The sequence below is a fragment of the Phenylobacterium sp. LjRoot97 genome, assembly GCF_964254345.1.
Taxonomy (GTDB): Bacteria; Pseudomonadota; Alphaproteobacteria; order Caulobacterales; family Caulobacteraceae; genus Phenylobacterium.
This window is the reverse complement of record NZ_CAXUTH020000001.1, coordinates 2,717,885-2,828,620: the sequence shown is the minus strand read 5'-3', so window position 1 is coordinate 2,828,620 and position 110,736 is coordinate 2,717,885. Positions and strand designations below refer to the sequence as shown.

Genomic DNA, 110,736 nt, shown 5'->3' with positions numbered 1-110,736 from the left:
CACCTGATGGCCGCCCTCGTCATGCTGGGCGTCGATAATGCGATCGTGGAGCTCGACGGTCCGGAAATGCCGATCATGGACGGCTCGTCGCTGCCGTTCGTCCAGATCCTCGACCGTGCTGGCCGCCGCCAGCAGGACGCGCTGCGCACCTACATCGAAATTCTTGAGCCGATCGAGTTCATCGATGGCGACAAGCGCGCCACCCTGACCCCTTCGGATCAGTTCGAAGTCGCCTTCGAGATTCGCTTCCCGTCCGCCGCCATCGGCCGCCAGGCCGTGGATCTGGTCATGGACGAGCAGGCGTTCCGCGACGAACTGGCCGACTGCCGGACCTTCGGCTTCCTGCACGAGGTCGAGTATCTGCGCTCGATCGGCCTGGCCCGCGGCGGTTCGATGGAGAACGCCGTGGTCATCGAGGGCGACCGCATCCTCAATCCGGAAGGCCTGCGCCGTCCGGACGAGTTCGTGCGTCACAAGGCGCTGGACGCCATCGGCGACCTCTATGTGCTGGGCGCGCCGATCCTCGGCCGCTTCGAAGGCGTGCTGGCCGGCCACAGCCTGAACAACCAGCTTGTTCGCGCGCTGCTCGCCGCGCCGCAATCGTGGCGTTACCGCACCCTGGCGCCGGAACTCGCACAGGCGGTCTGAGGCGCTGCGTCGCGCCCGGTTTTAAGGCTCCGCCGCATTTGCGCCCTGCATTCCATGCTGTAGAAGCGGGGACTCGCGGCGCGGGGGCGCGCGTCGTTCCTTTTGAGGTGAAGGTGTCCTTGCTTCGCAATTCCCGGACTCGCACGGCTCTCATTGTCGGTTGCGCCGCTATCGCCCTGGCCTCTTGCGCCGGCAAGAAGGAGAAGCCCCGCCTGGCGTATGAGGAGCGGCCTGTGGAGCTGCTCTACGCCACTGGCGCGGACCGTCTGGACCGCGGCCTGTGGAATCAGGCGGTCCAGTACTTCGGCGAAGTCGAACGTCAGCACCCCTATTCGGAGTGGTCGCGCCGCGCGATCCTGATGACCGCCTACGCCCACTATCAGGGCAACGACTACGCTGAGGCCATCGGCGACGCCGACCGCTTCATCTCGCTCTATCCGGGCAACCCGGCCGCCGCCTACGCCCACTATCTGAAGGCCATCTGCTACTTCGAGCAGATCGTCGACGTGGGCCGTGACCAGGCCGCCACCGGCCAGGCCCTGGCCAACCTGAACGAAGTCGTTCAGCGCTATCCGCGCACCGAGTACGCCGCCGACGCGCGCCTGAAGATCGACATGGTCAACGACCAGCTGGCCGGCAAGGAAATGACCATCGGCCGCTGGTATCTGCGCCAGGGCGACACCCTGGCGGCGATCGGCCGCTTCAAGACGGTCATCGAACGCTATCAGACCACCAGCCACACGCCCGAGGCGCTCTATCGCCTGGTCGAAGCCTATCTGACCCTGGGCCTGGGCGAAGAGGCCAAGCGCAACGGCGCGGTGCTCGGCTACAACTATCCGGGCGACGTCTGGTATCGCGACGCCTACAAGCTGCTGACCGACAAGGGCCTGCGCCCGGCGGTCGAGCCGTCGCAGTCGAAGAAGCCGAGCCTAGTCTCGCGCCTGCCGTTCGTGAAGGACAAGGACGCGACCATCAAGCCGCCGGCCGCCGACGCCGCGCCGGCCGAGGTCCCGGCCGCCGAGCCGCCGCCCGCCCTGGAAACGCCGCCGACCGCGGCCAACGAGGCGACCGCGCCGGCTCAGCCCACCCAGCGTCGCGGGTTGCTGTCGCGCATCCCCGGCCTCGGCGGCGGAAATTAGAACCTAAGGCGAACTTAAGCGTCTTCCGAAGCGGCTGATTCCAGGCGATCTTGCAGCCATGCTGATCGGACTTTGGATCCGCGACGTCGTGCTCATCGAGGCCCTGGACCTGTCCATCGGCCCGGGGCTGACGGCGCTGACTGGCGAAACGGGCGCGGGCAAGTCGATCATCCTCGACAGCCTGGGCCTGGCTGTCGGCGCGCGCGCCGAGGCCGGCCTCGTGCGCCAGGGCGCGGCCCAGGCGGCGGTGTCGGCCGTGTTCGCGCCGACGCCCGAACACCCGGTCTGGGACGTGCTGGAAGACAAGGGGATTTCCTACGACCGCAGCGAGGATCTGGTGCTGCGCCGGACGCTCAGCGCCGACGGCCGTAGCCGCGCCTTCGTCAACGACCAGGCGACCAGCGCCACGGTGCTGCGCGAACTGGGCGAGATTCTGCTTGAGGTGCATGGCCAGCACGAGACGGTCGGACTGCTCGACGCGCGCAAGCACCGCCCGCTGTTGGACGCCTATGGATCCCTCGGGACGCTGGCGGCTGGCGTTTCCCGCGCCTGGGCCGACTGGCGGACTGCGCGCGGCCGGGCCGAAGAGCTGCGTGAGAGCGTCGCCCGGTCGGCTGAAGAGTCCGAGGAACTGACGATGCGCCTGGCCGAGCTCGACCGCCTTGACCCGCGTGAGGGCGAGGAGCCGGCGCTGGCCGAGGAGCGCGCCATCCTGGGGGCCTCCGAGAAGGCGCTCAGCGACATCGCCGAGGCGCGCGCCGCCTTCGAAGGACTGGGACCGCGACTGGCCCAGGCCATCCGCGCGGTCGAGCACGCGCGCAGCCGCGCCGTCGCGGCCGGGGCGGCCGAGGACTCCTCCGCAGTCGCCCGCCTGACCGCCGCCAGCACCGCCATCGACCGTGTCTTCAGCGAGGCGCAGGAGGCCGAGGCCGCGGTCGACGGGGCCGCCGACGCCTTCGACTTCCGCCCCGACCAGCTGGAAAAGACCGAGGAGCGCCTGTTCGAGCTGCGCGGGATGGCCCGCAAGCTGCAGGTCAGCGTCGAGGAATTGCCGCTGCTGCGGGTGCGCTTCGCCGAGCGGCTGCAGGCCATGGAGTCGTCGGAGGACGATCTGAAGGCGGCGGAGGCCGCGGTGGCCGCGGCCCGCGCGACCTATCTGACGCAAGCCGGCAAGCTGAGTGAGGCGCGCCGCGCCGCGGGCGAGCGGCTGGCGGTCGCGGTCATGGGCGAGCTTGGCCCGCTCAAGCTCGACAAGGCCCGTTTCCGGGTGGCGGTCGACGCGCTGGGCGAAGACCGCGCTGGCCCGACCGGCGTCGATCGCGTGGCCTTCGAGGTCGCGACCAATCCTGGGGCGCCGTTCGGCGACCTTGGCGCCATCGCCTCGGGCGGTGAACTGGCGCGCTTCGCCCTGGCGCTGAAGGCCTCGCTGGCCGGCCGGGCCGAGGGCCCGCAGCCGCTGATGATCTTCGACGAGGTCGATCAGGGCGTGGGCGGCGCGGTCGCCGACGCCGTCGGCCTGCGGCTCAAGCGGCTGGCCGCCGACGCCCAGGTTCTGGTGGTCACCCACAGTCCGCAGGTGGCCGCGCGCGGCGACGCTCACTGGCGAATTTCCAAGAGCGGCGACGCCGAGCGCATCCGGACCGCCGTTGAGGCCCTGTCCCTCGTTGATCGCGAGGAAGAGATCGCGCGCATGCTGGCCGGGGCGCAGATCACCGACGCCGCCCGCGCCGCGGCCAGGGCCCTGATGCATGCCTGAAGCCGCCAAAGCGCCCGCCGACCTGACCGAGGCCGAAGCCGTCGAGGAACTGACCGCGCTCGCCGACGAGATCGCGCGCCACGACATCGCCTACCACCAGCAGGACGCGCCGACGATCTCGGACGCCGACTACGATGAGCTCAAGCGTCGCAACAATGCGCTGGAGGCGGCGTTCCCGCACCTCGTCCGCGAGAACTCGCCCTCGACGCGGGTCGGGGCGGCGCGGGCCGAGCAGTTCTCGCCCGTCGAGCACGGCGTGCCGATGCTCAGCCTCGACAATGCGTTTTCCAACGAGGACGCGCTGGAGTTCGACGCCCGCATCCGCCGCTTCCTGCGACTGTCGGGCTCGGAAGAGGTCGGCTATACGGCCGAGCCCAAGATCGATGGCCTGTCAGCCTCGCTGCGCTACGAGAAGGGCGTCTTCGTCCAGGGCGCGACGCGCGGCGACGGGCGGGTCGGCGAGGACGTCACCGAGAACCTGCGGACCATCGCCGACATCCCAAAGCGGCTGGCGGGCGAGGGCTGGCCCGACGTCATCGAGATCCGCGGCGAGGTCTATCTCGGCCACGAGGAGTTCGCCGCGCTCAACGCCGCCAACGAGGCCGCGGGTCTGAAGACCTACGCCAATCCGCGCAACTCGGCGGCCGGCTCTCTGCGCCAGATCGACCCGAAGATCACCGCCACGCGGCCGCTGAAGTTCTTCGCCTATGCCTGGGGCCTGCTCAGCGAGCCGTTCGCCCAGACCCAGTGGGAGGCGCTGGCCAAGCTCAAGGCCTGGGGCTTCCAGACCACGCCGGAAAGCTGCCGCGTGATCAGCGGGCAGGGGCTGCTCGACGCCTATGCCGAGATGGAGGCGGTGCGGCCCAAGCTCGGCTACGACATCGACGGCGTCGTCTACAAGGTCGACCGGCTGGATTGGCAGCAGCGCCTGGGCTTCATCACCCGCACGCCGCGCTGGGCGATCGCCCGCAAGTTCCCGGCCCAGCAGGCGCGCACGATCCTGGAAGCCATCGACATCCAGGTCGGCCGGACCGGTGCGATCACGCCGGTGGCGCGGCTGCATCCGGTGACGGTCGGCGGCGTCGTCGTCGTCAACGCCACCCTGCACAACGCCGACGAGATCGCCCGCAAGGACGTGCGGATCGGCGACACCGTGATCCTGCAGCGGGCCGGCGACGTGATCCCGCAGATCCTCGGCTACGTGCCCGAGGAACGGCCGGCCGACGCCGTTCCCTACGAATTTCCCACGGTTTGCCCGTGCGACCTCAAGACGCCGATCGTCAAGGAGACCACGGCGGCCGGCGCCGAGACGGTCGTGCGTCGGTGCTCGGGCGAGTTCGCCTGTCCGTTCCAGCGGATCGAGCACCTGCGCCACTTCGTGTCACGCCGCGCCTACGACATCGAGGGCCTGGGCGAGAAGCAACTGACCGCCTTCTTCGAGCGCGGCTGGGTCAGGGAGCCGGCCGACATCTACCGGTTGGCCCGCGACGAGGAGAAGTTGGCCGAACTGCGGGTCACCGACGGCTACGGCGAGACCTCGATCAACAACCTCGTCGCCGCCATCAACGCCAAGCGGCGAATTCCGCTGGACCGCTTCATCTTCGGGCTCGGCATCCGCCATGTCGGCGAGACCACCTCGCTGGCCCTGGCCCGGCACTTCGAGACCTACGACCACTTCGTCCAGATCGCCCAGGCGGCGGCCGGGCAGGTCGGGGGCGAGAACTACGCCGCGCTTGTGGAGCTCGACGGCCTGGGGCCGACGGCGGTGCGTGCGCTGCTGGACTTCGGCGGCGCCCAGCAGGCCCTGCTGCTGCCGGACGAGACCTCGCTCGACAAGCGCCTGCAACTGGCCGTGCCGAAACTGAACTCCCGCGCCCGCGCCGCCCTGATCGAGCGGTTCGGCGACTGGGATGCGATCGTGCGGGTGGCCAGAGACGCCGCCCGCGAGGAGCCTGGCGAAGAGTTCCGGGAACTCTCGGGCGTCGATGCCGTCGGCCCGGTCGCCGCGCGGATGATCGCCCAGTTCTTCGCCGAGCCGCACAACCGCGCCAAGGTCGAGGCCCTGCGCGGTCAGCTCGACGAAGTGATCGCCGCCGAACGGCCGAAGACCGACACCGCCGTCGCCGGCAAGACCATCGTCTTCACCGGGGCGCTGGAGAAGATGACCCGGGACGAGGCCAAGGCCCAGGCCGAGGGGCTGGGGGCCAAGGTTTCCGGCTCGGTGTCGAAGAAGACCGATCTGGTCGTGGCCGGACCCGGGGCGGGCTCGAAACTGAAGACCGCCACCGATCTGGGCATCCAGGTCATGACCGAGGACGAATGGCTGGCCCTGGTCGCCGGCTAGGCGTTCGCCGGACTTGCCGCAGGGGCCATCCGTCCCCAACCTTGGACAAGGCACAAGGAGGATCGCCGTGGCGTCGCACTGGCTCGTGAAGTCCGAACCGGACACCTATTCCTACGCCGACCTCGAGCGGGACGGGCGGACGACCTGGGACGGGGTGCGCAACTTCGCGGCCGCCTCGCACCTGAAGTCGATGAAGGTCGGCGACCAGGTGTTCTTCTACCACTCCCAGGAGGGCAAGGACGTGGTGGCGATCGCCCAGGTCGCCAAGGAAGCCTTTCCCGACGCCAGCGATCCGACCGGCAAGTTCGTCGCCGTCGAGCTGACGCCCGTGCGCAAGCTGAAGACGTCTGTCACCCTGGCGGACATGAAGGCCAACCCCGCCCTGGCGGACATGCCGATGCTGCGTCAGGGACGCCTCTCGGTCTCGCCGGTCAGCGACGCCGAGTGGGCGACGATCCTGAAGATGGCGGGGGAGTAGCCCCCGCTCTCGATCCTCAGAGCGGCGCGCAGGCCGCTTCAAGCCAGGCGCGGACGTCGGGCTGCTCGATCCGCGGACCAACCACCTTCAGCACGCGCGCGTGATACGCGTCCATCTGGGCGCGCTCGTCCGCCGACAGCATTTCGACGACGATCAGGCGGCGATCCATCGGGGCCAGGGTCAGGGTCTCGAAGCCCAGCATCTCGCGCTCGCCGCCGGGGATCGGGGCCGGCTCGGTCACGAACTGCAGGTTCTCGATCCGGATGCCGTAGGCGCCTTCCTTGTAGTAGCCGGGCTCGTTGGAGAGGATCATGCCGGGCCGCAGGGCCACGAAGTTCGGCAGCTTCGAAATCCGCTGCGGCCCTTCGTGCACGCCGAGATACGAGCCGACGCCATGGCCGGTGCCGTGGTCGTAGTCGAGGCCGACGTTCCACAGCGGCGCGCGGGCCAGGGCGTCCAGGGCCGAGCCGGTGGTGCCGGCCGGGAAGCGGATCGCGGCCAGGGCCAGATGCCCTTTCAGCACCAGGGTGAAGCGCTCGCGCATCTCCTGGCTCGGCTCGCCGACGGCGACGGTGCGGGTGATGTCGGTGGTGCCGTCGAGGTACTGGGCCCCGGAATCGACCAGCAGCAGCGAGCCCTTCTCAGCTTGCTTGTTGAGCCGCGTGGTCGGCCGATAGTGGACGATGGCGCCGTTCGACGCCGCGCCGGCGATGGTGTCGAAGGAAAGGTCCTTCAGCGCGCCGGTGTCCTGGCGGAAGCCTTCCAGGCGGGTGACGACCTCGACCTCGTCGATGGTGCGCATTTGCCCTTCGGTGGCGACCCAGTGCAGAAAGCGGGTCACCGCGGCGCCGTCACGGGCGTGGGCCTCGCGCGTGCCGGCGATCTCGACCGGGTTCTTGCAGGCGCGGGGCAGGGCGCAGGGATCTTCGCCGCGCACGACCTCGGCGCCGGCCTTGGCCAGGGTGTCGAAGTACCAGGCCGAGGACTGGCCAGGATCGACCAGCACCCGCTTGCCCTTGAGTTCGGCGAGGGCGGCCGGCAGGTCGTCGGGCGTTTCCAGGCGCACTTCGTTGCCCAGCCAGGCGCGCAGCTCGGGCGAGACCTTCACGGGGTCGAGGAAGAGGCGCGCCGTGCCGTCCTGGTTGAGGATGGCTTGGCCCAGCGGCAGGGGCGAGCGGATGACGTCGCCGCCGCGGACGTTGAACAGCCAGGCGATCGACGAGGGCGCGGTCAGCACCGTGGCGTCGGCGTTCTTGCCGGCCAGCGCGCGGCCGATGCGGTTGCGCTTGGCCGAGGATTCCTCGCCCGCGTATTCCAGCGCGTGAGGCACGACCGGGGCGGTGGGCTGGGCCGGGCGCGCGGCGCCCCAGGCTTCGTCCAGCGGGTTGGCGGCGACCGGCTTCAGCGCGGCGCCGGCCTTGGCGGCGGCGGCCTTCAGGCGCTCCAGCGCGTCCGGCGAGTGCAGGCGCGGATCGTAGCCGATCAGCTGGCCCTGGGCGGTGGCGGTCTCCAGATAGGCCGGGACGCCGCCCTCCACGAGATCGCGGATCTCGAAGACGCCGGCGTCGACCTGGTCGCGAACCTGCAGGGTGTAGCGGCCGTCGACGAAGATCGCGGCCTTGTCGGCCAGGATCACCGCGGCGCCGGCCGAGCCGGTGAACCCGGTCGCCCAGCCGAGCCGGTCGTTGGCCTCGGGCAGGTACTCGTTCTGGTGCTCGTCCTCGTGGGGCACCAGGAAGCCGTCCAACCCTTGCGCCTTCATGGCCGCGCGGATCAGCGGGACGTGCTTGGGGCCGAAGGACGGATCGGTGGTTTCATCGAAGGTCTGACGCATGGGGCGAACTTAGTCTTCACGCGGCATCGACGCCAGTCCGCGGGCGAGGCGGCTCGACGTCGCCGCGCTATTTATACCCGGATATTATTGACTCGGGCGCGGGCTTGCGCCACTTGTGGCGAATGGACAAGACCAGCCGCCGCGAAGCCGTACGCCAGTACAAGGAACGCAAGGTCCCGATCGGGATCTTTGCGCTGCGCAGCCTGACGACTGGGGAAGCCTTTGTCGGCGCCTCGCGCAACCTGGACGGCCAGCGCAATTCCTCGCTGTTCTCGCTGCGCTTGGGCAGCCATCGCAACAAGGCGATGCAGGGCGCCTACAACGCCGCCGGCGGCGAAGCGGGGTTCGAGTTCGTCATCCTCGAGCAATTGGAAGACGACGACCTCGGCCCGATCGGCCGCGACACCTGGCTGAAGGAACGCGAACGCCACTGGCGCGCCGAGCTCTCCGCCCAATCGGCGATCTAGACGCCGCGCGGGCCTTGGCGCATAACGCCGCTATGCATCGCGCCTGCGCCCTCTCGAATTCGAACGGTCCCTTCGGGGCCGTGCGTCTTCGCGTGGGCTAGACCTCCCAGCGAACGAACGCCGACCCCGCCGCAGACGGCCGGGGTCGATGGCGATGCAAGCGATCTCCTGCCGAGCGGCTCAAACCCTCGAAAGGACAACGCACCATGGACCCGACACCGCCCTACGCCATCCGCACCGAGCGACTGCTGCTGCGGGAGTTCACCTTCGACGACGTGAACGACGTCCAGGCCTACGCCAGCGACGAGGCGACGGTCCGCTACATGGACTGGGGCCCCAACACGCTCGAGCAGACCCGGGTGTTCCTGGGCGAGGAGATCGAGCGTGCGAACGCCGCGCCGCGCACCGACATCGGCCTGGCGGTGCAGCACCTGGAGAGCGGGACCGTGATCGGCTCGATCCGGCTCGGCCTCTGGCCGCATCGTAACGCCGACTTCGGCTACAGCTATGGCAGCGCCTGGTGGCGCCAGGGCTATGGCTACGAAGCCGCCCACGCCCTGGCCGGCTACGCCTTCGAGACGCTGGACGTGCACCGCCTGTGGGCGACGTGCGATGTCCGCAACGTCGGTTCCTACGCCATTATGGAAAAGCTGGGCATGCGCCATGAAGGGACCTTGCGCCAGAACCAGCCGGCCCGCGACGGCGGTTGGCGCGACACCCACGTTTACGGCGTCCTGGCCGCGGAGTGGGCGTCGCGCCGTCCGGTTAGTTGACCGGCGCGTTGGCGCTGGCGTCGGCGGCGGCGCCGTCGACGCTGGCGGCCGCCGACTGTGCGGCCTGGGCCGTCTTCTCGGCGGACTGGGCGGCGCGTTCGGCCGCCGCGCTGCCGGCGGCGTTCACGCTGGCGGTCGCGTCGGCGGTGGCCCGCCGGGCGTCGGCCGTCGCGCTTTGCGCCTGCGACAGGGCGTTGTCGACCATCGCCTCGGCGCGGCCCGTATCGCGGGCGGCCTGCAGGTTGGACTGGTTCGTCTGGGTGAACAGGTAGAAGCCGCCAGCCAGCAGAGCCACCGCCAACAGAGCAGCGACCCACCAGCCGCCGCCGGAGCTGCGCGGCTGCTGGATGTGGACTTCTTCGTGCCGGATCGTCGTCCGGGGTTCGTACTCGTCGGTCATCGGTCGTTCCTCCTAGGACAGAACCCCTAAGGGGCAGGTCCTCGATCGTCGGGGAACGTCAGGCGCCGGCGCCGGTTCCGGCGCGGAGGATCAGGCGCGGCGCAGGACCAGCGTCGCCCAGGCGTCGCGGTGGATGCGGCGATGCAGGCGGAAACCCTTGGACAGATAGGCCGCCAGCACCCGTCGCTCCTGGGTGCGCAACAGGCCCGAGAGGATCGCAAAGCCGCCCGGCTTCAGCGCCGTCTTGATGTCCTGCGACAGCGCCACCAGCGGCGGGGCCAGGATGTTGGCGAACACCAGGTCGTAGGGCGCGGCCTTGGCCACCAACTGGTGGCCGAGGCCCGAAGCATGGACGAAGCGGGCGGTCGATTTGTTGAGCTTGGCGTTCTCGTTGGAGATCCGCACGGACGGTCCGTCGATGTCGGTGCCGACCGCCAGCTTGCTGCCGGTCAGCGCCGCGGCGATGGCCAGCACGCCGGTGCCGGCGCCGACGTCCAGCACCTTGTCGAACCGGCGCGACTTGATCAGGTCGTTGTAGGCGATGAGGCAGCCGACGGTGGTGCCGTGGTGGCCGGTGCCGAAGGCCGCGCCGGCCTCGATGCGCAGGTTCACCGCGTTGGTCGGGGCGCGGCCCTTGTCGTGGGCGCCGAACACGAAGAAGCGGCCGGCGCGCACGGGCGGCAGGCCCGACAGCGCCATGGCCAGCCAGTCGGCGTCGGCCAGCTTCTCGACGACGGTTTTCATTTCCGGATAGGCGGCCAGCGCTTCGACCAGCCCGTCGGCTTCCTCGGTGGTAGTCGGGAAGGCGTCGATCCGCCAGACGTTGCGGTCCTCGTCCTCTTCCAGGATCGAGTAGGTGGCGCCTTCCAGCAGCGGATTGGCGTCGATCGCTTCGGCGGCGGCTTCGGCCACGGCGCGCGGGCCGCGGGAGATGATCTGAACGGCGTCTTGGCTCATGCGCGCCGTTTAGAGGCTAGGCGCGCGAAAGGCGAGGGGGCATGGGCGGGTTTCAGTTCAGCGCGCGGCCGTGCCATCATGTCGCATCCAGTGACGAGGTTTCGCCTATGAGCAAGTACAGCCCCCTCTCGGACTTTCTCGCCCAACGCGCCGAGGACGACTGGCGCGCGAGCTTCGCAGAGGTCGAGATGGTGTTGGGCGCATCCCTGCCGAAGGCGGCCAAGCAGCCGGCCTGGTGGATCGGAACCGACAAGCCGCACCAGAAGGCCTGGCTCGATCACGGCTGGCGCGTGTCGGCGGTCGGCGAAGGCATGGTCTCGCTCAAGCGCACCGTCGCCCACGAGGTGCAGCCGCCGGCCCTGAAGGCCGCGGCCGAGAACGCGTCGACCCAGGCCCATGTGCGCCAGACGGCCGGCATCGCCGCGATCGTCGGTGGCGCGATCGCGGTCGTGGCCGGCCTGGGCGTGCTGTCGGCGAAGCTGCTGAAGGCTCGCGCCCGCAGCTAGGCGCCGACGCGGGCCTTCTGAGTCGCCTGCTCGATCAGGTCGGCCATCTGCTTCCACAAGGTCTTGGGCAGGTTGTGGCCCATGCCGGGGATGACGTGCAGTTCGGCGCCGGGGATGGTCGCGGCGGTGTCCTCGCCGCCCTGCACCGGCACCAGCGGGTCGTCGGCGCCGTGGATGACGACCGTCGGGGCGGTGATGGCCGCCAGCGCCTTGCGCCGGTCGCCGCTGGCGACGATGGCGGCCATCTGGCGCGAGGTGCCGACCGGATAGAAGGCGCGCTGATAGTCCGACAGCAGCTGGGCGCGCTGCTCGACGTCGTCGACCGGATAGCCGGGGCTGCCGATCACCTTGGCGCTGGCCATGCCGTAGTCGAGGAAGGCCTCGATGTCGGCCTTGGGATCGGGGGCGACGCCGGTCAGGCGCTTGGACGCTTCGGCGGTGGCGGGCGGCACGGCCGGATTGCCGGTGGTCGACATGATCGAGGTCAGGGTCAGCACCCGCTCCGGATGCTCGGCGGCGACCATCTGGGCGATCATCCCGCCCATCGAGGCGCCGACGACGTGGGCCTTTTTGATGCCCAGCGCGTCCATCAGGCCGACGGCGTCATTGGCCATGTCCGAGACCAGATACGGCGCATTTGGCTTCTCGCCCTTCATCAGCGAGGCGTAGAGCGCCGGCATGTCGGCCGGGCCCTTCTCGTCGAACCTGTGCGACAGCCCGCAGTCGCGGTTGTCATAGGCGACGACACGATGGCCGTTCGCGGTCAGCAGTTCGATGAAGCCGAGCGGCCAACGGGTCATCTGCGCGCCCAGACCCATGATCAGCAGGATGACGTCGCCGTCGGCCGGACCGTGGTCCTCGTAGTAGAGCGGAATCCCGTTGGCGGTGATCGTCGGCATGGTCGTCGCTCCCTGGCGTTGTTGGGAGCAACCTGAAGCAGGGCAGGGGCGGCTGCAAGCCGCCCGCGCCTCAGGCCTTGGTGACGAAGCTGTCGATGACCTTCTTGTCGCCGGCCTTGTCGAAGCCGACGGTCAGCTTATTGCCGTCCACCGACTTCACCTGGCCGTAGCCGAACTTCTGGTGGAACACGCGCTCGCCGCGCTTGAAGTCGCTGGCCGCCGAGGATTCGGAGACCACCAACCGACCTTCGCCTTCGATCACCGCGCCGCGGCCCGGATGGCTGCCGCGGAAATTCCGCTCCTGGGCCCGCTTCCAGCCGGGGCTGGAATAGCCCGCGCCGAAGGTCGGGCTCTCGTCCCAGCGGCTGCCGTGTTGCTGCTGCATGCCGGGGCCGCCGCCGTAATATCCGGTCTCGGAACTGGCCTCGACGTTCTCGATCGGCAGTTCGTCGACGAAGCGGCTGGGCAGTTGGCTGGTCCAGCGGCCGTAGACCTGGCGGTTGGCGGCGAACGAGATCCGCGCCTCCTCGCGGGCGCGGGTGATGCCGACATAGGCCAGCCGGCGCTCCTCCTCGAGGCCCTTCTCGCCCTTCTCGTCCATGCTGCGCTGGGAGGGGAACACGCCTTCCTCCCAGCCGGGCAGGAAGACCAGCGGGAACTCCAGGCCCTTGGCCGAGTGCAGGGTCATGATCTGCACCGCGTCGGCCTGCGGCCCGCGGTCCATGTCCATGACCAGCGACACGTGCTCGAGATAGCTCTCGAGGGTGTCGAACGATCCCATCGACTGCACCAGTTCCTTGAGGTTCTCGAGCCGGGTCTGCGCGGTCGGGGTCTTGTCCAGGCGCAGAGCGTCCGTATAGCCGCTCTCTTCGAGGATCTGCTCGGTCAGCCGGCCGTGGTGGATGGCCTGGGCCTGGCCGCGCCAGCGGTCGAGGTCGCGCAGGAAGTTCGACAGCGCCGTGCGCGTGCGCGCCGCCAGTTCGTCGGTCTGCACCGCCTCGCGCGCGGCCTGCATCACCGGCACGCCGTTCACCCGGGCGATCTGGAGCAGCTTCTGGACGGTGGTGTCGCCGATCCCGCGCTTGGGCACGTTGACGATCCGCTCGAAGGCCAGGTCGTCGTCCGGCGACTGGACCAGCCGCAGATAGGCGTGGGCGTCGCGGATCTCGGCCCGCTCGAAGAACCGCGGGCCGCCGACCACCGTGTAGGGGATCTGCAGCATCACGAAGCGCTCTTCGAACGCCCGCATTTGGAACGAGGCGCGCACCAGGATGGCGATGTCGCGGTACTTGCGCGGGTCCTTCTCAGTCCCGCCCTTGTGGGCCCGCTCGATCTCCTCGGCGATCAGCCGGCTCTCGGCCTCGCCGTCCCAAACCCCGCGCACGACGACCTTTTCGCCATCGTTGCTCTCGGTCCAGAGCGTCTTGCCCAGCCGCCCCTTGTTGGTCTTGATGAGCCCAGAGGCGGCCGCCAGGATGTGGCTGGTCGAGCGGTAGTTGCGCTCCAGCCGGATCACCGTCGCACCGGGGAAATCGCGTTCGAAGCGCAGGATGTTGTCCACCTCCGCGCCGCGCCAGCCATAGATCGACTGGTCGTCGTCGCCGACGCAGCAGACGTTCTGGCGCTTCTGCGCCAGCAGCCGCAGCCACAGGTACTGGGCGACGTTGGTGTCCTGGTACTCGTCGACCAACACGTACTTGAAGCGCTCGTGGAAGTCGGCCAGCACGTCCGGATTGGACATGAAGATGGTCAGGTTGTGCAGCAGCAGGTCGCCGAAGTCGCAGGCGTTCAGCACCCGCATCCGTTCCTGGTAGAGCCGATAGAGCGCCGGGCCCTTGCCGTTCGCGAATTCTCCGCCTTCCGACGGCGGCAGGCGGTCGGGCGTCCAGCCGCGGTTCTTCCAGTGGTCGATCATCCCGGCCAGCGCCTTGGGCGTCCAGCGCTTGGCGTCGATGTTCTCGGCCTCCAGCACCTGCTTGATCAGGCGTTCCTGGTCGTCGGTGTCGAGGATGGTGAAGTTCGACTTCAGGCCGACCAGTTCGGCGTGGCGGCGCAGGATCTGGGCGGCGACCGAGTGGAAGGTGCCGAGCCAGCGCAGGCCCTCCGCCGACGGCCCGATGATGTGGGTGATGCGCTCGCGCATCTCCTTGGCGGCCTTGTTGGTGAATGTGACGACCAGCAGTTCCCAGGGCTTGGCGCGTCCCGTCGCCAGGATGTGCGCCAGCCGCGTGGTCAGCACGCGCGTCTTGCCGGTGCCGGCGCCGGCCAGCACCAGGACCGGGCCTTCGGTCGCTTCGACGGCGGCGCGCTGCTCGGGATTGAGGCCGGTCAGGTAGTCGGGGCCCTTGACGCGCGCGAGGTCGCTGACCCGTTGCATGGGCATGGCGTCGTCGAACGGGTTGTCGAATGATTCAGGGGAGGACATCGGAACATATGTAGCACACGGCACGCGCGGCTTAAGCCCGGAACCGCGACGTCCAGCGTTCGTTTTCCACCTCGACCATGACGGCCAGGGAGGTGTTCATGGCGGATCGAACGAGTTCAAGCACGTTGATCTGGTTGGCGATCCTCATCGGGGCGCTGGTCCTGGGCATCGCCGCCATCGGCTATGCGGTGATGAGCCGTCAGGCGGAGGCTGACTTGCCGAAGTCGATCGATGTGGACATCAACGTCCCGCGGCCGCCATCCTTGCCCGACGCGCCGAAGCTGCCGGACGCGCCCATCCCGACTCCCAAGTAGCCCGGACCCGCCGTGACCGACGACGATCTTCCTCCGCAGCCCCCGCGTAAGCCCATTCCGCTGTTCCTGTGGGCGCTGATCGGGTTCCTGGTGGTGCTCGGGTTCATGTTCGCGATGCGGGCGCTCAACCCGCCCGGGGCTGGCATGGGAGGGACGTCGCCGGACATCGTGCTGCCGGACGCTCCCCAGCCGGCGCCGCTGCCGGATGCGCGCCCCGTCAGCTAGCGCGGGCGTAGGCGAGGGCGGCCACCCGGCAGGCCGAGGCCAGCGGCCGTTCGCCCCGGCCTTCGTCGATCTGGGCGATCAGCACCGCCAGGGTTACGCCCCGGCTTGCGGCCATCTCGTCCATCACCGCCCAGAACTCCGGCTCCAGCGCCATCGAGGTGGCGTGCCCGGACAGCAGGATCGAACGTTTCTTCAAGGAAGCCATGGGTAGAGTTGTGGCTCAGGCGCCACGTTGCAGCCAAGCATTCCTTTGTTATCTTGCAAAAAGATGACGCATGCGTCATTTTCGATTCAAACGTTGTTCGCATTGAAGGCTGCTTCCCCCATGGCCATGACCGCCGACGCTCTCGACGCCCCCGTGCTTCGCCAGGCCGCGCCTGCGAATGCGTCTCTGCCCAAGCCGCGGCTGCAGTGGGGCGCGGCCCTGAAGGCGCTGCAGCGCCTGCTGAACGACAAGGAAGACACCGGACAGGTGTTCGAGATCATGCGCGCGCTGAACGGCACCTCGACCGCCGACTGCTATCAGCGCCTGCTGACCACCACTCAGGGCGGCCGCATCGCTTACGAGCGGGAAGAGTTCGCGGATCGTCTGATGGACGACGCGTGGCTGGACTCGCTGCCGGACGGCAGCGTCGGCGCGGCCTATCGCGAGTTCATCCGTTCCGAGCAGCTGTCGGCCGAAGGACTGGCCGAAGTCAGCCGCATCAAGGGTAACGAAGTCGACATCGTGCACCCCTACGCCTGGATGGGCCGCCGTACGCGCGACGTGCACGACATCTGGCACATCCTGTCGGGCTATCACCGCGATGGCCTGGGCGAGTCCTGCCTGGTGGCGTTCTCATACGCCCAGACCAAGGGCCTGGGCTGGGCGCTGATCGGGCTCGGCGCGGCCTCCCGCTCGCGCGGCTCCGACTATCCGTACGTCAAGGCGATCTGGCAGGGTTACAAGCGCGGCAAGGCCGCCGCCTGGCTGCTCGGCGAGGACTACGAGCGCCTGATGGCCGAGCCGCTTGAGGCGGCGCGCAAGCGCCTCGGCATCACGCCGGCGACGATCTACGATTCCATCCCGGCGGCCGCCCGCGACGCGGCGGTTCCGGCCCGGATGTAACCAGTCCTACGCGCCGATCCGGGGGGACGGCGCGCAGGCGGCGCTGTGCACAGCGCCGGGCGGGTGGGGGAGTGTCGAGCCTTCCCCACCCACGCCCTTGCCTTACTCAGGCTTTTCGAGCTTGGCGCCGTCCAGCGTCTGTTCGGCCTTCTTCGTCTCGGCCTTCGAAACATCCTTGTCGTTCTTGGTGCGGCCGAACCTGACGCGGTTCTCCTGCGCCTGGTCGCGCGCGCGTTCGCGCTCGCGCGCCTTGCGGGCCTTGTTCAGGTTTACGACGTTGCTCATACGCCCTCCTGGCCGCTGGCGATCGAATGCGCCCGGGGCCTGCCATGGGCCGCGTGCTCCTCCAGATACGCCCTCCGCGGCCCGATGTCAGGCGGCGCCGCTCCCTTGTGCGGCAAGCGGTCTCCTGGCTCAAAATAACGGCGTTCTTTCCTGGGCGCCTATTCGGAGCTAAGGCGTTGATGTCGGCTAGGATCGGATGACGCCGTGGCGGCCAGCTTTCGCGAGAGACTGATGGAGCGGGTGAGGGGATGGCCGGTCCTCACCTGGCCAGCCATCGTCGCGGCGGTCGGTCTCGTCGCCACCTTGTCCGGCTCCTACATGATGGAACAGGGGCGGCAGGCGCGGGAAAGCCTGCGCTTCGACGCCATCGTCGACCAGGCTAACGAGGCGGTCGCCAATCGCCTGGACACCTACATGGCCGTGCTGCGGGCCGGTGCTGGGCTGTTCGCCGCCAGCGAAGACGTCAGCGCCAGCGAGTTCCGCGCCTTCGCCCAGCGCGTGGAGCTGACGCGCCGCTATCCCGGCATCCAGGGCATCGGCTACACCAAGCGCGCGGCCGCCGGCGGCGGGCCGGACCTGATCACCTACATGCGCGCCGAGGGCGTGCCCGACGCCCCGCTGCGGCCGCCGGGCGATGGTGAGTTCTACGCCATCGTCTATCTGGAGCCGCTCGACTTCGTGAACCGGCGGGCGCTCGGCTTCAACATGTACGCCTTCCCGGTGCGGCGCGAGGCCATGGACCGGGCGCGCGATACGGGGCTTCCAGCGCTGTCAGGCAAGGTCGAGGCGATCGAGGAGGTCGAGACCAAACGTCAGGCGGGCTTCCTGATCTACGAGCCCGTCTATCGCGGAGGGGACGTCCCCGACACCGTCGAAGTGCGCCGGGAGCGGCTGGAAGGGTTCGTCTACGCTCCGTTCCAGGCCGGCGACCTGCTGGCCAGCGTGCTGCCGGCGGCCAAAGGCGCGGGGCTCGATTACGCGGTCTATGACGGCTCGCCCTCGGTCAGCACCTTGCTCAGTCAGTCGCCGGAAGCGGCGGCGCAACGCGGCGGCCTGGTGGCGACGCGCACGCTCGACATCGCCGGGCGTACATGGACCATCATCTATCGCGCCCGGAGCGACTACGACCATGGCGCCGACCGATGGGTCTCGCTGGCGTTCATCATCGGCGGCCTGTTGGCGACAACCCTGGTCTGCCTGGCGACTTGGCGGCAGGTGAGGGCGCGTCTGGCCGCAGAGCGCGAGATCGTGGCGCGCATCGCCGCCGAGGCGCGCCAGAAGCTGTTGCTGGACGAGTTGAACCATCGGGTGAAAAACACCCTGGCGACAGTCCAGTCGATCGCCGCTCAGAGCCTTCGCCACGGCGCCGACGTCAACAGCGTGCGCAAGAGCTTCGAGGCGCGTCTGATCGCCCTGTCCCAGGCCCACAACCTGCTGACGCGGGACAACTGGACCGGCGTCAGCCTGGCCGAGTTGATCGAGAGCGAACTCAGTCCTTACGGCGGCGATCACGGCGAGCGAGTGATCGTAACCGGCGAAGCGGTCTGGCTGCCGCCCAACACCGCCGTCGCCCTCGGCATGGCGTTCCACGAACTGGCCACCAACGCGGTGAAGTACGGCGCACTCTCCAACGACGATGGTCACGTGCAGGTGACCTGGACCCTGACGCCGGGCTCCGGTCCGCGCCAGATCCGCATCATCTGGCGGGAAATCGGCGGGCCGCCGGTCGAGGCTCCAGATCGCCGCGGTTTCGGGACGCGGGTCATCGTCGGCGGTCTGGCGCATCAACTCGACGGGGTGGTCGATCTCGATTTTGCGCGGGACGGGGCGGTCTGCACCATCGTCTTCCACCTGCCGGCGGCCGGCGCCGAAGAAGACATCCTTGATCTCGGGTCAGCTGCGTAGAAATTGCGCAATGAGCTACCGATAGTTGAGATATTTTAGGGTGTTAGAGCAAATCTGTTCAAAATTGGCGGCCAGCTGAAACCCGTTAAGGTTACGCCCGTTCTCCCGGCGCACGACACCCAGGAGATGCGCATGGCGACCTTCATTCGCTCCAGGATGGAAATCATCGGCTCAGACGGCGGCCATCTGGGGCACGTCAACCATGTCGTCGGCGACGACATCGAACTGGCCGAGGTGAAGCCGGACGGCGCGAGCCGCCGGCGCCTGATCCCGGTCAGTTGGGTCCACGACATCGACGGCGATCAGATCCGGCTGAACCTCAATGGCGGGGCGGCGAGGGCCGCCTGGCGAGAGGCGCGGTAGCGGCCCTTTATCTCCGGCCAAGCTGAAACCGCCCGGCGGCGGGTTCGTTCTCCTGCGACCCCCGAAACACCGAGTAGCAGGAGAAACGCCATGCATCCCGGCATTCGCGAACATATGGAAGTCATCGGCTCGGACGGCGGCCACGTCGGCCGCGTCGACCACGTCATCGGCGACGACATCGAGCTCGCCAAGCTCGACCTCGGCGGAGGGCTCAAGCACCACCTCATCCCGCTCTCCTGGGTGGACGACGTGGTGGACGAGAAGGTCCGATTGAACCTGACCAAGGAAGCCGCCAAGGCGGCTTGGCGCGAGAAGCACTAGGCCTTCAAGCAAAAACGGCCCGGAGCAATCCGGGCCGTTTTCACTTTCAGCTGTAAGCCGAGGACTTAGGCCACGTTGGCGCAGAAGCGCTGGATGCGGCTGCAGGCGTCTTCGAGCACCGCGTTCGAGGTCGCGTAGCTGATGCGGAAGAACGGCGAGAGGCCGAAGGCCGCGCCGAACACCACCGAGACGCCTTCCTGTTCCAGCAGTTCGACCGCGAAATCCTGGTCGTTTTCGATGACCTTGCCGGAGGGGCTCTTCTTGCCCAGCAGCTTTTCCACCGACGGATAGACGTAGAACGCGCCTTCCGGGGTCGGGCAGGCGATGCCGTTGGCCTGGTTCAGCATCGAGACCACCAGGTCGCGGCGGGCTTCGAACAGCTTGGCGTTCGGCTTGATGAACTCCTGGGTGCCGTTCAGCGCCTCGACCGCCGCCCATTGCGAGATGGAGGCCGGGTTCGAGGTCGTCTGGCTCATCACCTTGGCCATGGACTTGATCAGCGCTTCCGGGCCGGCCGCGTAGCCGATCCGCCAGCCGGTCATGGCGTAGGCCTTGCTGACCCCGTTCATGGTCAGGGTGCGGTCGTAGAGCGCCGGCTCGACCTGGGCGATGGTCCAGAACTGGAAGTCGCCGAACACCAGGTGCTCGTACATGTCGTCGGTCAGGATCCACACGTGCGGATGGCGCAGCAGCACGTCGGCGATGCCGCGCAGTTCTTCCTTGGTGTAGGCCGCGCCGGACGGGTTCGACGGGGAGTTCAGGAACACCCACTTGGTCTTCGGCGTGATCGCCGCTTCCAGGTCGGCGGGCTGCAGCTTGAAGCCGGTCGCATCCGAGGTGGCCACGGCCTTGGGCGTGCCGCCGGCCAGCAGCACGATGTCCCAGTAGCTGACCCAGTACGGCGTCGGAATGATCACTTCGTCGCCGGGGTTCAGCGTCGAGATCATGGCGTTCCAGATCACCGGCTTGCCGCCGGGCGAGACGTTCACCTGGCTGGTCTTGTAGGTCAGGCCGTTCTCGCGCTGGAACTTCGCGACGATGGCTTCCTTCAGTTCCGGAATGCCGTCGACGTTGGTGTACTTGGTCTTGCCCTCGCGGATCGCCTTGATGGCGGCTTCCTTGATGTTGTCGGGCGTGTCGAAGTCCGGCTCGCCCGCCGCCAGCGAAATCACGTCGCGGCCCTGCGCTTTCAGTTCCCGGGCTTTCGCATCGGCCGCCAGGGTGGCGGACGGCTTGACGCGGGCGAGCGCGGAGGATTCGAGCGACATGGCGGGCAGACTCCCGGAGCAGGTTGAATGGAACGCGCGCGGTTTAACCGAAGGCCGCGCAAAGGCAAAGCGGGCAAGCGAACCGCGGCGCCGATTCCGCCCCCGCGGGCGCAAGTCGCTGCTAAGCTTCACCGGGCGTGAGTGGGGGTGAGATGGACCAAGCGGTGAGCCTTCGCCTTGGGGGACCGGCCGACGCCGGGGCAATCGGCGCGTTGACCCGCGAGGCCTATGCGAAATGGGTCCCGCTGATCGGCCGCGAACCGCTGCCGATGCAGGTCGACTACGCCCAGGCGCTGCAGGCGCATCGTTTCGACCTGCTGTACGCCGGTGAGGCGTTGGCGGCGCTGATCCAGACGGTGGCCGATGGCGATCAGTTGCTGGTCGTCAACGTCGCCGTGCGGCCGGCCTTCCAGAGCCGCGGTTTCGGCGTTCGGTTGATGGCGCTGGCCGAGCAGATCGCCGCTGACGCCGGGCTGGCGGGCGTGCGGCTCTACACCAACCAGCGCTTCGCGGCGAACATCGCGCTCTACGCCTCGCTCGGCTACCGGATCGACCGCGAGGAGGCCCTTAACGGGGGCGTGGCCGTGCACATGTCCAAGCGGATCGAGCATCGCCAGGCGATCGCCGCCGCCATCGCCTGCGTCGAGGCCTTTACCGAGCGCTTCAACGCCCGCGACGCAGCGGGCATGGACGATCTGCTGCACTTTCCGCACGTCATTCTCGACGGCGAGCAGCTGATCGTCTGGAAGACCCGAGGCCAACTGCCGGCCGACTTCTTCGAGGGGCTGGCCGCCCGCGGCTGGCGGCGCAGCACCTACCAGGACAAGCGCGCGGTGCTTTCCAGTCCGAGCAAGGTCCACCTGCTGATCGAATACTCGCGCGACGGGGAGGGCGGCGACGTGCTCAGCCGCCACGCCAACCTCTGGATCGTCACCTGCGAGAACGGCCGCTGGGGGATCCGGCAGCGCTCCTACTAGACCCTGCGGCCGCCGCATAGCCGCGGCCGCAGGGCTGTAATCAGCTGGCCCGCGCGGTTCTCGCCGCCTCGACCATGTTGACCAGGGCGGCGCGGGTCTCCGGCCACCTGCGCGTCTTCAGCCCGCAGTCCGGATTGACCCACAGCTGGCCCGACGACAGCCGCGTACGGGCGGCGGTCAGCAGGTCGCCCATCTCGGCGACGGCCGGCACGCGCGGCGAGTGGATGTCATAGACCCCGGGGCCGATCTCGGCCGGATAGGCGTAGCCGGCGAAGGCGTCGAGCAGCTCCATCTGGGAGCGGGCGGTCTCGATCGAGATGACGTCCGCGTCCATCGCTCCGATCGCGGCGATGATGTCGTTGAACTCGGAGTAGCACATGTGGGTGTGGATCTGGGTGTGGTCGGCGACGCCGCCGGCGGTCAGCCGGAAGCACTCGACCGCCCAGGCGAGGTAGCCGTCCCAGTCGGCGCGCCGCAGCGGCAGGCCCTCGCGCAGGGCGGCCTCGTCGATCTGGATGATCTTGGCCCCGGCCGCTTCGAGGTCGAGCACCTCGTCGCGGATCGCTAAGGCGATCTGCCGACAAGCCAGTTCGCGCGGGACGTCGTTGCGCACGAACGACCAATTCAGGATCGTCACCGGCCCGGTCAGCATCCCCTTCATCGGTCGCTGGGTCAGGCTCTGGGCGTAGCGCCACCACTCGACCGTCATCGGCGCCGGCCGCGAGACGTCGCCATACAGGATCGGCGGGCGCACGCAGCGCGATCCATAGGACTGCACCCAGCCTTGTTTGGTGAAGGCGAAGCCGCTGAGCTGCTCGCCGAAGTACTGGACCATGTCGTTGCGCTCGAACTCGCCGTGGACCAGGACGTCGAGACCGATCTCCTCCTGCCAGCGCACGGTGCGGGCGGTCTCTTCGCGCAGGAAGGCGGCGTAGTCGGCGTCGCTGAGGTCGCCTTTGTCATGGGCGGCGCGGGCCTTGCGGACCTCGTCGGTCTGCGGAAACGAGCCGATCGTGGTGGTCGGAAACGCCGGCAGGTCGAGCCGCGGGATCTGCAGCGCCTGGCGGCGGCTGAAGCCCGAGGTCCGCTGGGCCATGGCCGGGGTGGCTGCGGCCAGCCGCTCGGCGACCGCAGCATCGTGGATCTTCGGTGAAACGGCCCGGGCCTTCGCCGCCGCGGTCGAGGCGGCCAGCGCCTCGGCGACGCTGCCGCGTCCCGTGTTCAGGGCTTGGGCGAGGACGACGAGCTCCTCGATCTTCTGGACCGCGAAGGCTAGCCAGGAGCGCACGTCCTCATCGAGCGTCTTCTCCTGGGCCAGGTCGATCGGCGTGTGGAGCAGGGAGCAGGACGGCGCCAGCACCACCTCGCGGTCGGTGGCCAGCAGCGGCTCCAGCCGGTCCAGCAGCCGCTCAAGATCTGCGCGCCAGACGTTGCGCCCGTCGATGACGCCGAGCGACAGCACCATTCCGCTCGGCGCGTTGGCCAGCACCCGGTCGAACTGCTCGGGCGCACGCACCAGGTCGACGTGCAGGCCGGCGACCGGCAGGGCGAGCGCGGTCTCCAGGTTGTCGTCCAGTCCGCCGAAATAGGTGGTCAGCATCAGCTTCACCCCCGGCGCCGTGCGGGCCAGCAGGCGGTAGGCCCGGTGCAGGGCCTTGCGGTCGGCGTCGGCGAGGTCGGTGACCAGGCACGGCTCGTCGATCTGCACCCACCGGGCGCCGGCCTGCTCCAGCCGGTTCAGCACCGTCGCGTAGACCGGCAGCAGGTCGTCCAGCAGGCTGAGCGGGTCGAAGCCCTCGACCTTGCTCTTGGCCAGTTTCAGGAAGGTCACGGGCCCCAGCAGCACCGGCCGGGTGACGACGCCCAGCGCCTTGGCCTCGACGAACTCGTCGATCGCCTTGGTGGAGGCGAGCTGGAAAGTCTGGCCCGGCGACACTTCCGGCGTCAGGTAGTGGTAGTTGGTGTCGAACCACTTGGTCATCTCGGCGGCCGGGACGTCGACCGCGTGGCGATGGCCGTGGCCGCACTCGGCGTGCTCGGCCTCGCCCTGGGCGCCCCGCGCCATCGCGAAATAGGTGTCCACGTCCAGCGGTCCGCCGGTCCAGCCGTAGATCGTGGGGATCGCGCCGACCATGGCGCTGGTGTCGAGCACATGGTCGTAGAGCGAGAAGTCGTTGCTGGGCACGTGGTCGACGCCCAACTGCGCCTGGCGCCGCCAGGTCCTGGCGCGCAGGTCGGCGGCCAAGGCCAGCAATTCGGCGCGGTCGGACTTGCCCGACCAATAGCGTTCGAGGGCGGTCTTCAGCTCGCGGCGGGGACCGATACGGGGAAATCCAAGGGTGGCGACGGTGACGGACATAGCCTCTGCCATTCTGTTGTGGCGAGGCATGGCTCGGTCGCGAGCGCGCACACGCCGGCGAGGGAGCGTCGACGCGACAGGCTTGCGGCCTGACCGGACACCCCGCCGGAGGACGTTATCTGTCGAGGCAGGTCTCCTGGCTCACGGGTCGACGCTCTGGTCCGGCCTTCCCAGCGCAGAATGACGCCAGTGACACACAGATGGACCTCGGCTCGCCGCTCACAGTTGCGGGGGCAGCCCCGGCATGGACGCCGCATCGGAGGATGCGTCGTCGTCACCGGATTCCCTCTTAGCTCTTGGAGCGCGAGCGCCCCAGAGAACCACGACGCCGCCATTCAGCGCCGATCGTGCCGGTTCGTCAAGGGTGATATAAAGATATCCTTATATCGTTATGCCCCAACCAAGGGCGCTTGCTTGCCGACGGGTGTTGCGACAACACTTGCAATTGCAGGGCGTGGGAAATCGCATTGCGAGGCGCGGCGGGGGCGGGCCTGGCTGGAGAACGGCTGTGTTCAATTCTGTGCTGTCCATTTTGCCGGGCCTGTTGGCGGCCGCGGCCCTGGTGCTCGTCCCGGCGGCGGCCAACGCCTGCACCCGCGTGGTCTATCTCGGCGCCAACAACGACGTGATCACCGCCCGGTCGATGGACTGGAAGGTCGACGTCCAGACGAACCTCTATGTCTTCCCGCGCGGCATGAGCCACGACGGTCAGGCCGGGCCCAACTCCATCAAGTGGACCTCGAAGTACGGCAGCGTGATCGCCACCGGCTATGACATCTCGACCACCGACGGCATGAACGCGGGCCTCGTCGCAAATGTCCTGTGGCTGGTGGAGTCGGAGTATCCGGCTTTCGGCAAGGGCTCCAAGCCGGGCCTGACCATCGCGGCCTGGGCGCAGTACGTGCTCGATAACTTCGCCACGGTCAGCGAGGCGGTCGCCGCCCTGGAGAAGGAGCCCTTCACCATCGTCACCGACGCCGTACCCGGCGAGCAGCGCCTGGCGACCCTGCACCTGTCGATGTCGGACGCCAGCGGCGACAGCGCCATCGTCGAGTACATCGGCGGCAAGCAGGTCATCCACCACGACCGGAAGTATCAGGTGATGACCAACTCCCCGACCTTCGACGAGCAGTTGGCCCTCAACGCCTACTGGAAGGAAATCGGCGGCACGGTGATGCTGCCCGGGACCAATCGGTCCGCCGACCGGTTCGCTCGCGCGTCGTTCTATACGAACGCCATTCCCAAGAGCGAGGACCCCGTCGAGGCCCTGGCCAGCATGTTCGGGGTGATCCGAAACGCCTCGGTGCCGTTCGGCATCACCACGCCCGACCAGCCGAACATCTCCTCGACCCGCTGGCGCACGGTCGCCGACCACAAGCGCAAGCTGTACTTCTTCGAATCCGCCCTCACGCCCAACACCTTCTGGGTCGACCTGACCAAGCTCGACTTCACGCGAGAGACCGGCAAGGTGAAGCGGCTCGATCTCGGCAAGGACCAGCGCAACGTCTATGCGGGCGAGGTCTCGGCCCAGTTCAAGGAGGCCCCGCCGTTCAAGTTCCTTGGCCTGCAGTAGGGACTAAAGGCCCAGGCTCAATCCCACCACCGGACCCTGCTGGGTGACGTCCCAGCGGAAGGTCTGGCCGGTGAAGTCGTCGGTCTCGTACGACTGGTAGAGCACCCGGTAGCCGGCCCGCAGCACCGCGGGTCGGCTCAGCAGCTGCGTGCGGTAGCCGACGAAGGCCTGGGCGTTGACGCTGCGCTTGTCGTCGATGTCGAAGCCGCCGACGTCCGCCTGGCCGGATAGGTTCCAGCGGTCGGTGAGATCGAGGCTGGAGCGGACGCCGATGAACGGCTCGGTCCAGTCGGCCTTCTTCGAGGTCGCAAAGCCCAGCACCTCGACGTCGGCCTTCAGTTTGGTCCAGCGCACCCCGACCATCGGCTCGACCACGAAGCGCCGCGGCTCGCCGGTCACCGTGTCGCCGCCCTGGGGAGAGTCGTAGATCCGGTAGAAGATCCCGGCCATGGCGTTGACCTTGGTGATCCCGAGGCCCAGCTGCTGGGCCAGCAGTTCCTGCTCCTGGCTGCTCTTCACGTACTGGCCGTCGAGATAGAGCCCCCAGCGGCCGCGCATGATCTCGACCTCGGCCAGGGCGGCCAGGTCCAGGTTCTCCATAGCCTCTGAAAACGGCACGTCGACATGGGTGCGCAGTCCGGCCAGCGCCGCTTTGCCGTCGAGCGAGCCGGCCCAGACATAGGGGCTGACCGTGACGCTCCATTCGTCCTCGGCTCGGGCCGAAGTCGCAGCCGCGGCGGCCAGCAAGGAAAGAGCGCCCGCGCCCACGGCCGTCAGTCGTCGCGTCATCATAGCTGTCCCGCCCTCAGCGCCCGCAGTCGGGACGCCTGCGACGAACGTTCCGGCCGCGCTTGTCGTTCCCGGGGGCTACACCTTCTGGTCGAAGCGCCAAGGCTCTCCGGCGCGCGCTTCGACGCGCCGCGCGAGCATGGTGGTCGGGTCCGATCCGCGCGGATCGGCCACGGCGATGAACTCCGCGGTCACGGTTTCACGCGTGAGCCGCACGGCGATGAAGCCGATGGCCCGGTGGTCGCACCAGGCGATGTCGCGGTTGTTGGCGGCCAGGCGCTCGCCCAGCGGCGCGTCGTTCATGGCCAGCACCGCGCCCAGCGACGGGCCGGTGATCGTCGTCGCGGCGACCTCCAGCGCGACCTGACCCTGGGCGTCGTGCAGTTCGTTGGCGAAGGCCATGTGGCTGTCGCCTGACAGCACGACCGTCTTGGCGCCGGCGCGGCGAAGGATGTCGTAGATCCGCTGGCGCTCGGCGCCGTAGCCGCTCCAGGCGTCGAGGTTCAGCAGCGGAATCTGCAACCGGGTCATCTCGAAGAAGCCCTTGAGCTGGCCGCTGGCCGGCGCGAAGTCCGACATGTCCGGATAGTCGTAGTCGCCCATGATCGTGGCGCTGCCCAGCAGCACCCACGGGCGGCCGGCGGCGACCGAGCCCTCGACCTCGCGCGCCAGCCAGTCGAGTTGCTGGGCGCCGAGCATGGCGCGCTCGGGCGCGGCGATCTTGCGGCGGAAGCCGTCGATGTCGGGGATCTTGGTTCCGTCCGGGCCGGTGGTGAAGTCCAGGTCGCGCTGGATGTTCAGCTGCTGCCCGCGCGCCTTGAGCCGCGTCTCAGGGACAATCAACGTCGCGAGGTCGCCGAACGCCGCCGCCCGCTGGACGCCATAGGGATCGGCCGCCTCCGGATCGCGGATCGGCATCCACTCGTAGTAGGCGCGCACCGCCGCCGTCTTGCGGATCTCCCAGTCGCCCTGGCGCTCAGCCGCGTGGCCTTGCGCCCCGCCGGTCCAGTCGTCGTTGGCGATCTCGTGGTCGTCCCAGGTGCAGATCCACGGCGCGCGGGCGTGGGCGGCCTGCAGGTCGGCGTCGGTCCGCGCCTGGGCGAAGCGGCGGCGATAGTCGCTCAGCGTCAGGGCGTCGTGCGGCGGGTCGGCGGGGCGCAGCGTGGCCATGCCCGGATAGTTCGATGCGCCGTACTCGTAGATGTAGTCGCCGACGAACAGCACCGCGTCGAGCTCCGGCCGCTCGGCGATGGCGCGGTAACCGTGGAACCGGCCCATCGTGTACATGGCGCAGCACGCGACCACGAGGTTGAGCTCGTCGAGCCGCCCGCGGGCCAGCGTCCGCGTGCGCCCAACCGGCGAGGCGGCGCCGGCGGCTTCGAATTGGTACCAGTAGTCGGTTCCGGGGCTCAGGCCGGCCGGTTCGGCCTTGACCGTGAAGTCGCGCTCGGCCCTGGCCGTGAACTCGCCCTGGGCGACGACGTCGCGCATCTGCGGATCGCGGGCCAGCCGCCAGCGGCCGCCCGCTTCGCCGACGCCGGTCAGGCGCGTCCACAGCAGCACGCTCGTGGCGCCCGGCTCGCCGCTCGCGACGCCGTGCTGGAAGGGCGAGGGCGCGGCCAAGGCTGGCCCAGCGCTGGCCGCGCCCAGCGCCAGTCCGGTTCCGATCAAGGTTCGGCGGTCGAGGGCCATGCATGCTCTCCGAATGCAAAGATGCCCGCCGGGCGCGTCCTGCCCGGCGGGCCAGTGCTGGGGCCCGAGTGGGGCGCGGGCCCCGGGGGGATCAGTAGCGCCAGCTCATCCGCACGCCGTAGGTGCGCGGCGGATGCGGGGTGGCGGTGGCCGCCGAGATGAAGGCGTTGCGGGTCTCTTCGAAGTAGCTGTCGAGGGCGTTGTTCACCCACAGCCCGACCGAGTAGTTGCCGTTGATCGGGCGCGCGGTCAGGTTGGCGTTGACCAGCCAGTAGTCGCCGATCACCGAGTTCGACGTCGTGCTGAACAGCGAGCTGCGATAGTTGTAGTTGGTCTCGGCCTCGAACTGCCAGGGGCCGACGTCCATCACATAGCTGATCGCGCCCTTGTAGTCGGCGCGCGGGAAGGGCAGGCGCTCGCCCGAACGGTCGCTGTAGACGATGGTGTTGTACTGGCCGGTGACCGGATCGCGCGCGGCCTCGGTCGCGGCCGAGTTCACGAAGTAGAACTCGTCGTACTCGCCGTACTTGTAGCCCAGCGACTGGTTGATGGTCAGGCGATCGGTCGGCCGCCAGGTCAGCTCCAGCTCGCCGCCCCAGATGTGCGACTTCGGGATGTTGATCATCCGCCCGACCCGGCCGGTCTGGGTGTAGAGGATCCCCTGCAGCTGCTGGTCGCGGTAGTCGTAGTAGAAGGCCGAGAGGTTGACCCGCAGCTTGCGGTCGAAGAACTCCGACTTCACCCCGGCCTCATAGGCGTAGAGCGTCTCGGGCGTGAACGGCTCGAGCTGCTGGGGCAGGCCGCTGTTGTAGGTGGTGAAGCCGCCGGACTTCACGCCGCGGGCGGCGCTGGCGAACAGCAGGATGTCGTCGCTGGCCTTGTATTCCAGGCCGACCTTGCCGGACCACTCGCCCATCGACTGCTCGGCGTTGGTCGAGGCCAGGCGGCTCGGGACCGGAGCCAGGACCTGGGTCAGGAAGTCCTTCAGCTCGCGGGTCTCGTCCTCGTAGCGCAGGCCCGCCGACACCGTCAGCCGTTCGGTCAGGTCATAGTCGATGTTGCCGAACACGCCGGTGGTCTGGACCTCCTGCGTGTAGCTGGTGCTCATCCAGTTGCGCAGGGTCGAGGCTTCCGAGAAGTCCGAGTAGAAGCCGCCGTCCACGGTCTCGGTCGAGTGGTAGAGGCCGGCCAGCCAGCGGAAGGCGCCCTCGGCCGGCGAGACCAGCCGCACTTCCTGCGACAGGGTCTCGATGTCGTTGAAGAAGAACGTCCCGGCCTCGTTCGAGGCGGTGGCGTCCCAGTCGTTGAACTCGCGCCGCTCCAGGGTCTCGTAGGCGGCGACGGCGGTCAGCGCCGCCCAGCCGAAGTCGTGGCGCAGGCGGACATTGGCGCCCCAGCCCTCGTTGTCGCGGAACGGCTTGGCGTTCGGCGACACCCCGATCAGGTTGGCGAAGTAGGGGCTGATGCCCCAGCCGGTGATGCGGTGCTCGGTGTCGATCGGGTAGAGCCGGCCGATCGGCGCATAGTTGTGCGACTGGAAGGGGCGGGTGACAAGGCGCAGGCCCAGGCCGTCCGACTGGTCGCGGTTGTAGCGCAGCGAGCCGTCGATCTGGGTGGCGTCGGTCGGCTGCCAGTCCAGGCGCAGGCGCACCGCCCAGCGGTCCTTGTCGCCCAGCTCTTCCAGCGTGTCGCGGTGGTACTGCCAGGCGCCGCCCTGGTCGATCGTGGCGGCCAGGCGCGCCGACAGAGTGTCGGTCAGCGGGCCGGAGACGAAGCCGTCGGCGTGGACCGCGTTGTAGCGGCCGTACGAGGCGTTGATCCCGGCGTCGAAGGTCTTGGTCGGGGCGTTGGTGATGACGCTGACCGCGCCGCCGGTGGTGTTGCGGCCGTAAAGAATGCCCTGCGGTCCGCGCAGAACCTCGATGCGGGCGACGTCGAACAGCGCGCCCTGGGTCATCGAACCGTAGGGATAGGCGACCTCGTCGATATAGACGCCGACGGTCGAGGTGTTGTTGGCCGCATAGTCGGTCATGCCGACGCCGCGGATCCGGAACTGCGGCTGGCCGCCCCCCAGCTGGCTGGTGACCTCAAGGTTCGGCACGCTGTTCTCGAGGTCGTTGACGGTCTCGATGTTGCGGCGTTCCAGCTCGTCGCCGCTGATCACGGTCAGCGCCGTGGCCACCTTCTGCTCGGACTCCGCCCGCCGCCGGGCGGTGACAATCAGCTCGTCGACCTGGGCCGCGTCATCGGCATAGGCCGGCATGGCGGCGGCGCTGGCGCCGGTCAGCAGAACAGCGGCGATCGCCGCTTTGGACTTGATTTTCATGGATATCCCCGCCCCGAACTGGGTCACGCGAAAAAGCAGTCGTTCGATGCGGGTGGGCTATAGTGTCGGCTTGCGATGCTTTAATGACGCGCATCGTTATGCGAGCAAGAAAAACGATTGTTCGGTCTCTCAGGCTCGGGGCGCGATGGCCAGCGCCGCAGCTTCCAGCTGCATCCGCGGGGCTTCGGCCGGGAGCGGCTCGATGGCGTTCAGCAGCGCCCGGCCCTTGATCCAGATGGCGAAATGCGCGGCGCTCATCCGTGTCAGCGCGAACTGCGGCGGCCAGATCGCTTCGCGGCGCGCATAGGTCCCGCCGCCCTCCGGACCGCGCAGCAGCGCAGCCAGGTCTTGGAAGGCCGGATCGCGCCGCGCCAGCAGGCAGATCTGGGCGATCAGCCGGGCGTACTTCACATAGAAGCCGGCGCCCGCGGGGGCGCCGGGCGGGGCGAGCTTCAAGGTCGCGGCCATGAGTTCGGACCACGCCGCCAGGTCCGCCGGCCGGCTGCGGTCGAGCGGGCGGCGCCAGTCAAGATAGGTTGGGATCTCGCGGAATACGCTGTGCCAGATGGCCTGGGACAGGAACGTCCGCATGTCGCCGAAGTGGTAGAGGATCGTCGAGGTCGACGCCTTGGCGAGCTGGGTGACCGAGCGGTTGGTCACCGCTCCGACGCCGCCCTCCATGATCAGGTCGGCGGCGATGTCGAGCAGCCGCAGTTTCATCGATCCGGCTTCCAGGCCGGGTGGTTCTGGCGGCGTCAGGCCGGCCTCGATCCAGTCGAGCACCGGTGTCGGCGGCGACGGCGCGTCGAGCGCTCGCGCCATCAGCCCGTCCAGCGCCTCGCCCAGCAGCAGGTCGTAGTCGGCCCGGCCTATCAGGGCGCTGGCGTAGAGCCCTTCCATGGCAAGATAGGGCGCCAGCACCGGAGTCAGCCTTGCGAACGCCGGCGCGCGCGCCAGAAGTTCGGCCCAGGCCCGCTCGCGCAGGTGCGCCCAGGCTCGCAGCTGCGGGCCGGCGGCGAGGCAGGCCTCGTGGTCGGTCAGGTACTCTTCCCACACGCGCACGAAGCGCGCCTCGGGCGCGGCGCGCCGGACAATGTAGCCCGTCGCCAGGACGCGCAGGGTCGAGCGCTCGAGCGGCGCGCCCCGAGTTTGCGCCAGGAACCGCGCATGGAACTCGTCGTCGGCCTGCAGTCCGGCTTCGGCCACCGCGGCCAGCAGGCCGGCCTTGGTCTGGAACAGGTTGACGATGACGGTCGTGCTCTTGCCGATGGCCTGGGCGAGGTCGCGGATCGACAGCGCCGCCAATCCCTGGTCGGCGATGATCGCCATGGCCGCGGCGATGGCCTGGACGCGCAGCGCGTCCCGTCCGTCGCCGCCCTCGGGCCGAATGTCCGCCGCGTCCGCCATCGAGCCCCTTGATGGCCTGCCCGGGCTCCGCCGTCGAGAGGCGACGAAATGCGCCGTTCGGCGTTGTCGTCAGGGCGCGGCCGACGCCGGCCGCCTCCGAGGAGACGCCCCATGAAGATCGTCACCAGCCTCAGCTTCCAAGGCCAATGCCGGGCCGCCTTCGACTTCTACGCCAAGGTCCTGGGCGGCAAGGTCACCGCCGCCTTTCCGTACGGCGAGGGTCCGCCCGACATGCCGGTCGATCCCAAGTACAAGGACTGGCTGATGCACTGCTGGCTGGAGGCCGGCGACCAGGCGCTGATGGGCGCGGACATGGCACCCGAGTTCGCGCCGAATATCGACAAGCCCAAGAACGGCTTCGACGTCACCTTCCACAGCGAGGACGCGGCCGAGGCCCGCCGCGTGTTCGATGCTCTCTCGCAAGGCGGCAAGGTCACGATGCCGTTCGCCGAGACCTTCTGGTCGCCGGGCTACGGGGCGCTGACCGACCAGTTCGGCATTCCGTGGATGGTCAACGCGATCCCCGGCCCGGACTGGAAGCCGGCCGCCGGCGGCTGATCTAGGCCTCGCCCAGCAGATGCAGCGCCACCTCGCGGCGGTGTGGCTGACGGCGATGTTCGAACAGATAGACGCCCTGCCAGGTCCCCAGCGCCGGGGTCCCGCCGATGATCGGAATCGAGAGCTGCACTCCGGTCAGCGAGGCGCGGATGTGGGCCGGCATGTCGTCGGGCCCTTCGTCGTCGTGCGCGTATCGGCCCGGCGCTTCGGGCGCGATCGCCTCGAAATAGGCCTCCAGGTCGCTGCGCACCTCGCGCGCCGCGTTCTCTTGGATCAGCAGCGAGGCTGAGGTGTGCCGGCAGAAGACCGTCAGCAGCCCGGTCGTCACGCCCTGCCGTTCGGTCCAGCGCCGGACTTCGGCGCTGATCTCGTGCAGCCCACGCCCGCGGGTCTGGACGCTGAGGATGTCGACCGCCTGAAGCATGGCGCCAGCCTAGCGACCGGGCGCTGCGGGCGCGAGGTCTGCTTGACCACGCGGCGCGAACAGGCGACGGGAGAGCGATGCGCCGCATCATCCGCTTCCTCACCGAAATGGACGCCAAGGCCTGGCGCACGCTGGCCGTGTCCTTCGTGCTGTTCGGCGGCGTCGGCGTGGTCTTCCTGTTCGGCGCGCAGGTGCTGGGCTTCGACGGCGAGGCGACGGTCGAGCGCTGGCTGGGCCTGGCCTCCGACGGGCCCTGGGCCTTGCCGGTGGCCGTCGCCGCCTTCGCGATTCTCGCCTTCGTCGGAGTGCCGCAGTTCGTGCTCATCGCCGCCGCGGTGGTCGCCTTCGGGGCCTGGACCGGTTTCGCCTACAGCTGGATCGGGACCATGGTCTCGGCCCTGGTCGGGTTTTATCTCGGCCGGACGGCCGGCGCGCGCAGCCTGCAGCTGCTGTCGAGCCAGGGCGTGCAGCGGTTCATGGACCTGGTCGGCCGCAACGGCTTCCTGGCCAGCCTGATCGTGCGGCTGGTGCCCTCGGCGCCGTTCATCGTCGTGAACATGGCCGCGGGCGTCACCCCGATGCGGATGCGCGACTTCGCTTTCGGCACGGCGATCGGCATCGTGCCGAAGATCGTGCTCACCGCCTTCGCCGGCAATTCCATCGTCCAGGTGCTGAAAGGCGAGGGCGGCGCCCACCTGCTGTGGCTCGCCCTGATCATCGCCGTCTGGATCGCCATCGGCTGGTTCGCCCGCAACTGGTTGAAGTCGCGCGAGGACGCGATCAGCGGGCCGATGAAGGACGACTGATGCTCAGGCTCTTCTATTCGACCGGCTCCTGCGCCCTGGCCTCGCACATCGCGCTGGAGGAGGCCGGCGCCGAGTACGAGGCGATCCGCATGGATCTGCGGGCCGGCGACCAGCACAAGCCCGAGTTCCTGGATCTCAATCCCAAGGGCCGGGTGCCCGCGCTCGTCACGAATCTGGGCGTCCTGACCGAAAACGTGTCGATACTGGCCTTCATCGCCCAGTCGTTTCCCGACGCGCGCCTGGCGCCGAGCGACCCATTCGGCTTCGGTCAGGTCCAGGCGTTCAACGCCTATCTCGCCTCGACCGTGCACGTGGCCCACGCCCACGGCCCGCGCGCCTCGCGCTGGGCCGACGATCCGGCCGCCCAGGCCGCGATGCGCGAGAAGGTCGCCGACAACATGGCCACCTGCTTCCAATTGATCGAAGACGAAATGTTCGCCGGTCCCTGGGTTATGGGCGAGCAGTACACGGTCTGCGACCCCTATCTGTTCACCATCGCCAGCTGGCTGGACGACGACGGGGTCGACCCCTCGCAGTTCCCGAAGATCAGCGAGCACATGGTCAAGATGATCGCCCGTCCGGCCGTCTGGAAGGCGCTGGCGATGGAAAACGTCTGATGCGGCGAAGGGGAAGGTTCTTGCGCGCATTCGCCTCAGGCGTTGATTTTGCGCAATAGTCTTGCGGCTGGGGCGTCGTTTGGGTACACACGGCGCCATGCGCACGCAGCCGAACAGCCTGCTTCTTCTTGACCTGGGGCTTAGCCGCCCCTGGGCGACCCTTTAGGCTGCGCGACTCCGCGGCCGGGCGCTCAGGGGACACTTCAACCCATCGCCCGCCCCCTCAGAATGCCCGCGAAAAGAGTTCGCAAATGACCAACGTATCCGACGCCGCCGCCCGCGATTCTCGTGATCGCGTGATCGTCTTTGACACCACCATGCGTGACGGCGAGCAGTCGCCCGGCGCCTCCATGTCGCTGGACGAAAAGCTGGAGCTGTCCAAGATCCTCGAGGACATGCGGGTCGACGTCATCGAGGCCGGCTTCCCGATCGCCTCCAACGGCGACTTCGAAGCGGTCCGCGAGATCTCGAAGATCGTCACCGAGAGCACCATCTGCGGCCTGGCCCGCGCCGGCATGGTCGACATCGAGCGCTGCGCCGAGGCCATCCGCCCGGCCAAGCGCGGCCGGATCCACACTTTCCTGTCGACCAGCCCCAGCCACCGCGACCACATCCTGAAGGCCAGCCAGGAAGACATCCTGGAAATGATCACCAAGTCGGTCGGCCACGCCCGCAACCTGTGCGGCGACGTCGAATGGTCGGCCCAGGACGCCACCCGCACCGAGCAGGAGTTCCTGCGCCGCTGCGTCGAGGCCGCGATCAAGGCCGGCGCCAAGACGATCAACATCCCCGACACCGTCGGCTACACCTATCCCTCGGAATACGCGGACATCTTCCGCGACCTGATCGAGAACGTGCCCGGCGCCGACACCGTGATCTTCTCGACCCACTGCCACAACGACCTGGGCCTGGCCGTCGCCAACAGCCTGGCCGGCGTGCAGGGCGGGGCCCGCCAGGTCGAGGTCGCGATCAACGGCATCGGCGAGCGCGCGGGCAACGCGGCGCTGGAAGAAGTCGTCATGGCCCTGAAGGTCCGCGGCGACGCGCTGCCGTTCCACACCGGCATCGAGACCCAGCACATCACCCGCGCCAGCCGCTACGTCTCGGCGATCACCGGCTTCCCGGTGCAGTTCAACAAGGCGATCGTCGGCAAGAACGCCTTCGCCCACGAGAGCGGCATCCACCAGGACGGGATGCTGAAGGACCGCGGCACGTACGAGATCATGAGCCCCGAAACCGTCGGGCAGGGCGCTTCGAACCTGGTGATGGGCAAGCACGCCGGCCGCGCCGGCTTCCGCGAGAAGCTGAAGGAACTGGGCTACGAGCTGGGCCAGAACGCCCTGAACGAAGCCTTCCAGCGCTTCAAGGACCTGGCCGACAAGAAGAAGCACGTCTTCGACGACGACATCATCGCCCTGGTCGACGACGCCCTGGCCTCGGGCGCGGACCGCATCCAGGTCAAACATCTGCGCGTGATCGCCGGCACCGACGGTCCGCAGGAAGCCACCCTGACCGTGACGGTCGACGGTGAGGAACGCGCCGCCACGGCCACGGGCGACGGGCCGGTCGACGCGGTGTTCAACGCCATCCACGAGGTCGTGCCGCACACCGCGATCCTGCGGCTGTTCCAGGTGCACGCGGTGACCGAAGGCACCGACGCCCAGGCCCAGGTCTCCGTGCGTCTGGAGGAGGACGGCCGCATCGCCACCGGCCAGGCCGCCGACACCGACACCCTGACCGCCTCGGCCAAGGCCTATGTCAACGCGCTCAACAACCTCTTCGCCCGCAAGGAAAAGAGCGCGCCCGACGCCATCGCCTCGGGCTTCTAGCCTCCGCTCGGCCCCGACCCGTGGGGCCACGTTTTTTGGGCACCCCGCACCGCCTTGCCGGCGCGGCGGCGCGCGCCTGCGCGCAATGAGCGGATCATCGTGACATGCTCTGGATTGTACTGACGGCGGCCGCCGCGCCGCTGCAGGTCGCGCGCAACGCTTTGCAGCGCGGCCTGGTCGGCGACGCCGGCCCCTGGGGGGCGACCTTGGTGCGCTTTCTGTTCGGCCTGCCTTTCGCCCTGCTGATCTTCGCGACGGTCGCCTTGGCCACGCCCGATGCGGACCCCCGGTTCTCCTGGCGGTTCGCCGCAGCGGTCAGCGCCGGTGCGGCCGGGCAGGTGGCGGCGACCGCGGCCCTGCTGGTGGCCATGCGCCGCTCGGGCTTCGCGGTGGCGACCTTCATGCAGCAATCGTCATTGCCGCTGGCGGCGTTGATGGGCGTGCTGGTCGGCGACCATCTCAGCGCTTACGCCTGGATCGGCGTTGCGGCGACCACCGCCGGCTTGGCGGTGCTGTCCTGGCCGAAGGCTGGGGCGGAGAAGGGGGCTGCGCACGGGGCGCTGTTCGGCCTGGCCTCGGGCCTGGCTTTCGGGGTGACCCTCAACGCCTATCGCCAGGCCGGCGTGGCCCTCGATCCAGCCCACCCGCTGTTCGCGGCCACCGCCTCGGTCTGCGTCGCCCAGACCCTGCAGTCGATCGGTCTGCTGGTCTTCCTGGGGACCACGCGTCCGCAGGCGCTGCGCGCGGTGTTCGCCTCGTGGCGCCAGTCGCTGGGCGCAGGCTTCTTCGGGGCGGCCGCCTCGGCCTGCTGGTTCGCGGCCCTGGCCATGGCTCCGGCGGGCGCCGTGCGCGCCGTCGGCGTGATCGAGGCGCCGATCGCCGCGGCGGCGGGGCGTCGCCTGTTCAAGGAAAGGCTCACGGTCCGCCAGATGCTGGGCGGCGTGGCCACGGCGGCGGGGGTGATCATGACCGCTCTGGGCTGAGCTTGGCCGTAACCCGTTTGGCTCCGCTCATCGAGTCGCGTTATGTAGTATGACTTCATAACGAACGGGGTGGATCTGTTGCGACGTCTTGTAATGCTTCTGGCGCTGGCTTCTCCGACGGCGGTGATGGCCGCCCAACCTGACGACGCCTACACCCTGGGCGAACTGCAAGTGACCGCGCGCACCCGCGGCGGGGAGCTGATCGGCGGCTCGGTGATCGGCTCGGAGGACCTGCGCCGCTTCGACAAGGTCAGTCTCGACCGCGCCCTGGATCTCGCGCCGGGCGTGATCGCCGGCAACTCCGGCGGCTCGCGCAACGAGCGGCTGATCTTCGTGCGCGGCTTCGACCGCTTCCAGACGACGCTGTCGATTGATGGCGTTCGGGTGTTCCTGCCGGCCGACAACCGCATCGACTTCGGGCGGTTCCTGACGGCCGACCTGTCGCAGATCCAGATCTCCAAGGGCTATGTTTCGGTGCTCGACGGTCCGGGCGGCCTGGGCGGGGCGATCAACCTCGTCACCCGCAAGCCGACCCAGGCGCTGGACGGCGAACTGCGCGCCGGCGTCAATCTCGACGGCGACGGAACCTACAACGCCTACACGGTCTCGGGTCGGATCGGCACGCGCCAGGACCTCTACTACCTGCAGGTCAGTGGCGCGAAGTACGACCGCGACCACTTCAGCCTGTCTGACGACTTCAAGCCGACGGTGCTGGAGGACGGCGGCGAGCGGGCGCGCTCGAACAGCGAGGACTGGCGTGTCAACGTCAAGGCGGGCCTGACGCCGAACGAGACCGACGAATACTCGATCAACTTCACCCGCCAGGAGGGCTCGAAGAACGCGCCCTATCACGTGACCGACACCGCCAGCACCCGCTACTGGAGCTGGCCCTACTGGAACATCGACAGCCTGTCGTTCCTGACCACGACCAGGATCGCCGACAACGCGACGCTGAAGACCCGGGTCTACCGCAACACCTTCGAGAACGGCCTGTTCTCGTATGACAACGCCGCCCAGACGACCCAGACCCTCGGGCGGGCCTTCCGCTCCTACTATGACGACGAGGCCTATGGCGGGAACGTCGAGCTCGGCGTCGACCTCTCCTCCGCCAACACGCTGAAGGTCGCGGCCTACTATCGTAAGGACCGCCACGTGGAGTGGCAGCAGACCTTCAGCCCGGCCCTGGTCGAGCCGCGCCAGACCACCACCGAGACGACCGGCTCCCTGGCCATCGAGGACACCCACAGCTTCGGCGAGTCGCTCGATGTCGTGCTGGGCGTCTCCTACGACTGGCGTGACCTGAACCGGGCCGAGGACTTCAACGCCGGCCAGTACGTCTACTACCCGCTGACCGACGACGACGCCTGGAACTGGCAGGCGGCGGCCCGCTGGCAGGTGAACGACGCGGCCTCGCTGCACGCCAGCGTGTCCTCGCGCACCCGCTTCCCGACCCTGTTCGAGCGCTTCTCCTCGCGGTTCGGGACCGCGATCCCCAACCCGAACGTCAAGCCCGAGCGCGCGACCAGCTTCGAGCTGGGCGGCCAGGCGCAGGTCTCGCGGGTCAACGTCTCCGGCGCGCTGTTCTACAGCGACATCGAGGACGCCCTGATCCAGGTGCCGGTCGCGCTCGGCCCGCCCTTCGGAACCGTCAACCAGACCCGCAACGCGGGCGACGGCGAGTACTACGGCGCGGAACTGGAACTGAAGGCCGATCTCACCGACGCGATCCAGCTCGGCGGCAACTACACCTACATCCGCCGCGAACTGACCGACCCGACCAACGCCGCGTTCAAGCCGCAGGGCGTCCCCGACCACAAGCTGTTCGCCTATGTCGACTGGAAGGTGACCGACACCGTTCGCATCACCCCGACGGTCGAGGCCGCCAGCAATCGCTGGACGGTGACCTCCAGCTCGGCGATCAATCCGCCGCGCTTCTACAAGACCGGGGACTACGTCCTGACCAACCTGTCGGTGCAGTGGGCGGTGACGCCGAAGATCGACCTGGTGGTCGGCGGCCGCAACCTGTTCGACGAAAACTACCAGCTGGTCGACGGTTTCCCGGAAGAGGGGCGCAGCTTCTTCGCCGACCTTCGCATGAGGCTCTGATGAGCGCCGACGGCTCCCTGGACGCAGCCCTGTTCCTCCGGCGCGGCGCTAGCCGCGTCGGGGCCGAGCGCATCGCCCTGCTCGAGGCGGTGGCCGAACTCGGCTCGATCAGCGCCGCGGCCAAGCGCCTGGGGCTCAGCTACAAGGGCGCCTGGGACGGGGTTCAGGCGCTCAACAATCTCTTCGACGCGCCTTTGATCGCCGCCCAGCCCGGCGGCCGCTCGGGCGGCGCGGCCCAGGTGACCGATCGCGGGCGGGCGGTGATCGCCGCCTTCCAGAAGGTCGAGGCCGAACTCGCCACGGCCCTGGCGCGCATCGAGGCCGGTCTCGGCGGCGATGAACTCGGGGGTCTCTTCTGGAGTCTCGGCATGAAGACCAGCGCACGTAACGCCCTGCGCGGGGTGGTCAGCGACATCACTCCCGGCGCAGTGAATTCCGAAGTCACCCTCAAGATCGCCGACGGGGTGGACATCGTCTCCATCGTCACCCGCCAGAGCGTCGAGGACCTGGGCTTGGCGGTCGGCAAGCCGGCCATCGCCCTGATCAAGTCCAGCTTCGTCGTCCTGGCAAAGGGCGAGGGGCTGATCACCTCGGCCCGCAACCAGCTGCGCACCGAGGTCCTGCGCCGCGAAGATGGGGCGGTCAGCAGTGAGATCAGCCTGGCTCTGGCCGACGGCAAGACCCTGGTCGCCACCATCACCCGCGAGAGCGCAGAGATCATGCAGCTGACGGCCGGCGACGCCGTCACCGCCCTGGTCAAGGCGCCCCACGTCATCCTGGCCGTCGAATAGGAACCCGATGCGCACGCTTCCCCTGATCGCCGCGCTCGCGGCTCTGTCGCTGGCCGGACAGGCCATGGCCCAGACCGTGGCGCTGAAGGGCCCCGACGGCCAGACCGCGACGCTCTCCGCCGCCGACCTGGCGGCGCTGCCGCAGGTCAAGCTGACCGTCACCCACCACGGCAAGACCTCGACCTTCGAAGGCGCACCGCTCGCCGATATCGTCGCCCGTGTCGGTGCGGCCAGCGGCAAGGGCGCGCGCGGCCCGGAACTGGCGACCGTCATCCGCATCACCGCCAAGGACGGTTATCAGGTGGTGTTCGGACTGGCCGAAACCGATCCCGGCACCCGCAAGGGCAAGATCATCCTGGCCGATCGGGACGCCGCCGGCCCGCTGAAGGACGACGGTCCGTTCCGCATCGTGGTCGAGGACGACCTGCGTCCGGCCCGCTCGGCCCGCATGGTCGAGACCATCGAAGTCATCCGCCTCGCCAACGCCACGCCCGCGACTGCGGGCGAGCACAAGCACTAGGAGCCCGCGCCTCATGAAGCTCATCCGTTGGGCCGCCGGCCTGCTGGCCGCCGCCCTCATGGCCGGAGCGGCCCACGCCGCGCCGGTCACCGTCTTCGCCGCCGCCTCGCTGAAGAACGCCCTCGACGAGGTCGGGGCCGAATACGAGAAGGCCGGCGGCGAGGCGCGCTTCTCCTACGCCGCCTCCTCGGCCATCGCCCGCCAGATTGAGCAGGGCGCGCCGGCCGACGTCTATATCTCGGCCGACAGCGACTGGATGAACTATCTGGCCGAGCGCAAGCTGATCGTCGCCGCCAGCCGCCGCGACCTGCTGACCAATCGCCTGGCCCTGATCGCCCCGGCCGACTCCAAGGTCGCGCTGAAGGTCGGCAAGGGCATGCCGCTGGCCAAGGCCCTGGGCGCCGGGCGCCTCGCGGTCGCCGGCCCCGACGTGCCGGCTGGCAAGTACGCGCGCGCCTCGCTGACCGCGCTCGGCGTCTGGGACGGCGTCTCGGGCAAGCTGGTCCAGGCCGAGAACGTCCGGGCCGCGCTGCAGTTCGTGGCCCGGGGCGAGGCTCCGCTGGGGATCGTCTACGACACCGACGCCAAGGTGGAGCCCAAGGTCCGCATCGTCGGCCTGTTCCCGGATGGCACGCACCCGAAGATCGTCTATCCGGCCGCGGTGGTCGCCAGTTCGAAGAACCCGGATGCGGCCAAATTCCTGGCGTTCATGAGCACGCCCAAGGCCGCCGCCGTGTTCCGAAAGTACGGCTTTACGGTGCTGCGCTAGCGCGCCTTGCGGCGCGCCAGCCACATCGGGAAGAGGGCGGCGACCACGCCGGCAACGTTGGAGATCAGGTCCTTCCACTGGAAGGTGCCCGACACCACGCCGAGGATCTGGGTCAGCTCCAGCCCGGCGCCCAGCGCCAGGTAGAAGCCGCCGATCTTCCACGGCTTGATCTTCGGCAGCGCCAGGATCGACAGCACCGTCAGCAGGTAGCCGTATATGATGTGCATCACGGCGTCGGCCGGCGGCGCCCACTTCTTGGCGTTGTAGTTCGGGTCCAGCGCGCCCACGACGCACACGGCCAGCACGACGAGCAGGGCGCCGCGACCGGCCCAGGTGATCACTTTCTGCATGCCCGCAGGCTTAAGCCGTTTCGCCGCCCGCGCCTATTGGGCGGCGAAGAACGCCTCGGGCCCCTCGACCTCGACCAGCCGACCCTTACGGATCTCCAGGAAGCGGTTCGCGGCGCTGCGGGTGAAATAGCGGTCGTGCGAGACGAAGACGCAGGCGGTCTCGGCCCCGTCCAGCTGCGCCTCCAACTCCTCCTGGCCCTCGATGTCGAGGTGGTTGGTGGGCTCGTCGAGCAGGTAGAGATTGGGACGCGCCAGCTTCATGCGCAGGAAGACCAGGCGGGCTCGTTCGCCAAAGCTGAGGTCGCCGATCGGGCCCTTGATCCGCACATAGGGAAAGCCGGCCTTGGCCAGCAGGGCGTTGGCGTCGCGATCGGTCGCGCCCTCGGCGGCGGCGACATAGTCGAGCAAGCTGGTCTTCAGCGGCAGGTCGGCCATCTTCTGATCGAAATAGACCAGCCGGCTCTGCGGATTGAAGCTGATCGGCGCCTGGCCGTCATAGTGTTCCAGGTCCGGGTCGAACGCGCGGGCCAGGGCCGACAACAGCATCGACTTGCCCGCGCCGTTGACGCCCAGCAGCGCAATGCGGTCGCCGCGCGCCACGCTCAGCCGCTCGATTGCGAAGAGCTTGCGCCCGCCGTCGGGCGTGGTCACCGCATAGTCGCGGATGCGCAGCGCGACCTTGGCGTCCATGTCGCCGTCGTGCAGCTCCAGCCGCCGTTCGCGGGCCGAATAGGCGCTGGTGCGGTCGGCCTCGATCCGCTCGATCCGCTTCTCGGTCGCCTTGGCGCGCTTGTCGAACTTGTCGTTCTTCACGCCCCAGACGCGATAGCGGGCTGCGACCTTCTGCAGGCGCTCGATCTCCTTGCCTTCCAGCTGGCGGCGCACGGCGTCGGCGGCGTCGCGCTGCAGCAACGCCTCGCGGGCCTCCACGAAGGGGGTCTTGAAGCTGTGCGCCCCGTCCGAGCGCAGGAACAGCGTCCGCGTCGTCATGCGCTGCAGGAACTCGCGGTCGTGGCTGACAATCAGCATCGGCAGTCGCTGGTCCTGGTCGAGCCAGGTCTCCAGCGTGTTGATGTTCGACAGGTCCAGGTGGTTCGTCGGTTCGTCGAGGATCAGCAGGTCCGGCTCGGCCAGCCGGGCCGCGGCCGCAATCAGCAGCAGCCGCTGCCAGCCGCCGCTCAGCGACCCGAACGCCTGCTGCGTGGTCTCATAGCTGACGCCGATCTCGTCCAGCAGGACGTCGACCTTCCAGTCTTCCGACCCGTCGGGGGCGGGCAGGGCGGCTTCCAGCACCTCGCGGACGCTCTTGTCGGCCAGTCCCTGCGGCGTCTCCTGGGGCACGTAGCCGATCTTCAGCCCGCGCGAACGGACGATCTGGCCGTCCATGAGCTCCAGTTCGCCCAGCAAGCACTTGAGCAAGGTGGATTTTCCGGCGCCGTTCTCCCCGACCAGCGCCGTGCGCGCGTCGTCGAGCTGAAAGCTCACGCCCTCGAAGACCTTGTTGGATCCGTAGAAGAAGCTGGCGTCTTCGACGCCCAGGACCGCCTGGCGAGATGACATCTTCGTGCACACGAGGTTCGGCCGAGATGGCCGGTAGACCAAACCCCCTTTGTAGACCTGGGGTTGCTGCTTGGCTGTAGCGCGCGGGAAACAGTCCACGCTTCGTCCACAGCAGAGTCGTCAATGTCGCCGACTCGACGGAACAATCTAGAACGCTGACTGATTTGAGGCCCCAAATGCACAGTAGCGGGCGGCGAAATGCACGACGTCGGGGGAATTCCGGTGGGTGAGGCGGGGCTGTCCGGTCGGGCGGCGGCCGCCGAGGTCCTGCTCAGACGCGCCTACCAGACCTGGGAAGGTCTGCTCGAGCGCCTGCCGATCGGCGTCTATGTCTGCGACCGCAAGGGTGCGGTGATCCAGTTCAACAGCCGGGCTGCGGCGATGTGGGGCGGCAAGCCGCCGCCGCCGGGCGGCCGGGCGCCGTTCGAACGTTCCTTCCATCCGGACGGCAGCCCGATGTCGCCGGATCAGTCGCCGATCGCGGTGGCGCTGGCCACCGGCGCGCCGGTCAAGGACCGCGAAGTGATCATCCTGCAGCTCGATGGGCGGCGCACGCACCTGCTGGCCAACGTCGAGCCGCTGTTCGACGAGGGCGGGCGGCTGATGGGGGCGATCAACAGCCTCCAGGACGTCACCGAGCTGCGTCAGGCGCGCGAGATGCTGCGCAACCGCCAGGCCTGGACCCAGAGGGTCGTCCAGACCTCGCCGATCGCCACCTACCAGACCGACTCCGAGGGGCGGATCCTCAGCTACAACCATGCCGCCGTGACGTTGTGGGGGCGAGAGCCCAGGCTTGGCCAGGACCGCTGGTGCGGCTCCTTCAAGCTGTTCGAGCCCGACGGCTCACCGCTGGCGGCCGAGCGATGCCCGATGGCGATCGCCCTGCGCGAGCGCCGCCAGATCGCCGGGGCCGAGGTGATCTTCGAGCGCCCGGACGGCAGCCGCGGCGCCTTGCTGGCCTATCCGACCCCGCTCAGCGGCGCCGATGGCGAGTTGGTGGGGGCGATCAACATGCTGGTCGACATCACCGAACGCAAACGCGCCGAGGACCTGCAGAAGACCCTGCTCGACGAGCTGAACCACCGGGTGAAGAACACCCTGGCCACGGTGCAGTCGCTGGCGGCCCACAGCTTCCACGACGTCGGCGACCCGGCCGGCATGCGCCAGGCGTTCGAGGCGCGGCTCATGGCGCTCTCGGGGGCGCACAACCGCCTGGCCGAACGGCGCTGGGAAACCGCCGACCTCGGCGACATCGTCGCCGGCGTGCTGGCGCCCTACGGCCCCGACATCGCCATCTGCGAGGGGCCGTCCATCCAGCTTTCGACCCGCGCTTCGGTGACCTTCGCCATGGCGCTGCACGAATTGGCCACTAACGCCGCGCGCCACGGCGCGCTGTCGTCGCCCAGGGGGCGGCTGCTGGTCCATTGGACCCGGGTGAGCGACTTCCTGTTCCTGGAGTGGCGGGAGACCGACGGCCCGCCACCGCCGTCGCAACCGCTCCGCCGCGGCTTCGGTCTGCGCTTCATCCGGGGGGCGGTCGAACGCGAACTGAGCGGTCAGGTCGAGGTCGACTTCAACGAAGCCGGACTGCGCTGCCGTATTTCCGCCCCGATTTCAGCGACGGTTTGAGGTCATCCCCCATCATCGGACGAGTCCTTCGGGCGCGTCCCCCCGTACACGTGCGACGCGAAATCACAGACCTCTCATTAAGCCTTGAAATCAGCCCACTTGCAGGGCACACGGACCTTCTGTCCTGCAAGCGGAGGCTGGCGTCGCCTGGCGTTTCGAGATTCGAAACGAAGCGTCGGCAGCCTGGGCTTCGCACACCCCCAACTCTGCTCCCCACCCTCCAGGGCCCTGCATGATCTCGTCCCTCTTCGGCGCCATTTCGAACGACATCGCCATCGATCTCGGCACCGCCAACACGCTCATCTACATGAAGGGCAAGGGTATCGTTCTGAACGAGCCCTCCGTCGTGGCTCTGCGTAACGTCGGCGGCCGCAAGGTCGTCCATGCCGTCGGCATCGAAGCCAAGCAGATGCTGGGCCGTACCCCTGGTCACATGGAAGCCATCCGCCCGATGCGCGATGGCGTCATCGCCGACTTCGAAGTCGCCGAGGAGATGATCAAGTACTTCATCCGCAAGGTTCACAACCGCAAGGGCTTCGTGAACCCGAAGGTGATCGTGTGCGTGCCGTCGGGCGCCACCGCGGTCGAACGCCGCGCCATCAACGACAGCTGCCTGAACGCCGGCGGTCGCCGCGTCGGCCTGATCGACGAGCCGATGGCCGCCGCCATAGGGGCTGGCCTGCCGATCCACGAGCCGACCGGTTCGATGGTCGTCGACATCGGCGGCGGCACCACCGAGGTGGCCGTGCTGTCGCTGTCGGGCATCGTCTACTCGCGCTCGGTCCGCGTCGGTGGTGACAAGATGGATGAGGCGATCATCAGCTACATGCGCCGCAACCATAACCTTCTGATCGGCGAAACCACCGCCGAGCGCATCAAGAAGGAAATCGGCACCGCCCGTGCGCCGGCCGACGGCGAGGGCCTGTCGATCGAGGTCAAGGGCCGCGACCTGATGCAGGGCGTGCCGCGCGAAGTGCGCATCAGCGAAAAGCAGGCCTCGGACTCGCTGGCCGAACCGGTCGGTCAGATCGTCGACGCCGTGAAGATGGCGCTGGAAGCCACCCCGCCGGAACTGGCCTCCGACATCGCCGACAAGGGCATCATGCTGACCGGCGGCGGCGCGCTGCTGCGCGGCCTCGACGCTGAAATCCGCGACCACACCGGCCTGCCGGTGACCGTGGCCGACGACCCGCTGTCCTGCGTGGCCCTCGGCTGCGGCAAGGTGCTCGAACATCCGAAGTGGATGAAGGGCGTCCTGGAGTCCACCCTGGCGTAGTATTGCCGAGTCGCGGTCTGGGGGAGGGCTCCCAGGCTGCGCCTCTAGGGCGAGCAGGTTCAGGTGGCGCTTCGCGAGAACCCGTTTGGCGAACTGAAGGTGCCCTTGGCCTGGACGGCCGGGGTCGCGCTGGTCGTCGCCATGGTGGTCGCGCTGGTGCTGCTGATGTCGGACCGCCGCGAAACCTTCCAGACTGAAGCCTATGGCGCCTCGCGCAAGGTCGGCGACGCCATCGCCGCGCCGGTGACCGGCGTGCTGGCGACGCCGGGCGAGTGGATCGGCAGCGGCGTCGACGGTGTCCGCGGCTACTTCTTCGCCGCCTCCGAGAACCGCCGCCTCAAAGAGGAACTTCGCGAGGCCCGTGAGTGGCAGGTCGCCGCCCTGGCCCTGCGCGACACCAACGACCGCTACAAGGCCCTGTTGGGCCTGAAGACCGATCCGCCGATCCCGATGGTCGCGGCCCGCACGGTCAGCGAGGCGAGGGGGCCGTTCTCCAACACCCGCCTGGCCAACTCGGGCAAGGAAAAGGGCATCAAGCCGGGCAATCCGGTGATGAGCGAGAACGGCCTGGTCGGCCGCGTCATTGGCGTGACCGACGGCGCCAGCCGCATCCTGCTTCTGACCGACATCGCCTCGCGCACGCCGGTGATGATCGACCGCACCAACGCCCGCGCCATCCTGGCCGGGGACGGCGGTCCCAATCCGCGGCTCGAGTACCTACGCGGCCAGGACCCAGTGAAGCAGGGCGACCGCATCGTCACCTCCGGCGACGGCGGGGTGCTGCCGCGCGGTCTGCCGGTCGGTGTCGCGGTCAAGGGCCTGGACGGCCGCTGGCGCGCGGTGCTGGCCTCGGACGCCGCCCCGGTCGACTTTGTCCAGGTGATGCTGTTCCAGGACTTCTCGCAGCTGACCGCCGCCGCCGCCGCCGAGCTGAACCGCATGCCGGTGCCGCCGCCGGCCAGCCCGCCGCCGGTTGTCGGCGTGACGTCGGCGACGCCCGCCGCGCCGGCCCAGACCGCTCCCGGCGCAGCTCGGCCCGCCGCAAGCGCGCCGACCGCGACCCGGCCCGCGACGCCGAGGCCGGCGACGCCGCGTCCGGCCGCCGCTGCGCCGGCCCGTCCGGCGCCCACGCCCGCCGCGCCGGCGGCCCCCGCAGCCCAGCCGCAGCCGCCTCCGTCGGAGGTCCCGTTCTAGATGGCCGGCGCGCGCCCCTTGGCCCCCTGGCGCTGGATCGGGGTCCCGCTCGTCCAGTGCCTGATCCTGACCGTCCTGTTCTCGCTGCCCTTCCGGCCGTTCGGCCTCAGCCTGCCTGAGCCGATCTTTCCGATGGTGCCGGCCTTCGCCTGGGCGGTGATCCGCCCCTCGATGCTGGCGCCTGTCGGGGTGCTGCTGATGGGCCTGTTCCTCGATATCGTCTGGGGCGCGCCGATGGGCCTGTGGGCCCTGTCGCTGCTGCTAGTCTACGGCGCGGGGCTGATCGGCCGCAGCATGATGGCCGGCCAGAGCTTTCCGGTCATGTGGGCCTGGTACGCCGCGGCGACCGGCCTGGCGCTCGGGGCGGCCTTCCTGTTCACGATGGTGGGGGCGCATGCGACAGCTGATCCCATCGCCGTCGCCTGGCAATTCCTCGCCACAATCATATTGTTTCCGTTCGCGCACCTGCTCATCGACCGGTTCGAGGATGCAGACGTGCGTTTCCGCTAGGGTCCTGAAGCGATGGCCGAGCCGTCGATCTTCTTTTCCGAGGTCAATGAACGGCAGGGGGTCTTCCACCGCCGGATGTTTCTGCTTGGCGGCATAGCGGGCCTGGGTCTGGGCGCGCTGGGCGCGCGCCTGGCGCATCTGCAGATCATTGAGACCCAGCGCTACGAGAAGCTCTCGGCCTCGAACCAGTTCAACTTCCGCCTCGTGCCGCCGCCGCGCGGCCTGATCGTCGACCGCAATGGCGCGATCCTGGCCTCGAACCGTCCGAACTTCCGGCTGCTGGTCACCCGTGAGGACAACTCGACGGACGTCGAAGGCACGCTGAAGACGCTGTCGACCTTCGTGCCGCTGGACGAGGCGCGCCAGCTGCGCCTGATCAAGGACATCAGGCAGACCCCCAAGCGGGTGCCGGTGTCGGTGTTCGAGGACATGAGCTGGGACGAATTCTCAGCGATCAACATCCGCGCGCCGGAACTGCCCGGCGTCACCGCCGACATGGGCGAGGTCCGGGTCTATCCGCACGGCGGCGCCTTCGCTCACGTCATCGGCTATGTCGCCAAGGTCAATCGCGAAGATCTTACCTCCACCGGGCCGAACTCCGACCCGATCCTGCTCAATCCGGGCTTTCGGATCGGCCGCCAGGGCGTGGAGAAGGCTCTGGATCTGGAACTGCGCGGCAAGGCCGGCGCCCGCAAGGTCGAGGTCGACGCCAACGGTCGTGAGGTCCGCCAGGACGAGGCCGGCGACATCCCCAGCACGCCGGGCAAGCGCATCGAGCTGACCCTCGACGTCGACATCCAGAACCGCGCGCTTGAAGTGATGGGCGACGAGAGCGGGGCCATCGTGATGATGGACTGCCGGACCGGCGACCTGCTGTGCATGGCGTCCTCGCCCAGCTTCGACGCCAACCGCTTCGTGAAGGGACTGTCGGGACCCGAGTACCGCGCCCTGGCGCAGTACGAGCGCAAGCCGCTGCTCGACAAGGTGATGACCGGCACCTATCCGCCGGGCTCGACCTTCAAGCCGACGGTCGCCCTGGCGGCGCTGACGGCGGGCATCGACCCGGAAGTGCGGGTTCACTGCTCCGGCGGCTGGTACTGGGGCGGGCGCACCTGGCGCTGCTGGAAGCATGGCGGGCACGGCTCGCAGAACATGCACGACGCCATCAAGAACTCCTGCGACGTCTACTTCTACCAGACCGCGCTGCGGATGGGCCCGGACCCGATCGCCAAGGCCGCCCACGCCATGGGCTTCGGCCAGATCTTCGACATCGGCATCCCCGGCCAGAAGAAGGGCGTCGTCGGCTCCCGCGAGTGGAAGCGCAAAGCGGTCAAGCGCGAGCCGGTCTGGCAGCCGGGCGACTCCGTCAGCTACGGCATCGGCCAGGGCTATGTGGCGGTGAACGCCCTGCAGCTGGCGGTGATGACCGCGCGGCTGGCGAACGGCAAGAAGGCGCTGAACCCGCGCCTGATCAAGTCAGTGGGCGGGGTCGAGCGGCCGCATGGCGACGAAGTGCCCGACCTGCCTTTCAGCAAGGAACAGCTCGACTACGTTCGAGGCGGCATGGTCGCCGTGGCCAACGACACCGGCGGCACCGCCTACCGCCAGAGCCAGCTCGGCCTCGGCGACATCCAGATGGCCGGCAAGACCGGCACCGCCCAGGTCCGCTCCTATGCTGGCCTCGCCTCGCGCAGCAGCGCCGGGGTCACGTGGCGGCTCAAGGACCACAACCTGTTCGTCGCCTTCGCGCCGGTCGATGATCCGCGCTACGCCGTGGCCGTCATCGTCGAGCATGGCGGTCTTGGCGGCGCGACCGCCGGCGCGCCCCGCGCGCGTGAGGTCATGCGCGTGGCGCTGATGAAGGATCCGGAGCTGCGTTCGCGCATCGAGACCCCGATGCCGATGCCGGAGGCCCCCGAGCCGCTGGAGGCCGAAGGCGTCGCGCCCGAGGCGCCGACCATCACCGCCGCGCCCGCCGCGCCAACGGCCCCGCCGGCCGCCGCCACCCCCACTGGAGGCGCGATATGACCGTCAGCGCCCTGACCCGCCCCGGAGAGCGCGACCGCCTGGTCGTCAAGCTGTCCGAAGTCGACTGGCTGTTCGCCCTGGCGCTCTGCCTGATCGCCGGAACCGGCGCCCTGATGATGTTCTCCATCGCCGGGTCGTCTTGGGACCCGTGGGCGGCCAAGCACCTCAGCCGTTTCGCGCTCTGCTTCGTGCTGATGATCGGGCTGGCGATGATCGACCTGCGGGTCTGGTTCGCCATTTCCTATCCGCTCTACGGCTTAGGCCTGCTGCTGCTCGTGGCGGTGGAGGTGGCGGGCGACGTGCGCATGGGCGCCCAGCGGTGGCTCGCCTTCGGGCCGTTCAGCTTCCAGCCGTCCGAGATCATGAAGCTCGGGATCGTGCTGGCCCTGGCGCGGTTCTACCACGGCATCTCGGCCGACAACGCCAGGCTCTCTTGGTGGCTGCTCGTCCCGGCCGCGATGATCGGGGCCCCGACGGTCCTCGTCATGCACCAGCCCGACCTCGGCACCGCCATGCTGATCGCCATGACCGGCGTGGCCATCGTCGTGCTCGCCGGGCTTTCCTGGCGGATCATCTTCGCCGGCGTGGCGGCCTTCGTCGTCGCCGTGCCGCCGATCGTCATGTTCGTGCTGCACGACTATCAGCGCAAACGGGTGCTGACCTTCCTCGATCCTGAGAGCGATCCTTCAGGGTCCGGCTATCACATCCTGCAGTCCAAGATCGCGCTCGGCTCCGGCGGCTTCTTCGGCAAAGGCTATGGGCTCGGCTCGCAGAGCCAGCTGAACTTCCTGCCCGAGAAGCAGACCGACTTCATCTTCGCGACCCTGGCCGAGGAGTTCGGCTTCCTGGGCTGCTTCTCGCTGCTGTTCCTCTACGGGGCGGTGATCTTCATGGCGCTGCGCACCTCGGCGCTGGCCCACTCGCACTTCGGCCGGCTGTCGGCGGCCGGCACCACCGCGACCTTCGCGCTCTATGTGCTGATCAACGGGGCGATGGTCATGGGCCTGGCCCCCGTCGTCGGCGTGCCGATGCCGCTGCTGTCCTATGGCGGCACCGTCATGCTCACCGTGATGATCGGCTTCGGCCTGGTCCAGGCCGTGCGCGTCCACCGCTATTCGGAAGTCACCAGCGGTAAGGGCGCGCTGATGTAGGTCAGGCGACCGTCACGGTCGTCTCGCCTTCGCCGAGCGGCGGCTCGAAGCTGCGCAGGAAGCGGGCCAGCATCGCATCGTCGACCGGGATCGCGCCGTTCAGCTCCGCCCGTTCGCGCCGGTCGGCCAGCCGCCGTTGCAGCAGTTCGGGCTGGGCGTGCAGGTAGATCAGCCGCCAGCGTCCCCCCGCGCTCTCGACCTCGGCCTTGAACGCGTCGCGATGCGCGCGGCTCCAGAAGCTGGAATCGATCACCACCGCCTGGCCGCCGCGCACCGCCTCGGCGACCTGGGCCTGCAGCCAGGCGCGCACCGGCTCCAGCAGGACGGGGTATTCGTCGGCGGGAAAGTCGAGACCGTACCGGCCGTGACGACGCCAGAGCTCCTCGTCGATCGACAGCCGCAGGAAGCCGGCGTCCTCGAGCGCCATGGCGAAGGTGGTCTTGCCGCTGCCGGCGACGCCGCACATCAGCACGGCCAGGCCGGGCAGGGGTCTTAGGGACAGGAGCGCGTCGGCGATGGTGACTGCCATGGCGCTCCCTCCGGGATCTAGAGCTTCAACGCTTGGTCCGTCGCCCGCACCAGGCCATCGACAATGCCGGGCTCGGTCGAGGCGTGCCCCGCGTCCCAGACGATGTCGAAACTGGCCTCGGGCCAGGCGGTCTTCAGCCGCCAGGCGCTGTCCATCGGCGTCACCACGTCGAACCGGCCCTGGACGATCCAGCCCGGAATGCCGCGGATCTTGTCGATGTTGTTGAGGATCCAGTTGTCCTCTTTGAAGAAGCCGCCGTTGACGAAGAAATGGCTTTCGATCCGCGCGAAGGCGATGGCGAAGTCGATCTCGTTGAACTTCGAGGGCCGCGCTTCCGGCCCGCGGATGGAGATGGTGTCGCCTTCCCACTGGCTCCAGGCGGCCGCGGCCTCAGCCTGGATGCGGCGGTCGGTATTCGTCAGGCGCTTATGATAGGCGGCCATCATGTCGCCGCGCTCGGCCTCCGGGATCGGCGCGCAGAACCGCTGCCACGCGTCCGGGAACAGCATCGAAGCGCCCTCCTGGTAGAACCAGCGCAGCTCGCGCTGGGTCAGCAGGAAGATGCCGCGCAGCACCAGCGCCTCGACCCGATGCGGATGGGTGATGGCGTAGGCCAGCGCCAGGGTGCTGCCCCAACTGCCGCCGAACACCGTCCACTTCTCGACGCCGAGGTGGATGCGCAGCCGCTCGATGTCCTCGATCAGCGTCCAGGTGGTGTTGTCTTCCAGGCTGGCGTTCGGCCGCGACTTGCCGCAGCCGCGCTGGTCGAACAGGGCCATCCGCCACTTCGCCGGATTGAAGAAGCGGCGCATCGTCGGATTGATCGCCCCGCCCGGGCCGCCATGCAGGATCACGCACGGCTTGCCGTCGGGGTTGCCGCACTCTTCGTAGAAGATCTCGTGCGCCCCGCTGGTCGGCAGCCAGCCGTAGGCGAACGGCTCATTGTCCGCGTACAGCCCCTTGCGGTGCGACGTGTTCGAGACGGCGAAGGGCGGGGTGTTGCGTTCCATCCCCGCCAGTCTACTTCGGGAAGCGGCGCCCCATCCAGTCCAGGATGAGCCGGTTGACCTCTTCGGGCTTTTCCTGCTGCGTCCAGTGGCCGCTGTCCTGGATCAGCACCTTCTCCAGGTCCGAGATCACCTCTTCCATGCCGTCGGCCATGGCCGGCGAGAGCACGACGTCCTTCTCGGCCATGATCATCAGGCAGGGGATGCCGTCGATGCGGGTCGGGAAGTCGGCCGAGCGCTCCCAGTTGCGCGAGAAGTTGCGGTACCAGTTGATCCCGCCGGTGAAGCCGGTGGCCTCGAAAGTTTCGACGAAGCCAGCCAGTTCGTCGGCGTTCAGCAGCTGGTTGGCGGTGTCGGCCTTGTCCCAGGCGTTCAGCGCGTCGCCGAACGCGAAGGTCGAGCCGCCGCTGGGCGGGGCTGCGGCCTGCGAGATCGCCGCCGGCCTGCGCATGAAGAAGCGCATGGTCTTGTCGACGTCGGCGGCCAGGGCGGCGTCGGCGATCCCCGGCTTCTGGAACCAGACGATATACATGTCCTCGCCGAACACCTTGCGCATGCCCTCGATCGGATCGAGCGGCGCGCGGCGCATGAACGGCGTGTTGAGCCCGATGATCCCGGCGACGCGGTCCGGATGCATCAGCGGCAGCTGCCAGACGACGATGCCGCCCCAGTCGTGGCCGACGAACACGCCCTTGGCCGCGCCCAGGTGATCCAGCAGCCCGACCAGGTCTCCGGTCAGGTGCTCCATGTCGTAGTCGGTGACCGCGTCCGGCCGCTCGGTCAGCCCATAGCCGCGCTGGTCGGGTGCGATCGCCCAGACCCCGGCCGCCTCGCAGGCCGCCAGCTGGTGGCGCCACGAGAACGCCAGCTCCGGGAAGCCGTGGCAGAAGATCAGCGGCACGCCCTGGCCGCGCGGCCCGACCTCGTAGTAGGCCATGTCGATACCGTTCACCTTGGCGTGCTGGACAGGCGGCATCTGGCGGGCGAGGGCGGTCGACATGGCGGGCTTCCTCCGAAGGTTTGCCCTAGCTTGCCAGGGTTCCTTGCGCGGAAGGCAAGCGCCGCTTGGCGCGTTCGCTGCGAATGACGCTAGAAGGGGCCCGATGACCAGCCAGCAAGCCGCCGCCGTCGACCGCACCCCCTGGGGCCTGGTGTTCCTGCTCGGGGCGCTGACCGCCTTCGCGCCGATGTCGATCGACATGTACCTGCCCAGCCTGCCGGCCATCGGCGCCGACCTGCGTGCGAGCGCGGCCCAGACCCAGGGCACGGTGGCCGCGTTCTTCGCCGGCATGGCGATCGGCCAGTTCTTCTATGGCCCGGCCTCCGATCGCTTCGGCCGCCGCGGCCCGATTCTGCTGGGCGTGGCGATCTACATCGCCGCCTCGGTCGCCTGTGCGCTCGCCACCTCCGGCGACATGTTGGTCGCGGCCCGGTTCGTCCAGGCGCTCGGCGGCTGCGCCGGCGGCGTGGTGGCCCGCGCCGTGGTTCGCGACCGCTTCAACCACACTGAGACCGCGCGGATGCTGTCGCTGATGACCCTGATCATGGGGCTCGCGCCGATCCTCGCGCCGATGCTGGGCGGGCTGCTGCTGACGCTCGGCGGCTGGCGGCTGAACTTCTGGGCGCTGGCGGTGTTCGGCCTGGCCTGCGGCGCGGCGACCCTGCTCTGGCTCAAGGAATCGCGCTCGGACGAGACCGCCGCCCAGGCCGCGTCGGAAAATCCGCTGAAGGCGTATCTGGCCCTGCTGCGCCAGCCGCGCCTGGTCGGCTACGCCCTGGCCGGCGCGTTGAACGGCGCGACCCTCTTCACCTACATCTCGGCCTCGCCGGACTTGCTGATCGGGACCTACGGCATCTCGCCCCAGCACTTCGGCTGGGTGTTCGGCCTCAACGCCGCGGCGATCATCGGCGCCAGCCAGGTGAACCGCTACCTGCTGCGCCGCTCCACCCCCGACGAGGTGCTGGAGCGGGCCAGCCAGGCGGCGGTCCTGGCCTCCATCGCCCTGGCCATCGCGGCGCTGACCGGTTTCGGCGAGCGCTGGAGCATCCTGCCGCTGCTGTTCGTACTGCTGGCCAGCTACGGCTTCATGCAGGGCAACACCATGGCCGGCGCGCTCAATGTCGACCCGCGGCGGGCCGGTTCGGTCTCAGCCCTGATGGGCGGCGCCTCGTTCGGGGTCGGAGCGCTGGCGGCCAGCCTGTCGGGTGCGTTCTACGACGGCACGCCGCGGCCGATGGCGGTGGTCATGGCGCTGGCGGTGATCGGCTCGGCCGTGGCGCTGCGCGTCCTGGCCCTGCCCAGGCGGGCTCAGTCCTGAGGTTTCTGCAGCGCGGCCCAGGCCAGGATCGCCCAGCCGACCATGAACAGCGTGCCGCCGATCGGGGTGATCGCCCCGAACCAGCGCGGCGCGCCGAGCGCCATGGCGAACAGGGTGCCGGAGAAGATCAGGATCCCGCCCAGGAAGATCGGCGGGGCCACGCGCGCCAGCCGCCCGCCGCCCTTAACCACGCTCACTGACGCGAAGACTGCCAATGCGTGCAGGAAGGCGTAGGTTGCGCCCGTATGCATCCATTCCTTGGCCTTGGGATCGGTGACGCCATGGGCAGCGAAGGCCCCGAAAGCGACGGCAAGAAAGCCACAGATCGCGGCGGCGGACATCCAGACACGCAGATTGCTCATGCGCTCTGCGTAGCGACTCCTCGTAGCATTGGCCACAAGTACGGGGGGGACGTTCCATGAAGCCGGCATCGGTCGCCGACTATCGCGAGCTTGCGAGGCGACGCCTCCCGAAGATGTTCTTCGAGTACATCGACGGCGGCTCCTACGCCGAGGTCACGTTGGAGCGGAACGTCGCCGACATCGAAGCCCTGGCCCTGCGCCAACGGGTGATGCGCGACATGACCCAGCTCGACATGTCGGTCGAGGTGCTGGGCCAGAAGATGACCATGCCGATCGGGCTCTCTCCGGTGGGCATGGCCGGCATGTACGCCCGTCGCGGCGAGGTGCAGGCCGCCAAGGCCGCCGCCGCCGCAGGCGTTCCGTTCTGCCTCTCGACCGTCGGCGTCTGTTCGGTCGAGGAGGTCGCCGAGTCGGGCGCGCCGCCCTGGTTCCAGCTCTACATGCTCAAGGACCGCGGCTACATGCGCGAGCTGCTTGCCCGCGCCAAGGCCGCCGGCTGCCCGGTGCTGGTGTTCACCGTCGACCTGCCGCTGCCCGGCGCGCGCTATCGGGACGTCCGTTCGGGCTTCACCGGCGCGACCGCCTTCTCCGGTGCGATCAACACCGCCTGGCAGGGCGTGACTCACCCAGAATGGCTTTGGGACGTGTGGGCGAACGGGCGACCGCACAGCCTGGGCTGCGTGGCCGGCGCGATTCCCCAGGGGCGCAGCGTCACCGACTTCCTCAGCTGGATCGCAAAGAATTTTGATCGATCGGTCACCTGGAAGGATCTCGACTTCGTGCGCGAGGTCTGGGACGGCCCGATCGTCATCAAGGGCGTGCTCGATCCCGAGGACGCCCGCGACGCGGTCCGCGCCGGGGCTCAAGGGCTCGTCGTCTCCAATCACGGCGGCCGCCAGCTGGACGGCGTGCGCTCGTCGATCTCGGCCCTGCCGGCCATCGTCGACGCGGTCGGAAATGACCTCGAAGTCCTTATGGACGGCGGGATTCGCTCAGGATTGGACGTGCTCAAGGCCCTCAGCCTCGGCGCCAAGGCCTGCTTCATCGGCCGCGCCTGGGCCTACGCGCTGGGGGCAGGGGGCCGGCCGATGGTCGCCAAGATGCTGGGAACCCTGCGCGCCGAGCTTTCTACGGCCATGGTCCTGACGGGCTGCAACGCCGCGCGAGACGCCGATAAGTTGCTACTAGACGTCGCACCTTAGAAAATCTTTTCAATTCGAGGCGCGCAGGCCCATCGACAAGGGCTGATCTTGCCGGGTAAATGCGCGCCGAATTTGCGCGCAACAACGGTCGCCGAATGCCGGCCCTGCTGCGTGCCTGAGTTTTGAGAGCGAGGTATCCTGATGGGAGCTCCCGGGCGGCAAGGTCTTTACGACCCGCGCAACGAACATGATGCGTGCGGCGTGGGTTTCGTGGCCAATATTAAAGGCCGCAAATCGCACGAGGTCGTGACGGCCGGCCTGGAGATCCTGATCAACCTGGATCACCGCGGCGCGGTCGGCGCCGACCCGCTGGTCGGCGACGGCGCCGGGATTCTGATTCAGATTCCGGACGCGCTGATCCGCGATTGGGCGTCCAAGGAAGGCGTCGATCTGCCGCCGGCCGGCGAATACGCCGTCGCCATGTGCTTCCTGCCCAGCGACGACGCCGCGCGCGACGTCGTCATGGCGCAGTTCGAGCACTTCCTGAAGGTCGAGCATCAGCCGCTGCTGGGCTGGCGCGACGTGCGCGTGAACCTCGACGGCCTCGGCGCCGCCGTGCTCGCCGACATGCCGGTCATCCGTCAGGCGATCATCGGCCGCGGCCCCAACATCCGCAGCCAGGACGCTCACGAGCGCAAGCTTTTGGCGGTCCGCAAGCAGACCCAGAACCCGCTGGCGGAACTGGCCGTGAAGCACGGCATCCCCAGCATCGCCGACCTCTATATGCCGTCGCTGTCGACGCGCACCGTGGTCTACAAGGGCCTGTTGCTCGCCGACCAGGTCGGGACCTTCTACCAGGACCTGCTGGACGAGCGCTGCGAGTCGGCCCTGGCCCTGGTCCACCAGCGGTTCTCGACCAACACCTTCCCGTCCTGGAAGCTGGCCCACCCCTACCGGTTCATCGCCCACAACGGCGAGATCAACACCGTCCGCGGCAACGTGAACTGGATGAACGCGCGCCGGCGCACGCTGGAAAGCGACCTGCTGGGGCCCGACCTCAACAAGATGTGGCCGCTGATCCCGCACGGTCAGTCGGACACCGCCTGCCTCGACAACGCGCTCGAGCTGCTGGTCGCCGGCGGCTATCCGCTGGCTCACGCGGTGATGATGCTGATCCCGGAAGCCTGGGCCGGCAACCCGCTGATGGACGCCAAGCGCAAGGCTTTCTACGAGTACCACGCCGCCCTGATGGAGCCGTGGGACGGCCCCGCCGCCGTCGCCTTCACCGACGGCCGCCAGATCGGCGCCACCCTCGACCGTAACGGCCTGCGTCCGGCCCGCTTCATCATCACCGACGAAGACCATGTGATCATGGCCTCGGAAGTCGGCGTGCTGACGGTCCCGGAGGAACGCATCGTCCGCAAGTGGCGTCTGCAGCCCGGCAAGATGCTGCTGATCGACATGGAAGAAGGCCGCATCATCGAGGACGAGGAGATCAAGCGCTCCCTGTCCGAGGCCGAGCCCTATGCCGACTGGCTGAGCGACACCCAGTTCAAGCTGGAAGAGCTGCCCGAGATCGCCTTCAACGAGGCGCTGTCGAACGATGCGGCCCAGCTGCTCGATCGCCAGCAGGCCTTCGGCTACACCCAGGAGGACGAGCAGTTCTTCCTGGCGCCGATGGCGACCACTGGTGAAGACCCGATCGGCTCCATGGGCGCCGACACCCCGATCGCCGTGCTCTCCAAGCGCTCGAAGCTGCTCTACGACTACTTCAAGCAGAACTTCGCCCAGGTCACGAACCCGCCCATCGACCCGATCCGCGAGGAACTGGTCATGAGCCTGGTGTCGATGATCGGCCCGCGCCCGAACCTGCTGGGCCGTCACGCCGGCACCCACAAGCGCCTGGAAGTCTCGCAGCCGATCCTCACCAATGAGGATCTGTCCAAGATCCGCTCGATCAGCGAACTGCTGGACGGCTCGTTCCGCACCGCGACGATCGACACCACCTGGGCGGCCGACGAGGGCGCCGCGGGCCTGGAACGTGCGATCGATCGGCTGTGCCGCGAGGCCACCGACAACGTTCTGGCCGACAAGAACATCCTGATCCTGTCCGACCGCCGCGTCGGCTCGGACCGCATCCCGATCCCGGCCGCTCTGGCCACTGCGGCCGTGCACCATCACCTGATCCGCCAGGGCCTGCGCATGCAGACCGGCCTGGTGATCGAGACCGGCGAAGCGCGCGAAGTGCACCACTTCTGCGTCCTGGCCGGCTACGGCGCCGAAGCGGTGAACCCGTACCTGGCCTTCGAGACCCTTGAGAACCTGCGCGTCCGCGAGGGGATCACGATCTCGGCCTATGACGTCCGCAAGAACTACATCAAGGCGATCGGCAAGGGCATTCTGAAGGTCATGTCCAAGATGGGCATCTCGACCTACCAGTCGTACTGCGGCGCCCAGATCTTCGACGCCGTCGGCCTGTCGTCGGAGCTGATCGAGAAGTACTTCACCGGCACCGCGACCACGATCGAGGGCATCGGCCTGGGCCAGGTGGCCGAGGAGTCGGTTCGCCGTCACCGCGACGCCTACGGCGACAACCCGATCTATGCGACCATGCTGGACGTCGGCGGCAGCTACGCCTTCCGTCTGCGCGGCGAGCAGCACGCCTGGACGCCGGAGAGCGTCTCGAAGCTGCAGCACGCCGTGCGCGGCGGCCGTTCGGACGACTACCGCGGCTTCGCCGAGAGCATCAACGAACAGTCCGAGCGCCTGCTGACCATCCGTGGTCTGATGCGCTTCAACTTCAACGAGACCCCGGTTGCGATCGAAGAGGTCGAGCCGGCCAGCGAGATCGTCAAGCGCTTCGCCACCGGCGCGATGAGCTTCGGTTCGATCAGCCGTGAAGCCCACACCACGCTCGCCGTGGCCATGAACCGCATCGGCGGCCGCTCGAACACCGGCGAGGGGGGCGAGGAATCCGACCGCTTCAAGCCGCTGCCGAACGGCGACTCGATGCGCTCGGCCATCAAGCAGGTGGCTTCGGGCCGCTTCGGCGTCACCGCCGAGTACCTGGTCAACGCCGACGACATCCAGATCAAGATGGCCCAGGGCGCCAAGCCCGGCGAGGGCGGCCAGCTGCCCGGCCACAAGGTCGACAAGAACATCGCCCGCGTCCGTCACTCGACGCCGGGCGTGGGCCTGATCAGCCCGCCGCCGCACCACGACATCTACTCGATCGAGGATCTGGCCCAGCTGATCCACGACCTGAAGAACGTCAATTCGGGCGCCCGCATCTCCGTGAAGCTGGTGTCGGAAGTCGGCGTCGGCACCGTGGCCGCCGGCGTCGCCAAGGCGCGCGCCGACCACATCACCATCTCGGGCTTCGAGGGCGGCACCGGCGCTTCGCCGCTGACCTCGCTGGTCCATGCCGGTTCGCCCTGGGAAATCGGCCTGGCCGAGACCCAGCAGACCCTGCTGCTGAACGGCCTGCGCACCCGCGTCGCCGTCCAGGCGGACGGCGGCCTGCGGACCGGTCGCGACGTCGCCATCGCTGCACTGCTGGGCGCCGACGAGTTCGGCTTCGCCACCGCCCCGCTGATCGCGGCCGGCTGCATCATGATGCGCAAGTGCCACCTGAACACCTGCCCGGTGGGCGTGGCGACCCAGGACCCGGTGCTGCGTGCGCGCTTCACCGGCCAGCCCGAGCACGTGATCAACTACTTCTTCTTCGTCGCCGAAGAGCTGCGCGAGATCATGGCCTCGCTCGGCTTCCGGACGGTCAATGAGATGGTCGGTCGCGTCGACCGCCTCGACGCCCGCGACGCCGTCGACCACTGGAAGGCCGAAGGCGTCGACCTCTCCAAGCTGCTCTATGCGGCCGCTCCGGAAGGGGCCAAGGGCCTGTGGAACATGGACCGCCAGGACCATGGCCTGGGCAAGGCGCTGGACAACACCCTGATCGCCGACGCCGCTCCGGCGCTGGAGAAGGGCGAACCGGTCCTGCTCGAGTACGCGATCAAGAACATCAACCGCACGGCCGGGGCGATGCTCTCGGGCGAGGTGGCCAAGCGCTACGGCCATGCCGGCCTGCCTGAGGACACCATCGCCATCAAGTTCCGTGGCCAGGCCGGCCAGAGCTTCGGCGCCTTCGCCGCCCGCGGCGTGTCGTTGGAACTGACCGGCGACGGCAACGACTATGTCGGCAAGGGCCTCTCGGGTGGCCGCATCGTCGTGCGCCAGCCGGCTGAAGCCCGTCGCGACCCGACCCAGAACATCATCGCCGGCAACACCGTGCTCTACGGCGCCATCGCCGGCGAGGCCTACATCCAGGGCGTGGCGGGCGAGCGGTTCGCCGTCCGCAACTCCGGCGCGGTCACCGTCGTCGAAGGCGTGGGCGACCACGGCTGCGAATACATGACCGGCGGCGTGGTGGTCGTGCTGGGCGACACGGGCCGCAACTTCGCGGCCGGGATGTCCGGCGGCGTGGCCTATGTCTACGATCCGAAGGGCCGCTTCGCCGACCTCTGCAATAAGGCGATGGTCGACCTGGAAAAGGTCGAACCGTCGGCGCCGGCGACCCGCGAGGACGAGCCGTTCCGCCCGAGCCAGCGGTCGCTGTCGGTCGACAACAACGGCATGGGCGACGTGCTGCGCTTCGACGCCGAACGTCTGCGCATCCTGGTCGAGCGCCATCACCTCTACACGGGGTCTGAGCGCGCCCGTCAGATCCTCGAGAACTGGGATCAGACCCTCGGCTCGTTCGTGAAGGTCATGCCCAAGGATTACCGCCGCGCCTTGCAGGAAATGGCGGCCGAGCGGCAAGCGGCTGCGGCCGTGGCCGCGGAATAGATTGAAAGTCGGAGGACAGCATCATGGGTAAGGTCACCGGCTTTCTCGAAATCGAGCGCCAGGAACGCACTTACGAGGCGCCGCAAGAGCGCCTGAAGAACTGGAAGGAATTCGTCCACCCCATGCCGGCGGCGGACGTGTCCAAGCAGGCTGCGCGCTGCATGGACTGCGGGATTCCGTTCTGTCACCAGGGTTGCCCGGTGAACAACCAGATCCCGGACTTCAACAACCTGATCTATCGCGACCAGTGGAAGACGGCGCTGGAGAACCTCCAGTCGACCAACAACTTCCCGGAGTTCACCGGCCGCGTGTGCCCGGCGCCCTGCGAGGCGTCCTGCACCCTGAACATCATCGACACCCCGGTCGCCATCAAGACGGTCGAGTGCGAGATCGTCGACCGCGGCTGGCAGGAAGGCTGGATCGCTCCGCAGATGTCGCCGCGCGGCACCGGCAAGCGCGTCGCGGTCGTCGGTTCGGGCCCCGCGGGCCTGGCCTGCGCCCAGCAGCTGGCCCGCGCCGGCCACGCTCCGACCGTGTTCGAGAAGAACGACCGGATCGGCGGCCTGCTGCGCTACGGCATCCCCGACTTCAAGATGGAGAAGCACCTCATCGACCGCCGCGTGGCGCAGATGGAAGGTGAGGGCGTGATCTTCCGGACCAACTTCGAGGTCGGCAAGACCGTCTCGGTCGAGCGCCTGCTCGACGACTACGACGTTCTGGTCATGGCCGGCGGGGCGGAAGATCCGCGCGACCTGCCGATCCCGGGCCGCGAGCTGGCCGGCGTCCATTTCGCGATGGACTTCCTGACCCAGCAGAACAAGCGCAACGCCGGTGACGACGAACTGCGCGCGGCCCCCACCGGCGGCATCTCGGCCACCGGCAAGCATGTCGTCGTGATCGGCGGCGGCGATACGGGCAGCGACTGCATCGGCACCTCGAACCGCCACGGCGCGGTCCAGGTGACCCAGCTGGAAATCATGCCGCAGCCGCCGGTTCGCGAGAACAAGCAGCTGACCTGGCCGGACTGGCCGCTGAAGCTGCGTACCTCGTCCAGCCACGAAGAGGGCTGCGAGCGCGACTTCGCCGTCTCGGCCAAGCGCTTCATCGGGTCGAACGGCAAGCTCGAGGCGGTCGAATGCGTCCGCGTCGAATGGGTCGCCGGCGCCGACGGTCGCCAGTCGCTGCAGGAAGTCGCCGGCAGCGAGTTCCTGATCAAGGCCGATCTGGTGCTGCTGGCCATGGGCTTCGTCGGCCCGCGTCACAACGAGTTCATCGCCCAGTCCGGCGCCGAGCTCGACCCGCGCGGCAACGTCAAGGCGCCGGTCAGCGACTACAAGACCACCTCGGCCAACATCTTCTCGTGCGGCGACATGCGTCGCGGCCAGTCGCTGGTGGTCTGGGCGATCCGTGAGGGCCGTCAGTGCGCCCAGGCGGTCGACGAGTACCTGATGGGGACCAGCAAGCTTCCCCGCTGACGCTTAGGCGTTGAGGCCGGCGAGCGACGCAGCTAGGGCAGGGGCATGATCCGCTCCTGCCTCACCGCGCTCGCCGCCGTCCTCGCCTTCTCGCCCGCCGCTGCGCTCGCCCAAGAGCCGCCGGCCGTGACGCAAACCGTCTATCGCAACGTCACGCTCATCGACGGGACCGGCGCGCCGGCCCGCGCGGGCATGAACATCTTCGTCCGCGGCGAGCGGATCGAGCGCGTCTGGAAGGAGGGCGAGATCGCCTTCAAGCTGGCGCCGGACACCCGCGTCGTCGACATGAGCGGTAAGTACGTGCTGCCGGGGCTCACCGACAGCCACCAGCACCTGGCCACGCCGCCCAACCGCCGCTTCGCCGAGGCCCAGCTCAAGCGCGACCTCTACAGCGGGATCACCTCGACCCGCGACATGGCCGACGACCTGCGCAACATCGCCGACCTGGCCCGCGCCACCCGCATCGCTGAGATCCCTGGCCCCGACATCCACTACGCCGCCCTGATGGCCGGCCCGTCCTTCTTCGACGATCCGCGGGTCGGCGCCGCCTCGCTCGGCGCGGTCGGCGGCCAGGTCCCCTGGATGCAGGCGATCCGACCCGACACCGACATCCGCCAGGCGGTGGCCGAGGCCAAGGGGACCAGCGCGACGGCCATCAAGATCTACGCGAACCTGCCTGGCGAGGAGGTCGCGCGCATCACCGCCGAGGCTCACCGCCAGGGGCTGCAGGTCTGGACCCACGGCGCGGTCTTCCCGGCTACTCCGGCGCAGGTGCTGGCCGCGCGGCCCGACAGCGTCAGCCACGTCTGCATGCTGGCCTACCAGGTCTCCGACCAGATGCCGTCCGGCTACCACCGCCGCGCCGCAGTCCAGGAAGAGAAGTTCGGCAAGGGCGTAAACCCGCAGATCGCCCCGCTGCTGGCCACGATGCGTGAGGACGACGTCGTCCTCGACGCCACGGTCCGCATCTACGAGGCGATGAAGGGCCGGCCCAGCAAGCCCTACTGCTCGACCGAGCTCGCCGCCCAGCTGACCGCCCAGGCCCTGAAGGCCGGCGTGACGATCTCGGCCGGCACCGATGGCTTCTCCAATCCGGCCGGGGCCTATCCGGCGCTCTACGAGGAGCTGGAACTGCTGGTCGACAAGTCGGGCTTCTCGCCGATGCAGGCGATCGTCGCGGCGACCCGCAACGGTGCGCTGTCGGTCAGCAAGACCCCGGACTTCGGGACCATCGAGGCGGGCAAGCTCGCCAACCTGATGTTCACCGGCCAGGATCCGAGCAAGGACATCCGCGCCCTGCGAACCGTCACCCTGACGGTCAAGCGCGGGAAGGACTATCCCCGCGCCGACTTCGACCCGGCCGCGGACGTCGCCGCCCGCGCCATGGTCGACGACTAGCCGCCGGTCAGCCCATGAAGCGCCCGGCCGCCCAGTAGGTCAGGGCGCCGATGATCGCCGCCGCCGGCAGGGTCACGACCCAGGCGGTGACGATCTCCTTGGCCACGCCCCAGCGCACCGCCGAGACCCGCTTGGCCGCGCCGACGCCGACGATGGCGCCCGTGATGGTGTGGGTGGTCGATACCGGCACGCCCAGGCTGGTGGCGGCGAACAGGGTGATCGCCCCGCCGGTCTCGGCGCAGAAGCCCTGCATCGGGGTCAGGCGGGTGATCCGCGAGCCCATGGTGTGGACGATCCGCCAGCCGCCGAACAGCGTGCCCAGGCCCATGGCCGCCTGGCAGGACAGCACCACCCACAGCGGCACGTGGAACTCGCCGCTGGCCGGGCCCATGCCGTGCGCGATCAGCAGCGCGGCGATGATGCCCATGGTCTTCTGGGCGTCGTTGCCCCCATGGCCCAGCGAATAGAGCGAGGCCGAGACGAACTGCAGCTTTCGAAACACCCCGTCGACCGCGAACGGCGTGAGCCGCACGAACAGCCACGAGACGATCAGCACCAGGAACAGCGCCAGGATGAAGCCGGTGGCCGGCGACAACACGATGGCGAACAGGGTCTTGGAGAGTCCGCCCCACATGACCGCGCCCATGCCGGCCTTGGCGATGCCCGCGCCGACCAGCCCGCCGATCAGGGCGTGTGAGGACGAGGAGGGGATCGCCGCCCACCAGGTCAGCAGGTTCCAGCCGATCGCCCCGATCAGCGCCGAGAAGATCAGCCCGTCGCTGATCAGCTCCGGCATGACCAGGCCCGCGCCGACCGTCTTGGCCACGTGCAGGCCGAAGAACAGGAAGGCGATGAAGTTGAAGAACGCCGCCCAGGCCACGGCGATGAACGGCGGCAGCACTCGCGTCGCCACGATGGTGGCGATCGAGTTGGCCGCGTCGTGCAGCCCGTTCAGGAAGTCGAACGCCAGCGCGACGAAGATCAGGAAGATCAGCAGCGGCCCGTAGCCGGTAAGGAGCTCCACGGGGGCTAGACCTGCTCGATCACGATGCCGCTGATGCGGTTCGCCACATCCTCGAAGCGGTCCATGACCTTCTCCAGGTGGCTGTAGACGTCGACGCCCACGACGAACGCCATCGGATCGTTGTGGCGGTGGGCCAGGAACAGCGCCTTGCGGCCGGCGTCGTAGATCGCGTCCGAGCGATCTTCGATGAGGGTGATCTGCTCGGTCAATTGGCTGAGGCGCGTCACGTTCTGGCGCATGTTGCTCAGCAGGCCGACCGCCTCGCGGGTCAGCACCGCGGCCTCGACGATGATGTCGGCCATTTCCCGCATCGGGTCTTCGAACTCACGCAGTTCGAACAGGCTGACGACCTTCACCGTCTTGTGCATCTGGTCGATCGCATCGTCGAGCGAGGTGATCAGGTCCTGGATGTCGCTGCGGTCGAACGGGGTGATGAACGAGCGGCGCACGTTCAGCAGCACCTCACGGGTGATCGCGTCGGCGGCGTCCTCATGCGCCACGACGCGGGCGCAGGCCTCGGCGACTCCATCGCCGCCCTGAAGGACTTCGCGCAGCGCGGTCGCGCCCTCCACCAGCTTCTCGGCGTGGGCGCTGAAGAGGTCGAAGAATTTCAATTCCTTAGGCATCAAGGCCTGGAACCAGGTCAGCATCTGTCCGTCCGTGTCCTTCGTGTCGCGGCCGCGGCGGCGCGATGATTCTGCGCGCTCTTAGCTGCTTCCTGGCTCCGACAGAAGACCTCCACCGCCCGCGACCGATGCGCGCGGCGAGGCTGCGAGCCCCGTTTGACGGGTATAGACGGTCACCTCGGCGCCATGGAAGGCGACCCGCCAATTGGGACCGGGCGCCCGCGGGCTGAGTGTGACGACGGTGTCGATCTCGGCCAGGGGCGCGGCGTCCGCGGTGCTCAGCACGGTGATCGGCCGGGCCCTCAGCCGCAGGTAGGCAAGACGCGCCTGGATCGGATCGGGCGCGATCAGCGCCACGCCGCCGGGGCGTTGCTCGACGATCGCCGCGGCGGCGGTCAGGTCCTGGCCGAGCGCGCTGCGCTTGGCCGCAGCGTCGCGCTCCCAGCGGGCGTCCAGCGCCGTCGACAGCAGCGCCAGCGCGGCGAAGGCGCCGAGCCACACGCTCATCACCGGCCAGTTGCGGAAGGCGGTCGCCGCGCCGGCCGCCGCGATGATCACGCCTGCCAGGCTGGCGGCGAGCGGGGCCTCCAGCGAAAAGGCGCTCAGCGCCGCGGCGTCCCAGGCGCGCGGGACCACCCCGCCGAGCAGGCAGGCGGCCAGGGCCGCGAGGCCGACCACGGGGACCGCGCCCATGGCCAGCCGCCACCAGCGCCCGCCGGCGCGGTCGAACTCGCCGATGAACGGGGCCGCGGCGATCCACAGCAACGGGATCAGCGCCTCGAACTGCCGCCCCCAGATGCGGCTCGGATTGGCGGCCTCGCCGGTGGCGAGCAGGGCGGTCAGCACCAGCGTGACGGCTGTTGTGAACAGCACCAGCAGGAAGCTCGCCTCGTGCGGGGTCAGGAAGAAGCGGCCGCGCCCGCGGTGCCAGCGCCAGCGCATCTCCACCCGCAGCAGGCCGGTCAGCGCCGGGATCCCGGCCAGGACGACGCAGCCCGCGGCCATCGCCACCAGTCCGCGCGCGCCGGCGATCCAGCCGTCCGGCGTGACGGCGCCGGCCAGCAGCCCGTCGTAGCGATGCTCGAGATAGAAGCTCAGCGGCTCGCTGGAGGCCTGGTCGGCGGCCAGCTGAAGCAGGTTGACGCTGGCGAGGAAAGCCGCGGCCAGCACCGCGATCCGCCCCACGAAGATGCGCAGGTCGCGCCGTCCCAGCGCCAGGTCGACCACGGCCAGGAGCAGAAAGGCGATCCCCAGCGCCGGACCCTGCGGCTTGAGCAGGGTCATGGCCCCGACCAGGGCCCCCGCCAGGGCGGCGTGGGCGATCGGCCGCGGGCCATAGAGCCGCGCCGTGGCGAGCACGGCCGCGCCCAGCAGCAGGACGTACCAGCCCTCGGGCAGCGCGGCGGCGGCGAAGCGGTAGTAGGGATAGGCGAGGGCGACCAGCGCCGCGGCGATCCAGCCTGCCCGGTCCAGGCTCGTGCGCACGCTGGCCAGCGCCAGGGCCAGCCCCCCAAAATAGGCCGCCGCGCCGAGGATCCGCAGCCAGGGAAGCAGGTTCTGCGTCGCGTAGGTGAGCGCCCGGATCAGCAGGCCGAACAGGGTGTCGCCCATGCTCTGGGCCTGGGGCAGCAGGTCAGGCCTGGCGGCCAGCGTCTTGCCGAACAGCGCCCTGACCAGATGGGTGCTCTCGGCGCCGGCATAGAGCGGCGCTTCCAGGAACACGCGGTCGACATAGACCAGCGCCACGACGACCGCGGCCGCCGCCAGCAGGCCGTAGCCTAAGCGCGCGCTCGGCCATGCCGGCCGACCTGCATCCCCCCGAGTCATGGCTTCACTGTGGCCGCTTCCTGGGCGGGTGACCATAGTGTGCGAAGGCGTTTGCGCGCGCTGGCGGATCGTCGATCAATGGGCGCGGCGATTCACCGGGGGAAACATGCGCGCAGCTTTGCAAACTTTGATCGTGGCCGCTGGCCTGGCCCTGGCGGCGCCGGCCTGCGCGCAGGACCTCCTGCTGCACGGCGGGCCGATCTACACCGGCAATGCGGTGGTGCAGGCCTTGGCGGTCAAGGACGGCAAGGTCGCCTATGCCGGCGGCCTCGACGCCGCCCGCGCGGCCGTCCCTGGCGCTCGCGACGTCGACCTCAAAGGGGCCGCCGCCTATCCGGGCTTCGTCGACTCCCACGCCCACCTGGCCGGCATCGGCTTTCGTGAGATGACCCTCAATCTCGAAGGAACCGAATCTGTCGAGGCCCTGGTCGCCCGGCTGAAGGCCTGGGCCGCGGCCAATCCCGGCTCCGACGTGATCTCAGGTGCGGGCTGGATCGAGACCCATTGGCCGGAGAAGCGCTTCCCGACCCGCGCCGATCTCGACCGCGCCGCGCCCGACCGCCCGGTCGTGCTGACCCGCGCCGACGGCCACGCCCTGGTCGCCAACACCGCCATGTTGAAGCTCGCCGGCATCGACTCCAAGACCGCGGCGCCGGCCGGCGGTCAGATCCTGAAGGACGCCCAGGGCGAACCGGACGGCATGCTGATCGACAACGCCATGGCCCTGGTCCGCGCCAAGGTTCCGCCGCCCAGCCGCGCGGCCCAGGCCGAGGCTGTCCGCCGCGGCGCGCGGGTCTACGCCTCGCGCGGCTGGACCGGCCTGCACGACATGAGCGTCGGGGCCGACGAGGTGGCGATCCAGCAGGACCTCGCGGCCCGCGGCGAGCTGCCGGTCCGCATCGACAACTACATGTCCCAGGCCGCTGCCCAGAAGGTGCTCGCCGAAGGCCCGTCGCAGGACCCGACCGGGCTGGTGCGGGTTCGCGGCGTCAAGCTGTTCATGGACGGCGCGCTTGGTTCGCGCGGGGCGGCGCTGCTCGCGCCTTACTCGGACGCCGAGGGGACGGGCCTGATCGTCACGCCGCGCGAGACCGTCGACGCCATCCTCGCCAAGGCGCGCAAGTCGGGGGCCCAGATGGCCGTCCACGCCATCGGCGATCGCGGCAACCGGGTGATCCTCGACGCCTATCAGCAGGCCTTCGCCGACGATCCGGCCGCGCTCAAGGCCGCGCGCTGGCGGGTCGAGCACGCCCAGATCCTGGCCCCAGACGACCTGCCGCGCTTTGCGCAGATGGGAGTCGTCGCCTCGATGCAGCCCTCGCATGCGATCGGCGATCTCTACTTCGCGCCCGCGCGTCTCGGTCCGGAACGCCTGAAGGGCGCCTATGCCTGGGAGAGCCTGCTGAAATCGGGCGCCGTCGTCGCCGGCGGTTCGGACGCGCCCGTCGAGAAGGGCGATCCGCTGGTCGAGTTCTACGCCGCCGCCTATCGCCACGACCTGAAAGGCTTCGCCGGCCCCGACTGGCATCTCGACGAAGCCGTCACTCGCGCCCAGGCGCTGGTCATGCTGACCCGCGGCTCGGCCTATGCCGGCTTCCGCGAGAACGATCTCGGTCAGCTCGCCATTGGCCGCGACGCCGACGTCTCGGTGTTTTCCGTCGACCTGATGACCGCGCCGTTCCCCGACATCGCCAAGGCCCACGCGGTCATGACCATCGTCGGCGGCAAGGTGGTCTACCAGGCGCCCTAGCGGGTGTAGGCGTCGATCAGGCGGGCCGCGGCGCGGGCGACCTCGGCGGTCGGCCGATCCTCGTCGAACAGCTGGCTGGTCAGGAACGCGCCCTCGATGAGCAGCAGCAGGGCGTCAGCCAGCCCGTTCGCGTCCTCCGCCCCCATCTCCGCGGCCATCCCGCGCAGCCGCTCGCGCAGCTCAGCCTTGTGGTCCTGGGCGGTGGTGCGGGCAGGGTGCCCGTGCTCGGGATACTCGACCGCGGCATTGCTGAGCGGGCAGCCGCGGTAGTCGTCCTGCACCCCGCGCTCGGCCAGGCCCTCCAGATAGGCCAGCACCTGGGCGCGCGGATCGCCCGGGTGCTCGGCCGCCGCTGCGTCGAACCGGAGCCAGAAGGTGTCGGCGCCCTCACGCAGCACCGCGGCCGCCAGTTCGTCCTTGGACTTGTAGGTGCGATAGAGGCTGGGCTTGGTCGCCCCGGCCTTGGCGACGATCTCGTCGACGCCGACCGCGCGGATGCCTTCGCGATAGAACAGCTCGCGGGCGGTCTCGCGGATCTTGTCGGCGGCGCGCAGGGCGGGTTTGTTCGGCTCGGTCATGGAAGTCTGCTTGACGATGTAACTGACCGGTACGTATATCCGTCGTGAAACTTACAGGTCAGTAACATGACGATAGCGCGCCCCCGACCCTTTGGCCAGAACTATGCCTTCGTGGCGGTCGCTGCGGTGTTCATCGCCCTGATGGCCGCGGCCGGCCTGCGCTCGGCGCCGGGCGTGCTGATGCTGCCGCTGGAGCGCGCCTTCCAGTGGGACCGCGGCACGATCTCGATGGCCGCCGCCGTGGGCATCTTCCTCTACGGGCTGACCGGACCGTTCGCCGCGGCGCTGATGCAGTCGTTTGGCGTGCGCCGCACGGTGACCCTGGCCCTGGCGGTGATGGCGGCCTCGACCGCCGCCTCGTCGCTGATGACCCAGCCCTGGCACTATGTCGCCACCTGGGGCGTGATCTCCGGCGTCGGATCGGGGGCGGTGGCGATGGTGCTGGGCGCGACGGTGGTAAATCGCTGGTTCGTCGCGCGGCGCGGGCTGATGATGGGCCTGCTCAGCGCCTCGGCGGCCACCGGCTCGCTGATCTTCCTGCCCGGCATGGCGGCCCTGGCCGAGGCCGGCGGCTGGCGCCCGGTGGTGCTGGCCATCGCCGCGGTCATGGCCGTGCTCGCCCCGGTGGTCTGGTTCCTGCTGCCCGAGGCGCCGGCCACGATCGGCCAGAAGCCCTACGGCGCGCCCGACAGCTACGTCGCCCCGCAGCCGATGCCGGCAGGCGGCGCCCTGCGTGGCGCGTTCGGGGCGTTGTTCCGCGCCGCCCGCACCCGGACCTTCTGGCTGCTATTCGGCGGCTTCTTCGTCTGCGGCCTGACCACCAACGGCCTGATCGGCGTGCACATGATCGCCATGTGCTCGGACCAGGGCCTGCCCGAGACCCGCGCGGCGACCTTGCTGGCGGTGATGGGGATCTTCGATCTGATCGGCACCACGCTCTCCGGCTGGCTCACCGACCGCTACGACCCGCGCAAGCTGCTGTTCGTCTACTACGGCCTGCGCGGCCTCTCGCTGATGGTGCTGCCGTTCACCGACTTCTCCATCGTCGCGCTCGGGATATTCGCGGTGTTCTACGGCCTCGACTGGATCGCCACCGTGCCGCCGACCGTGCGGCTGGCCACCGAGGCGTTCGGCGAGCATGACGGTCCGATCGTGTTCGGCTGGATCGCCGCCGGTCACCAGGCCGGCGCCGCGACCGCCGCGGTCACCGCCGGCGTGATCCGCGCCGCCCAGGGGCGCTACCTGGAAGCCTTCGTCCTGGCCGGCGTCGCGGCGCTGGTGGCGGCGCTCGCCTCGCTGATGATCCGCCGCCAGGCCGCGCCCGCGGCGGCTCTGGCCTAGCGCGCCTCGGGCAGCGCCAGCAGCTGATCGCGGGTCAGGCTGCTCTGGACGTTGAATTCGCCCGGATCGGTCGGGTCGGGCACGGCCTGCAGACTGGCCAGTTCGACCTGCACGCGGCGGTCGGGCTTGGGCGAGCGCTGGTCGATCTCGACCACCACCGCGACGACGTCGCCCTTGGGCCCCAGCATGACGTTCTCGACCTCGCCGATCTCACGCCCCTGCGGGTCCAGCAGGTCGGCGTCGTCCAGTTGCTCGGCGGTCAGGCCCAGCGGGCCGGGGGCGGTTTGCGCGTAGGCGGCGGGCGCCAGAACGGCGGCGGCGAGCAGGACGGCGAGTTTCATGACGGTCTCCGGGCGTTCTGAGGCGAACGGCTCCGTGGCGCCATGGTTCCGCTTGCCGCCGTCGCCCCTCAGCGTTTGGTCGGATCGTCGGCCGGGTTGACGTAGGTGAGGGCGAACGGCCCCTCCGCCGAGACCTGAACCACGGCGCCGTCCGTCGAGAACGCGAAGTGGTTCATCTTCGCATGGGCGACCGCGAAGCCGCCGGGTGCGAGCTTGGCGCTCTTGGCCGCGTCGAGCTTGTCGCCCATGCCCAGCGACAGGTCGCCGGAAATGACCGTCACGTACTCGTCGGTCGGATGGTTGTGGGCCGGGATCTTGTAACCCGCCGGCATCTTCAGGCGCAGGACGAACGTCCCCGCCTTTTCCGGATCGCCCGACAGCACGGCCATCTGCGCCCCAGTGGGGAAGATGGCGGGGGCGGGGCCCCACTTCAGATCGCCGGTGTTCACCTGCGCCGTGGCGGTCGAGCCGAGGCACAGCAAGCCACTTACGAGAACAACTGTCCTAAACATGACGTTTCTCCTGTGGTTTCCACAGGATAGCACAACCGCCGCGCGGTTGCTCGCCTGCTAGCGGCGCGAGTCGAGCGCCATGCGTACGGCCAGCCCGCCCAGCACCGTGCCCATGATCCAGCGCTGGATCATCGCCCAGGTTGGCCGGGCGGCCAGGAAGCCGGCGACCGATCCGGCGGCCAGGATCATCACCCCGTTCACCGCCACGCTGGCGGCGATCTGGGTGGCGCCGAGCGCCACGCCCTGGAGTAGCATGCCGCCACGCTCGGGATGCATGAACTGCGGCAGCAGCGACAGATAGAGCACCGCCGCCTTCGGGTTCAGCAGGTTGGTGAACAGTCCCATGGCGAACAGCTTGGCGTCGGAGTGCGGCTCCAGGGCCCGCACCTCGAACGGCGAGGCCGCGCCCGGCTTCAGCGCCTTCCAGGCGAGCCAGGCCAGGTACATCGCGCCGCCGATCCGCAAGGCGTCGTAGGCGAGGGGAATCGCCATCACCAGCGCGGTCAGCCCGACCACCGCCGACAGCATGTAGAAGATGAAGCCCAGCGCCACGCCGGCCAGCGAGACGAGGCCCGCGCGTTTGCCCTGCGAGATGGATCGCGAGATCAGGTAGATCATGTTCGGGCCGGGCGTCAGCGCCATGCCCAAGGCGATCAGTCCGAAAGCGATCCAGTCCGTCCAGGCGACCATGCGCTGCTCCTCTGCCTGTCACGGCTCATAGCCACGCCCGCCCGTGCGGTCGCGTGACTTTTCGACAAGCGAACGGCGCGCAAGTCATCCGCCTAGGGAATAGGCCGGGTCGGGACCTCGATGTCGCAGATCGAGAAGTCGGCGCCCTTGTCGCGGCGCACCTCGTCGACCAGGGCCGCGAAGGCCGCGCCATGCTCGTCCATGACCTCGATCTTCGGGCGCTCGGCGGGCGACAGATCCGCGGCGACGCGAACCTTGCGCATCACGTCGGGGTTGGCGGGCGGCTCGCCCACCGCCATGGCGCGGATGACGTCCAGCCCGACGACCGCGCGCCCCCAGACCGTGTAGCTGCGATCCAGCCGCCGGCTCGCCGCGCGCATGAAGAAGATCTCGGAGTTGGCGGTGCCTTCGCCGGCCTGCCGGCCCATCCCGGCGACGCCGGGGCAATAGGCGCCCCAGGCCCGTCGGCCGAGCGCGGCGTCGCGTTGCGCCTCGAGGTCCGAAGCCGCCTCGAACGGCGCGGAGCCAACGAAACCTGCCAGGCTGTCGCTGGCGTTGACGACGACCTTGGCCGGCGCGCCCGCCTTCAGCCGGAAAGTGAACTCCGGCCGCAGATCCGGGTGTTGCGAAACCCCGCCGTCCTTGTTGTTGGGATTGCCGGTCTGGTCGACGAAGTGCTCGATCACCCGGTGGAACTGCAGGCCGTCATAGACGCCTTCGCGGGCCAGCAGCTTGACGCGTTCGACCGCCTTCGGCGCGAAGTCCGGCCGCATCTCGACGACGACAACCCCTTTGCTGGTCTCGATCACCAGCGTGTCCTCGGGATTAAGGGCGCGCCAGTCGGCGGCCTGGGCGGGGAGGGCGAGCGTCAGGGCCAGAACGGCGGCGATGGTGCGGATCATGGAAGGACTATCGGGCAACCTGCCGATCGAGGCCACCGCTCAAGCTTACTAAGATGTAATGCAAGCTACCTTGTAGTGATCACTACCGTGCGATACTCGATAGACGAACTGGAGGTTCGCCGTGCCGGAAACCGTGCAAGTCCAATTGAAGAAGGGGGTGCTCGAGCTTTGCGTGCTCGCCTTGCTCTCTTCCCACGACAGCTACGCCTACGAGATCGCGAGCCGCCTGGCCGAGGGGATCGATATGGGTGAGGGAACGATCTATCCGCTCATGCGGCGGATGCAGAGCGACGGGCTGGTCGAGACCTATCTGGTCGAGAGTTCGGCCGGGCCGCCGCGCAAATACTACAAGCTGACCGAGGCCGGAAAGGCGAGCTTCACCGCGCAAAAGGCGGAATGGGCTGCGTTTTCCCGTGCGGTCGACAACATTCTTGGAGACGCCCAATGAACCGTCAGGCCTTCATCGATCGGCTGCGGTTGGGCCTTTCGGGCCTGCCGCCGGCGGCCATCAAGGACGCCGTGGCCGACTACGAAACCCACTTCGCCGAGGGCGCGGCCGCAGGCCGGACCGAGGAAGAGGTGGCCCAGGCGCTGGGCGACCCGGCCCGCCTGGCCCGTGAGCTGCGCGCCGAGAGCGGCCTCAAGAAGTGGGAGGAGCAGCGCAATCCCACCTCGGCGGCCGGCGCGATCTTCGCGGTCCTCGGCCTCGGCGCCATCGACATCCTGATCCTGCTGCCGATCCTAATGACCGTCGGCGGGGTGCTGTTCGGCCTGATCGTCGCGGCCATCGGCGTCTTCGTCGCCGGCGGCGTGGTGTTCGCCGCCGGACCGTTCCTCGGCCCGCCCGGCGGCCCGATCGCGGCCCTGCTGGCCGGCATCGGGATGATGGCCCTGGCCGCCTCGGCCGGCGCGATCCTGACCATCGTCGTCATCGGCCTGGTCAACGCCCTCGTCTGGTACGGGCGCCTTCACTACCGGCTGCTGAAGCCGGCCATCGAACCGCAGTCCTGAGCCAGGAGCGCAGACATGATCCGTGTGCTTGTGATGATCGCCGTGGCCGGCTTCTTGGCCGGGGTCGTGGCCCTGGCCGGCGCCGCCGCCCTGGGCGGCCCTGAGCTGGCCGCCCGCAACTGGAACTGGGACGTGGACTGGCATGACCGCCACGAGCGCCGCGAATGGCGCGACCGCGACCTGCGCCGCGACCGGCCGCTCGACAAGGACGCCGGCGAGGTCACCCGCGAACTGGCGTGGGACGGCTCGACCAGGGCCGAGTTCGACATTCCTGCCGCCGTCGAGTTCACCCAGGCCCCGGGCCCGGGCAAGGTGACGATCCACGGCCCCAAGGAGGTCGTTGACCGGATCCGACTGAACAACGGGCGCTTCGGCCTCGACCAGCCGCTGGCCGACTACGCCCGCCTGCGCGTGGTGATGAGCGCCCCGGCCGTCACCCACTTCCAGATCAGCGGCGACGATCGCCTGCAGATCCGCGGCTACAAGCAGGACCAACTGCAGATCGTCGCCAGCGGCTCGTCCGAGGTGGTCGCCAGCGGCCAGGCTCGCGAGGTCGACGTCGAGCTGTCCGGCTCCGGCGAGGCCGACCTCACCGACCTCGTCACCGACAACGCCGAGGCGGACATCTCAGGCTCGGCCGAGGTCGTCCTGGCCCCGCGCGAGGCCGCCAGCCTCGAAGTCTCCGGCTCGGCGACCGCCCGGCTGCTGACCCGGCCCAAGCGCCTGGAGACGGACGTCGCTGGCGCCGGCTCGGTGATCTTCGACGACGGCGGCAAGTCCGGCGGCGTCGGGGAGCCCGCCAAGCCGGCCAAGCCCGCCGCGGGGCCGCAGGCGACCTAGGCGCGCCGCCCGCTGAGGGCCTTGACCAGCACCGGCGCGAGGCCTTGGGCGATCACCACCACGCCCTGGGCGTTCGGGTGGAAACCGTCGCGCTGGTTCAGGCGCGGCTGCTGGGCCACCCCGGCCAGCAGGTTGGGGTAGAGGGCCACGCCCTGCGCCTTGGCCACGGCTGGGAACACCGCCTGGAAGTCGCGGGCATAGGTGCGGCCGATCACCGGCGGCGGCGCCAGGCCGGCCAGCACCACCCCGATCTTCCTGGCCTTCAGCCGGGCGACGATCTTGTCGAGGTTGGCCTGGGTCCGTTTGGGATCGATCCCCTGCAGCAGGTCGTTGCCGCCCAGCGCCACCAGGCAGACGTCGGTGTCGCGCTGGACGCTGAAATCCACCCGCGCCAGCCCGCCGGCGGTGGTGTCGCCCGACACGCCGGCGCCGCGGATGATCGCGCTCGAACCCAGCTTGCGCATCTGCGCCTGCAACTGCACGGGCAGTGCGGCGTTGGCGGGCAGGCCGTAGCCGGCGGTGATCGAGTCGCCCAGTATGGTGATCACCCGGCGCTGCTGGGCCAGGCCATGGGCCGGCAAGGCGGCGAGGGCGGCGGCGATCAGCAGCCGGCGGCTCGGAAATCGGGGGGCTGTCGCATCCATGTCGCTGTCCTATCTAGGCGATAGCCAGTGAAGCTCAATCTCCAGAGGCCGCATTGCCCGAAGCTGTTCCGCCGCTCGCCGTCACCAACGTCTCGCTCACCCTGCCGTCGGCGGCCGGACCGGTCGAAATCCTCAAGGACCTGAGCTTTTCCGTGGCGCCGCGCGAACGCGTGGCGATCACGGGCCCCTCAGGCTCGGGCAAGTCCAGCCTGATCGCGGTCGCCGCCGGCTTGGAGCAGCCGACCGCCGGCCGCGTGGAACTGCTGGGCCAGGACCTTGGGCGTCTCAGCGAGGACGGCCGCGCCCGCCTGCGCCGGGGCAAGGTCTCGCTGGTCTTCCAGTCGTTCCACCTGCTGCCCAACATGACCGCGCTGGAGAACGTCGCCGCGCCGCTGGAGATCGCCGGGATCGCCGACGCCGACGCGGTCGCCCGCGGCTGGCTCGACCGGGTCGGGCTGTCGTCCCGCCTGCGCCACTACCCGCACCAGCTGTCGGGCGGCGAGCAGCAGCGCGTCGCCTTGGCCCGCGCCCTGGCGCCCCGGCCGGCCCTGTTGTTCGCCGACGAGCCGACCGGCAATCTCGACGCCGCCAACGCCGCCAAGGTCGCCGACCTGCTGTTCGGCCTGGTGGCGGAGGAGGGGGCCGCCATGGTCCTCGTCACCCACGACCCAGCGCTGGCCGAGCGCGCCGACCGCCAGGTCCGTCTGACCGGCGGCCACGCCTGATGCCGCTGGCGTTTCGCTTCGCCGCGCGCGAGCTGCGCTCCGGCGTCAGCGGGTTCCGCATCTTCCTCGCCTGCCTGGCGCTCGGCGTCGCCGCCATCGCCGCGGCTGGCTCGACCGCCGAGGCCTTCCGCCAGGGCCTCGCCAGCCAGGCCCGCGAGATCCTCGGCGGCGACATGGCGGTCACCGTCGAGCAGCGCCGCTTCACGCCGATCGAGCGCGCCGCCATCGAGAAGACCGGCAAGGCCTCCTGGGCGGTCGGCAGCCGCGCCATGGCCCAGGCCCCTGACGGCCAGCGCCGCCTCGTCGAGTTGCGCGGGGTCAGCGAGGCCTATCCGCTGGCCGGAAAGGTCACGCTGGAGGACGGCGGCGACTTCCATCGCGCCATTGCCCCGGCCGCCGACGGGACGGCGGGGGCCGTGGTCGAGCGGGTGCTGCTGGAGCGCCTGAACCTCAAGATCGGCGACCGGATCCTGGTCGGCGAGTTGCCGGTCGTGGTCCGCGGCGTGCTGGTGCAGGAGCCGGATCGCCTGTCGCGCGGCTTCGCATTGGGGCCGCGCGTCCTGGTCCGCCGCCAGGCGGTCGAGGCGGGAGGCTTCCTTGAGCCCGGCCTGCCGTTCCTGGAGACCGCCCGCATCGCCCTGCCGGCGGACGTCACCCCGCCCGAGGCGCGCAAGGCGCTGCGCAAGGAGATCAAGGATCGCGGCGTGCGCATCCGCGACCGCGACGATGCCGCGCCCGGGATCCGCTGGCTGATCGACCAGCTCGAGTACTTCCTCGGCTTTATCGGCCTGGCCTCGCTGGTGGCCGGCGGGCTGGGCGTCTACGGCGCCGTCACCGCCTTTCTGGAGGAGCGCAAGCCGTCCATCGCCGTGCTCAAGGCCTTGGGCGCCGAGGGCCGGTTCATCCGCGACCTCTATCTGATCCAGATCGGGGTGCTGGCGCTGCTCGGCGTCGCCATCGGCCTGGCGGTCGGCGCGGCGGCGCCGTTCCTGCTGGCCGGGCTGATCCCAGACGACCTGACCGTGCCGGCGCTGTTCGCGGTCTATCCCGAGCCGCTGCTGCGCGCCGGCGCCTTCGGCCTGCTCTCGGCCGCCGCCTTCGCCTTGGCGCCGCTGGCGCGCGCCCGCGCCACGCCGCCGGCCAGCCTGTTCCGACGCGACACCCGCGGGCGCCTGGGCTTCAGCGTCGAGACGGTCGGCGCGGCGCTCGCCGCCGTCGCGCTGGGGGTGCTTTCGGTCGTGACCGCGCCGACCCCGCTGGCGGCCGGCCTGATGATCGGCGGCGTGGCGGCGTCCTTCGTGCTGCTCTGGGGACTGGGCCTGCTGGCCGCCTATCTGGCCGGACGCCTGCGCGGCCGCGCTCATGGCGCGGTGCGGATGGGCCTGGCCAACCTCGCCGGTCCGCGCTCGGCCGCCCGCACCGCCGCCCCGGCCATCGGGCTCGGCGTCGGCCTGCTGGCGGCGGTGGTGCTGATCCAGTCGAGCCTGCTGCGCCAGGTCGCCGAGGTCGCGCCCAAGACCGCGCCGGCCATCGTCTTCACCGAGATCCCGGGTTCGGAAGCCGCGCGCTTCGACCAGGTCGTGCAGACCGCGTTCGGTCAGAAACTCAACGCCGACAATTACTTGCGCGCGCCATTTCTCACCGGCCGCATTGTCCGCATCAAGGGCGAGCCGGTCGACCGCAAGGCGATCGCCGAGCGCGAGCGCTGGGCTTACGACAACGACATCTCGATCTCGGCCATCGGCCCGCGGCCGGCCGATCCGCAGATCGTCGAAGGCCGCTGGTGGTCGGCGAACTACCAGGGGCCGCCGCTGCTGGCCATGGAGGTCGACGCCGCCCGCGCCGGCGGGCTGAAAGTCGGCGACATGGTCACTCTCTCGGTGCTGGGCCGCGAGATCGAGGCCAGGATCGCGGTGCTGCGCAAGGTCGACGTCGGCGGCTTCGGGGCCAGCTTCCCGCTGATCCTGACGCCCTCGACGCTGGAAGGCGCGGAGCTGCGTCACGTCGCTATCGCCAAGGCCGGCAAGGAGCAGGAGGCCCGCGTCACCCGCGCGCTGGGCGCCGAATTCCCGGAGGTGAACGTCATCTCGGTGCGCGAGCAACTGGAGGCGGCGACCGACCTTTTCGACCGGCTGGTGCTGGCGATCCGCAGCGCTGCGGCCGTCGCGGCCCTGGCCGGTCTCCTGGTGCTGACCGGAGCCATCGCCGCCCGCGCCCAGGCCCGCACGCGCGAGGCCTCGATCCTCAAGGTGCTGGGGGCGACCCGGCTGCAGGTGCTCGGCGCCTATGTGCTCGAATACGGCGCCGTCGGGCTGATCGCCGGCGTGACCGGGGTGGGCCTCGGCGCGCTGGCCGCCTGGCCGGTGGTCACGCAGGTGTTCAAGGCTGACTGGGCCGTGGACTGGTCCGGCGTCGCGGCCTTGGTGCTCGGCGCGGCGCTGCTGGCGGCGCTGGGGGGGCTGCTGGCCTCGCTCCACGCCCTGGCCAAGCGGCCGGCGGCGGCTTTGCGTGCGGAATGAAACAGAGTGAACCGGCTTTAAGGATCTGGTCACCGACGCAGCGCCTACTTCCCTTCATGAGGTCCGCTCGTTCCACCGCTGCTTTCGATCACGGCGCTGCGCTTCGCGTGCCGCCGGCCAACGACACCCGTAGCTGGCACAAGCTCTGGGCTTGGCTGGGCGACGACGCCCAGGCCATGACCGAGGGCGGCGCCGTGCAGGTCTGCACGCCGCAAGGCTGGGCGATCGCCCAGGCCGGCGACTGGATCGTGCTGTCGGTCAGCGGTGATTTCCACGTGGCCCACAGCGGCCGCGTCTTCGACGCCTGACAAAAAAGCCGCCCGTCGCGGGACGGGCGGCCCAGTTCCACCACTATTCGGTAGGTTGTCGCTTAGGCGGCGAAGGCCAGTCGGCGGCGCGAGCTGCGGACCATCGAGCCGACGGCGCCGAAGCCGATGATCATCATCGCCCAGGTGGACGGTTCGGGAACCGCCGACTGCACGAGCTTGATGCTGGCCATCATGTTGATCGAGTTGTTCTTGCGCTCCTTGGTCCAGAAGTCGGTGACCGGGGTGGCGCCGTCCATGAAGCCGGCGAAGTCGAGAGCGTAGAGGGCGCCGCCGACGTTGAAGGTGTCGGAAGTGCTCAGGAAATTGACCTGGACGCGGTCGGCGCAGCCGTTGGCGTTGATGCTGGCGCTTTCCCTCAGGCCGTTGGCGCAGGTGCCGTTGTAGCCGGGAACATCGTTGGGCGTTTCGAGGTGACTGAAGACGTAGTTGAAGGTCTTCACGCCCTGGTCGACGCCGTCGATGATGATCTTGGTGCTGATCGCCAGCTTGATCGAGGTGATCGCGTTGCCCGTGACCGGCCAGTTGTTGTGGGTGAATTCGCCGATCTCGAACGGACCGTAGTTGCCGGGGCTGGCGACGTTGACGTTGATCGGTGAGGCGCCGTCGAACGTGTAGGCGCTCTTGCCGTAGCCGGTGCTGTTCCCCCACGAAGCCTTGGCGTAACCGCTGCCGTTGCCCGAATAGCTGACCGAAGCCCCGGTCGGGCTCGACCAGGTCCCTTTGATGTCGGTGAAGATCACGGTGCCGGCGTTGGCGGCGGTGGTGATCGAGAGGCCGGCGGTAAGCGCGACCACAAAACCCTTGATGTTCATGTTCAGCCCCAGCGTGCGGAACGCTGGTGCGTCCCAAATTGAATTCCGATGAGGGGGCTCACGCAAGCTCGGCGCCACTATGGGGCGAGCTTGTCGGTTTTCGAGGGAACTATGTCGTTCGTCGGGCGAGCGGCCTGGGGCAGTCTGAATGCCGATCCTCGCTGGAGATCTCGATGCTGCTGCTCAAGCCGAACTGCGAATGCTGCGACCGCGACCTGCCGCCCGAGTCGGCCGATGCGCGGATTTGCTCGTTCGAATGCACCTTCTGCGCCGACTGCGCCGACGGCGTGCTGAGCGGCGCCTGTCCCAACTGCGGCGGAGCCTTCGCGACCCGCCCGATCCGTCCGGCCGCGGCGCTGGCCCGGTTCCCGGCGTCGAGCGAGCGGGTGCTGGGCTCGGCGGCCCCGTGCGTCGCCAGGCGAACCGCAGCCTAGGCCGCGCGCAGCGCTTCCCAGGCTTTCTGGACGCCGACCAGCCGTTCTTCGGTGTTGGTCTCGATATGGGTCTGGGCGTCGAACGACACGCCGGTCATGTCGCCCCGCCGCCAGCGCACGCGCACGTCGTAGACCACGCCGCCGAGCAGCTGCAGAACCACGAACCGCGAGGGCAGGGGATAGATCGCCGAGATCTGCAGACGCGCGCCGCCCTTGCTCAGGTCCACGATCGTGCAGTCGGCCCAATGGGCCATCTCCTTGCCATAGAACACGCGGGCGCGAAGGCTCGTCGGGTCACGGGCGTGCTCTCGGCGATCGGTGTAGTCGGGGGCGCTCACGATGGCATCCTGTCAGGTAAACGCTTTCAGCCGGCTTAACTGCCACGCTTACGGTTCGAGCGCAGCCAAAGCCGAAAACATCGCGATTACAAAGGCGACGCTTCGTCGCGGCGCGTGAAAAACTTGAGGGCCGAATAGAGATTCAAGGGCGCGCGGCGCCGATCTTCTGTGCATAAGCGCCCGAATGTTGAGCAGGCTCATCACAGTGCTGGGCGGCCGCACGACGGTCCGCTTTGACGACGTGCTGCGCGCCGGGGTCGGCAGCGTGCTCGGCGTCGCCTTGGCTGGCGTCGCGGCGCGGATGATTTCCGGCGGCGACCTGGCCCTCGGACCGCTGCTGGTCGGGCCGATCGGCGCTTCGGCGGTGCTGCTGTTCGCGGTGCCGGCAAGTCCGCTGGCCCAGCCGCGATCCGTGCTCGGGGGCAACATCCTGTCGGCTCTGGTGGGCGTGGCCTGCGCCATGTTCGTGCCCGACCCGGCCGTGGCCGCGGCCTTGGCCGTGGCGCTCGCCATCGTGCTGATGATGCTGACCGGATGCCTGCATCCCCCCGGCGGGGCCATGGCCCTGTCCGCGGTGATCGGCGGCTCGGCGGTGACCGACCTCGGGTTCGGCTTCGCCTTGGTTCCGGTCGGGCTCTGCTCGTTGCTGCTGGTGCTGGCCGCCATCGGCCTCAACCGCCTGATGGGCAGGTCCTATCCGCACCGCGTGCCCGCCGCCGCCAGCCCGCACGCCACCAGCGATCCTGCCCCGCAGAGCCGCGTCGGCTACACCGCCGCCGACCTCGACCAGGCCCTGGCCCAGTATGGCGAGCTGCTGGACGTCAGCCGCGAGGACCTCGACGCCCTGTTCCGGCAAGTCGAGCTCGCCGCCCACAAGCGCCTGCACTCGGCGATCCTCTGCGGCGCGATCATGTCCCGCGACGTGATCTCGGTCGACGCCCAGCAGAGCGCGCAGAGCGCCCTGGCCTTCATGCGCTCGCACGATCTGCGCACCGCTCCCGTCGTCGACGGGCAAGGGCGCGTGGTCGGCATGGTGAGACGCGCCGAACTCCAGGCCGCCCGCGAACGGCCGGTCGAGAGCGCGGTCGATCCCTTCGTGCACAAGGTCCGCGAGGCCACGCCGATCGAGGCGCTGCTGCCCCTGCTGTCCAGCGGCGCGGCCCACGAGGCCCTGGTCGTGGACGAGAACCGCGTGCTGATCGGCATCATCACCCAGACCGATCTGCTGGCCGTGCTCTACCGCGCGCACATCGTCGAAGCCGTCGTCGCCGAACGCTCCGCCGCCTGATCTGCGATAACTCGCCGGTAGGACTAGGATTTCCGCCGGTCTGGGCTAGAAACCAGCCTTCGCCCCGTCGTATCGATGACCCTCGCGGGACCAGGCCCCCGCGCGTGGGTAGCTCTGTATTTGGAAGGAACCGGCTTTGGATGACGCTCTGCGGCGCGCGGCGCTCGCCTATCATGAGTTTGGACGGCCGGGGAAACTGAGCGTCGAACCCACCAAGCCGATGGCCACCCAGCGCGACCTGGCCCTGGCCTATTCGCCCGGCGTGGCGGCGGCCTGCGAGGCGATCGTCGAGGATGCGGCCTGGGCCGAACGCGTCACCGCCCGCGGCAACCTGGTGGCGGTGATCACCGACGGCACCGCCGTGCTGGGCCTGGGCAACATCGGCCCGCTGGCCTCCAAGCCGGTGATGGAAGGCAAGGCCGTCCTGTTCAAGAAGTTCGCCGGCATCGATGTCTTCGACCTCGAGGTCTCCTCGGCCAACCCCGACCACTTCGTCGAGGTGGTCGCCGCGCTCGAGCCGACCTTCGGCGGCATCAATCTCGAGGACATCAAGGCCCCCGAGTGCTTCTACATCGAGCGCGCCCTGCGCCAGCGGATGAACATCCCGGTCTTCCATGACGACCAGCACGGCACCGCTATCGTCTGCGCCGCGGCGGTCCGCAACGCGCTGACCATCCAGGGCAAGAAGCTCTCGGAGGTGAAGCTGGTCACGTCGGGCGCCGGGGCTGCGGCCCTGGCCTGCGTCGACCTGCTGGTCAGCATGGGGCTGCCGGCCGACAACGTCACCCTGACCGACATCAACGGCGTCGTGCGCAAGGACCGCGGCGACCTGACGCCGGAGCTCGCCCGCTACGCGCGCGACACCAACGCCCAGACCCTGCCGGACGTGCTCGTCGGCGCCGACATCTTCCTTGGCCTCTCGGCCCCTCGGGTGCTGAAGCAGGAGTGGCTGTCGCTGCTGGCCAAGAGCCCGCTGATCATGGCCCTGGCCAATCCCGAGCCCGAGATCCTGCCCGAGCTGGTCGTCGCCAGCCGGCCGGACGCCATCGTCGCCACCGGCCGCTCGGACTATCCGAACCAGGTCAACAACGTCCTCTGCTTCCCGTTCATCTTCCGCGGCGCGCTCGACGTCGGCGCCACCGAGATCAACGAGGCGATGAAGCAGGCCGCCGCCGAGGCGATCGCCGAACTGGCCCGCGCCGAGGTCAGCGACGTGGTCGCCAGCGCCTATGCCGGCCAGGTCCCGCTGTTCGGCCGCGACTACGTGATCCCCAAGCCGTTCGACCCGCGCCTGATCCTCGAGATCGCGCCCGCCGTCGCCAAGGCGGCGATGGACTCCGGCGTCGCCCGCCGGCCGATCGCGGACTTCGAGGCCTATCGCCGCGAGCTGGAAGGCTACGTCTACCGCTCGGGCCAGCTGATGCGCCCGGTGTTCGCCCAGGCCCGCGACTGCAAGCGCCGCATCGCCTATGCCGAAGGCGAGGACGAGCGCGTCCTGCGCGGCGTCCAGACCGTGGTCGACGAGCAGCTCGCCCGCCCGGTGCTGATCGGCCACCGCGAGACCATCGAGGCCAAGGTCCGGGAGCTCGGCCTGCGCCTGACCCCCGACCGCGACATCGAGATCTTCGATCCCGACGCCGACCCGTCCGTCGAGGAGATTTCCGCCGAGTACCGCGCGGTGGTCGAGCGACGCGGCGTGCCGCCGACCGCCGCCAACCGCCGGGTCGTCACCCGTCCGACCGTGACCGCCGCCATGCTGCTCCGTCGCGGCCTGGTCGACGGCGCCCTGGTCGGCGGCGGCGGCGACTGGTGGCGTCACTTCACCTACGCCACCCCGGTGATCCCGGCGCGGCCGGGCGTCTCGCGGATTTCGGCGCTGTCGGGCGTGATCATGCCCAAGGGCGCGCTGTTCTTCTGCGACACCCACGTCAACGTCGACCCGACCGCCGAGCAGATCGCCGAGTCGACCATCCTGGCCGCCGAGGCGGTGCGCGGCTTCGGCATCGCGCCGAAGGTGGCGCTGCTCTCGCACTCCAGCTTCGGCTCCTCGAACTCGCCGTCCGCCCGCAAGATGCGCCAGGCCCTGGCCATCGTCCGCGAGCTGGACCCGACCCTCGAGATCGACGGTGAAATGCACGGCGACGCGGCGCTGAACGAAGAGGTCCGCACCCGCTACATCTCCGGCGGGGCCTTCGCCGGCGACGCCAACCTGCTGATCGCCCCGTCGCTCGACGCCGCGAACATCGCCCTGACCCTGGTCAGCGCGGTGACCGAGGGCATCGCCGTCGGGCCGCTGCTGCTGGGGCTCTCGAAGCCGCTGCACGTGCTCAGCCCGACGGTGACGGCGCGCGGCATCGTCAACATGACCGCCCTGGTCGCCAGCCAGGCCGCCGCCAAGGTCTAGGAACAAAGGGAGGCGCGCCGGCGGTGCGTCTCCCGTCCCTGCGTTGCGGTTTAGCTCTACCCTGACGTCGCGAACCCTGCGCTAGTCCCGTCCGCGTAATTCGGGAGAGTCGCGACAGTGCCCCTAGACCTTCCTCCGCTCGTCGAAACGGTCGTGGTCGAGGCCGCCCGGTTGCCGCCGTCGCCGACCGACAAGGCGTTCTCCATTGTCACCATCGGCAGCGAGGCGATCGCCACGGCGCCGCGCCTGGACGAGGCGCTGACCGCGACGCCGGGCGTGCAGCTGTTCAGGCGCACCTCCAGCCAGGCCTCGAACCCGACCACCCAGGGGATCAGCGTCCGCTCGATCGCAGGCTCGGGCGCTAGCCGCGCGCTGGTGCTGCTCGACGGCGTGCCGCAGAACGATCCGTTCGGCGGCTGGGTGCTGTGGACCGGACTGCCGACCATCGCGGTCGAACAGGCCCAGGTGGTGCGCGGCGCGGGGGCGGGGCCCTACGGCGCGGGCGCTCTGACCGGGACCATCCAGCTTTCCGAGCGCACCCGCGTGCCCAGCGGCGGTGAGTACGAGGTCTATGGCGGCGAGCGCGGCCTGGCCGGGGGCGCGGCCGCCGGGGCGGTCGGCGACCTGTTCATGGCCGTGGCGGGCGAGCGCAGCGACGGCTGGATTCCGCTCGGCGCCGGGCGCGGCGCGGCCGACACCGAGCTCTACTATCGGGGTCTCGGCGGCGCGCTGCGCTGGACGCCGCAACTGGGCGACCAGCAGCTGGCCGTGCGCCTCTCGGGCTATCAGGAAAAGCGCGGTGCGGGTCTGGTCGGCGCCGACTCCCGCGCCACCGGCGCGACGCTCTCGGCGACCCTGGTCGACCAGCCGGAAGGCGAGGGGACAGGCTGGCGGCTGCAGGGCTGGGTCAAGCGCTCGGACTTCGAGAACCGCTCGGCCGCCGTCGCCGCGGGCCGCAACTCGACCACGCCGGCCAGCGAGCAATATGCGACCCCGGCCATGGGTTACGGCCTCAACGCCGCCCTGCGCCGCGACGCCGCCGACGGCGGCTGGGAGGTCGGCGCCGACGCCCGCATCTTCGACGGCGAGACCCGCGAGAAGTTCCGCTACATGGCCGGCGCCTTCACCCGCGACCGTGTCGCCGGGGGAACCCAGTCGGTGCTCGGCGCCTATGGCGAGGCCTATCGCAACCTCGGCGACTGGCTGCTGACCGGCGGCGTGCGGATCGATCGCTGGGCCACCTATGACGGCCACCGCACCGAGCGCGACGCAGCCAGCGGCGCGGTGACCCTGGACAATCGCCCGGACGACCGCGACGGCTGGCTGCCGACCGGGCGGATCGGCGCGCGCTACAGCGTCTCCGACGACCTCTATCTGCGCGGCGCGGCCTACGCCGGCTTCCGGCCTGCGACCCTCAACGAGCTCTACCGGCCGTTCCGGGTCGGCAATGATGTGACCGAGGCCAATGCCGGCCTGGAGCCTGAAAAGCTCTATGGGGTCGAGTTCGGCGTCGGGGCCGACGGCGCCCTGCGCTGGGACGTCACCGTCTTCGCCAACCGGCTTGAGGGCGCGGTGACCAACGTCACCATCGGCTTCGGACCCGGGACCTTCCCGATCGCCGGCCTGATCCCGGCCGGCGGCGTGCTGCGCCAGCGCCAGAACGCCGGCGAGGTCGAGGCCTACGGAGTCGAGGCCGAGATCGAGCGCCGCTGGGAGAGCGTCACCCTGCGGCTCGCCGCCGCCTACACCGAGGCCGAGGTCGACGGCGGCTCGGCCGCGCCGCAGCTCACCGGCCTGCGTCCGGCCCAGACCCCGCGCCTGACCGCCGCTGGCGAGGCGACCTGGCGTCCGCTCGACGTCCTCAGCCTGCGCGCCGGCGTCCGCTACGAGGGCGACCGCTACGACGACGACCTCAACACCCGCGAGTTGTCGGCGGCGACCGAGGTCGATCTGCGCGCCGACTGGTCGGTGTCGCGCGCCGTGACGCTCTACGCCGCGGCCGAAAACCTGTTCGATGCGAAGATCGAAACCGCCCAGACCGGCGACGGCCTGGAAAGCTACGACCAGCCCCAGACCTTCCGCCTCGGGCTGATCCTGCGGCGCTAGGCGGTCTCGCCCCAGTCCCGGCTGATCGCCAGCGCCGCCAGGGTGCAGATCGCCCCTGACAGCAGGTAGGCGCCGACCGACCACAGGCCAAAGCGCGTGGCCAGCAGCAGCGCCACGAGCGGTGCGAAACCGGCGCCGATCAGCCAGGCGGAGTTGGCGACGATCGCCGCGCCCGTATAGCGGTGCTCGGCCGGGAACTTGCTGTTGACGATGCCCGACGACTGGCCGAACGCCAGCCCCAGCAGCACGAAACCGACCAGCATGTAGAACACCTCGCCGACCGGCCCGGCGTTCAGCAGCTGGGGCGCAAAGCCGCTATAGGCCCCGATCAGCACCGCCGAGACCCCAAGCAGCGCCCGGCGCCCGACGCGGTCGGCGATGACTCCGGAAGCGACCACCGCGCCGACGCAGACGATCGCGCCCACGCCTTCGATGATCAGGAAGCGGATCGGCGGCTCGTCGGCGAACAGGGTGACGTACGAGAGCGGAAAGACGGTCACCAGGTGGAACAGCGCGAAGCTGGCCAGGGTGGCGAGCGCGCCCAATGCGATGGTGCGCCATTCGGCGAACACGGTGACGAACGGCGGGGAGGGCTGCAGGTCGCGGGTCTCGAACAGCCGCTGGAAGTCGGGCGTGGCGACGATCCGCAGGCGGGCGAACAGGGCCACGACATTGATCGCCAGGGCGACGAAGAACGGATAGCGCCATCCCCAGTTCACGAAGTCGTCCGCCGGCAGCATGTAGAGGAAGTAGCCGAACAGCGACGCGGCCACGAGCAGGCCGAGCGGCGCGCCGAGCTGCGGGATCATCGCGTACCAGCCGCGCCGCTCGCGCGGGGCGTTCAGCGCCAGCAGCGAGGGCAGGCCGTCCCAGGCGCCGCCCAGCGCCATGCCCTGGGTGAAGCGGAACAGCGCCAGCAGCGCCGCCGACCACACGCCGACCTGGTGGTAGCTGGGCAGCAGCGCCATCGCCATGGTCGAGCCCCCCAGCAGGAAGAGCGCCAGGGTCAGCTTCACGCCGCGCCCATGGCGGCGGTCGAGGGCGGTGAACAGCAGGGTGCCGAACGGGCGGCCGACGAAGGCCAGGGCGAAGATCGCGAACGAGTAGAGCGTTCCGGTGACCGCATCGACATACGGAAACACCACGGCCGGAAACACCAGCACCGAGGCGATCGCATAGACGAAGAAGTCGAAGAACTCGCTGGTTCGGCCGATGATCACGCCGATTGCAATTTCGCCGGGAGCCACACGGTGCTCTCGTGCGTTGATCAGCGCAGCGTCGCGCTCCAGCGGCGTTGACGTCGACGACGCGGTGACCGGCCCGACCATGCTGCTGATCTCCTCTGTCCCTCTGCGTATCCGAACGGCGGTCGGGCCTTCAGCCGGCTCACGTCCACCCTTGGCTTGAGAGCGGAACAGCGATGCCGCGACAAGGCAATGGCCGATGGGCGAGATCGTTCCCAAGAGGGGCGGTGAAGGCCGCCGTCCTGGCTTTCGCTCCGCTGCTGCTCCTCGCCGGGTGCTCTCGCGAGGTTCTCGATCCGGCCGGCGACATCGCGCTCCAACAGCGAAACCTGATCTACACCTCGACCGGGCTGATGCTGTTGATCATCGTCCCGGTCATCGTGCTGATCATCGTGTTCGCTTGGCGCTATCGCAGCGGCAACCGCGAGGCGACCTACGATCCCGACTTCGACCATTCCACCTCGCTTGAGCTGGCGATCTGGGCGGGCCCGCTGCTGATCATCATCGCGCTCGGCGCGCTGACCTGGTCCAGCACCCACCTGCTCGATCCGTTCCGCCCGCTGGACCGCATCGCGCCGGGCAAGCCGACGGTCGCTGGCGAGGCGCCGCTGACCGTCCAAGTGGTCGCGATGGATTGGAAGTGGCTGTTCATCTACCCCGAGCAGGGGATCGCCACCGTCAACGAGTTGGTGTTGCCCGTCGATCGCCAGGTGCGCTTCGACATCACCTCGACCAACATGATGAACACCTTCTACGCCCCGACCCTGGCGGGGATGGTCTATGCGATGCCGGGCATGCGCAGCCAGCTGCACGCCGTGCTCAACCGGCCCGGCGACTATGAAGGGTTCTCGGCCAACTACAGCGGCGCCGGGTTCTCGGACATGCGCTTCCGGCTGCGCGGCGTCGATGCGGCCGGCTTCGAGACCTGGGTCGCGCAGACCAGGTCCGCCGCGGCCCTGACTACGCCGACCTACCTGGCGCTCGAAAAACCGAGCGAGAAGGTGCCGCCGGCCTATTTCGGCTCCGTCGAGCCGGACCTCTTCCACCGCGTGCTGAACCGCTGCGTGCCGCCTGGGTCCTCGTGCATGCATGAGGTCATGGCCCAGGACCGCCAGCGCGGCGCGGCGTATGGCGGGCACGGCGAGGGATCGCTCGTGCCTCCCGCGCGCAACGCGCCCCATCCGCATGGCGACAAGCCGAAGGGCGCGCTCATGAAGGCGCCGGAAGAGATCGCCCCGGGCTCCAACGTCACCAAGCCCAGCGCGCCGCCGCCCGGGACGACCCAACCGGCGTCGCCGCGCAACCGCGACATGTCCTTCCTCGAACCCGACGCCGCGACGGCGCTCGGATGAGCCGGAGATAGTCATGCAGGAGCAGACCTTCTGGAGGACGGTGTTCGGGCGGCTGTCGTGGGAATCGTTCCCGCTCCATGAGCCGATCCTGCTGGTCACCTTCATCGTGGTGGTGTTGCTCGGCCTGGGGATCGTCGCAGCGGTCACCCGCTACCGCCTCTGGGGCTGGCTCTGGCGCGAGTGGCTGACCAGCGTCGACCACAAGAAGATCGGCATCATGTACATGATCCTCGGGATCATCATGCTGCTGCGCGGCTTCGCCGACGCCCTGATGATGCGGGCCCAGCAGGCGATCGCCTTCGGCGGGGCCGAGGGCTACCTGCCGGCCCACCACTACGACCAGATCTTCACCGCCCACGGGACGATCATGATCTTCTTCGTGGCGATCCCGCTGATCGTCGGACTGGTCAATTTCGTCATGCCGCTGCAGATCGGGGCGCGCGACGTGGCGTTCCCGTTCCTCAACAATCTCAGCTTCTGGCTGACCGTGGCCGGCGCCGTGCTGGTGATGATCTCGCTGTTCGTCGGCGAGTTCTCGCGCGGCGGCTGGCTGAACTACGTGCCGGTCTCCAACATCCAGAACAGTCCGGACACCGGGCCGGACTACTACCTATGGGCCCTGCAGATAGCCGGGGTCGGCACGACGCTGTCGGCGATCAACATGGTCACCACCATCATCAAGATGCGCGCGCCGGGCATGACGATGATGAAGATGCCGGTGTTCTGCTGGACCGCCCTGTGCAGCAACGTCCTGGCCATCGCCATCTTCCCGGTGCTGACGGGGGCCTTCGCGCTGCTGATGCTCGACCGCTACGTGGGGATGAACTTCTTCACCAACGATCTCGGCGGCAACCCGATGATGTACTGGAACCTGGTGTGGATCTGGGGGCATCCAGAAGTCTACGTCCTGGTCCTGCCGGCGTTCGGGATCTTTTCCGAGATCACCTCGACCTTCTCGGGCAAGCGGCTCTTCGGCTACTCGTCAATGGTCTACGCCACGGTGGTCATCACCATCCTGTCGTACCTGGTCTGGCTGCACCACTTCTTCACGATGGGGTCGGGCGCGAGCGTGAACTCGTTCTTCGGCATCGCGACGATGGTGATCTCGATCCCGACCGGCGCGAAGATCTTCAACTGGCTGTTCACGATGTACCGCGGCCGCATCCGCTTCGAGCTGCCGATGATGTGGGTCGTGGCCTTCATGCTGACCTTCGTGGTCGGCGGGATGACGGGGGTGCTGCTGGCCGTGCCGCCGGCCGACTTCGTGCTGCACAACAGCCTGTTCCTGGTCGCGCACTTCCACAACGTGATCATCGGCGGCGTGGTCTTCGGGCTCTTCGCCGGCATGGTCTACTGGTTCCCCAAGGCCTTCGGCTTCAAGCTCGACCCCTTCTGGGGGAAGATCTCGTTCTGGGGCTGGGTGATCGGCTACTGGGTCGCCTGGACGCCGATCTACGTGGTCGGGCTGATGGGCACGACGCGGCGCGTGCGCCACTTCGACGACCCCTCGCTGCAGATCTGGTTCGTCATCGCCGGCATCGGCGCCCTGATCATCCTGGTCGGCATCCTCGCCTTCGTGATCCAGATCGCGGTCAGCATCCGCAATCGCGAGGCTCTGCGCGACACCACCGGCGATCCCTGGGACGGCCGGACCCTGGAATGGTCGACCACCTCGCCGCCGCCGCCCTACAACTTCGCCTTCACCCCGCGGGTGCACGACCTCGACGCCTGGTACGACATGAAGGCGCTGGGGCACGAACCGCCGACCGAGGGCTTCCGCCCGATCCACATGCCGCGGAACACCGGGGCAGGGGTGATCATCTCGGCCCTGGCCCTGGTGCTGGGCTTTGCGATGATCTGGTACATCTGGTGGCTGGCGGCGCTGAGCTTCGTGGCGCTGCTGGTCTATTCGATCGCCCACACCTTCAACTACGACCGCGACTACTACGTGCCGGCCGAGGAAGTGGCCCGGATCGAAGGCGCGCGCGCTCAGGGGGCGGCCTGACATGGCGCGCGAAACCCTTGACGCCGCCCAGGCGGTGAACCCGACCTACTATCTGGTCGAGGAGGACGAGCACCACGCCGCCAGCGGCGGCAGCACGCTGCTCGGCTTCTGGATCTACCTGATGAGCGACGCGCTCATCTTCGCCACGCTGTTTGCGACCTACGGCGTGGTGTCGGGCAACTATGCCGGCGGTCCGGCCCCGCGCGAGATCTTCGAGCTGCCGCTGGTGGCGCTCAACACCGCCATGCTGCTGTTCTCGTCGATCACCTTCGGCATGGGCATGATCGACATGGAGGCCGGCCGCCAGCGCGCCACCCAGGGCTGGCTGGCGGTCACCGCCCTGTTCGGCCTCGCCTTCATCAGTATCGAGCTCTACGAGTTCGCCAGCCTGATCGCCGAGGGGGCGACGCCCCAGCGCTCGGCCTTCCTGTCGGCCTTCTTCACCCTGGTCGGCACCCACGGCCTGCACGTCACCTTCGGCCTGATCTGGATCGCGGTGATGATGGTCCAGATCGGCCAGCGCGGCCTGATCCCCGAGAACCGCCGGCGGCTGATCTGCCTGGGCATGTTCTGGCACCTGCTCGATGTGGTGTGGATCGGCGTCTTCACCTTCGTCTACCTGCTCGGAGTGCTCCAGTGAACGCATCAGACGACCATGCGCGGGGCCACGGGGCCACCCACGGCCACGGGACGCGGCGGGACTATCTGATCGGCTTTGCGCTGTCGGCGGTGCTGACCGCCGCGCCGTTCTGGCTGGTGATGACCGGGGCGCTGGGCGACGTGCGGATCACGGCGGCCTGGATCATCGCGCTCGCCTTCGTGCAGATCATCGTCCACACGATCTTCTTCCTGCACGTGAACACTCAGGCCGAGGGCGGCTGGACCCTGCTGGCCATGCTGTTCACCCTGGTGATGATCGCCATCGTGATCAGCGGCTCGCTGTGGATCATGTACCACCTGAACAGCAACATGATGTCGATGCCGATGCCGCCCGAGGCCGCCCCCAGCACGCCATGACGCGAAGGCTCTTCGCGGCCCTCTGCCTGCTGCTGGCGGCCGCCTTCACCGCGCTGGGCGTCTGGCAGCTCGAGCGCCGCGCGTGGAAACTCGACCTCATCGCCCGCGTGGAGTCGCGGATCCACGCGCCGCCGCGCGCGCTGACCGACTGGTCGCCGCTCACCGACGCCGACGCCTACACTCGCGTGCGCGTCAGCGGGACCTTCGAGAACGACCGCGAGACGCTGGTGCAGGCGCTGACCGAGCGTGGGGCGGGCTGGTGGGTGGTGACGCCGCTGCGGGCCTCGGCCGGGACAGTGCTGGTCAATCGCGGCTTCGTGCCGGCGCAGTTCCGCGACCCGGCCACCCGTCCGCCGCCTGCCGGGCGCGTCGATGTCGTCGGACTGCTGCGCGCCAGCGAGCCGGGCGGAGGCTTCCTGCGCCGTAACGACCCGGCCTCGAACCGCTGGTACTCGCGCGACGTCGCCGCCATCGCCCGCGCGCGAGGGATCGGGGCGGTCGCGCCGCTCTTCGTCGATGCGGAGGCCGGCCAGGGCTATCCGGTCGGCGGGCTGACGGTGACGGCCTTCCGCAACGCCCACCTGGCCTATGCCCTGACCTGGTTCGGACTGGCCGCGCTCAGCCTGGCCGGCGCGGCGATCGTATGGCGCTCGGGGCCTCGGCCCGACGTTGGGGCAGGGCGTAGGCGATGACCTCGTCGCCGACCGGCGTCTCCATGAAGTGATGGCCGCCGGCCATGATCACCACGTACTGGCGGCCCGCGTGCTCGTAGGTCATCGGCGTCGCCTGGCCGCCGGCCGGCAGCTTGGCGGTCCAGAGGTTCTTCCCGGTGCGCAGGTCGACGGCGCGGATCAGGTTGTCGGTGGCGGCGGCGACGAAGATCACGCCGCCGGCCGTCACGACCGCGCCCCCGTTGTTCGGCGTGCCGATCTCCAGCGGCAGGCCCGAGGGCACGCCGAACGGGCCGTTGCGGCGGGCGCTGCCGAGCGGGCGGTCCCAGATCGTGCGGCCGGTGCGCAGGTCCACCGCCCGCAGGCCGCCATAGGGCGGCTGCTTGCAGAGCAGGCCCGTGAACGGCAGCCGCCAGCCGGCGTTCACCTGGATCGCGTAGGGCACGCCGAACTGCGGATCGCCCGCGCCTTCCGCACCGCCGCCCAGATCGCCGCCGCGGGCGTCCTTGCGCGGCGCCCAGCCCAGGCGATTGGCCTCGGCCCGCGGCACCAGGCGGTTGTAGTTCGGCATGTCGTTGTAGTTGGCGACGATGACCCCGCGCACCGGGTCGACGGCGATGCCGCCCCAGTCGGTCCCGCCGTTGTAGCCCGGGTACTCCACCCAGCGCCGGTCGGCCTCTGGCGGGGTGTAGAAGCCCTTGTAGCTCGCCCGCCGGAACTGGATGCGGCACGCCATCTGGTCGATGGGCGACATGCCCCACATGTCCTTCTCGGTCAGGTCGGCCTTGCGCAACGTGTGGAACAGCGAGTGCGGCTGGGTCGCCGCGCGCTGCTGCGGCTCCACCCCGCCGGTCGGCGCCGGGCGTTCCTCGACGCCGGTGATCGGACGTCCCGTGCGGCGGTCCAGCACGTAGATGTCGCCCTGCTTGCTGGGCAGCAGCAGCGCCGGGATCGTCCCGGCGCCCGAGGGGAAGTCCACCAGGGTCGCCTGCGCGCCGAGGTCGTAGTCCCACACGTCCTTGTGCACCGTCTGGAAGCGCCACGCCGGCTGGCCGCTCGTCACATCCAGCGCCACCAGCGAGGTCGAGAACATGTTCTCCTGGGCCGAGCGGTCGCTGCTCCAGTAGTCCGCCGCCGAATTGCCCATGGGCAGGTAGACCAAACCCAACGCCTCGTCGGCCGAGGCCGTCGTCCACATGTTGGGCGTGCCGCGCGTGTACATCTGCGGCGGCTGCAGGGGCGCGCTCTCGCCGGGCCGCCCCAGGTCCCAGGCCCAGCGCTGGACGCCGGTCACCGCGTCGAAACCCTGGATCACGCCGGACGGCGCATTGTTGTCCTGGCCGTCCAGCACCTGCTGACCGGTCACGATCACCCCGCGCACGATCACCGGGGGCGAGGTGATCGCCACATAGCCAGGGATCACCGGACCCATGCCGGTCTTGATGTCGACCTGGCCGCTGCGCCCGAAGCCGGCGCAGGGCGCGCCCGTGCGGGCGTCGACCGCGATCAGGCGCCCGTCCAGCGTGCCCTCGATGATGCGGGTGCCGCAGGCGCTCGCGGCGTCCTGTCCGGGAACGGCGTAGTAGCTCACCCCGCGGCAGGCGGCCGTGTACGGAATCCAGTCGTCGGAGACCTTGGGGTCATAGCGCCAGCGCGTCTCGCCGGTCGCCGGATCCAGGGCGATCAGGATGTTCTTGGGCGTGCACAGATAGAGCGTGTCGGCCACCTTCAACGGCGTAGTCTCGGCCCCGTACTTGTCCTTTGCATGGGCGCTTGGAAGGTCTCCGGTGTGGGAGAGCCAGACCCGCTCCAGACCGCCGACGTTCTGGGCCGTGATCTGGGTGAGCGGCGAGTAGCGCCGGGCGCTGTACGTGCCGCCATAGGCCGGCCAGTCGACGCCGGCGCCGGCCGCGGTGACAGGCGCGCTGTCGGTCATGACCAGTCCGGCTTCCGGCATGGCGTTGGGGCGGGGGCGGTCGGACGCCGCGACGGTCACTACCAGGGCCGCCGCCGCCACGCCCAGCACGCCCAGTTCGATCGCCATCGCCTGCAGGCGGCTTCGGCGCTCGCTCAACAGCGTCGCCACCACGATCGCCAGCACCGCCAGCACCGTGGGGCCGACCAGTCGCGGAACCAGGGCCCAGCCGTCGAGGCCTGATTCCGCCAGGGCCCACGCCACCGTGCCGATGAAGGCGGCGATGTAGATCCATGGCCCGATTTCTCGGGCCTGCAGCGTGAACCAGCCCGCCGCCAGCAGCGCCGCCCCGACGATCAGGTAATAGGCCGAACCGCCGAGGGCCGCGAGCCAGACGCCGCCGACCACTAGCGTCAGTCCGATGAGCAGGAGCAGGGCCCCGAACAGCCTCGCAATCCAGATGGCCAGGAAGCCTCGGCGGCGCCGTTCGTTCACCATTGCGTCCACCTATCTCGCCGTTTCGGGAAACGTGCGCGCGGCGGCGCCGTTCCTGGGGCGGCGGCGCGCGCCGGTCAGTGAGTTGTGCGCGACGCGTCGTCAGGAGCCTGATTGAGGACCGCTGCGGTGTGTTCGGCGTCTTCTCGCGACAGGCCGCACTGTCTGACCTTCGCGATGATCAGCGTCTCGCCGGTTGCGAGGTCGCGGACGCTGAACCCGGCGGGGTCGGGCCTGATGTCGAAACGCGTGTCCGTGGGCGGGCGAAGCATGGGGCTCACCGGTGTGAAGTCGCGAAATCCCAGCACATGCGCGTTCCCGGCGACATCGGGTGATCCCCTGGGGCGCCGCCGCTCGCGGGCGATGCCTACGCCATTGTGATCGTTCCTGGCGCGCTTGTGAGGCCGCGGGGAGCTTGCCCTGCGGCATACACGAGCCAGTTGATAGGTGTTGGCGGGGGCTGAGACGGAGTCGACTATGACGAACATGTCCCAGGTCCGTGCGAGCGCGTATCTCGATCTTTGCCGCGCCTATGACGGGCTCTTGGAGCCTGACGCGCCCGAATCTTCCGAGCGCGTGCGCGGCGAGCTGGCGGGGTATGCGCGGATTCTCGACCTGGACGTCGGCGAGGTCGACGCCCCCGAAATCTGGCGACGGGTGCGGCCGCTGATCGCCCGGGAGTTCGGAGCTGACGGCGAACAGATGGCCTCGACCGCGCCGGATTGGACGCCGAAGGTCTATCTGCCGGCCGCGGCCGGCCAGCTCGAGGGCTTTTCGGCCGCCCCGTTGTCCCTGTCGCTGCTGGTCGTCGAGGATGACCCCGATCTGGGCCCGGCCATGGTCGAGGCCCTGACCCACGCCGGACACCGCGTCGTCGCCCACGCGGTCGGCGCCGAGGTCGCACTCGCGCAGGCCGCGCTCCACGGGGCGGACCTGGCGATCGTCGACGTGGAGCTGGCCGACGCCGGCAGCGGCGCCGAGTTGGCGAAGGCGCTCCATGAGCGCTGGGGCGTGCCGGCGCTGTTCATCTCCGGCAGCCACAACGAGCACCTGGTCGCCCAGGACATGGCGGTCGGGTTCCTCGGCAAGCCGTTCAAGGCGTCCGAGCTGCTGGCCGCGATCACCTTGGCAACGCCGCTGCTCGAACGACGGCGCGTGGCTTTGAACGCGCCGTCCGTGGACGTCGGCGCGCCTGGTTGAACCGCGCTGTCGCCGGGCGGCTTCAATCAAGTCGCACGGACGGCGGCGGGTTCTGTTCGGGGGAGTGGTGAACCCCTGTTGGCGGGGGGTTCGAATGGTGGGTGCAGTAGGATTCGAACCTACGACCCGCTGATTAAGAGTCAGCTGCTCTACCAACTGAGCTATGCACCCATAACCGTTACGCCATAAGGCTTTGCGGTTAGTTCCCTGGCCGGTCCGGAGAGCGTTTCGCTCGCGGCCCCGCTGGGGAGGCGTCCTGTTAGCGAGTCTCGATCTGCGTTGCAAGCGTCTTTGTCATCCGGCCGGCATCGGTCGGAAGGTGTAGGGCCCGGTGTGGCCGATATAGTGGTCGAACAGGGTCCAGATCTTTCCGCCCAGCGCCCGCCAGCGATGGCAGAACGAAACATCCTCGCTCATCGCCACGCCGTTCTCGTCAGCCAGCGGCTCGAAGCACTGCAGCACGTTCTGCAGGTTCTGGTAGGCGTAGTAGCTGCCCTCGGCGCGGCGATAGAGCGACGGGTCGGCGGCGCGCATCTGCTCGAACACCTCGCGCTTGATCAGCATCAGCCCGGTCGGGGCGGTCTTGGCCTCGTAGAACTCGCCCTTGGTCACGTGCGGCTCGACCAGATCGACCGGATAGCTGAGCGCGGCGGCGAAGGCGGTGTTCGGATCGTCGTGCTTGCGTGAGGCGGCGTGGAACGCGGCGACGTTCAGGGTCCGCTGCGGATAGATGCCCGCGACCACCGGCTCGTCCAGGGCGATCATCTTCTGCACGACCCCGGCCGGAAAGCTGACGTCGGCGTCGACGAACAGCAGATGGGTGTGGTCGGTCTCCAGCACCCGGCTGGCCAGCAGGTTGCGCGCCGTCGAGATGATCACCGCCTTGGTCGACTCCCAGCCCATGGACGGGCCCAGCATCGCCTGCAGTTCCAGCATGGTGCGCGTGTACTGCCCCGTCACCTGGCCGTTGTAGGTGGGCGTGCCGACCAAAATCTTCATGCGGCGAAGTCCTTGTTAGGCCGGCGGCAACCTGAGCAAGTGCACGTCAGGGTCGAGTCGGCGTTCAAAGCGGGAAAATACCATGGCGAGGCGCGACCTCACCGGAGCGGTGGACTTCAAATACCTCGAATCCTTCACGGCCGGCGACGGCGACGTGATCGACGAGGTGCTGAGCCTGTTCCGCGAGCAGGCGGCGATCTGGGCGGCGCTGCTGGATCCGGCGTCGGAAGGCTGGCGCGACGCCGTGCACACGATCAAGGGCGCGGCCCGCGGGGTCGGGGCGTTTCAGCTCGGCGACGCCTGTGAGCGCGCCGAGGCCGCAGGCCCTGGCGCGCTGGATTTGGTCAAGGACGCGCTCGACGCGGCGCTGGCCGACGTCGCGGCCTACGCCCACGAACGGGCGCTTCAGTCTTTGCGCACGCCGCGCAGCTGATCCCAGACGCCGAACTCATAGGCGATGCAGCGGTCGATCAGCAGCCGCCACACCGGTTCGGCGATCTCCTCGGACAGGCCCGCCTCGCGGGCCGCCGCCTTGACCTTGGTCACGACGTCCTCGATCCGCGCCGTGTCCAGCACCGTGTGGCGCTCGGATTTGATACGGGCGGCGGCGTCCATGTAGCGCTGGCGCTCGGCCAGCATGAGAACAAGCGCGCGGTCCAGAGCATCGACGCCCTTGCGGACGTCGAGCATGGTCTCGCAGTCGGCCGGCAACGGCCGCTCATCAACAACGATTTTCATGGCCGCTTAGGACTAAATCCCGGCCCCGTTGTCCAGGCTTCTTAGCGCAGCTTCGTGGGCTTCGGCCTCGGCGGCGATCCAGTTGATGAACGCCTTGACCTGCGGCAGCCGGCCCTTGGCCTTGGGATGCACGACGTAATAGGCGAAATCGACCGCCGTCGCGATCTGCAGCGGGGCGATCAGCCGGCCGGCGTCCAGGTCGGCCTGGGCCAGGGTGCGCTTGGCCAGCGCCACGCCGCGGCCGTTCACCGCCGCCTCGATCACCAGGCTCGACTGGTTGAACCGCGGGCCGCGCGCGCCGTCGATGCCGCGCAGGCCGCGGGCCGCCAGCCACATGGTCCAGTCGGGGCACGAATCGTCCGGCTCGGGCGAGCCGTCGTGCAGCAGCACGTGGCCCGCCAGATCGGCGGGTTCGTTCAGCGGAATGTTTGCCGCAAGATCCGGAGAAAGCACGGGAATTACGGTTTCGCCGATCAGCCGCCGAACCTCCAGGCCGGGGTAGCGGCCGGCCCCGTAACGGATCGCCACGTCCACTTCGCCGGCGGTCAGGTCGACCAGTTCCAGCCCTGCCGACAGCCACACGTCGACCTGCGGATGCAGCTCTTCGAATCGGCCCAGCCGCGGCACCAGCCACTTGGCTGCGAACGACGGCGCGGCGGTCAGCGTCAGCCGGCGCCCGTCCACCGCCGCGGTCAGCATCGAGGCGGCCTCGGCCAGGCGGTCGAAGGCCTCGCGCAGGGCGGGCAGGGCGGTCTGCGCCGCGTCGGTCAGCAGCAGGCCCTTGGGCGTGCGCTTGAACAGGGCCGCGCCGACATAGTCTTCCAGGTTCTGGATCTGCTGGCTGACCGCGCCAGGGGTCACGGACAGCTCGTCCGCAGCCCTAGAAAAATTCAGGTGCCGCGCGGCCGCCTCGAACGCCCGCAGGGCGTTGAGTGGCGGCAATCGTCGGCGTTCCGCGTTACGCTCCATCGAGTTTTCCTGACACCCCCGGCAGAAGTCCTTGGGTTGCGAATTGGCCTCTTCACGACCAATTTGCAACTGTTCGCCGAGGTATTGGCCCTTTTCGTCGGCGGATAATGTGGCGGGGCGGGTGCAAGCCCGTCCCGCTCTCACATTCAAGCTCTGGCGTTTAGAGAAGCTAAAAACAATGCCTCACCGCAAGCCCAAAAACGAGAGCGGCCAGCGCCTCGTGGTCCTGGGCGGGGCGCGCCGCCGCGCGACCGGCGCGGTCTGGCTGGTGGGCGCTGGTCCCGGCGACCCCGAACTGCTGACCCTCAAGGCGCTCAAGGCGTTGCAGGCCGCCGAGGTCGTTGTCCACGACGGATTGGTCACCGACGAGATTCTCGACCTGGCGCCGGCTTCGGCCCGCCGCATTAGCGTCGCCAAGCGCAAGTCGCGCCACTCCTACGCCCAGGACGAGATCAACCGCATGCTCGTCGCCTTCGCCCAGGAGGGCTTGAAGGTCGTGCGCCTGAAGGGCGGCGATCCGTTCATCTTCGGGCGCGGCGGCGAAGAACTGGAAGCCTGCCGCGAAGCCGGCGTCGAATGCCACGTGGTGCCCGGCGTCACCGCCGCGCTGGCCGCCAGTGCGAACGCCGGGGCGCCGCTGACCCATCGCGGATCGGCCCAGGCGGTCACCTTCGTCACCGGTCACGCCGCTTCGGGCAGCGAGCCGGACCTGGACTGGGAAAGCCTGGCCAAGGCCAACCAGACCGTCGTCATCTACATGGGCGTGTCGACCGCGGCGGGCATCGCCGCCCGGCTGATCGGCGCCGGGCGCGCCAGCTCGACCCCGGCCTTGGTGGTCGAGAACGCCAGCCGCGCCGACGAGCGCCGGATCGTCACCACCCTGGCCGAACTGCCGGCCGCCGCCGAACAGGTGGCGGGCCCGGCTCTGCTGATCGTCGGCGAGGCTATGGCCTTGGCCCAAGCTTCCGGCGATACCGCCGCCTTTGAACCGAAACTTGAGTTGCGCGTGAAATGAAAGCCCTGACCGGAAATCGCCTGACCGACGGCGAAGTCGTCTTCTGGAAGGCTGGGGCCTGGGTCGAGCGCTTCGCCGATGCCGAGCTCTTCGAGTCCGCCGAGGCCGGCGAGGCCGCCGAAGCGCACGCCAAGACCCTGCAGACGGTGATCGTCGATCCCTACCTGATCGACCTCATCGAGAGCGAAGGCCTGTGGGCGCCGGTCAGCTATCGCGAGCGCCTGCGCGCGCTCGGTCCGACCAACCATCTGCACCACGGCAAGCAGGCCGAAGGCGGAGCCGCCATCGAAGCCCTGCAACATGCATCCGGCGCCGCCCGCTCCAAGGGCCGCGTCAATCTGATCAAGCGTTAGAGAGGGGAGGGCCATGTACCAGTACGACACCCTCGATAAGGAATTCCTGGCCGACCGCGCCGCCGAATTCCGCGAACAGGTGGTCCGGCGTCTGGCCGGCGAGATCACCGAGGACCAGTTCAAGCCGATCCGGCTGATGAACGGCCTGTACCTGCAGCTGCACGCCTACATGCTGCGCGTCGCGATCCCCTACGGCTCGCTGAACCCGACCCAGCTGCGCGTGCTGGCCGATATCGGCCGCACCTACGACAAGGCCTACGGCCACTTCACGACCCGTCAGAACCTGCAGTTCCACTGGATCAAGCTGGCCGACACGCCGGACATCCTGGACAAGCTGGCGGCGGTCGACATGCACGCCATCCAGACCAGCGGCAACTGCATCCGCAACACCACCGCCGACCCCTATGCCGGCGCGACGGCGGAAGAAGTCGACGATCCGCGGGTCTGGTCCGAGGCGATCCGCCAGTGGTCCAGCCTGCACCCGGAATTCTCGTTCCTGCCGCGCAAGTTCAAGATCGCCATCACCGGCGCCGCCAAGGACCGCACGGCCGCCAAGGTCCACGACATCGGGCTGATGATGCGCCGCGGCCGCGACGGCACGCTGGGCTTCGAGGTCATCGTCGGCGGCGGCCTCGGCCGCACGCCGTTCGTCGGCCCGACGATCAAGGAATTCCTGCCGGCCAACCGCCTGGTCTCGTACCTGGAAGCGATCCTGCGCGTCTTCAATCGCCACGGTCGCCGGGACAACAAGTACAAGGCGCGCATCAAGATCCTGGTCTCCGCCCTCGGCGCCGAGGAGTTCGCCCGCCAGGTCGAAGAGGAATGGGCCAAGATCGGCCCGGAGAGCGATCTGCCGGACACCGAGATCGCCCGAATCCGCGGCGCCTTCGCCCCGACCGACTTCGCCACCCTGGTCAACCGCTCCGAAGTGTTCGAGGCCGCCAAGGCCGCCGATCCGGGCCTGGCCCGCTTCGCGCGCAACAACCTGCGTGAGCACAAGCGCGCCGGCTACACCATCGTCGAGATCTCGCTGAAGGCGATCGGCGAGACCCCCGGCGACGCCACTTCCGACCAGATGGACGTGGTCGCCGACCTGGCCGAGCGCTTCGGCCAGAACGACATCCGCGTCACCCACGAGCAGAACCTGGTGCTGCCGCACGTCAAGCTCGACGACCTGCCGGCGCTCTATGCGTCGCTGAACGCGGCCGGCCTGGCGACGCCGAACGTCAACCTGATCACCGACATGATCGCCTGCCCGGGGCTCGACTACTGCGCTCTGGCCAACGCCCGGGCGATCCCGATCGCCCAGGACATCGCCCGGACCTTCGCCGACCAGGAGCGGGCCGAACTGATCGGCGAGCTGAAGATCAAGATCAGCGGTTGCATCAACGCCTGCGGCCACCACCACGTCGGCCACATCGGCATCCTCGGCGTCGATAAGAAGGGCGAGGAGTTCTACCAGCTAACCCTCGGCGGCTCGGGGGCGGAGGACGCCTCCGTCGGCTCGATGCTTGGCCCGGCCCTGCCGGCCGAACGCGTGGCCCCGGCCATCGACACCCTGGTCGAGGTCTATCTGCGCGAACGCCAGGGCCAGGAGCGCTTCCTCGACACCTTCCGCCGCACCGGCGTCGTTCCCTTCAAGGAGGCCGTCTATGCCGACGCGAATTAAGCTGACGGACGGCCAGTTCTCGCTGGTCGAGGATCCCTACACCCACGTTTCTGACGACGAGGACCTGGTCCGCGGCGACCTGATCATCTCCCTGACCCGCTTCCAGAGCGAAGGCGAGCGCTTGCTCGCCGAGGGCCGCTCGGTTGGCGTGCGGCTGGAGCCGGCCGAAGAGGTCGAGGTCCTGGCCTACGACCTGCCGCGCATCGCCCTGGTCGCCGTGGCCTTCCCGAAGTTCAACGACGGCCGCGCCTACACCGCCGCGCGCCTGCTGCGCGAGCGCTACGGCTTCAAGGGCGAGGTCCGCGCCGTCGGCGACGTCCTGCGCGAGCAGGCCGGCTTCATGGTCCGCGTCGGCTTCGACGCCTTCGAGCCGGCCGACGGCTCGACCCCCGAGCAATGGGCGCACACCGCCCACCGCCAACGCCACGTCTACCAGCGCGCGGCCGACCGCCGTGCGCCGGCCTTCGCCGAAAGGGAGTGAGCTGACCATGGCCTTCGATCAGTTGGAGCGTCCGTCCCTCGCGGCCCGGCTCGACGCCGAGTTGCGCCACGCCCATCCGGCCACGGTGCTGGAATCGGCGGTCGAGGCGTTCGGCGACAAGCTGGCCCTGGTCTCGTCCTTCGGGGCCGAGTCCGCGGTGCTGCTGCACATGATGTCGAAGATCAAGCCGGACACGCCGGTGCTGTTCCTCGACACCGGCATGCTGTTCGGCCAGACGCTCGACTATCGAAAGAACCTGGCGGCCAAGCTCGGCCTGACCGACGTGCGCGACCTGCGCCCGGCCTTCAACGATCTCGCCGTCGCCGATCCCAACGCCAAGCTCTGGCAGACCGACACCGACGCCTGCTGCGAGGTCCGCAAGGTCATTCCGCTGGACAAGGCGCTCGCCGAGTTCGACGGCTGGATCACTGGCCGCAAGCGCTTCCACGGCGGCGACCGCCTGTCGCTGCCGGTGGTCGAGCAGGCCGACGGCCAGGTGAAGTTCAATCCGCTGGCCAACTGGGGCAAGGCCGAGCTGGACGCCTACATGGCCGAGCACGACCTGCCGGCGCACCCGCTGGTCGCCCAGGGCTTCCCGTCGATCGGCTGCTGGCCGTGCACCAAGGCCGTGGAGGCGGGCCAGGACGTCCGCGCCGGCCGCTGGGCCGGCCAGGACAAGACCGAGTGCGGCATCCATGTCGCCCGCGCCCCCGGCGCTGTCGACAATGTCGGCGGCGACATCTGACGACGGCGTTGCTACATACGCTCCAACCTTGCTGGCGGCCCGTGTCGCCGCCGGCCCTACGGTAGCCAAAGACTTGTCATGACTGATGTAATCGCTCCGGCCCCGGCCGCGTCCAAGGCGCGCGGCGCCTTCATGATCGAGACCGTGACCTGGGTCCAGCACTGGACCGACGAGCTGTTCTCGTTCCGCACCACCCGCGATCCGGGCCTGCGTTTCTCGTCGGGCCAGTTCGTGATGGTCGGCCTGGAAGTCGACGGCAAACCGCTGGTGCGCGCCTATTCGATCGCCAGCCCCTCGTGGCACGACGAACTCGAGTTCTATTCGATCAAGGTCGCCGACGGCCCGCTGACCTCGCGCCTGCAGAAGATCAAGGTCGGCGACGAGGTGCTGATCGGCAAGAAGCCGACCGGCACCCTGGTGCTCGACGGTCTCAAGCCCGGCAAGCGGCTCTACATGGTCGGCACCGGCACCGGCCTGGCCCCCTGGCTGTCGCTGGCCCGCGACCCGGAGGTCTACGACCGCTTCGACGAGGTGATCGTCACCCACACGGTCCGCAACGTCGCCGACCTGAACTACGCCGAACTGTTCGAGAAGGACCTGCGTGAGGACGAGATCCTCAGCGAGGTGATCGGCGACAAGCTCCGCTACTACCCGACCGTGACCCGCGAGCCGTTCCGCACTCAGGGCCGGATCACCGACCTGATCACCTCGGGCAAGATCTTCGAGGACCTCGGCGTGTCGCCGCTGGACCCGGCCGTCGACCGCCTGATGCTCTGCGGCGGCCCCTCGGTGCTGGCCGACCTGAAGACCCTGCTGGTCGAGCGCGGCTACGAAGAAGGCTCGCTCGCCTCGCCGGGCGACTTCGTGCTGGAAAAGGCCTTCGTCGAGACCTAAGGGGCGCCTCAGGCGCCCTCGAACAGGTTCAGCTGGTCGCTGCGTTCAGCCAGCTGCGCCTGCATCGTGCAGATCAGGCCGCGGCGCGCATAGTTCATCGTGACCGCGCCCCTCAGCTCGCCGCGCAGGCCGCGTTCGATCAGCCGCGTGCCGAACCCACGGCGTCGCGGCGGCTCGACCTTGGGCCCGCCGCTCTCGGTCCAGACCGCGGTCAGTTGCTGGCCCTCCAGGGTCCAGGTCAGGTCGACCTTGCCGCGCGCCACGGAAAGCGAACCGTACTTCACGGCGTTGGTCGCCAGCTCGTGCAGGATCAGCGCCATCGACAGCGCCGCGCCCGGCTGCAGCCAGGCGGGCGGCCCCTGCAGGCCGATCTGGCCGGCCGTCGCGTCCAGGAACGGCCCCAGCGCCCGCTCGGCCAGGTCGCGCAGTTCAGCGCCGTGCCATCGCTCGCGCGTCAGCACGTCGTGGGCCTGCGACAGTCCCAGCAGTCGCGCCTCCAGCTTCTCGTAGACGACCTCCGGGTCGCTCTCGGCCCGCAGGGTCTGCGAGGCCATCGACTGCACCGTGGCCAGGGTGTTCTTCACCCGGTGGTTCAGCTCGTTGATCATCAGCCGCAGCTGGCCCTGATAGCGCTTCTGCTCCGCCTCGGCCTGCTTGCGCGCGCCGATGTCGTCGATGATCGAGATGAAGTAGTCGGGTTCGCCGCCGCCGTTGCGCACCAGCGCCACAGTCAGGTTGTTCCAGATCACCTGGCCGCCCTTGGCGATGTAGCGCTTCTCCATCGAATAGGTCTCGATGGCGCCGGCCAGCAGCGCCCGCGTCAGGGATATGTTGGAGTCCAGGTCCTCGGGGTGGGTGATCTGCTGGAACGTCATGTCGGTCAGCTCGCCGCGGCTGTAGTTCAGCATCGCGCAGAACCGGTCGTTCACCTCCAGCAGCCGCCCGTCGGGAGCCACGCGCGCGACGCCCATGGCCGCCTGGTCGAACACCGCCCGATAGCGCGCCTCGGCCGCCTCCAGCCGCGCCCGCGCCTCGACGGCGGGGGTCACGTGCTCGGTGTAGAGCACCAGCCCGCCGATCTCTCCGTCGTCGTCGCGCCAAGGCTTCAGGGACCAGCGAATCCAGTCCACCCGTCCATTGGCGCGTTCGAAAGGGTCGGCGTCGTGACTGAGCTCGAGCCCCTCGATCAGCGCGCGCCGGTGGATATCGCGCCAGCGCTCGGGGATGTCCGGGAAAACGTCGTAGTGGTGGCGGCCGACCAGCGGCACGTCGCCGGGCAGGCCTTGCTCGGTCAAGAAGCGGCTGGAGGCCGCGAGATAGCGCATCTCGCGGTCGAAGATGGCGATCCCCAGCGGCGCTTGGCTGAGCGCCGTCAGCACGCCCGAATGCGCGGACACCTGCAACGCCGTTCTCGCCTCGCCGACCACGCCTGCCGCTCGCCACGCCCATGACCAACGGTCTGGGCCGCCGATGCAACCCAGAGGATACAGGCAACTCCAATGGGTCAAGGGGCGTTCGGTTCCCGGCCGCCCGTCGGGCTCAGATCGCTGGCCGTTGTGGCGCGCGTGTTCGGCGAACGGTGGAAGGTGGCTGCCGCGTTGACATCTAGGATTGGTTAGCGAGAATTAACTCTACCCTAGGGAGTTTTGCCATGTCGAAGATGCTTGGAGCCGTCGCCGCGGCGCTGGTCGTCGTGTCCGCTGGATCGGCCGACGCCGCCCAATTCTACAACTTCAATCTTACCGGCACGCTGGTGTCCGAGCTGGGGCAGGGGCCGATCGAAGACATCAACACGGGCGTCGACCCGAACTTCGCGGTCGGCGAGACCATCAACCTGTCGGCCCGGATCAGCTCCGACAACATCGTCAAGTGGGGCGACACCGGCTACTCGGTGGCGTTCTTCAGCTGGGGCTCGGCGCCGGCCGGCGAGTCCTGGAACATCACCGGTGAAGGCCTCACCTGGAACACGGGCGACGACATCTACGACGGCGATCCCGTGTTCACCCGGGACTATTCGATCGAGCGCTCGGGGGGCGGCTCGGAATTCTCGACGGCGTACTACGGCGCGCCGGCGATCGTGTTCGCGGACGGCAAGGTCGTCGGCGTGGTCGGCTATCTGGGGCCGCTGACCAGCACTCGCCCGGTCCTGCGCCTGGGCTCGTACGTGTCGGGCTTCGAGAGCTACTACAACACCGAGGTCGACGGGCCGGTGCTGTTCGACTCCAGCTACTACCAGTCGCTCTCCGACCAGTTCACCCTCGAGGCCGGCGAGGGTCTGTATAACAACCTCTACAATTCCCAGGGCTTCAAGGGGACCTGGGACTTCGCCGGCTCGACGGCAGCGATCCCCGAGCCCTCGACCTGGGCGATGCTGATCACCGGCTTCGGCCTCGCCGGCGTCGCGATCCGCCGCCGCCGCCAGCCGCTGGCGGCCTAGGTCCGGCCCGCCATCTCCAACACGAAGTCGGCGCGGGCCTCCACCGCGCCGACAGGCGCCTCCAGCGGCTCGTAACCCAGCCGCCGGAGCTGGCGCGTGATCGCCCCATGCGTCGCCAGGCAGTCCTCGAAGCTCTGCCGACGTTCGTCGTCCTGCGTGTAGATCCCGCGCCACGGCGGCGGAACGAACACGATCGGGCTGTAGCGATAGGTGCGCGCGGCGTCCTCCATCCAGCTCGGCGCCTGTCCGTCGACCATGCTGTCGATGATCCCCCGGTCAAAGAACACCCGCTCCTCGACGTTCGCCATCGCCTCGAAGATCGCGATGTCCTCGCGGCAGGCCCGCGCCAGATAGGCGTCCTGGTCCAGCCAGGGCAGGTCGGTCCCGCCGCTGGCCACCTGCTCGCGGATCACCCGCCGATGCGTCTCCTCGACGACCCGCTCGCCGCGCCGGCGCAGTTCCCCGATGAGCGTGGTCTTCCCGACGCCCGGCCCGCCGGTGATCAGGAAGAAGTTCGGTTTGAACATGTGTCCTCACGTTGAAGTGCAGCCCCGCTGCGCCCCCGCTCCGGGGAACGCCCGATGGCCAGGGTGCGGCAGGCGAGGGCAGGTTGGCCTTCGACCAAATGCCAGCCCAGGGAGGAAAACCAGATGGCGCTCACCGAGTACGAACCCGGCCAGGCCTTTCCCGGCGTAATCGGCCGGACCTTCGACGTTTCCAAGCCGGCTTGGCCGGCGACGCCGCAGGCGAAGGCCGGCGCGCCGAACGTTCTCTTCATTGTCCTCGACGACACCGGCTTCGGACACCTGGGATGTTTCGGCAGCCCGATCGAGACACCGAATCTGAACGCCTTGGCCGCGGACGGCCTGCGCTACAACAACATGCACACCACGGCGCTCTGCTCGCCATCGCGATCCTGCATGATCACCGGCCGCAATCACCATTCCAACGCCATGGCGTGCATCACCGAGGGTTCGGAAGGCTATCCTGGCGCCAACGGCCATATCCCGCTCGAGAACGGCTTCCTCTCGGAGATCCTGCTGCAGAACGGCTACAACACCTACGCCCTCGGCAAGTGGCACCTGACGCCGTCCGAGACGGCGTCTGCGGCCGGCCCCTACGACCGCTGGCCGTTGGGCCGGGGATTTGAGCGCTACTACGGCTTCCTCGGCGGCGACACGCACCAATACTACCCCGAGCTCGTGCGCGACAATTCGCAGACCGAGCCCGAAACCACGCCGGAAGAGGGCTACCACCTGACGCCGGACCTGGTCGCCAAGGCCAAGGCGATGATCGCCGATGCCAAGCAGGTCGCGCCGGACAAGCCGTTCTTCATGTACTTCTGCACCGGCGCCATGCACGCGCCCCATCACGTCCCAAAGTCGTGGGCCGACAAGTACAAGGGCAAGTTCGACGACGGCTGGGACGCCTATCGCGAGAAGACCTTCGCCCAGCAGAAGGCGCTCGGGATCGTCCCCGCGGACACGGTGCTGTCGCGGCATGATCCGGACGTGCAGGACTGGAGCAAGCTGCCCGCCGACGAGCGCCGGCTCTACGCCCGCATGATGGAGGTGTTCGCGGGCTTTCTCGAACACACCGACCACCACATCGGCGAGCTCATCGCGTTCCTGAAGGAGATGGGCGAGTACGAAAACACCTTGATCATGGTGATCTCGGACAACGGCGCCAGCGCCGAGGGCGGGCCGACCGGGTCGGTCAACGAAGGCAAGTTCTTCAACAACGTCCCGGAGAACCTGGAGCAGAACCTGGCCGCCATCGACGACCTCGGCGGCCCGAAGTACTTCAACCACTACCCCTGGGGCTGGACGCACGCGGGCAACACGCCCTTCCGGCGCTGGAAGCGTGAAACCTATCGCGGCGGCACCGCCGATCCGTTCATCGTCACTTGGCCCAAGGGCATCAAGGCCCGCGGAGCGATCCGAAGCCAGTACGCCCATGCGATCGACATGGTCCCGACGGTGCTGGACTGCCTTGGCATCGTGCCGCCGGCCTCGATCCGCGGGGTCACTCAGTCGCCGATCCAGGGCTTCAGCCTCAAGTCGTCGTTCGACGACGCCTCCGCGCCCGCCCTGCATCTCACACAGTACTTCGAGATGTTCGGTCACCGTTCGCTCTATCACGACGGCTGGCGCGCGGTGTGCCCGTGGCCAGGTCCGTCCTTTACCGAGTCCGGCCTCGGGTTCGGCGCGCCGATAACCTACGACAAGCTGACCGAGCTCGATGCCAAGGGCTGGGAGGTCTACAATCTCCAGGCCGACTTCGCCGAGACGAACAACCTCGCCGACCAGGAGCGCGACCGCCTGATCGCCATGATCGGGATGTGGTACGTCGAGGCCGGCAAGTACGACGTCTTGCCGATCGACAGCCGCGGGACGCTGCGCTTCGCCGATGAGCGCCCGCAGATCGCCCAGCGGCGCACGAAGTACCGCTACTATCCCGGCACCCAGACGGTCCCGCTGCTTGCGGCGCCGACCCTGGTCAATGTCGAGCACACGATCTCGGTCCACGCCGCTGTGCCTAAGGGCGGAGCCGAAGGAGCGCTCTTCTCCATGGGCGGCTGCGACGGCGGGTTCGTGCTCTACGTCAAGGACGGCCGGCTGACCTACGGCTACAACTACTGCGCCGACGCCCGCTACAAGGTGGTCGCCGACAGCGCGGTCCCCGAAGGCGAGCACATCTTCAGCTTCGAGTTCAAGCCGACCGGCAAGCCGGATCTGGCCAAGGGCAAGGGCGTGCCGGCCGCGATCACGCTCTATGTGGACGGGAAGGCGGTGGGGAAGGGCGACCTGCCGGTCACGATCCCCATGTCGCTGGGCCTCGCCGCCGGCGTATGCGTCGGCGCCGACGCCGGTTCGCCGATCATGGACGACGAGTACCGCTCACCGTTCCGGTTCACCGGCGAGGTCAAGAAGGTGCTGATCGATGTCTCGGGCGAGGACCTGACCGACAAGGCCGCCGCCGCGGAGGCCTACCTCAAGGCGGCGATGGCCAGGCAGTAGGCACCGCGGCCCGGGCTGGCCGGCCTAGCCGACCAGTTCGGGCGCTTCGTCCGGGGCGTCGCACATCAGCGCGGCGATGAACTCGCCTTTCGGACGGTAGACCTTGCGGAAGCGGCCGGCGTCCCAGCCGCAGTCGCCGCAGGCGCAGACGCCGCCCAGGTGGCAGCTGGGCGTCAGCTCCTTGAGCCGCACGCTGGCGCCGTCGCCGACGGCCCGGATGTTGGTGATCGTATAGAGCGCCCCGAGGTCGGGCATGATCTGGCTCTCGGGACGGTTGGGCGTGTCGTCGATGCACTCGACGATGTCGCCCGTACTGATGTCGGACACGTACGCGGGCCTTCGGTGGACGCTGAAATGCTCAGGGCGCCGGAAGTTCCAGCGCCCTGACAGCATGATCCAACAGTGTGGGGAGCCAGGCTATGCGGCCTGTCGCCGCCCTGTTTAGGCGGGCGGGCAGCCCTTGAACTCGCCGGCCTTGGCGACGGTGAGCTTGGCGAGGTTCAGCGCCATCAGCGGGCGCATCGAGGACGAGCCGTGGCCGGTGAACAGGTCGATCTTCTCGCCCTTGATCGCGCCGCCGGTGTCCGAGGCGTACCAGAAGCCGTCGTGTTTCGTGCCGTCGGGCATCGGCAGGCCGACGGTTTCCTTGATGAACAGGCGCGTGCGGCGCGGAATGAGCTTGGTGTCGACGGCGACGGTGCGCATGGCGACGACCCGGCAGCCGAGCGAGTCCAGGTTGCCCACGCCCTTGGCGCCGGCAT

At 69.0% G+C, this 110,736-nt stretch carries 103 protein-coding genes, 1 tRNA gene, 1 pseudogene and 1 riboswitch (2 of these 106 only partly in view); of the genes and pseudogenes, 63 read left to right on the top strand and 42 right to left on the bottom strand.

The window, feature by feature from the left end; genetic code table 11:
• The 5 genes and pseudogenes from lpxC to ACSQ2H_RS14050 all read left to right on the top strand — a co-directional run.
• Positions 1-648, top strand: partial view of a UDP-3-O-acyl-N-acetylglucosamine deacetylase gene (gene lpxC, locus ACSQ2H_RS14070; RefSeq protein WP_436062013.1) — the 3' portion only. Its footprint begins 246 nt before the window's first position; the window shows 648 of its 894 coding nt (coding positions 247-894); its start codon lies off the left edge, out of view; the stop codon is at positions 646-648.
• A gap of 107 nt (positions 649-755) precedes the next feature.
• A pseudogene (locus ACSQ2H_RS14065) lies at positions 756-1,631 on the top strand (outer membrane protein assembly factor BamD); the annotation flags it as partial.
• A gap of 214 nt (positions 1,632-1,845) precedes the next feature.
• Positions 1,846-3,543, top strand: coding sequence for a DNA repair protein RecN (gene recN / locus ACSQ2H_RS14060; RefSeq protein WP_436062012.1), 1,698 nt, complete (start codon positions 1,846-1,848; stop codon positions 3,541-3,543).
• Positions 3,536-5,887 (top strand): NAD-dependent DNA ligase LigA, encoded by a 2,352-nt coding sequence (gene ligA, locus ACSQ2H_RS14055; RefSeq protein WP_436062011.1) that lies wholly within the window; start codon positions 3,536-3,538, stop codon positions 5,885-5,887. Before recN ends, ligA begins: the two co-directional genes overlap by 8 nt.
• Before the next feature lie 67 nt (positions 5,888-5,954).
• Positions 5,955-6,365: an EVE domain-containing protein gene (locus ACSQ2H_RS14050; protein WP_436062010.1), complete on the top strand. Its 411-nt coding sequence runs from the start codon at positions 5,955-5,957 to the stop codon at positions 6,363-6,365.
• A 16-nt stretch (positions 6,366-6,381) separates the two neighbouring features.
• On the opposite strand, the gene ACSQ2H_RS14045 is transcribed toward ACSQ2H_RS14050, so the two are convergent.
• Positions 6,382-8,199 (bottom strand): aminopeptidase P family protein, encoded by a 1,818-nt coding sequence (locus ACSQ2H_RS14045; protein ID WP_436062009.1) that lies wholly within the window; start codon positions 8,197-8,199, stop codon positions 6,382-6,384.
• Positions 8,200-8,321: 122 nt separating this feature from the next.
• Between ACSQ2H_RS14045 and ACSQ2H_RS14040 the strand changes: the two genes are divergently transcribed.
• Both ACSQ2H_RS14040 and ACSQ2H_RS14035 read left to right on the top strand, forming a co-directional pair.
• A complete protein-coding gene (locus tag ACSQ2H_RS14040; RefSeq protein ID WP_436062008.1) occupies positions 8,322-8,666 on the top strand; it encodes a GIY-YIG nuclease family protein in 345 nt (114 codons plus the stop codon).
• A gap of 206 nt (positions 8,667-8,872) precedes the next feature.
• Positions 8,873-9,439, top strand: a complete 567-nt coding sequence (locus tag ACSQ2H_RS14035) for a GNAT family N-acetyltransferase (protein WP_436062007.1) — start codon at positions 8,873-8,875, stop codon at positions 9,437-9,439.
• Here the strand turns inward: ACSQ2H_RS14035 and ACSQ2H_RS14030 are convergent.
• Positions 9,432-9,839: a hypothetical protein gene (locus ACSQ2H_RS14030; protein ID WP_436062006.1), complete on the bottom strand. Its 408-nt coding sequence runs from the start codon at positions 9,837-9,839 to the stop codon at positions 9,432-9,434. The two genes, ACSQ2H_RS14035 and ACSQ2H_RS14030, sit on opposite strands and share 8 nt — an antisense overlap.
• 90 nt (positions 9,840-9,929) lie before the next feature.
• On the bottom strand, positions 9,930-10,796 hold the full coding sequence (locus tag ACSQ2H_RS14025; protein ID WP_436062005.1) for a 50S ribosomal protein L11 methyltransferase: 867 nt from the start codon (positions 10,794-10,796) through the stop codon (positions 9,930-9,932).
• A gap of 107 nt (positions 10,797-10,903) precedes the next feature.
• Between ACSQ2H_RS14025 and ACSQ2H_RS14020 the strand changes: the two genes are divergently transcribed.
• The gene (locus ACSQ2H_RS14020) at positions 10,904-11,302 is read left to right on the top strand and encodes a DUF7662 domain-containing protein (RefSeq protein WP_436062004.1); all 399 of its coding nucleotides are present in this window, start codon (positions 10,904-10,906) and stop codon (positions 11,300-11,302) included.
• On the opposite strand, the gene ACSQ2H_RS14015 is transcribed toward ACSQ2H_RS14020, so the two are convergent.
• Both ACSQ2H_RS14015 and ACSQ2H_RS14010 read right to left on the bottom strand, forming a co-directional pair.
• Positions 11,299-12,201 carry an alpha/beta fold hydrolase gene (locus ACSQ2H_RS14015; RefSeq protein ID WP_436062003.1) on the bottom strand — a complete coding sequence of 301 codons (903 nt, stop codon included), beginning with the start codon at positions 12,199-12,201 and terminating at the stop codon, positions 11,299-11,301. The two genes, ACSQ2H_RS14020 and ACSQ2H_RS14015, sit on opposite strands and share 4 nt — an antisense overlap.
• Before the next feature lie 70 nt (positions 12,202-12,271).
• Positions 12,272-14,626, bottom strand: a complete 2,355-nt coding sequence (locus ACSQ2H_RS14010) for a UvrD-helicase domain-containing protein (RefSeq protein WP_436062002.1) — start codon at positions 14,624-14,626, stop codon at positions 12,272-12,274.
• Positions 14,627-14,724: 98 nt separating this feature from the next.
• On the opposite strand from ACSQ2H_RS14010, the gene ACSQ2H_RS14005 reads away from it, so the two are divergent.
• Positions 14,725-14,940, top strand: coding sequence for a hypothetical protein (locus tag ACSQ2H_RS14005; RefSeq protein WP_436062001.1), 216 nt, complete (start codon positions 14,725-14,727; stop codon positions 14,938-14,940).
• Between the two features lie 12 nt (positions 14,941-14,952).
• Positions 14,953-15,165, top strand: coding sequence for a hypothetical protein (locus ACSQ2H_RS14000; protein WP_436062000.1), 213 nt, complete (start codon positions 14,953-14,955; stop codon positions 15,163-15,165).
• Here the strand turns inward: ACSQ2H_RS14000 and ACSQ2H_RS13995 are convergent.
• The gene (locus ACSQ2H_RS13995; RefSeq protein ID WP_436061999.1) at positions 15,158-15,370 is read right to left on the bottom strand and encodes a ribbon-helix-helix domain-containing protein; all 213 of its coding nucleotides are present in this window, start codon (positions 15,368-15,370) and stop codon (positions 15,158-15,160) included. The two genes, ACSQ2H_RS14000 and ACSQ2H_RS13995, sit on opposite strands and share 8 nt — an antisense overlap.
• Positions 15,371-15,490: 120 nt before the next feature.
• On the opposite strand from ACSQ2H_RS13995, the gene ACSQ2H_RS13990 reads away from it, so the two are divergent.
• Positions 15,491-16,273: a Coq4 family protein gene (locus ACSQ2H_RS13990; RefSeq protein ID WP_436061998.1), complete on the top strand. Its 783-nt coding sequence runs from the start codon at positions 15,491-15,493 to the stop codon at positions 16,271-16,273.
• 102 nt (positions 16,274-16,375) lie between these two features.
• On the opposite strand, the gene ACSQ2H_RS13985 is transcribed toward ACSQ2H_RS13990, so the two are convergent.
• Entirely contained in the window at positions 16,376-16,558 is a 183-nt protein-coding gene (locus tag ACSQ2H_RS13985; protein WP_436061997.1) for a DUF4169 family protein, read from the bottom strand.
• Positions 16,559-16,762: 204 nt separating this feature from the next.
• On the opposite strand from ACSQ2H_RS13985, the gene ACSQ2H_RS13980 reads away from it, so the two are divergent.
• The 3 genes from ACSQ2H_RS13980 (at position 16,763) to ACSQ2H_RS13970 (ending at position 19,147) form a co-directional block, all read left to right on the top strand.
• On the top strand, positions 16,763-18,463 hold the full coding sequence (locus tag ACSQ2H_RS13980) for a CHASE domain-containing protein (RefSeq protein WP_436061996.1): 1,701 nt from the start codon (positions 16,763-16,765) through the stop codon (positions 18,461-18,463).
• A gap of 132 nt (positions 18,464-18,595) precedes the next feature.
• Positions 18,596-18,826, top strand: a complete 231-nt coding sequence (locus tag ACSQ2H_RS13975) for a DUF2171 domain-containing protein (RefSeq protein ID WP_436061995.1) — start codon at positions 18,596-18,598, stop codon at positions 18,824-18,826.
• A gap of 90 nt (positions 18,827-18,916) precedes the next feature.
• Entirely contained in the window at positions 18,917-19,147 is a 231-nt protein-coding gene (locus ACSQ2H_RS13970) for a DUF2171 domain-containing protein (protein ID WP_436061994.1), read from the top strand.
• Between the two features lie 65 nt (positions 19,148-19,212).
• On the opposite strand, the gene ACSQ2H_RS13965 is transcribed toward ACSQ2H_RS13970, so the two are convergent.
• Positions 19,213-20,415, bottom strand: coding sequence for a pyridoxal phosphate-dependent aminotransferase (locus ACSQ2H_RS13965; protein WP_436061993.1), 1,203 nt, complete (start codon positions 20,413-20,415; stop codon positions 19,213-19,215).
• Positions 20,416-20,579: 164 nt separating this feature from the next.
• Between ACSQ2H_RS13965 and ACSQ2H_RS13960 the strand changes: the two genes are divergently transcribed.
• Complete coding sequence (locus tag ACSQ2H_RS13960) at positions 20,580-21,392, top strand: GNAT family N-acetyltransferase (RefSeq protein ID WP_436061992.1); 813 nt, start codon at positions 20,580-20,582, stop codon at positions 21,390-21,392.
• A gap of 40 nt (positions 21,393-21,432) precedes the next feature.
• Here the strand turns inward: ACSQ2H_RS13960 and metE are convergent, their stop codons facing one another.
• On the bottom strand, positions 21,433-23,751 hold the full coding sequence (gene metE / locus ACSQ2H_RS13955; protein WP_436061991.1) for a 5-methyltetrahydropteroyltriglutamate--homocysteine S-methyltransferase: 2,319 nt from the start codon (positions 23,749-23,751) through the stop codon (positions 21,433-21,435).
• A 109-nt stretch (positions 23,752-23,860) separates the two neighbouring features.
• A riboswitch (cobalamin riboswitch) is annotated at positions 23,861-24,091 on the bottom strand.
• A gap of 168 nt (positions 24,092-24,259) precedes the next feature.
• Between metE and ACSQ2H_RS13950 the strand changes: the two genes are divergently transcribed.
• Positions 24,260-25,324, top strand: coding sequence for a linear amide C-N hydrolase (locus ACSQ2H_RS13950; RefSeq protein WP_436061990.1), 1,065 nt, complete (start codon positions 24,260-24,262; stop codon positions 25,322-25,324).
• A gap of 3 nt (positions 25,325-25,327) precedes the next feature.
• Here ACSQ2H_RS13950 and ACSQ2H_RS13945 read toward each other — a convergent pair whose 3' ends face one another.
• The 4 genes from ACSQ2H_RS13945 to ACSQ2H_RS13930 form a co-directional block, all read right to left on the bottom strand.
• Positions 25,328-26,113 carry a hypothetical protein gene (locus ACSQ2H_RS13945; RefSeq protein WP_436061989.1) on the bottom strand — a complete coding sequence of 262 codons (786 nt, stop codon included), beginning with the start codon at positions 26,111-26,113 and terminating at the stop codon, positions 25,328-25,330.
• A gap of 78 nt (positions 26,114-26,191) precedes the next feature.
• Positions 26,192-27,805, bottom strand: coding sequence for an alkaline phosphatase D family protein (locus ACSQ2H_RS13940; protein WP_436061988.1), 1,614 nt, complete (start codon positions 27,803-27,805; stop codon positions 26,192-26,194).
• A 91-nt stretch (positions 27,806-27,896) separates the two neighbouring features.
• A complete protein-coding gene (locus tag ACSQ2H_RS13935) occupies positions 27,897-30,131 on the bottom strand; it encodes a TonB-dependent receptor (protein WP_436061987.1) in 2,235 nt (744 codons plus the stop codon).
• A gap of 129 nt (positions 30,132-30,260) precedes the next feature.
• Complete coding sequence (locus tag ACSQ2H_RS13930; RefSeq protein WP_436061986.1) at positions 30,261-31,538, bottom strand: TetR/AcrR family transcriptional regulator; 1,278 nt, start codon at positions 31,536-31,538, stop codon at positions 30,261-30,263.
• 111 nt (positions 31,539-31,649) lie between these two features.
• On the opposite strand from ACSQ2H_RS13930, the gene ACSQ2H_RS13925 reads away from it, so the two are divergent.
• Positions 31,650-32,096: a VOC family protein gene (locus ACSQ2H_RS13925; protein ID WP_436061985.1), complete on the top strand. Its 447-nt coding sequence runs from the start codon at positions 31,650-31,652 to the stop codon at positions 32,094-32,096.
• Between the two features lies 1 nt (position 32,097).
• On the opposite strand, the gene ACSQ2H_RS13920 is transcribed toward ACSQ2H_RS13925, so the two are convergent.
• The gene (locus ACSQ2H_RS13920; protein ID WP_436061984.1) at positions 32,098-32,520 is read right to left on the bottom strand and encodes a secondary thiamine-phosphate synthase enzyme YjbQ; all 423 of its coding nucleotides are present in this window, start codon (positions 32,518-32,520) and stop codon (positions 32,098-32,100) included.
• A 77-nt stretch (positions 32,521-32,597) separates the two neighbouring features.
• On the opposite strand from ACSQ2H_RS13920, the gene ACSQ2H_RS13915 reads away from it, so the two are divergent.
• From ACSQ2H_RS13915 to modA, 8 genes are all read left to right on the top strand, one after another.
• Positions 32,598-33,326 carry a TVP38/TMEM64 family protein gene (locus tag ACSQ2H_RS13915; protein ID WP_436061983.1) on the top strand — a complete coding sequence of 243 codons (729 nt, stop codon included), beginning with the start codon at positions 32,598-32,600 and terminating at the stop codon, positions 33,324-33,326.
• Positions 33,326-33,943: a glutathione S-transferase family protein gene (locus ACSQ2H_RS13910; RefSeq protein WP_436061982.1), complete on the top strand. Its 618-nt coding sequence runs from the start codon at positions 33,326-33,328 to the stop codon at positions 33,941-33,943. Before ACSQ2H_RS13915 ends, ACSQ2H_RS13910 begins: the two co-directional genes overlap by 1 nt.
• 251 nt (positions 33,944-34,194) lie before the next feature.
• Positions 34,195-35,772: a 2-isopropylmalate synthase gene (locus tag ACSQ2H_RS13905; protein WP_436061981.1), complete on the top strand. Its 1,578-nt coding sequence runs from the start codon at positions 34,195-34,197 to the stop codon at positions 35,770-35,772.
• A gap of 104 nt (positions 35,773-35,876) precedes the next feature.
• Positions 35,877-36,755, top strand: coding sequence for an EamA family transporter (locus ACSQ2H_RS13900; protein WP_436061980.1), 879 nt, complete (start codon positions 35,877-35,879; stop codon positions 36,753-36,755).
• A gap of 93 nt (positions 36,756-36,848) precedes the next feature.
• The gene (locus tag ACSQ2H_RS13895; protein ID WP_436061979.1) at positions 36,849-38,861 is read left to right on the top strand and encodes a TonB-dependent receptor plug domain-containing protein; all 2,013 of its coding nucleotides are present in this window, start codon (positions 36,849-36,851) and stop codon (positions 38,859-38,861) included.
• Positions 38,861-39,652 (top strand): TOBE domain-containing protein, encoded by a 792-nt coding sequence (locus ACSQ2H_RS13890; protein WP_436061978.1) that lies wholly within the window; start codon positions 38,861-38,863, stop codon positions 39,650-39,652. The genes ACSQ2H_RS13895 and ACSQ2H_RS13890 overlap by 1 nt, the downstream gene beginning before the upstream one ends.
• Positions 39,653-39,659: 7 nt before the next feature.
• Positions 39,660-40,172 carry a molybdopterin-binding oxidoreductase gene (locus ACSQ2H_RS13885; protein ID WP_436061977.1) on the top strand — a complete coding sequence of 171 codons (513 nt, stop codon included), beginning with the start codon at positions 39,660-39,662 and terminating at the stop codon, positions 40,170-40,172.
• Between the two features lie 13 nt (positions 40,173-40,185).
• Positions 40,186-40,941, top strand: a complete 756-nt coding sequence (modA, locus tag ACSQ2H_RS13880) for a molybdate ABC transporter substrate-binding protein (protein WP_436061976.1) — start codon at positions 40,186-40,188, stop codon at positions 40,939-40,941.
• Here the strand turns inward: modA and ACSQ2H_RS13875 are convergent.
• Positions 40,938-41,291 (bottom strand): hypothetical protein, encoded by a 354-nt coding sequence (locus tag ACSQ2H_RS13875; RefSeq protein WP_436061975.1) that lies wholly within the window; start codon positions 41,289-41,291, stop codon positions 40,938-40,940. The two genes, modA and ACSQ2H_RS13875, sit on opposite strands and share 4 nt — an antisense overlap.
• A 33-nt stretch (positions 41,292-41,324) precedes the next feature.
• On the bottom strand, positions 41,325-42,851 hold the full coding sequence (locus tag ACSQ2H_RS13870) for an ABC-F family ATP-binding cassette domain-containing protein (RefSeq protein WP_436061974.1): 1,527 nt from the start codon (positions 42,849-42,851) through the stop codon (positions 41,325-41,327).
• Positions 42,852-43,049: 198 nt separating this feature from the next.
• Between ACSQ2H_RS13870 and ACSQ2H_RS13865 the strand changes: the two genes are divergently transcribed.
• From ACSQ2H_RS13865 to rodA, 6 genes are all read left to right on the top strand, one after another.
• Complete coding sequence (locus tag ACSQ2H_RS13865) at positions 43,050-44,480, top strand: sensor histidine kinase (RefSeq protein ID WP_436061973.1); 1,431 nt, start codon at positions 43,050-43,052, stop codon at positions 44,478-44,480.
• A gap of 232 nt (positions 44,481-44,712) precedes the next feature.
• Positions 44,713-45,756 (top strand): rod shape-determining protein, encoded by a 1,044-nt coding sequence (locus ACSQ2H_RS13860; RefSeq protein ID WP_056020526.1) that lies wholly within the window; start codon positions 44,713-44,715, stop codon positions 45,754-45,756.
• Between the two features lie 63 nt (positions 45,757-45,819).
• Positions 45,820-46,950, top strand: coding sequence for a rod shape-determining protein MreC (gene mreC, locus ACSQ2H_RS13855; protein WP_436061972.1), 1,131 nt, complete (start codon positions 45,820-45,822; stop codon positions 46,948-46,950).
• Complete coding sequence (locus ACSQ2H_RS13850) at positions 46,951-47,460, top strand: hypothetical protein (RefSeq protein ID WP_436061971.1); 510 nt, start codon at positions 46,951-46,953, stop codon at positions 47,458-47,460.
• Between the two features lie 12 nt (positions 47,461-47,472).
• Entirely contained in the window at positions 47,473-49,488 is a 2,016-nt protein-coding gene (mrdA, locus tag ACSQ2H_RS13845) for a penicillin-binding protein 2 (RefSeq protein ID WP_436061970.1), read from the top strand.
• Positions 49,485-50,639 carry a rod shape-determining protein RodA gene (gene rodA, locus ACSQ2H_RS13840; RefSeq protein WP_436061969.1) on the top strand — a complete coding sequence of 385 codons (1,155 nt, stop codon included), beginning with the start codon at positions 49,485-49,487 and terminating at the stop codon, positions 50,637-50,639. Before mrdA ends, rodA begins: the two co-directional genes overlap by 4 nt.
• A 1-nt stretch (position 50,640) precedes the next feature.
• Here rodA and ACSQ2H_RS13835 read toward each other — a convergent pair whose 3' ends face one another.
• The 3 genes from ACSQ2H_RS13835 to ACSQ2H_RS13825 are packed head-to-tail and all read right to left on the bottom strand — an operon-like array spanning position 50,641 to position 53,175.
• A complete protein-coding gene (locus ACSQ2H_RS13835) occupies positions 50,641-51,168 on the bottom strand; it encodes an AAA family ATPase (RefSeq protein ID WP_436061968.1) in 528 nt (175 codons plus the stop codon).
• Between the two features lie 17 nt (positions 51,169-51,185).
• A complete protein-coding gene (pip, locus tag ACSQ2H_RS13830; protein WP_436061967.1) occupies positions 51,186-52,178 on the bottom strand; it encodes a prolyl aminopeptidase in 993 nt (330 codons plus the stop codon).
• A 10-nt stretch (positions 52,179-52,188) separates the two neighbouring features.
• Positions 52,189-53,175, bottom strand: a complete 987-nt coding sequence (locus tag ACSQ2H_RS13825) for an alpha/beta fold hydrolase (RefSeq protein WP_436061966.1) — start codon at positions 53,173-53,175, stop codon at positions 52,189-52,191.
• Between the two features lie 103 nt (positions 53,176-53,278).
• On the opposite strand from ACSQ2H_RS13825, the gene ACSQ2H_RS13820 reads away from it, so the two are divergent.
• Positions 53,279-54,493: a multidrug effflux MFS transporter gene (locus ACSQ2H_RS13820; protein ID WP_436061965.1), complete on the top strand. Its 1,215-nt coding sequence runs from the start codon at positions 53,279-53,281 to the stop codon at positions 54,491-54,493.
• On the opposite strand, the gene ACSQ2H_RS13815 is transcribed toward ACSQ2H_RS13820, so the two are convergent.
• Positions 54,484-54,855, bottom strand: a complete 372-nt coding sequence (locus ACSQ2H_RS13815; protein WP_436061964.1) for a DUF423 domain-containing protein — start codon at positions 54,853-54,855, stop codon at positions 54,484-54,486. The two genes, ACSQ2H_RS13820 and ACSQ2H_RS13815, sit on opposite strands and share 10 nt — an antisense overlap.
• A gap of 56 nt (positions 54,856-54,911) precedes the next feature.
• Between ACSQ2H_RS13815 and ACSQ2H_RS13810 the strand changes: the two genes are divergently transcribed.
• The 4 genes from ACSQ2H_RS13810 to ACSQ2H_RS13795 all read left to right on the top strand — a co-directional run bounded on the left by ACSQ2H_RS13810 (position 54,912) and on the right by ACSQ2H_RS13795 (position 63,715).
• On the top strand, positions 54,912-56,057 hold the full coding sequence (locus ACSQ2H_RS13810; protein ID WP_436061963.1) for an L-lactate dehydrogenase: 1,146 nt from the start codon (positions 54,912-54,914) through the stop codon (positions 56,055-56,057).
• A 141-nt stretch (positions 56,058-56,198) separates the two neighbouring features.
• On the top strand, positions 56,199-60,842 hold the full coding sequence (gene gltB, locus ACSQ2H_RS13805) for a glutamate synthase large subunit (RefSeq protein WP_436061962.1): 4,644 nt from the start codon (positions 56,199-56,201) through the stop codon (positions 60,840-60,842).
• A gap of 23 nt (positions 60,843-60,865) precedes the next feature.
• Positions 60,866-62,317: a glutamate synthase subunit beta gene (locus ACSQ2H_RS13800; RefSeq protein WP_436061961.1), complete on the top strand. Its 1,452-nt coding sequence runs from the start codon at positions 60,866-60,868 to the stop codon at positions 62,315-62,317.
• A 45-nt stretch (positions 62,318-62,362) separates the two neighbouring features.
• Entirely contained in the window at positions 62,363-63,715 is a 1,353-nt protein-coding gene (locus tag ACSQ2H_RS13795; RefSeq protein WP_436061960.1) for an amidohydrolase family protein, read from the top strand.
• A gap of 7 nt (positions 63,716-63,722) precedes the next feature.
• On the opposite strand, the gene ACSQ2H_RS13790 is transcribed toward ACSQ2H_RS13795, so the two are convergent.
• Genes ACSQ2H_RS13790 through ACSQ2H_RS13780 form a run of 3 tightly spaced genes read right to left on the bottom strand, consistent with a single transcriptional unit; the run spans position 63,723 to position 67,192 of the window.
• Positions 63,723-64,739 (bottom strand): anion permease, encoded by a 1,017-nt coding sequence (locus ACSQ2H_RS13790; RefSeq protein ID WP_436061959.1) that lies wholly within the window; start codon positions 64,737-64,739, stop codon positions 63,723-63,725.
• A 5-nt stretch (positions 64,740-64,744) separates the two neighbouring features.
• Positions 64,745-65,389, bottom strand: a complete 645-nt coding sequence (locus ACSQ2H_RS13785; RefSeq protein WP_436061958.1) for a DUF47 domain-containing protein — start codon at positions 65,387-65,389, stop codon at positions 64,745-64,747.
• 57 nt (positions 65,390-65,446) lie between these two features.
• Positions 65,447-67,192 (bottom strand): hypothetical protein, encoded by a 1,746-nt coding sequence (locus ACSQ2H_RS13780; RefSeq protein ID WP_436061957.1) that lies wholly within the window; start codon positions 67,190-67,192, stop codon positions 65,447-65,449.
• Between the two features lie 106 nt (positions 67,193-67,298).
• Here ACSQ2H_RS13780 and ACSQ2H_RS13775 point away from each other — a divergent pair, with 106 nt between their 5' ends.
• The gene (locus ACSQ2H_RS13775) at positions 67,299-68,942 is read left to right on the top strand and encodes an amidohydrolase (protein WP_436061956.1); all 1,644 of its coding nucleotides are present in this window, start codon (positions 67,299-67,301) and stop codon (positions 68,940-68,942) included.
• Here ACSQ2H_RS13775 and ACSQ2H_RS13770 read toward each other — a convergent pair.
• Positions 68,939-69,520 carry a TetR/AcrR family transcriptional regulator gene (locus tag ACSQ2H_RS13770; protein ID WP_436061955.1) on the bottom strand — a complete coding sequence of 194 codons (582 nt, stop codon included), beginning with the start codon at positions 69,518-69,520 and terminating at the stop codon, positions 68,939-68,941. The two genes, ACSQ2H_RS13775 and ACSQ2H_RS13770, sit on opposite strands and share 4 nt — an antisense overlap.
• 66 nt (positions 69,521-69,586) lie before the next feature.
• On the opposite strand from ACSQ2H_RS13770, the gene ACSQ2H_RS13765 reads away from it, so the two are divergent.
• A complete protein-coding gene (locus ACSQ2H_RS13765; protein WP_436061954.1) occupies positions 69,587-70,861 on the top strand; it encodes an MFS transporter in 1,275 nt (424 codons plus the stop codon).
• On the opposite strand, the gene ACSQ2H_RS13760 is transcribed toward ACSQ2H_RS13765, so the two are convergent.
• The 4 genes from ACSQ2H_RS13760 to ACSQ2H_RS13745 all read right to left on the bottom strand — a co-directional run bounded on the left by ACSQ2H_RS13760 (position 70,858) and on the right by ACSQ2H_RS13745 (position 73,306).
• Positions 70,858-71,202 carry a hypothetical protein gene (locus tag ACSQ2H_RS13760; protein ID WP_436061953.1) on the bottom strand — a complete coding sequence of 115 codons (345 nt, stop codon included), beginning with the start codon at positions 71,200-71,202 and terminating at the stop codon, positions 70,858-70,860. The genes ACSQ2H_RS13765 and ACSQ2H_RS13760 overlap by 4 nt on opposite strands.
• Before the next feature lie 68 nt (positions 71,203-71,270).
• Positions 71,271-71,714 (bottom strand): cupin domain-containing protein, encoded by a 444-nt coding sequence (locus tag ACSQ2H_RS13755; RefSeq protein WP_436061952.1) that lies wholly within the window; start codon positions 71,712-71,714, stop codon positions 71,271-71,273.
• 57 nt (positions 71,715-71,771) lie between these two features.
• On the bottom strand, positions 71,772-72,404 hold the full coding sequence (locus ACSQ2H_RS13750; protein ID WP_436061951.1) for a LysE family translocator: 633 nt from the start codon (positions 72,402-72,404) through the stop codon (positions 71,772-71,774).
• Between the two features lie 92 nt (positions 72,405-72,496).
• Positions 72,497-73,306 carry a peptidylprolyl isomerase gene (locus ACSQ2H_RS13745; RefSeq protein WP_436061950.1) on the bottom strand — a complete coding sequence of 270 codons (810 nt, stop codon included), beginning with the start codon at positions 73,304-73,306 and terminating at the stop codon, positions 72,497-72,499.
• Positions 73,307-73,427: 121 nt separating this feature from the next.
• Here ACSQ2H_RS13745 and ACSQ2H_RS13740 point away from each other — a divergent pair, with 121 nt between their 5' ends.
• From ACSQ2H_RS13740 to ACSQ2H_RS13730, 3 genes are read left to right on the top strand one after another with little or no spacing between them, the layout of a single operon-like run.
• Positions 73,428-73,754: a PadR family transcriptional regulator gene (locus tag ACSQ2H_RS13740; protein WP_183769467.1), complete on the top strand. Its 327-nt coding sequence runs from the start codon at positions 73,428-73,430 to the stop codon at positions 73,752-73,754.
• Complete coding sequence (locus tag ACSQ2H_RS13735; protein WP_436061949.1) at positions 73,751-74,317, top strand: DUF1700 domain-containing protein; 567 nt, start codon at positions 73,751-73,753, stop codon at positions 74,315-74,317. Before ACSQ2H_RS13740 ends, ACSQ2H_RS13735 begins: the two co-directional genes overlap by 4 nt.
• A 15-nt stretch (positions 74,318-74,332) precedes the next feature.
• Complete coding sequence (locus ACSQ2H_RS13730; protein ID WP_436061948.1) at positions 74,333-75,157, top strand: GIN domain-containing protein; 825 nt, start codon at positions 74,333-74,335, stop codon at positions 75,155-75,157.
• On the opposite strand, the gene ACSQ2H_RS13725 is transcribed toward ACSQ2H_RS13730, so the two are convergent.
• Positions 75,154-75,801 carry an arylesterase gene (locus ACSQ2H_RS13725; RefSeq protein ID WP_436061947.1) on the bottom strand — a complete coding sequence of 216 codons (648 nt, stop codon included), beginning with the start codon at positions 75,799-75,801 and terminating at the stop codon, positions 75,154-75,156. The genes ACSQ2H_RS13730 and ACSQ2H_RS13725 overlap by 4 nt on opposite strands.
• Before the next feature lie 53 nt (positions 75,802-75,854).
• Here ACSQ2H_RS13725 and ACSQ2H_RS13720 point away from each other — a divergent pair, with 53 nt between their 5' ends.
• Genes ACSQ2H_RS13720 through ACSQ2H_RS13710 form a run of 3 tightly spaced genes read left to right on the top strand, consistent with a single transcriptional unit; the run spans position 75,855 to position 79,353 of the window.
• A complete protein-coding gene (locus tag ACSQ2H_RS13720) occupies positions 75,855-76,526 on the top strand; it encodes an ABC transporter ATP-binding protein (protein WP_436061946.1) in 672 nt (223 codons plus the stop codon).
• A complete protein-coding gene (locus tag ACSQ2H_RS13715; protein WP_436061945.1) occupies positions 76,526-79,045 on the top strand; it encodes an ABC transporter permease in 2,520 nt (839 codons plus the stop codon). Before ACSQ2H_RS13720 ends, ACSQ2H_RS13715 begins: the two co-directional genes overlap by 1 nt.
• 56 nt (positions 79,046-79,101) lie before the next feature.
• Complete coding sequence (locus ACSQ2H_RS13710; protein ID WP_436061944.1) at positions 79,102-79,353, top strand: hypothetical protein; 252 nt, start codon at positions 79,102-79,104, stop codon at positions 79,351-79,353.
• A 62-nt stretch (positions 79,354-79,415) separates the two neighbouring features.
• Here ACSQ2H_RS13710 and ACSQ2H_RS13705 read toward each other — a convergent pair whose 3' ends face one another.
• On the bottom strand, positions 79,416-80,186 hold the full coding sequence (locus ACSQ2H_RS13705) for a THxN family PEP-CTERM protein (RefSeq protein ID WP_436061943.1): 771 nt from the start codon (positions 80,184-80,186) through the stop codon (positions 79,416-79,418).
• Between the two features lie 173 nt (positions 80,187-80,359).
• Here ACSQ2H_RS13705 and ACSQ2H_RS13700 point away from each other — a divergent pair, with 173 nt between their 5' ends.
• The gene (locus tag ACSQ2H_RS13700) at positions 80,360-80,620 is read left to right on the top strand and encodes a DUF1272 domain-containing protein (RefSeq protein ID WP_436061942.1); all 261 of its coding nucleotides are present in this window, start codon (positions 80,360-80,362) and stop codon (positions 80,618-80,620) included.
• Here the strand turns inward: ACSQ2H_RS13700 and ACSQ2H_RS13695 are convergent.
• Positions 80,617-80,958 carry a PilZ domain-containing protein gene (locus ACSQ2H_RS13695; protein WP_436061941.1) on the bottom strand — a complete coding sequence of 114 codons (342 nt, stop codon included), beginning with the start codon at positions 80,956-80,958 and terminating at the stop codon, positions 80,617-80,619. The two genes, ACSQ2H_RS13700 and ACSQ2H_RS13695, sit on opposite strands and share 4 nt — an antisense overlap.
• 184 nt (positions 80,959-81,142) lie before the next feature.
• On the opposite strand from ACSQ2H_RS13695, the gene ACSQ2H_RS13690 reads away from it, so the two are divergent.
• From ACSQ2H_RS13690 to ACSQ2H_RS13680, 3 genes are all read left to right on the top strand, one after another.
• On the top strand, positions 81,143-82,246 hold the full coding sequence (locus ACSQ2H_RS13690) for an HPP family protein (protein WP_436061940.1): 1,104 nt from the start codon (positions 81,143-81,145) through the stop codon (positions 82,244-82,246).
• 136 nt (positions 82,247-82,382) lie between these two features.
• Positions 82,383-84,650 (top strand): NADP-dependent malic enzyme, encoded by a 2,268-nt coding sequence (locus tag ACSQ2H_RS13685; protein WP_436061939.1) that lies wholly within the window; start codon positions 82,383-82,385, stop codon positions 84,648-84,650.
• A gap of 117 nt (positions 84,651-84,767) precedes the next feature.
• Positions 84,768-86,756, top strand: coding sequence for a TonB-dependent receptor (locus tag ACSQ2H_RS13680; protein ID WP_436061938.1), 1,989 nt, complete (start codon positions 84,768-84,770; stop codon positions 86,754-86,756).
• On the opposite strand, the gene ACSQ2H_RS13675 is transcribed toward ACSQ2H_RS13680, so the two are convergent.
• A complete protein-coding gene (locus ACSQ2H_RS13675) occupies positions 86,753-88,084 on the bottom strand; it encodes an MFS transporter (RefSeq protein ID WP_436061937.1) in 1,332 nt (443 codons plus the stop codon). The genes ACSQ2H_RS13680 and ACSQ2H_RS13675 overlap by 4 nt on opposite strands.
• A gap of 143 nt (positions 88,085-88,227) precedes the next feature.
• Between ACSQ2H_RS13675 and cyoA the strand changes: the two genes are divergently transcribed.
• The 5 genes from cyoA to ACSQ2H_RS13650 are packed head-to-tail and all read left to right on the top strand — an operon-like array spanning position 88,228 to position 93,066.
• On the top strand, positions 88,228-89,352 hold the full coding sequence (cyoA, locus tag ACSQ2H_RS13670) for a ubiquinol oxidase subunit II (protein ID WP_436061936.1): 1,125 nt from the start codon (positions 88,228-88,230) through the stop codon (positions 89,350-89,352).
• Positions 89,353-89,365: 13 nt separating this feature from the next.
• Positions 89,366-91,357, top strand: coding sequence for a cytochrome o ubiquinol oxidase subunit I (gene cyoB / locus ACSQ2H_RS13665; RefSeq protein WP_436061935.1), 1,992 nt, complete (start codon positions 89,366-89,368; stop codon positions 91,355-91,357).
• A gap of 1 nt (position 91,358) precedes the next feature.
• Complete coding sequence (gene cyoC, locus ACSQ2H_RS13660; protein ID WP_436061934.1) at positions 91,359-91,997, top strand: cytochrome o ubiquinol oxidase subunit III; 639 nt, start codon at positions 91,359-91,361, stop codon at positions 91,995-91,997.
• On the top strand, positions 91,994-92,374 hold the full coding sequence (gene cyoD / locus ACSQ2H_RS13655; RefSeq protein ID WP_436061933.1) for a cytochrome o ubiquinol oxidase subunit IV: 381 nt from the start codon (positions 91,994-91,996) through the stop codon (positions 92,372-92,374). The genes cyoC and cyoD overlap by 4 nt, the downstream gene beginning before the upstream one ends.
• On the top strand, positions 92,371-93,066 hold the full coding sequence (locus tag ACSQ2H_RS13650; RefSeq protein WP_436061932.1) for an SURF1 family protein: 696 nt from the start codon (positions 92,371-92,373) through the stop codon (positions 93,064-93,066). Before cyoD ends, ACSQ2H_RS13650 begins: the two co-directional genes overlap by 4 nt.
• Here ACSQ2H_RS13650 and ACSQ2H_RS13645 read toward each other — a convergent pair.
• Both ACSQ2H_RS13645 and ACSQ2H_RS13640 read right to left on the bottom strand, forming a co-directional pair.
• Entirely contained in the window at positions 92,993-95,458 is a 2,466-nt protein-coding gene (locus tag ACSQ2H_RS13645) for a membrane-bound PQQ-dependent dehydrogenase, glucose/quinate/shikimate family (RefSeq protein WP_436061931.1), read from the bottom strand. The genes ACSQ2H_RS13650 and ACSQ2H_RS13645 overlap by 74 nt on opposite strands.
• Positions 95,459-95,532: 74 nt before the next feature.
• Positions 95,533-95,763 (bottom strand): hypothetical protein, encoded by a 231-nt coding sequence (locus ACSQ2H_RS13640; RefSeq protein ID WP_436061930.1) that lies wholly within the window; start codon positions 95,761-95,763, stop codon positions 95,533-95,535.
• A 169-nt stretch (positions 95,764-95,932) separates the two neighbouring features.
• Between ACSQ2H_RS13640 and ACSQ2H_RS13635 the strand changes: the two genes are divergently transcribed.
• Complete coding sequence (locus ACSQ2H_RS13635) at positions 95,933-96,655, top strand: response regulator (RefSeq protein WP_436061929.1); 723 nt, start codon at positions 95,933-95,935, stop codon at positions 96,653-96,655.
• 95 nt (positions 96,656-96,750) lie between these two features.
• On the opposite strand, the gene ACSQ2H_RS13630 is transcribed toward ACSQ2H_RS13635, so the two are convergent.
• Positions 96,751-96,826: transfer RNA gene (locus ACSQ2H_RS13630), tRNA-Lys, on the bottom strand.
• A gap of 123 nt (positions 96,827-96,949) precedes the next feature.
• Positions 96,950-97,654, bottom strand: a complete 705-nt coding sequence (locus ACSQ2H_RS13625) for a hypothetical protein (RefSeq protein WP_436061928.1) — start codon at positions 97,652-97,654, stop codon at positions 96,950-96,952.
• An 82-nt stretch (positions 97,655-97,736) separates the two neighbouring features.
• On the opposite strand from ACSQ2H_RS13625, the gene ACSQ2H_RS13620 reads away from it, so the two are divergent.
• On the top strand, positions 97,737-98,087 hold the full coding sequence (locus tag ACSQ2H_RS13620) for an Hpt domain-containing protein (RefSeq protein WP_436061927.1): 351 nt from the start codon (positions 97,737-97,739) through the stop codon (positions 98,085-98,087).
• On the opposite strand, the gene ACSQ2H_RS13615 is transcribed toward ACSQ2H_RS13620, so the two are convergent.
• Positions 98,060-98,392 (bottom strand): chorismate mutase, encoded by a 333-nt coding sequence (locus ACSQ2H_RS13615; RefSeq protein WP_436061926.1) that lies wholly within the window; start codon positions 98,390-98,392, stop codon positions 98,060-98,062. The two genes, ACSQ2H_RS13620 and ACSQ2H_RS13615, sit on opposite strands and share 28 nt — an antisense overlap.
• 12 nt (positions 98,393-98,404) lie before the next feature.
• Positions 98,405-99,361 carry a transcriptional regulator GcvA gene (gcvA, locus tag ACSQ2H_RS13610; protein ID WP_436061925.1) on the bottom strand — a complete coding sequence of 319 codons (957 nt, stop codon included), beginning with the start codon at positions 99,359-99,361 and terminating at the stop codon, positions 98,405-98,407.
• Between the two features lie 178 nt (positions 99,362-99,539).
• Between gcvA and cobA the strand changes: the two genes are divergently transcribed.
• From cobA to ACSQ2H_RS13580, 6 genes are all read left to right on the top strand, one after another.
• Complete coding sequence (gene cobA / locus ACSQ2H_RS13605; RefSeq protein ID WP_436061924.1) at positions 99,540-100,376, top strand: uroporphyrinogen-III C-methyltransferase; 837 nt, start codon at positions 99,540-99,542, stop codon at positions 100,374-100,376.
• The gene (locus tag ACSQ2H_RS13600) at positions 100,373-100,729 is read left to right on the top strand and encodes a DUF2849 domain-containing protein (protein WP_436061923.1); all 357 of its coding nucleotides are present in this window, start codon (positions 100,373-100,375) and stop codon (positions 100,727-100,729) included. The genes cobA and ACSQ2H_RS13600 overlap by 4 nt, the downstream gene beginning before the upstream one ends.
• Positions 100,730-100,742: 13 nt before the next feature.
• On the top strand, positions 100,743-102,398 hold the full coding sequence (locus tag ACSQ2H_RS13595; protein WP_436061922.1) for a nitrite/sulfite reductase: 1,656 nt from the start codon (positions 100,743-100,745) through the stop codon (positions 102,396-102,398).
• Complete coding sequence (locus tag ACSQ2H_RS13590; protein WP_436061921.1) at positions 102,382-102,879, top strand: DUF934 domain-containing protein; 498 nt, start codon at positions 102,382-102,384, stop codon at positions 102,877-102,879. Before ACSQ2H_RS13595 ends, ACSQ2H_RS13590 begins: the two co-directional genes overlap by 17 nt.
• Positions 102,880-102,886: 7 nt before the next feature.
• A complete protein-coding gene (locus ACSQ2H_RS13585) occupies positions 102,887-103,624 on the top strand; it encodes a phosphoadenylyl-sulfate reductase (protein ID WP_436061920.1) in 738 nt (245 codons plus the stop codon).
• Positions 103,625-103,702: 78 nt separating this feature from the next.
• Positions 103,703-104,518, top strand: coding sequence for a ferredoxin--NADP reductase (locus tag ACSQ2H_RS13580; protein WP_436061919.1), 816 nt, complete (start codon positions 103,703-103,705; stop codon positions 104,516-104,518).
• Positions 104,519-104,526: 8 nt separating this feature from the next.
• Here ACSQ2H_RS13580 and ACSQ2H_RS13575 read toward each other — a convergent pair whose 3' ends face one another.
• Positions 104,527-105,915 carry a sensor histidine kinase gene (locus tag ACSQ2H_RS13575; RefSeq protein WP_436061918.1) on the bottom strand — a complete coding sequence of 463 codons (1,389 nt, stop codon included), beginning with the start codon at positions 105,913-105,915 and terminating at the stop codon, positions 104,527-104,529.
• A gap of 254 nt (positions 105,916-106,169) precedes the next feature.
• Between ACSQ2H_RS13575 and ACSQ2H_RS13570 the strand changes: the two genes are divergently transcribed.
• Entirely contained in the window at positions 106,170-106,955 is a 786-nt protein-coding gene (locus tag ACSQ2H_RS13570; RefSeq protein WP_436061917.1) for a PEPxxWA-CTERM sorting domain-containing protein, read from the top strand.
• Here the strand turns inward: ACSQ2H_RS13570 and ACSQ2H_RS13565 are convergent.
• Positions 106,952-107,482: an AAA family ATPase gene (locus tag ACSQ2H_RS13565; protein ID WP_436061916.1), complete on the bottom strand. Its 531-nt coding sequence runs from the start codon at positions 107,480-107,482 to the stop codon at positions 106,952-106,954. The genes ACSQ2H_RS13570 and ACSQ2H_RS13565 overlap by 4 nt on opposite strands.
• Positions 107,483-107,605: 123 nt before the next feature.
• Here ACSQ2H_RS13565 and ACSQ2H_RS13560 point away from each other — a divergent pair, with 123 nt between their 5' ends.
• Positions 107,606-109,975 carry an arylsulfatase gene (locus ACSQ2H_RS13560; protein ID WP_436061915.1) on the top strand — a complete coding sequence of 790 codons (2,370 nt, stop codon included), beginning with the start codon at positions 107,606-107,608 and terminating at the stop codon, positions 109,973-109,975.
• A 24-nt stretch (positions 109,976-109,999) separates the two neighbouring features.
• Here the strand turns inward: ACSQ2H_RS13560 and ACSQ2H_RS13555 are convergent, their stop codons facing one another.
• Positions 110,000-110,302 (bottom strand): hypothetical protein, encoded by a 303-nt coding sequence (locus ACSQ2H_RS13555; protein WP_436061914.1) that lies wholly within the window; start codon positions 110,300-110,302, stop codon positions 110,000-110,002.
• 114 nt (positions 110,303-110,416) lie between these two features.
• Positions 110,417-110,736 carry the 3' portion of a 3D domain-containing protein gene (locus ACSQ2H_RS13550; RefSeq protein WP_436061913.1) on the bottom strand. It continues 64 nt past the right edge of the window, so 320 of the gene's 384 nt are visible here — the last part of the coding sequence; the start codon falls outside the window, past its right edge; its stop codon occupies positions 110,417-110,419.

What these genes read in the sequence shown, in the direction of transcription:
- recN (WP_436062012.1), top strand. Translation starts at nt 1,846, where the DNA reads ATGCTGATCGGACTTTGGATCCGCGACGTCGTGCTCATCGAGGCCCTG.
- ligA (WP_436062011.1), top strand. Translation starts at nt 3,536, where the DNA reads ATGCCTGAAGCCGCCAAAGCGCCCGCCGACCTGACCGAGGCCGAAGCC.
- ACSQ2H_RS14045 (WP_436062009.1), bottom strand. Translation starts at nt 8,199, where the DNA reads ATGCGTCAGACCTTCGATGAAACCACCGATCCGTCCTTCGGCCCCAAG.
- ACSQ2H_RS14040 (WP_436062008.1), top strand. Translation starts at nt 8,322, where the DNA reads ATGGACAAGACCAGCCGCCGCGAAGCCGTACGCCAGTACAAGGAACGC.
- ACSQ2H_RS14035 (WP_436062007.1), top strand. Translation starts at nt 8,873, where the DNA reads ATGGACCCGACACCGCCCTACGCCATCCGCACCGAGCGACTGCTGCTG.
- ACSQ2H_RS14030 (WP_436062006.1), bottom strand. Translation starts at nt 9,839, where the DNA reads ATGACCGACGAGTACGAACCCCGGACGACGATCCGGCACGAAGAAGTC.
- ACSQ2H_RS14025 (WP_436062005.1), bottom strand. Translation starts at nt 10,796, where the DNA reads ATGAGCCAAGACGCCGTTCAGATCATCTCCCGCGGCCCGCGCGCCGTG.
- ACSQ2H_RS14020 (WP_436062004.1), top strand. Translation starts at nt 10,904, where the DNA reads ATGAGCAAGTACAGCCCCCTCTCGGACTTTCTCGCCCAACGCGCCGAG.
- ACSQ2H_RS14015 (WP_436062003.1), bottom strand. Translation starts at nt 12,201, where the DNA reads ATGCCGACGATCACCGCCAACGGGATTCCGCTCTACTACGAGGACCAC.
- ACSQ2H_RS14010 (WP_436062002.1), bottom strand. Translation starts at nt 14,626, where the DNA reads ATGTCCTCCCCTGAATCATTCGACAACCCGTTCGACGACGCCATGCCC.
- ACSQ2H_RS14005 (WP_436062001.1), top strand. Translation starts at nt 14,725, where the DNA reads ATGGCGGATCGAACGAGTTCAAGCACGTTGATCTGGTTGGCGATCCTC.
- ACSQ2H_RS13995 (WP_436061999.1), bottom strand. Translation starts at nt 15,370, where the DNA reads ATGGCTTCCTTGAAGAAACGTTCGATCCTGCTGTCCGGGCACGCCACC.
- ACSQ2H_RS13990 (WP_436061998.1), top strand. Translation starts at nt 15,491, where the DNA reads ATGGCCATGACCGCCGACGCTCTCGACGCCCCCGTGCTTCGCCAGGCC.
- ACSQ2H_RS13985 (WP_436061997.1), bottom strand. Translation starts at nt 16,558, where the DNA reads ATGAGCAACGTCGTAAACCTGAACAAGGCCCGCAAGGCGCGCGAGCGC.
- ACSQ2H_RS13975 (WP_436061995.1), top strand. Translation starts at nt 18,596, where the DNA reads ATGGCGACCTTCATTCGCTCCAGGATGGAAATCATCGGCTCAGACGGC.
- ACSQ2H_RS13970 (WP_436061994.1), top strand. Translation starts at nt 18,917, where the DNA reads ATGCATCCCGGCATTCGCGAACATATGGAAGTCATCGGCTCGGACGGC.
- ACSQ2H_RS13965 (WP_436061993.1), bottom strand. Translation starts at nt 20,415, where the DNA reads ATGTCGCTCGAATCCTCCGCGCTCGCCCGCGTCAAGCCGTCCGCCACC.
- metE (WP_436061991.1), bottom strand. Translation starts at nt 23,751, where the DNA reads ATGTCCGTCACCGTCGCCACCCTTGGATTTCCCCGTATCGGTCCCCGC.
- ACSQ2H_RS13945 (WP_436061989.1), bottom strand. Translation starts at nt 26,113, where the DNA reads ATGACGCGACGACTGACGGCCGTGGGCGCGGGCGCTCTTTCCTTGCTG.
- ACSQ2H_RS13940 (WP_436061988.1), bottom strand. Translation starts at nt 27,805, where the DNA reads ATGGCCCTCGACCGCCGAACCTTGATCGGAACCGGACTGGCGCTGGGC.
- ACSQ2H_RS13935 (WP_436061987.1), bottom strand. Translation starts at nt 30,131, where the DNA reads ATGAAAATCAAGTCCAAAGCGGCGATCGCCGCTGTTCTGCTGACCGGC.
- ACSQ2H_RS13930 (WP_436061986.1), bottom strand. Translation starts at nt 31,538, where the DNA reads ATGGCGGACGCGGCGGACATTCGGCCCGAGGGCGGCGACGGACGGGAC.
- ACSQ2H_RS13925 (WP_436061985.1), top strand. Translation starts at nt 31,650, where the DNA reads ATGAAGATCGTCACCAGCCTCAGCTTCCAAGGCCAATGCCGGGCCGCC.
- ACSQ2H_RS13920 (WP_436061984.1), bottom strand. Translation starts at nt 32,520, where the DNA reads ATGCTTCAGGCGGTCGACATCCTCAGCGTCCAGACCCGCGGGCGTGGG.
- ACSQ2H_RS13915 (WP_436061983.1), top strand. Translation starts at nt 32,598, where the DNA reads ATGCGCCGCATCATCCGCTTCCTCACCGAAATGGACGCCAAGGCCTGG.
- ACSQ2H_RS13910 (WP_436061982.1), top strand. Translation starts at nt 33,326, where the DNA reads ATGCTCAGGCTCTTCTATTCGACCGGCTCCTGCGCCCTGGCCTCGCAC.
- ACSQ2H_RS13905 (WP_436061981.1), top strand. Translation starts at nt 34,195, where the DNA reads ATGACCAACGTATCCGACGCCGCCGCCCGCGATTCTCGTGATCGCGTG.
- ACSQ2H_RS13900 (WP_436061980.1), top strand. Translation starts at nt 35,877, where the DNA reads ATGCTCTGGATTGTACTGACGGCGGCCGCCGCGCCGCTGCAGGTCGCG.
- ACSQ2H_RS13895 (WP_436061979.1), top strand. Translation starts at nt 36,849, where the DNA reads ATGCTTCTGGCGCTGGCTTCTCCGACGGCGGTGATGGCCGCCCAACCT.
- ACSQ2H_RS13890 (WP_436061978.1), top strand. Translation starts at nt 38,861, where the DNA reads ATGAGCGCCGACGGCTCCCTGGACGCAGCCCTGTTCCTCCGGCGCGGC.
- ACSQ2H_RS13885 (WP_436061977.1), top strand. Translation starts at nt 39,660, where the DNA reads ATGCGCACGCTTCCCCTGATCGCCGCGCTCGCGGCTCTGTCGCTGGCC.
- modA (WP_436061976.1), top strand. Translation starts at nt 40,186, where the DNA reads ATGAAGCTCATCCGTTGGGCCGCCGGCCTGCTGGCCGCCGCCCTCATG.
- ACSQ2H_RS13875 (WP_436061975.1), bottom strand. Translation starts at nt 41,291, where the DNA reads ATGCAGAAAGTGATCACCTGGGCCGGTCGCGGCGCCCTGCTCGTCGTG.
- ACSQ2H_RS13870 (WP_436061974.1), bottom strand. Translation starts at nt 42,851, where the DNA reads ATGTCATCTCGCCAGGCGGTCCTGGGCGTCGAAGACGCCAGCTTCTTC.
- ACSQ2H_RS13865 (WP_436061973.1), top strand. Translation starts at nt 43,050, where the DNA reads ATGCACGACGTCGGGGGAATTCCGGTGGGTGAGGCGGGGCTGTCCGGT.
- ACSQ2H_RS13860 (WP_056020526.1), top strand. Translation starts at nt 44,713, where the DNA reads ATGATCTCGTCCCTCTTCGGCGCCATTTCGAACGACATCGCCATCGAT.
- ACSQ2H_RS13850 (WP_436061971.1), top strand. Translation starts at nt 46,951, where the DNA reads ATGGCCGGCGCGCGCCCCTTGGCCCCCTGGCGCTGGATCGGGGTCCCG.
- mrdA (WP_436061970.1), top strand. Translation starts at nt 47,473, where the DNA reads ATGGCCGAGCCGTCGATCTTCTTTTCCGAGGTCAATGAACGGCAGGGG.
- rodA (WP_436061969.1), top strand. Translation starts at nt 49,485, where the DNA reads ATGACCGTCAGCGCCCTGACCCGCCCCGGAGAGCGCGACCGCCTGGTC.
- ACSQ2H_RS13835 (WP_436061968.1), bottom strand. Translation starts at nt 51,168, where the DNA reads ATGGCAGTCACCATCGCCGACGCGCTCCTGTCCCTAAGACCCCTGCCC.
- pip (WP_436061967.1), bottom strand. Translation starts at nt 52,178, where the DNA reads ATGGAACGCAACACCCCGCCCTTCGCCGTCTCGAACACGTCGCACCGC.
- ACSQ2H_RS13825 (WP_436061966.1), bottom strand. Translation starts at nt 53,175, where the DNA reads ATGTCGACCGCCCTCGCCCGCCAGATGCCGCCTGTCCAGCACGCCAAG.
- ACSQ2H_RS13820 (WP_436061965.1), top strand. Translation starts at nt 53,279, where the DNA reads ATGACCAGCCAGCAAGCCGCCGCCGTCGACCGCACCCCCTGGGGCCTG.
- ACSQ2H_RS13815 (WP_436061964.1), bottom strand. Translation starts at nt 54,855, where the DNA reads ATGAGCAATCTGCGTGTCTGGATGTCCGCCGCCGCGATCTGTGGCTTT.
- ACSQ2H_RS13810 (WP_436061963.1), top strand. Translation starts at nt 54,912, where the DNA reads ATGAAGCCGGCATCGGTCGCCGACTATCGCGAGCTTGCGAGGCGACGC.
- gltB (WP_436061962.1), top strand. Translation starts at nt 56,199, where the DNA reads ATGGGAGCTCCCGGGCGGCAAGGTCTTTACGACCCGCGCAACGAACAT.
- ACSQ2H_RS13800 (WP_436061961.1), top strand. Translation starts at nt 60,866, where the DNA reads ATGGGTAAGGTCACCGGCTTTCTCGAAATCGAGCGCCAGGAACGCACT.
- ACSQ2H_RS13795 (WP_436061960.1), top strand. Translation starts at nt 62,363, where the DNA reads ATGATCCGCTCCTGCCTCACCGCGCTCGCCGCCGTCCTCGCCTTCTCG.
- ACSQ2H_RS13785 (WP_436061958.1), bottom strand. Translation starts at nt 65,389, where the DNA reads ATGCTGACCTGGTTCCAGGCCTTGATGCCTAAGGAATTGAAATTCTTC.
- ACSQ2H_RS13780 (WP_436061957.1), bottom strand. Translation starts at nt 67,192, where the DNA reads ATGACTCGGGGGGATGCAGGTCGGCCGGCATGGCCGAGCGCGCGCTTA.
- ACSQ2H_RS13775 (WP_436061956.1), top strand. Translation starts at nt 67,299, where the DNA reads ATGCGCGCAGCTTTGCAAACTTTGATCGTGGCCGCTGGCCTGGCCCTG.
- ACSQ2H_RS13770 (WP_436061955.1), bottom strand. Translation starts at nt 69,520, where the DNA reads ATGACCGAGCCGAACAAACCCGCCCTGCGCGCCGCCGACAAGATCCGC.
- ACSQ2H_RS13765 (WP_436061954.1), top strand. Translation starts at nt 69,587, where the DNA reads ATGACGATAGCGCGCCCCCGACCCTTTGGCCAGAACTATGCCTTCGTG.
- ACSQ2H_RS13760 (WP_436061953.1), bottom strand. Translation starts at nt 71,202, where the DNA reads ATGAAACTCGCCGTCCTGCTCGCCGCCGCCGTTCTGGCGCCCGCCGCC.
- ACSQ2H_RS13755 (WP_436061952.1), bottom strand. Translation starts at nt 71,714, where the DNA reads ATGTTTAGGACAGTTGTTCTCGTAAGTGGCTTGCTGTGCCTCGGCTCG.
- ACSQ2H_RS13750 (WP_436061951.1), bottom strand. Translation starts at nt 72,404, where the DNA reads ATGGTCGCCTGGACGGACTGGATCGCTTTCGGACTGATCGCCTTGGGC.
- ACSQ2H_RS13745 (WP_436061950.1), bottom strand. Translation starts at nt 73,306, where the DNA reads ATGATCCGCACCATCGCCGCCGTTCTGGCCCTGACGCTCGCCCTCCCC.
- ACSQ2H_RS13735 (WP_436061949.1), top strand. Translation starts at nt 73,751, where the DNA reads ATGAACCGTCAGGCCTTCATCGATCGGCTGCGGTTGGGCCTTTCGGGC.
- ACSQ2H_RS13730 (WP_436061948.1), top strand. Translation starts at nt 74,333, where the DNA reads ATGATCCGTGTGCTTGTGATGATCGCCGTGGCCGGCTTCTTGGCCGGG.
- ACSQ2H_RS13725 (WP_436061947.1), bottom strand. Translation starts at nt 75,801, where the DNA reads ATGGATGCGACAGCCCCCCGATTTCCGAGCCGCCGGCTGCTGATCGCC.
- ACSQ2H_RS13715 (WP_436061945.1), top strand. Translation starts at nt 76,526, where the DNA reads ATGCCGCTGGCGTTTCGCTTCGCCGCGCGCGAGCTGCGCTCCGGCGTC.
- ACSQ2H_RS13710 (WP_436061944.1), top strand. Translation starts at nt 79,102, where the DNA reads ATGAGGTCCGCTCGTTCCACCGCTGCTTTCGATCACGGCGCTGCGCTT.
- ACSQ2H_RS13705 (WP_436061943.1), bottom strand. Translation starts at nt 80,186, where the DNA reads ATGAACATCAAGGGTTTTGTGGTCGCGCTTACCGCCGGCCTCTCGATC.
- ACSQ2H_RS13700 (WP_436061942.1), top strand. Translation starts at nt 80,360, where the DNA reads ATGCTGCTGCTCAAGCCGAACTGCGAATGCTGCGACCGCGACCTGCCG.
- ACSQ2H_RS13690 (WP_436061940.1), top strand. Translation starts at nt 81,143, where the DNA reads ATGTTGAGCAGGCTCATCACAGTGCTGGGCGGCCGCACGACGGTCCGC.
- ACSQ2H_RS13675 (WP_436061937.1), bottom strand. Translation starts at nt 88,084, where the DNA reads ATGGTCGGGCCGGTCACCGCGTCGTCGACGTCAACGCCGCTGGAGCGC.
- cyoB (WP_436061935.1), top strand. Translation starts at nt 89,366, where the DNA reads ATGCAGGAGCAGACCTTCTGGAGGACGGTGTTCGGGCGGCTGTCGTGG.
- cyoC (WP_436061934.1), top strand. Translation starts at nt 91,359, where the DNA reads ATGGCGCGCGAAACCCTTGACGCCGCCCAGGCGGTGAACCCGACCTAC.
- ACSQ2H_RS13650 (WP_436061932.1), top strand. Translation starts at nt 92,371, where the DNA reads ATGACGCGAAGGCTCTTCGCGGCCCTCTGCCTGCTGCTGGCGGCCGCC.
- ACSQ2H_RS13645 (WP_436061931.1), bottom strand. Translation starts at nt 95,458, where the DNA reads ATGGTGAACGAACGGCGCCGCCGAGGCTTCCTGGCCATCTGGATTGCG.
- ACSQ2H_RS13635 (WP_436061929.1), top strand. Translation starts at nt 95,933, where the DNA reads ATGACGAACATGTCCCAGGTCCGTGCGAGCGCGTATCTCGATCTTTGC.
- ACSQ2H_RS13625 (WP_436061928.1), bottom strand. Translation starts at nt 97,654, where the DNA reads ATGAAGATTTTGGTCGGCACGCCCACCTACAACGGCCAGGTGACGGGG.
- ACSQ2H_RS13620 (WP_436061927.1), top strand. Translation starts at nt 97,737, where the DNA reads ATGGCGAGGCGCGACCTCACCGGAGCGGTGGACTTCAAATACCTCGAA.
- ACSQ2H_RS13615 (WP_436061926.1), bottom strand. Translation starts at nt 98,392, where the DNA reads ATGAAAATCGTTGTTGATGAGCGGCCGTTGCCGGCCGACTGCGAGACC.
- gcvA (WP_436061925.1), bottom strand. Translation starts at nt 99,361, where the DNA reads ATGGAGCGTAACGCGGAACGCCGACGATTGCCGCCACTCAACGCCCTG.
- cobA (WP_436061924.1), top strand. Translation starts at nt 99,540, where the DNA reads ATGCCTCACCGCAAGCCCAAAAACGAGAGCGGCCAGCGCCTCGTGGTC.
- ACSQ2H_RS13600 (WP_436061923.1), top strand. Translation starts at nt 100,373, where the DNA reads ATGAAAGCCCTGACCGGAAATCGCCTGACCGACGGCGAAGTCGTCTTC.
- ACSQ2H_RS13595 (WP_436061922.1), top strand. Translation starts at nt 100,743, where the DNA reads ATGTACCAGTACGACACCCTCGATAAGGAATTCCTGGCCGACCGCGCC.
- ACSQ2H_RS13590 (WP_436061921.1), top strand. Translation starts at nt 102,382, where the DNA reads ATGCCGACGCGAATTAAGCTGACGGACGGCCAGTTCTCGCTGGTCGAG.
- ACSQ2H_RS13585 (WP_436061920.1), top strand. Translation starts at nt 102,887, where the DNA reads ATGGCCTTCGATCAGTTGGAGCGTCCGTCCCTCGCGGCCCGGCTCGAC.
- ACSQ2H_RS13580 (WP_436061919.1), top strand. Translation starts at nt 103,703, where the DNA reads ATGACTGATGTAATCGCTCCGGCCCCGGCCGCGTCCAAGGCGCGCGGC.
- ACSQ2H_RS13570 (WP_436061917.1), top strand. Translation starts at nt 106,170, where the DNA reads ATGTCGAAGATGCTTGGAGCCGTCGCCGCGGCGCTGGTCGTCGTGTCC.
- ACSQ2H_RS13565 (WP_436061916.1), bottom strand. Translation starts at nt 107,482, where the DNA reads ATGTTCAAACCGAACTTCTTCCTGATCACCGGCGGGCCGGGCGTCGGG.
- ACSQ2H_RS13560 (WP_436061915.1), top strand. Translation starts at nt 107,606, where the DNA reads ATGGCGCTCACCGAGTACGAACCCGGCCAGGCCTTTCCCGGCGTAATC.